The sequence below is a fragment of the Flagellimonas algicida genome (assembly GCF_049629585.1).
In the GTDB taxonomy this organism is placed as follows: Bacteria; Bacteroidota; Bacteroidia; order Flavobacteriales; family Flavobacteriaceae; genus Flagellimonas.
The window spans coordinates 805,407-920,749 of record NZ_JBMYIX010000002.1 but is presented as its reverse complement, the minus strand read 5'-3'; the positions used below and the strand labels follow the sequence as shown (position 1 = coordinate 920,749).

Here is a 115,343-nt window from a genome sequence, read left to right as displayed (position 1 = left end):
CACTTGAGGTTCTTGTTCTTCATCAACCTTCTTTTTCCCTGTTTCCTTACAGGCCATAAAACCTACCAAAAAAACACATACGACCATTGCTCTTTGCATCGGATTGGATTTTGTTCATGAATATTCCCTTAAGTTAATCATAATAATGAATGAAAATTTAAAGGCTATCTTTGGATTACATCCAAAATCCATGAAGCGACACCTACATCTTCTTCTTTTTTTGGTCCTCGGCGTGGTTTCCTGTGCACAGTCCATACCCGATGTGCTTGAAAAGTACAACGACCACACGGTTGAATACATAACGGTTGCTTCCTTGGACACCCTAAACACTCCCATGCTACTGGATGCCCGGGAACTCGAAGAATTTGAGGTAAGTCATTTGGACCATGCCTTATGGGTGGGGTATACGGATTTCAATGTGGAAACCGTCCAAGAGATGGTCCCTGATAAAAAAACGCCCCTAGTAGTCTACTGTTCCTTGGGCGTTCGGTCCGAAGAGATTGGAGAACAATTGAAAAAGGCCGGATACACCAACGTGAAAAACTTATATGGGGGCATTTTTGAATGGAAAAACCAAGGCCGTCCGGTGTATGACCAAAATCAACAACAGACCGAAAAAGTACATGCCTTTAGTAAGTATTGGGGACGCTTTTTGACCAATGCCCACAAAGTATATACCTCCAAAACCAAGACCAATGGGCAATAGCCTCCTATTGATTCTCACCCGAAACCCGGAACTGGGCAAATGCAAGACCCGATTGGCGGCCAAGGTCGGGGATACGGCCGCACTGGATATTTACAAGTTCCTGCTCCAGCATACCGTTTCGTTCACCAAAAACCTGGCTATGGAAAAATGGGTTTTCTATTCCGAAGACATTTGGGAACACGATATTTGGGACAACTCCGCTTACACAAAAAAGTTACAACACGGCCCTGATTTGGGAATGCGTATGTTGAATGCTTTTGAAGAAGGGTTCAAGGCAGGCTTTGAAAAAATCATTATTATTGGGAGTGATATGTACCAGCTATCCCAAACCGATATGGAAGAGGCTTTTTCAAGATTAGACGACCATGATGTGGTCTTGGGACCTGCAGAGGACGGAGGGTACTATCTACTTGGGATGACAGCCTTGAAAAAAGAAGTCTTCCAGAACAAAACTTGGGGAACGGACACGGTGCTGTCCGACACCTTACAGGATTTAAAATCCGAGTCGGTTTTTATGCTCTCGGAAAAGAATGATGTGGATCACTACGAAGATATTAAGGACATAGAGGCATTTCAGCCTTTTTTAAAACATATGAAAGAATGACCCAAACACAACTTGACGAATCCGTCGATTACCTCAACAAACGGGGCTTTGATGCCCCAGAAATTGGAATTGTCCTGGGCACCGGCCTTGGACAACTGGTAGACAACATAGAAAATCCCGTTGAGGCCCACTACAACCATATTCCCCATTTTCCATTGGCCACCGTGGAGTTCCACTCAGGAAAACTGATCTACGGAACCATCTCCGGAAAAAAAGTAGTGGTCATGCAGGGACGGTTCCACCTTTATGAAGGGTATGATTTTGTGGACATCACCTATCCCATCCGCGTGATGCATCTGCTGGGCATCAAAAAACTGTTCGTATCCAACGCCGCAGGGGCCATTAACCTCAACTTCAAAAAAGGGGATATGATGCTCATTGAGGACCATATCAACCTACAAGGAGGTTCTCCGCTGGCTTTTAAGGGTGTCTCCGAATTTGGAGATCGCTTTGTGGATATGAGCGAGCCTTATGATATAGACATGCGCAAAAAAATTGAGCACATCGCCCAGAAAAATGGGATATCACTTCAAAAAGGCGTCTATGCTTCCGTGGTGGGACCGCAATTGGAAACCAAGGCCGAATACCGCATGCTGAAGATATTGGGAGCCGATGCCGTTGGAATGAGCACCGTACCTGAAGTAATTGTTGCCAATCATTTACGACTACCCATTGTAGCGGTTTCCGTCTTGACCGATGAATGCGACCCTGACAATCTTCAACCTGTTGATATTCAGGAAATCATAGCCATTGCCAACAAGACCGAACCCAAAATGATACAACTGTTTAAAGAATTGATACTGGAAATATGAGCTATTTAGATGCCACCCAAGACCTCTACAAAGAGGCTGCACTGACCCCGGATGTTGGACTTTGCTGTACCACCAACCCCATTTGGCAGTTCCCCGGACTGTCCATCCCCAAAATCATGCAGGAGATGAACTACGGATGCGGAAGTACCGTTTCCGCACAAGATTTGGTGAACGACCCCAAGATTCTCTACGTAGGCGTAGGGGGTGGAATGGAACTGCTGCAGTTCTCCTATTTTTCCAGACAAAAAGGCGGCGTCATTGGAGTGGATTCCGTGGATGAAATGTTGGAGGCCTCCCGAAAAAACTTCAAGGTGGCCGAAACGGAAAATGATTGGTTCAAAAGTGAGTTTGTAGATCTCGTAAAAGGTGATGCATTAAACCTGCCCGTAGCCGATGAAAGTATTGATGTTGCAGCCCAAAACTGTCTGTTCAACATCTTTAAAATGGAAGACCTGAAAAAGGCCGTTGCAGAAATGTACCGGGTCCTCAAACCCCATGGCCGTTTGGTCATGAGCGACCCCATCTGCGAACAGCCTATGAATGATGAATTACGAAATGATGACAGACTCCGTGCCCAATGCCTTAGCGGCAGTATCCCCTTGAAGGATTACGTAAAAGTGTTGACCGATGCCGGTTTCGGCACCATTGAAATCAGGGGGCGAAGGTCGTACAGGGTACTCTCGCCCAACCACTACCCCACCGATGAGCTCATCCATATTGAGTCCATTGAAATAGCGGCCATTAAAGATCCCATGCCAGAAGATGGACCTTGCATGTTCACTGGAAAAACAGCCATTTATTATGGAGGAGAGGAGTATTTTGATGATGGAAAGGGGCATGTACTGCTCCAAAACCAACCCTTGGCCGTATGTGATAAAACCGCGGCAGCTTTGGGCAATGCGTCGGATGAAATCCATATCAGTGAAAGCACCTGGCACTATAACGGGGGCGGATGCTGTTAAGATAATTATTGGTCATGAACAGTGTTTTGCACATCGTTTTAGGGTTGATTCTGATTTGTTGCGGCGGAAAGAGTGTAAAAATTGAGCATCAAGAAACATCGACCCCTCCATCGCACACCCTATGGAACACTTTGGTGCAACAGTATGTAGATGAAGATGGGGATGTGGACTACGGTGGGTTGCAAAAAGAGGTATCCCGTTTGGATGCCTATTTGGGGGAACTCTCCACTAATCCACCTGCAACATCCTGGTCCAAAAACGAAAAATTGGCCTATTACATCAACCTGTACAATGCCGGGACCGTTAAGCTCATTGTGGACCATTATCCGGTGGAAAGCATAAAGGACATTCCCAACCGTTGGGACAAGGAATGGCTCAGGGTGGGAAGCGATGTTCTATCTTTAAATGACATTGAGCACAAGATTCTTCGGAAAATGAACGAAGCCCGAATTCATTTTGCCATCAATTGCGCTTCCTATTCCTGCCCCAAATTGCTCAATTCGGCTTTTACCGCCGAGAACATGGAGGGTCAACTACACCAAGCCGCTTTGGATTTCATCAATGACCCCAAACGGAACCAATTTGAAGGCAATACCGCTTATTTATCCAAAATATTCAAGTGGTACAAAGGCGATTTCACTGAGAATAGGTCACTTCGGGAGTACATCAACCCTTATGTAGATCGTTCACTTCCCGAAGACGTCAAAATAGAATACTTGGAATATGACTGGAGCTTGAACGATGCCCGCTAAGCCCCTGTCCATAAGTATCGTTATTCCTGTGCTCAATGAAGAGCGCCATCTTGGAACATTGCTCCACTATATCCAACAGTCATCCTCACCCGATCTTGTTCGGGAAATTATCTGTGTGGATGGAGGCAGCTCGGACCACACCGTTGATATTATAAAAAAGCATGGGGCAATGGCCGTTCAGTCAGAAAAAGGAAGGGCCAAACAGATGAATCTTGGAGCCGAACATGCGCAAGGCGATGTGCTTTACTTTTTGCATGCGGACACATTTCCTCCCAAAGGCTTCGACCAAGTCATCTTGAATGCGATTGAAAAAGGTCATGAAACCGGATGTTTTCGGATGAAATTTGACACTCGAAATCCACTTTTACAATTTTTCGCTTGGTTCTCCCGCATCAATCATATTCTGTGCAGGGGCGGAGATCAGTCCCTTTTTATAAAATCGAGTCTTTTTAAAGAAACAGGCGGATTTAACGAAACCTATACAATTTATGAGGACACGGAGTTTATCCAAAGGTTGTACCGCCATACCCGTTTCAAGGTGTTGCCTTACTCCGTTATTACATCCGCAAGAAAGTACGATGAAGTGGGATGGCTACGGCTTCAGTTTTATTTTGCAATGATCCATCTAAAAAATTTCACTGGGGCAGGGCCAGAGAAATTACACCGCTATTATACCAAAAACATTACAGCAAAGGCTCATTCCTCAATCTCCAAGTCGGCATAATCGTTCATAATGCCATTGGTAAGGAGATTGGCGAACCGCTTTCTGTCCAGCTGTACCGCTATCTTTTTATTTGATTTTTTGGTGGTGTTCTCCAAGGTGATTAGGCTTATGGCCGGAAGAATGTTCCTGGCCAAGTAAAGGCTTCCCTTATCATCAAAGATCATATCCACATTCTTGTATGTACGATTGGATATGCTATTCTCCTTAAAAACATTCTGGATGTTACTGGCAAATCGTTGTCCCAACTCGCTTTTATCATAGTGGTACACCGCTACGTCCATGTTGTTCCCTGCATTGACGTCCGTTGCCCGTATCATCAATACCCTTTGGTATTTCCCACTATTCTGAATGTATCTCTTGTTTATGGCCTCAATGTAATTTCCCATCTTCTCCATTTGGGTGAGAGGTTTGTCCAAACCCAAAGAATCAGCGGTTTCCTGTCCCAAAACATAGACTTGTGCTCCATGAACCATCAATTCTGCCGCCAAATTTTCCGTAACCTCCTTCGCGTAGGTATCCGTATGCTCCGTATTTTCAACAATCAGGTAATACACTGCATTTTTCAAGGTCTCGCTCTTCAGGGACATTTGGCCCAACTCACCATCAAAAATAGAGGTCTCGACACCATCTTGGGCCTGCACCACTACACCTGTGTTTTTAAAGGAATCCTTGGCTCTGGGCACTTCATAACCAACCCCTACCTGCAACTGGGTCCCGTTTTTGATTTTTTCAGAATTTAACTCAAGAAATTCGCCATAGTGTTTCACAGGGTCCAGTCCTTGCTTTCTCAAGAGCGAAAAAATTCCGTCTCCAGGTTGGGCAACTACGGTGTAATGGTCCTCTTGCGCCAAAATAACAGAGCAAGCACAGACCCAGAAGAATAGGGTTTGCAGTAATCTCATTATTGTGTTTTTTTGGGGAAGGGTGCATTACAAATATGGCAAAAAAACAGCTACGATTACAATTGATTAGGGGAAAATTCTTAACAATTCCTTTCCTTAACCTTGGGGCCCCAATTTCTTAATCCGGGCATAGTGTTTCCGTATCACGGATTCCGCAGGTTTGTTCTGGGGAGTAAATCTATTATCGGCATGCCCCCCTGCCTTCTCATGGTGTATGAACCATTTCCAGACAAAGCCTCCGGCAAACCAATCCTCATCCCAAAATTCATCAAAGATCATCTGGGTGGCCGCTGCTTGGGCTTCTAGATTCACCTCCATTTGGTTTCTATCCACCAGCCAGGGTTTCTTCCCGGTATAATCCATGCTCCGGTATCCAAATTCCGTAAAGAGGATGGGCTTTTCAAATTTTTCGGACAGAGTCTTCAATTGCTGTTTCCAAGGCTGCCAACCCTTTCGCAATTGTTCTTGGGAAGGCTCCCGATGCTCTGATAATGGAAAATACGCATCCACCCCAATAAAATCCAACTGGCCCCAGAACGGGGTTCGTGTATACTCGTCCCAATTGGCTGCATACGTAAGTTTGCCCTTATAGATGTTTTTCACCTTTAGAATCAAATCCTGCCAAAACTCAGGTCGATTCTTTACAAACTCCTCCAGTTCGGTACCAATGCAGTACATATCGCATTGGGCTTCCTGGGCCAATTCGGCATACGCCAGAATGAACTTGGCATACGCATTCTCCAAAGTCTTCCAGTCAGCTTCGGACTCCATGACCATATCCCCCGTGAAAGCTCCACGCCAAATCCAAATTTGGGGCTTCAACATTACCTTGACCCCATTATGGTGCAACATATCTATGTATTGCTTGGCCCCTCGTTTGGTCTCCCCATACCATTGGCGCTCCGTATCGAACACCAACTCTGGAGATTGCAAATCCCTAATAAAACCAAAGGGCATTACTGCTGCATAGTTGGCATGGATATCCAACACAGGGTTCACATGCGCCTGCAACACCTCTTCTCGAGATCCCACAAAACTTATCCCATTGATTTTTTCCTGCTTTTGCCCACTACAGGAAAGAAGGATAAGGCACCATAAAAACGCAAATCGCACCATAATTTTAAAATGTACCTCCCTAAAATAATCCATTATTGGTTAGGTTGCTGTTAATTAAAACCTTTCTAAATTAACACAAAGCGTTAAGTTCCTATCTTTAAAAACGACACAATAGCCACAATCAATCTAATCCTATGGAGAACATTGTCATTATCGGGAATGGGATTGCTGGAGTGACCGCAGCGCGGCATATCCGCAAACTGTCCGATAAACGCATCATCATCATTTCTGCGGAAACCGACCATTTCTTTTCAAGAACGGCCCTCATGTATGTGTATATGGGCCATATGAAGTTCGAGCACATTCAACCTTATGAAGATTGGTTTTGGGAAAAGAATCGGATAGAATTGGTACGGGGCTACGTTACCCAAGTCAATCCAGAAGAAAAGAAACTCACCATAGATAATGTAAGTTCCCTACATTACGATAAGCTCATCATTGCCACAGGCTCCAAACCCAATAAATTTGGTTGGCCCGGACAGGATCTACATGGAGTCCAAGGCCTTTATTCCAAACAAGATCTCGACCTTTTGGAAGTAAATGCCCCCAACAAGGAAGCTTGTAAAAGAGCGGTGATCGTAGGCGGGGGATTGATTGGTATTGAATTGGCCGAAATGCTCCGAAGCAGGGATATTCCCGTCACCTTTTTGGTACGTGAGACCAGTTTTTGGAACGGGGTGCTCCCTTCTGGCGAATCCCAAATGATCAATGAACATATCTTGGAGCACCATATCGACCTTCGATTGGGCACCAACCTCAAAGAAATTGTTTCGGACGAAAATGGGCGGGTAAAATCCGTCATCATCGCCGAAACCAATGAAGAAATTCCCTGCAACTTGGTGGGCCTCACCGCAGGGGTCACCCCCAATGTTGATTTCCTAAAAGATTCCGGCATTGAACTGGGACGAGGTGTAAAAGTGAACCGTTTCCTAGAAACTAATATCAAGGATATTTATGCCATTGGCGATTGTGCCGAGCAGCACGAGGCCATTGGCAACCGCAGACCCATTGAAGCAGTTTGGTACACCGGTCGCATGATGGGCGAAACCTTGGCCCAAACGATTTGCGGGAACCGCATTGTCTATAATCCCGGACATTGGTTCAACTCCGCCAAGTTTTTGGACATTGAGTACCAAACTTATGGCTGGGTATTTTCCGAGCGGAGAAAGGAAGCCCATGAAATGCATTTCCACTGGCGACACCCAGAGGAAAAAATCTGCTTAACAGTTGCCTTTCACCAAGACTCCAAGCAATTTATGGGCATCAATACCTTTGGTATCCGAATGCGACATGAGCTATTTGACCGTTGGCTCAACGAGGAGCGTACTGTGGATTTTGTCTTGGAGCACTTGGCGGATGCCAATTTCGACCCAGAATTCTATAAAAAATATGAAGCTGACATTATTTCCAAGTACAATGCTGATTTCGGGACCTCCATCAAACCCAAAAAGAAAAGTTTAAAACGCATCTTTCAGTTCAATTAAATGGTTTAATGTTCATGGTTCAGTGTTTCTAAAATTTGATATGGGAAGAATAGAAAAATTTGAAGATTTGGAAGTTTGGCAGTTGGCCAGAACCATTTGTAAAGAAATCGAAAACCTTTTTGGAACAACCCCACTTGGCAAGAATTTTTCATTAAGGGACCAAATGGAGCGAAGTTCTGGTTCAATTATGGACAATATTGCCGAAGGGTTTGGCAGAGATGGAAATCGTGAATTCCATAATTTTTTAAGCTATTCCAAGGGGTCTTGCTCTGAACTTAAATCACAACTTTACAGAGCATTGGACAAGAAGCTGATCCATGAAGAACAAATTGAACATCTACAATCAATCATTGAAATGGAGATTAACAAAATTGGGGCTTTCATGTTCTATTTAAGAAAATCAGAATTCAAAGGTCAAAAGTTCAAATCATTAAAAAAGGACAACAAACCATGAACCATAAAACGCATAGTCAAAGCATGGCCCTTACCGGCCAACCGCCCAAAAATATTACCCGAAACCAAAAATTCGCCACCTTGGTGGGAATGTTCGGTTTGGCCGTTATGCTATTGGCCTCCTTTAATGTCTCCTTCCCCAACAAGACACTCTGGTTGACCATTTCGTTATCCACGCTGTTCACAGGCATTCTTTGGTTCTCTTGGGAAGCCTATTCCAAAAAACTGCCCGGTATTAAGAACGACGGGGTTTGGTTCAAATCCATTTCCAATAAAGGGTTTTGGGGTTGGATAGTGGGAATTGCCCTCACCGGATTCTATATTGTACTTTATTTTTATCCCGAATATTTGGGGTTGGCCAGCAAGGGAGGCAACAAAGGGGTCATTGCCCTTTTTGACCCCCTCAGCAAAGCCTTGAGCGGGAACCCGGCCAGCCAATGGTTTGTATACGGTACCCTCTATACCGTGGCCATTTTGGCCTTTGGGGTAAAATTTTTGTGGAAATACCGTCACAATCGCTACGAACGCTTACGGACGTTCAGCGTGATGCTATTTCAAACGGCTTTTGCCTTTATCATTCCCGAATTAATGGCCCGTTTGAACGGTGACAAACTATTAAATGGCGGCAGTTTGCCCTACTACGACCTTAAAAATGTATGGCCCCTCAATTACTATAATTTTGAAGGCTATCGCATCAAAGGATTTTTAAGTTCGGGGGATATTGGCTTTGCCCTGTTGATTTTTGGCATTCTTTCCATCTTTGTAATCACACCCATTCTTACGTACAAATACGGAAAACGTTGGTACTGTTCCTGGGTCTGCGGATGTGGTGGACTGGCGGAGACCGCCGGGGATTCTTTCCGACAGCTCAGCGACAAATCCGTAAAGGCATGGCGAATTGAACGTTGGGTGGTTCACAGCGTAGTGGTTTTTGTAACCCTCATGACCACCGCTGTCATCTACTCCTATTTAGGCACCGACACGAGCAAATATTGGCTCACCAAAAGCACCTTTTTAATAGGTGTGGCTTCGTTATTGACCTTGGTTTTTGGTTGGGTAATGCTCTTTAAAAGGGAGCAACTTCAAAAAGATGCACAATATGGGGCCATTGGTTATTTTGTTATTATTATGGCCTTGATCGGATTCCATTTTTTTAGTGGTGAAGGGCATGTGTTCTTGTTCAAATCTGAAACCCTTCGCAAATCCTATTCCTTCTTGATCGGAAGTATTTTTTCCGGAGTGATCGGAACCGGGTTTTATCCCATTTTTGGAAACCGGGTCTGGTGTAGATTCGGCTGTCCCATGGCTGCTATGCTTGGTTTTCAGCAACGCTTGTTCTCCCGCTTCCGTATCACCACCAACGGAGGTCAATGCATCTCCTGCGGAAACTGCTCCACCTATTGCGAAATGGGCATTGATGTCCGTGCCTATGCCCAAAAAGGGGAAAACATTGTACGTTCTAGTTGCGTGGGGTGTGGCATCTGCTCCGCTGTTTGCCCAAGGGGAGTACTAAAATTGGAAAATGGTCCACAAAAGGGGCGTATTGACAGCAACCAAGTGTTGCTGGGCAACGACGTTGACCTTATGGACTTGGTGAACCAAAAATAATTCCCATTGAATCGTGTCCATCAAGTCAAAATCGGTGGAATAGTGTAGTTTTGGCAACTTCAAGATAAATCCAAAGAATGCCTATGGCCAACATCAAGGTAATCATTCCCGCAATCAATGAAGGAGATTCCATAGGCAAGGTGGTTTCCGAATTGCCAAAACATGTTTCTGAGATTGTTGTAGTGGACAATGGTTCTATCGACAATACCGTAGAAAATGCCCAAAAAGCTGGGGCTACCGTTATCACCGAAACCCGCAAAGGATATGGTTCCGCATGCCTAAAAGGAATAGATTACATATCCAAACAATCCAAAGCACCCGATATCATCGTATTTATTGACGGAGATTACTCTGATTATCCGGAAGAGCTGGATAAGGTAGTCGCCCCAATTTTGGAGAATGATATTGATTTTGTGGTAGGTGCGCGAAAAAAAGCGCTTCGGGAACCAGGTTCCATGACCCCGCAACAGGTTTTTGGCAATGGGTTGGCCACTTTTTTGATGCGATTGTTCTTTAAGTCCAGATTTACGGATTTAGGTCCTTTTAGGGCAATTAAATACGAAAAACTCAAAGAATTGGGGATGCAGGACACGACTTACGGGTGGACCGTGGAAATGCAGCTTAAAATTTTGAGAAAAAAAATGACATATATCGAAGTACCAGTACGTTACAAACAACGAATAGGAGTGTCAAAAGTTTCAGGAACGGTAAAAGGTACTATATTTGCAGGCATAAAAATCTTGGGTTGGATCTTTAAATACAGTATAAAATAATATGGGACTTACTATCGCTCTTATCATCATTGCCATTTATAGTACCGCCTTGATTTTGATATTCTTCTACAGTTTGGCCCAATTGAATCTCCTGATCAATTACCTCGGCTACAAAAAGAGAAACGAAGAAGCTCCTAAATTCAACCTGCTAGATCCAAAGGAAATTCCCTTTGTTACCATACAGCTACCCATCTACAACGAAGAATATGTAATGGAGCGCTTGTTGGACAACATTGCCAAAATAGAATACCCCAAAAGTAAGTTGGAAATTCAAGTACTGGATGATTCCACCGATGACTCGGTTATTGAAACCGCAAAACGCATCGAGGAACTCCAAAAAACCGGATTGGACATCCAACATATCCGAAGGGAAAACCGAAAAGGATTCAAGGCCGGTGCCTTGAAAGAAGGTTTGGCCATCGCCAAAGGTGAGTTCATCGCCATTTTTGATGCAGACTTCCTCCCAGAAAGCGATTGGCTTAAAAAGACCGTTCCTTACTTCAAGGACGAGGAAATTGGTGTGGTACAGACCCGTTGGGGGCACATCAACCGTGATTATTCCACCCTTACCCGTATCCAGGCCTTTGCTTTGGATGCTCACTTTACCTTGGAACAAGTAGGACGAAACTCCAAAGGACACTTCATCAATTTTAACGGTACCGCGGGCATCTGGAGAAAACAGTGCATTTTGGATGCCGGTAACTGGGAAGGTGATACCTTGACCGAGGATTTGGATCTGAGCTACCGAGCCCAATTGAAAAACTGGAAGTTCAAATATTTGGAGGATGTTGAAACCCCCGCCGAGCTTCCTGTAGTGATCAGTGCCGCACGTTCCCAACAGTTCCGTTGGAACAAAGGTGGGGCTGAAAACTTTAGAAAAACGGTCTGGAGTGTGATCACTGCCAAAAATATTCCTTTTAAAACCAAATTCCATGGGGTAATGCACCTCTTGAACAGTTCCATGTTCCTCTGCGTGTTCATCGTTGCCCTATTGAGCATTCCCATGCTGTACATTAAAAACATGTACGGTCATTTGGGTTGGATTTTTGAGGTGACCAGCTTCTTTATCATCAGTACCATTATCCTGTTTGTCTGTTACTGGTTTACCTACAAGAGTATCCAAGGCAGTAGTTTTGACAATTTTGTGGACTACATCAAACTCTTTTTCACCTTCTTTTCGGTGGCATTGGGCTTCTCCTTGCACAATACCGTTGCCGTTTTGGAGGGGCATTTGGGTAAGCGAAGTGAATTTGTGCGTACGCCCAAGTTCAACATCAACAACCTTACCGATACGTGGAAGGGCAATAAGTATTTGGCCAAGAAACTATCGCCCAACATGATTTTGGAATTTGCCTTGATGGTCTATTTCCTATTTGGCATGTACAGCGCCATCCCATTGAATGATTATGGACTTTTCCCATTCCATTTGATGTTGTTCCTAGGCTTTGGCTTTGTGTTCTTTAAATCATTGACCTCCAAGGCATAGACCATGCTATCTTACTGGCGCCTGCATAAATACCCGATACTCCTTGTCATCGGGAGTATGTTGTTCTATGCCAGTTTCGCCTATGACCTGCACCGTACCGACTATATAAAACTGCTGACCCTCTTCTGCGGGCTGTTCTTTTTCTGCTACAAGATCATCCAATTTGAAAAATGGAACTTTAAGTTCCTTTTGGTGGCGGGAATCCTTTTTAGGTTGATTTTCCTTGTTGCAGAACCTAATCTTTCCCAAGATTTTTATCGATTTATTTGGGATGGGGAACTCATCAAAAATGGCATCAACCCCTATCTGTACACCCCTGACCAGCTCATGGAGCAACCCTCTCTGCCCATTGCCCATGCCGATGAGCTCTATGCAGGCATGGGAAGCATCCACGGCAAGCATTACAGCAACTATCCCCCGGTAAACCAGTTTTTCTTTGCCTTGGCATCCCTTTTAAGTGGCGGCAGCATGCTCGGTTCTATCATTGCCCTACGTTTGATCAGTATTTTGGGCGATTTGGGTGTCCTATATTTTGGGAGAAAGCTGCTACAAAAGCTCAACAGGCCCGGTCACATGGCTTTCTGGTATTTTCTAAACCCATTGGTCATCATTGAGCTTACCGGAAACCTTCACTTTGAAGGAGCCATGCTCTTCTTCTTTCTGTGGGCCCTATACCTTATTTCCTGCAGCAAATGGTGGTGGGCAGCTCCTATGTATGCCATTTCCATTATGGTGAAATTGGTCCCCATACTCTTCTTACCCATTTTGCTGAAATACTTGGGATTTAAAAAAAGTACAGCCTTTTATTTATTGGTGGGCCTGGGTTGCGCGGCTTTGCTTCTTCCCTTTTACTCCCCCTCTTTTATTGATAATTATTCAGATACCGTTGGGCTATGGTTCTCTAACTTTGAATTCAATGCCGGAATCTACAATGGAATCAAAAAAATAGCCGTGCATTTTTACGAAGCGAAACCTTGGGAGTTGATCAAAACCTATGGCGCGGTTGTAATCAAGGTCATGGCCATGGTCATCCTACTCCTTACGTTCCTTCGGAAAAACCAAAACCTACAGACCCTAATAACCTCTATACTACTTGCACTTTCCCTGTATTATTTCATGTCCAGCACCGTGCACCCTTGGTATATTGTATTTCTTTTGGGCATTGCCATCCTCACCGAATATCGCTTTCCTTTGGTGTGGTCCTTTGCCATTGTACTCAGCTATCAAGCCTATTCCAATCCGGATTACAAGGAGAATCTTTGGTTGTTGGCCTTTGAATACATTTTGGTCATGGGCATTTTTATTTATGAAATGATAACCAAAGGTTCAAAAAAGTTATATTTCCCTAAAAATTAAATCCGTTTTTAGGTCAATTGGAATTAATTTGTACTTTTAACCCCGAAATGAAAGGACAACAATACATAGCAAACACGTTGAGCATCCCTGCTCCAGTACGTCCATTTTCTCCCCGCCGTCGCCCGTAAGGGTGCAGCATGATTTATGGAAATAGGTGAGTCCATTTCCGCAAAAACAACCAACATCTTTCACTAATTTTTTATCAGTTTAAACGCTTGCAATGGAAATTGTAGTTGCTAACGAATCACATTTTAAATACGCTCCTATCATAAGCGATACCATTACGGAATCTGCCAAGGTCAGAGGTACCGGTATTGCCAGACGTACCCCAGAGTACATCATGAAGCGGTTACAAAATGGGAACGCGATTATTGCCCTGGACGGAGACAAGTTCGCAGGGTTCTGTTATATAGAAGTATGGGGCAACAAGGACTTTGTGGCCAACTCCGGATTGATTGTACATCCAGATTACCGAAACCAAGGATTGGCCAAGGAAATCAAGAAGGCCATTTTTGACCTGTCCCGAAAAAAATTCCCCGAAGCAAAAATATTTGGCATCACCACAGGGTTGGCCGTGATGAAAATGAATTATGAACTGGGCTATAAACCTGTTACATTTTCTGAGCTCACCGATGACCCTGAATTTTGGAAAGGCTGTCAGACCTGTAAGAATTTTGATATTCTTACCCGCACAGAACAAAAAATGTGTCTGTGCACCGGTATGCTGTACGACCCAAATTCCAAAAAACCGGAAACCAAAAAATGGAACGAAAAAGCCTTTCAAAGACTGAAAAAAATCAAAGAGGCCCTATTCCTAAAAAAGAAACAAAAATAAATATCAGTTCGAGCGCAGTCGAGAACGCTACCGTTTCTTACTGCTCTCGTAACATCAATTAATAGAAGAAATACAACATGAAAAAATTAGTTTTGGCCTATAGCGGTGGATTGGACACCTCATATTGTGCAAAATATCTTTCACAGGACCAAGGTTTTGAAGTACACGCCGTAAGTGTGAACACGGGCGGCTTCAGCAAGGAAGAAATCAAGGAAATCGAGGAGAAGGCCCTGGCCCTTGGCGCAAGTTCCTATACTTCCATCAATGCCATTGCCACATTTTATGAAAAAGTGGTCAAATACCTCATCTTCGGGAATGTCCTTAAGAACAACACCTATCCCCTTTCGGTAAGTGCGGAACGGATTGTACAGGCCATTGAAATTGTAAACCATGCCAAAAAAATCGGGGCACAGTACATTGCCCATGGTAGTACCGGTGCCGGAAACGACCAAGTACGGTTTGATATGATCTTTCAAATTTTGGCCCCTGAGATTGAGATCATCACCCCGATCAGGGATAAAAAATTGGCCCGGGAAGAGGAAATCAACTACCTACAACAAAATGGTATTGATTATTCTTGGGAAAAAGCAAAATATTCCATCAACCGAGGTTTGTGGGGTACCTCCGTGGGTGGTGAAGAAACCCTGACATCACATTCGGCCCTGCCCGGAAGTGCCTACCCAAGCCAATTGGAAAAAGAGCTTCCCAAAGAACTGAAACTGACCTTCAACAAAGGAGAGCTTGTGGCTTTGGATGGGGAAAAAGACACCCCTGTGGCCAATATTGAAAAGCTTTCGGCCATCGCATCCAAATATGCCATTGGCAGGGATATCCACGTAGGTGATACCATCATCGGCATCAAGGGGCGGGTTGGTTTTGAGGCTGCCGCACCTTTGATCATCATCAAAGCGCACCATCTTTTGGAAAAACACACCTTGAGCAAATGGCAACAGTACCAAAAGGAGCAATTGGGCAATTTTTATGGCATGCTGTTGCACGAAGGAAACTATTTGGATGAAGTGATGCGAAACATCGAAGCGTTCTTGGCAGATACCCAAAAGCATGTTTCCGGCGACGTTTTTGTCACGCTTCACCCCTACCGATTTGAACTCAATGGAATTGCCTCGGACCATGACCTTATGAACGCTTCCTTTGGAAGTTATGGGGAAATGAACAAGGGCTGGACGGCTGATGATGCCAAAGGATTCATTAAAATTTTATCCAATTCCGGTAAAATTGCGAACCATGTAAACCAGAACAATGATTAAAGCAGGCATCATAGGCGGATCCGGATACACTGGTGGGGAACTTATCCGAATCCTATTGAACCACCCCCAAGCCGAAATTGACTTTGTGTTCAGCACCACTAGGGCTGGTAAACCTATCACTTCAGCCCACCAAGACCTTTTGGGGTTGACAGATTTGGCTTTTACCGGTGAGGTGAATCCAGATGTGGATGTGGTATTTCTATGCTTGGGACATGGCAATTCCACCTCATTCTTGAAGGAAAACACCTTTTCAAAGGACACCAAGATCATAGACCTCAGCAACGACTTTAGGCTAAAGGCCGATGCTCATTTTAATGGAAAAGAGTTTGTATATGGACTTCCTGAACTGAACAAGGAGGCCATAACATCCGCTGACGCCATTGCCAATCCCGGATGTTTTGCCACCGCAATCCAATTGGGATTGTTGCCCTTGGCCAAAGCAGGGCTGTTAAAAAATGAGGTGCACATCAATGCCGTAACAGGAAGTACCGGCGCAGGGGTCGGGTTATCGTCCACTTCCCATTTTAGCTGGAGAAACAACAATGTGTCCTGGTACAAGCCCTTTTCGCACCAACATTTGGGTGAAATTGGAGAGAGCCTGGACTCCTATAAAAATCCTGTGGGCAAACTATTGTTTTTGCCAAACCGAGGAAACTTCACAAGGGGAATATTGGCCACCGCCTACACTACCTTTGACGGAAGTTTGGAGGACGCCAAAGCCCTATTCAAGGAGTTTTATGCAGATGCGGTCTTTACCCATGTTTCCGATGAACCCATCCACTTAAAGCAAGTGGTGAATACCAATCAATGCCATATCCACCTGCACCAGCATGAGGATTTGATCTTGGTCACCTCTGCCATTGACAATTTATTGAAAGGTGCATCTGGTCAGGCAGTACAAAATATGAACCTGATGTTCGGTTTCCCTGAGACCGAAGGTCTATTGCTAAAAGCAGGAGTTTTTTAAACCAATATACCCTGAGCGTAGCCAAAGGGTTAAACAATTCAGATTCCCGCCTGCGCGGGAATGATAAAAAAGTTAAAAATGAAAATAGCCATCATAGGAACAGGAAATTTGGGATTGTCCATTGCCAAGGGCATTTTGCACAGCAATGGGGCCACCACCATGTACCTCACCAAAAGAAACACCAAATCCATCCAGGAATTTGAAAAGTACGGAAACGTCACCGTGACTTCGGACAACCAAGAAGCGGTGAAAAATTCCGACATCCTGATTTTTGCCGTGCAGCCCGGGCATTTTGCCACCATTTTAAAGGATGTCAAGGACCTGCTCTCCGAAAAACATGTGGTGATCAGTACCATTACAGGATTTAGCATTCCAAAAATTGAAGAGATCATAGGTGCGGACAAGTTCATCATCCGTAGTATGCCCAATACGGCAATTTCAGTAGGGAAGTCCATGACCTGTATCTGCAGCAATGAGTTGGGTAAAAAACGTGTTGATTTGGCCAAGGCCATCTTTAACCGCATGGGACACACCATGCAAATTCCCGAAGAACAGATGCAGGCCGCAACCGTAATCTGCGCAAGTGGTATTGCCTTTTGGATGCGCTTGATACGTGCTACCACCCAAGGGGCCATTCAGTTGGGCTTTGATGCCAAGGAAGCGCAGGAGTTGGCCATGCACACCTGTAACGGTGCTGCAAGCCTTTTGATCGAGTCCGGAAGCCATCCCGAAGAGGAAATAGATAGGGTAACCACCCCCAAAGGGTGTACTATTGAAGGCTTGAATGAAATGGAGCACCAAGGATTGAGTTCTTCCCTGATTCGCGGAATCGTGAGCTCATATGAGAAGATAAGCCAAATTAAAAAAGGATAAAACAATATGAGGTCGAGCGTAGTATTGACCTTCAACCATAAAAAACCATCTCTCGACTCTGCTCGAGGTGACCAGTAAAAAGATTATGAAATTATTTGACGTATATCCTCTTTATGACGTTACCCCAGTATCTGCCAAAGGCATTGAGGTATGGGACGATAAGGGGCAAAAATATTTGGATTTTTACGGAGGCCATGCCGTAATCTCCATTGGGCACACCCATCCACATTATGTGGCAAAAATCAAGGACCAACTTGATAAGATGGCGTTTTACAGCAATTCCGTGCAAAACCCACTTCAAGAGGAACTCGCAGAAAAATTGGGAAAATTGTCCGATTGTACGGATTATGACCTGTTCATGTGCAATTCGGGGGCCGAAGCCAATGAAAATGCGCTAAAAATGGCCTCTTTTCATACCGGAAAAGCCAAAGTGATTTCCTTTAAGAACAGTTTTCACGGCAGGACCTCTGCGGCAGTGGCCGCTACGGACAATCCCAGCATCAATGCTCCCATCAACCAACAACAGGAAGTGACCTTTCTTCCTCTCAATGATTTTGAAGCCTTTGAACAGGCCATCAACTCCGATGCGTATTGTGCCGTGATTCTGGAAGCCATTCAAGGGGTAGGTGGATTGGATGAACCCTCCACGGAATTCTATCAATTCATTGCCCAAAAATGTAAGGAGAACCATGTGGTCCTGATTGCGGATGAAGTACAGTCCGGGTATGGCCGAAGTGGGAAGTTTTTCGCCTTTCAACACCACAATATCCAACCTGATATCATAACCATTGCCAAGGGTATGGGAAATGGCTTTCCCGTGGGTGGCGTACTGCTCCATGAAACATTTAAACCTTCATATGGGCTTTTAGGCACTACCTTTGGAGGAAACCACTTGGCCTGTGCGGCCTGTTTGGCGGTTTTGGATGTCGTTGAAAATGAAGATTTGATTGCCAACGCAGCTAGCTTGGGCGCTTATTTTAAGGAAAAAGCGGCCGAAATCCCAGAAATAAAAAACATAAAGGGGCGAGGATTGATGATTGGCCTGGAATTTGATTTTGAAGTGGCCGAATTACGCAAAAAAATGATCTATGACCAACATGTTTTCACGGGAAGTGCCAAAAACAAAAAATTGCTTCGGTTTTTACCGGCATTGAACATAACCAAAGAACACATCGACCTATTTTTTGGAGCCCTCAAAACTGTATTGAAATGAAACACTACCTTTCCATAAACGATATAGATTCTCTCCCCGTATGGGTAGATGAAGCGATTACTTTAAAAAAAGACCCCTATCAATTTCAGGATTTGGGCAAACAAAAGACGGTATGCCTTCTCTTCTTCAACAACAGTCTACGTACGCGTTTAAGCACACAGAAAGCGGCCATGCAATTGGGAATGGAAGTGATGATCATGAATTTTGGGAACGAAGGTTGGGCCTTGGAGTATGGAGATGGCACCCTTATGGACCAAGGCACATCGGAACATATCAAGGAAGCGGCACGGGTAGTTTCCCAATATTGTGACATTGTGGCCATTAGGGCCTTTGCCGGATTGGTGGACAAAGCCAAGGATGAAGCTGAAGAGGTCATCAATGGGTTTGCCCAGTACGCCTCCATTCCTGTTGTGAACATGGAAAGCTCAGTGGGTCACCCTTTGCAGGCTTTGGCCGATGCCATTACCCTGGCTGAACATAATACAAAACCGAAACCCAAAGTGGTTTTGTCGTGGGCACCGCATCCAAAGGCATTGCCCCATGCAGTGGCCAATTCATTTGTGGATATGATGAAACTCCAAGATGCCGATTTTGTGATCACACACCCAAAGGGGTACGAACTTAATCCGAACATCACAAAAGGGTGTCATATAGAATATGATCAGGACAAGGCTTTGGAAGATGCCGATTTTGTCTATGTAAAGAACTGGAGCAGTTACTCTAATTATGGTCAAGTCTTGAGCAAGGACCTTGACTGGACCATGACAGAACAGAAATTGGGAAAGGCCAAGTTTATGCATTGCCTTCCCGTACGAAGAAATATGGTTGTGGACGATGCCGTGCTGGATGGCAATCAGTCTTTGGTCGTGGAACAGGCCCATAACAGGGTGTTCGCCGTACAACTTGTATTTAAAAAACTATTGGAAACCCTATCATGAAACTAAAGGACAAGGTCTGTATTGTTACCGGAGCCACCAGTGGTATGGGAAAAGCCATAGCACGAGTCTTCTCCATGGAAGGGGCCAAGTTGGTGCTGTCCGGTCGTAATCTGGAACGTGGTCAAGCCCTGGAAAAAGAACTGGCGGAAGCAGTGTTCTTGGCTGGTGACATTACCGACCCATCCTACAACGAACAATTGGTGGCTACAGCAATGCAGCACTTCGGAAAATTGGATATGCTTTCCCTGAACGCCGGTATTCTGGGTCTCGGGAATGTCAAGGAGCTTCCCATTTCCGAATGGCACAATACCATCAACACCAATTTGAGTTCAATTTTTTACCTATCGAAATATGCAGTGCCCCATTTACAAAACAGTGAACAGGGCCATATTTTGATAAACGCATCCATAGCAGCATTCAAGAGTTTCCCCAACCACCCTGCCTATTGTGCTTCAAAAGCCGCAGCTTTGGCTTTGATGAAGCAAATGGCCGTGGACTATGCCCCAAAAGTGAGGGTGAATGCCATTTGTCCGGGGCCGGTGGACACGCCTTTGCTTTGGGATTCCGCAAAAGCTTTCAATAACCCGGAGACCGCCGTGGAAAAGGCAAAGGAAGCCACTTTGCTGAAACGGCTGGGAACTCCTGAAGATATAGCAAAACTTGCACTTTTTATGGTCTCAGAAGATAGTTCATGGATCACTGGCACCGCAATAACCATAGATGGAGGAATTTTAAATGTATAGTATGAAACAAGCACTTTCCATAGTAAAAGTAGGAAGCAATTTGATTGAGGACGAGAAAGGGTTTTACCACATTTTGGGACTGTTTTCCAAATTGCCGGGAAACAAGATAATGGTACATGGAGGTGGCAAAAAGGCCACGGAAATGGGAGGTAAATTGGGAATCAAGACCAAAATGATCAACGGTAGGCGAATCACGGATGCCGCCAGTCTGGACGTCGCCATTATGGTGTATGGAGGTTTGGTCAGTAAAAACATTGTGGCCCAATTGCAGGCCTTTGGCACCAATGCCATTGGAATGAGTGGGGCGGATGCCGATGCCATAAGAGCGCATAAAAGACCCGTAAAAAAGGTAGATTTTGGCTATGTGGGCGATGTGGACATTGTGAATTCCTATGGCATCTTTAAGCTGCTACAGGCAGGCTTCACCCCCATTTTCTGCGCGTTGACGCACGATGGCAAAGGCCAGTTGCTCAATACCAATGCCGATACCATCGCGGCAGAACTTGCCATTGCCATGTCCGATCAATTTGACACTACGCTTTATTACTGTTTCGAAAAGAAAGGGGTCTTACAAGACGTAGAGGATGAAAACTCGGTGATTCAACATATCGACACCAAGACGTATGATGAGCTTTTGGCCTATGGCATCATCTCTGATGGAATGTTGCCCAAAATGCACAATTGCTTTTACGCCCTTCGCAACCAAGTATCCAAAGTCTGCATCGGGGATTCGGGTATGCTCGAAGAAGGCAATTCAAATTTTACCACATTAACGCTATGAAAATTTCCCAAGACCAATTGACCCAAAAAGCCATTGAACTGCTAAAACAGTTGATTTCCATTCCTTCATTTTCCGGGGAGGAAGACAAAACAGGGGATGCCATTGCTGCATACCTTGAAGGATTTGGCATTGAGGTACACAGACAGTATAACAACATCTATGCCTTCAACAAACATTTTGATAAGTCCAAACCCACTTTGTTGCTCAACTCCCACCACGATACGGTAAAGCCCAACAATGCGTATACCAAAGACCCTTTCCATCCTCATATTGAAGAGGGTAAATTGTTCGGTCTGGGCAGTAATGATGCCGGTGGATGTTTGGTGTCACTTCTTGCCACTTTCGTCCATTTTTACGAAGCCGAAGGATTAAGTCATAATATCATCATGGCGGCAACCGGTGAAGAGGAGGATGCCGGGGAAAAAAGTATTCGTTCCCTATTGCCCATCCTTCCCAACATTGATGTTGCCGTAGTGGGGGAACCCACCTTGATGGACCTGGCCATTGCCGAAAAAGGGTTGGTGGTCTTCGATGCCGTGGTCAAGGGAACCCCATCACACGCCGCGCATCCCAATAACAACAATGCCATATACAACACCATTGATGTGTTGCAATGGTTCAAGGACTGTTCTTTTGATAAAGTTTCCGAAGCTTTGGGCGAAGTAAAATTGACGGTGACCCAAATCAATGCGGGAAAACAGCACAATGTGGTGCCGGCCCAAGTGGATTTGGTTGTTGATGTTCGGGTGAACGATTGCTATTCCAATCAAGAAATTGCGGACCTTTTGCAAAAAGAAGCACCTTGCGAAATGACACCCCGTTCCCTACGCTTGAACTCCTCCTCCATTGACCCAGAACATGATTTGGTAAAAAGTGGTCTGGCATTGGGCAGGGGCACCTATGGCTCCCCGACCCTATCCGACCAAGCGGCCCTGAGCTGCCAATCGGTAAAACTCGGCCCCGGGGACAGCACCCGTTCCCATTCGGCCGACGAATTTATCTATGTAAACGAAATTGAGGAAGGAATCGCTTTATATATAAAAATATTAGAAGGTTTTCTAAAAAAATAAAACACGAGTACAAGCTTCAAACACCAAAAAGCTGTACTTGATACTTGAACTTGAATTATTCACTATGAAACTCTGGGACAAAGGTTTTAGTACCGATAAAAAAATAGACCATTTTACCGTAGGCAACGACCGTGAACTCGATTTGGTCTTGGCCAAGTACGACGTGATTGCTTCAACTGCGCATGCCAAGATGCTGGGAAAAGTGGGATTGATCACCGAAGAAGAAACCAAGGATTTGGTGAAGGCTTTGGGAAACATCGCCAAGGATATAGAAAAGGGGAAATTTACCATTGAGGACGATTTTGAGGATATGCACTCCAAAATCGAGTTTTTGTTGACGGAGAAACTTGGAGACACAGGTAAAAAAATCCATTCAGCTCGCTCACGCAACGACCAAGTTCTGGTGGCCATGCAATTGTACCTCAAGGATGAGTTGAACGATATCAAGGCCCAAGTAAAAACACTTTTCGACCTACTCTTGAACCTTGCGGAAAAACACAAGAATGTATTGTTGCCCGGGTATACGCATCTGCAGATTGCCATGCCCTCTTCTTTCGGGCTTTGGTTTTCGGCCTATGCCGAAAGCTTGATTGATGATTTGTACTTTGTACAAGCAGCTCACAAAGTTGCCGATCAAAACCCGTTGGGAAGTGCTGCAGGTTATGGAAGCTCTTTTCCCATCGACAGAAGTTTCACTACTGAAGAAATGGGCTTTGACACTCTAAAATATAATGTAGTGGCAGCGCAAATGGGACGGGGCAAAGTGGAAAAAGCCACAGCATTCGGAATTTCGAGCGTTGCCGCTACCCTATCCAAAATGGCGATGGACATTTGCCTGTACATGAGCCAGAATTTTGATTTTATCTCCTTCCCCAATGAGCTTACTACGGGAAGCAGCATTATGCCGCACAAGAAAAACCCGGATGTGTTTGAATTGATTCGCGCCAAATGCAACAAAATCCAATCGGTGCCCAACCAGCTTATTTTGATCATGAACAATCTGCCGAGCGGCTATCACCGGGACCTTCAGTTGGTGAAGGAAGTGATCGTCCCTGCTTTACAGGATATGCAGGCCTGTTTGGAGATGATGACCTTCAGCCTTAAGGAAATCAAGGTAAACGCTAACATTTTGGATGACCCAAAATACGATTACCTCTTCAGTGTGGATACCTTGAACGAATTGGTAAAAAGCGGAATGCCGTTCCGGGATGCCTACAAGACCATGGGCAAAGCCATAGAGAATGGCAATTTTAAACCCAAACGGGACATTGAACACTCCCACGAGGGTAGTTTAGGGAATTTGTGTTTGGAGGAAATCAGGGCCAAAATGGACAAAATATAATCTTATAGGGCTAGTAAAAGCATAGCTATATCATTTATCAATCCAAAAGGGGCATTGGTCAATCCATATGCCCCATACGTTGGTTTTGCCATAGTATAGTCCAATTCTTTTCGGATTTTGGGTGTTGAATGCATTCATTTTTTACATAAAAGATGAATTCCAATGCTCCAACAATGAAAAAAAATGCCTTTACTTTCCTGGTCCTGATTTCTTTGATATTCTTTGGCTGCTCCAAATCGGATAATGACGGTCCAGATACCGGTGGAAAATTGCCCCCACCCGATCCAACTGCCATACTCTCCATTGCATCGGAGAACAATTCCAGTTCCCTCAATTTTGGGAATGTAGTGGCCAATAGTGAGAAGACCATGGCCATTACCTTGGGCAATACGGGAAATTCAACCCTTACCATTACGGATATTACCTGGCCCGAAGGTTTCTCTGGGGATTGGACTTCGGGCGATATTCCCTCCAATGGGCAACGTACCATAAACGTTACCTTTTCGCCATTGGACCAGACCACCTATTCAGGAAGTCTTGCAGTGGCAAGCAATGCCACCGCCACACCACCCAATTTCCCGTTGTCCGGCAAGGGCATCAGTGATGTTTATGAGGGTGATCTTAATATATTAAGTCAAGAAGAACTGGAAGCGTTTATACAGAAAGGATATACAAGTGTAACGGGAGGAATATTTAGGATCAGTGATGAAAATATAGAAAGCTTACAACCGCTTGAAAACTTAACCTCTGTTCAGAATCTGATAATTACTGATACCAATTGCACTTCACTTTTAGGCATAGAAAATCTTATTATCACTGGTGCGCTTTTAATCAATGGAAATAAAAATCTTGCAAGTTTGGATGGTTTCCCAATATCACCCGGAGAAAATATTTCCATACAAATTGACGGCAACCCCAAATTGGAAAGTCTCTCTCAATTGAGTACTTGCTTCAACCTAAATTGGCTAACCATTACAAACAACCCTTTGCTTTTAGATTTAGACGGATTGCAAAATTTAACTGATGTTGATCATTTAATCATTTCCGACAATGACGCTCTCTATAATTTTTGTGCATTAGAGCAACTCTATACTTCAAATCCAAACACATCTGCCGTAATATATTTTAATCGTTACAACCCCGGAGCTTCAGAAATCCTTTCAGAGCAATGCCAATATGAGGTCCCTTTGGGGGAATATTATGGAAGTTTGGACATCTCGAAACAGACAGGGGTTGATAAACTTGCGGCAAAAGAATACATTGTGTTTAATGGAAAGCTAAGTCTTAGTGACAGCTATGGCGCACAGGCAGGATATAATGATATTGTGGATCTATCTGGATTGAGCACACTTCAACACATAACCGGTGAACTAAGCATCCGTAACAATCCGTCTCTCACTAATCTGGATGGACTGGATAATTTGGACACCGTTGAGGACGGCATTACCATCACAAACAACAGCCAGCTAACCAACTTTTGCGCAATTGTGCCGCTTATCCAAGGAGGAAATTATCCTTGGTACACAGCCACAGACAATTTATACAATCCTACGGAAATTGAGCTGCAAGATGGCACTTGTGAGCCTTAGTGCGTCTTATCATCAATGGTATAGCTTTGACAAGCATATAATTTCAGTGAAGTATTCAATTAGGGCACAAAACCAATGTCGTAATAAAAGCATATTGGAAGACTTTTCGGATTCACTTAAAATAGTATCTTGGTTGCATGATGCAACAACGATTTTTCCTTTCACTCGCTGCTATTTTTATGGTCTTTGGGGTCGTGGCCCAAGATTCCTACCCCAAAAATGAATCCGTAGATGTGCAAAACTATGTTTTTGGGCTCCAACTGAACGACGAAAACAACGAAATACTAGGGGAGGCCCAAATTGTGGTTTCCTTTAAATCCGAAGCTGTTCCATTTGCTTTGGACCTCATTGAAAAGTCGGGGGAATTTGGCATGGAAGTCACCGAGGTCCTGGAAGGGACATCGCCTGCGAAGTATTCCTATACCGATAACAAAATCAATATTGTTCCTGCTGCATCCGAAAGTAAGACCCGGACCTATACCGTAAAGTACCATGGTGTTCCTGAGCGGGGTCTGGTCATTTCCACCACCAAGTATGGGAAGCGTTCCTTTTTTGGGGACAATTGGCCCAATTTGGCCCGGCACTGGCTTCCTTCCGTAGATCATCCGTACGATAAGGCCAGTGTGGAATTCCAAATCACCGCGCCAGACCAGTATGACGTAGTAGCAACCGGCAAAAAACTCGAAGAAAGCAATCTGGAGAACGGCTACAAGCTCACCATATACCAAGAACCCGCCCCTGTGGCCACCAAGGTGATGACCATCGGGGTAACCGAATTTGCTTCTAGGCTTCTTGATGAAGTCCACGACATTGAGGTGTCTGCATGGGTGTACCCGCAAAACCGCTTGGATGGTTTTGGCGATTATTCGGTCGCAACGAACGTGCTGGACTATTTTATCAGTACCATTGGCCCCTATTCCTATGCCAAACTGGCCAATATGCAGGCCAAAACCCAATGGGGTGGGCTAGAGAACGCCGGGACCATAGCCTATTTTGAGAATTCGGTGACCGGGAACAAGACTGTGGAACCTTTGATCGCCCATGAGATTGCGCACCAATGGTTTGGGAATTCGGCTACCGAGAAAAGCTGGAACCATGTGTGGCTCAGCGAAGGGTTTGCCACCTATTTCTGTATTCTTTATCTGGAAAGCGTGTATGGCGATGACCGAAGGAAGGAAGAACTGGCGATTGACAAAAATGAGATTTTTGACTACTATCGCAATAGTCCCTCACCCATTATAGACCTTACCATTAAAGATCCCATGCGAGTGCTAAGCACCAACACTTACCAAAAGGGCGGTTGGGTCTTGAACATGCTTCGGTATACATTGGGTGACGAGACCTTCTGGGAAGGCATCCGCAAGTACTACGCCACCTACCAAAACAGCAACGCCCTCACCAACGATTTCCGACTGGTGATGGAAAATGTTTCAGGCCAAGGTCTGGAAGACTTTTTCCAGCAATGGCTGTTCACCAAAGGGCATCCCCAACTCAAATGGAAATGGGAGTATAAAAAAGGGGAGGTGATCATTCAACTCTCGCAACTGCAGGAACACCACACGTTTCAGTTTCCTTTGGAAATTGGTTTGGTCAAAGATGGTGTGACCACCATTGAAACTATTCAAATGGACGAACGTTCCAAAAGTTTCAAGATCAAGTCCAAGGACCGACCGGATTCCGTTGTATTGGACCCCAACCAGTGGACCTTGTTCGAGGATATGGGAAAACTATAAGAGTGGATTAGCGTTTTGCCAAAAGTGTAGAAATAAAAATATTAAGGAAATACAGGGTTTGACCCACAAGAAATCCCAACACTACCAGAAACCACGCATAATCCATACGCCTTAGCAAAGCTAAATTTTCAAAGCTGGGTTCCGGAGAAATATAATTGGTAAGGGACATCATCAAAAAAGGCAAAAGACTCAGTACAAAGTGCACCCAATGCATCCATGGAAACACCCTTATCTTCAACTTGAAAAGAATCCAATATCCCAATCCGCAGAGACCAAACCACAGTCCGGTCAATATGAACAAATCTGCCTGTGCCATGACAAAATAGGTGTCATGAATATTGATGTCGAAGTACGATCTGCCCAGGAAAAATTCAAAAACACCCGCAAGTGTAAAGAAGCAAAGTGCCAATAACCAAAACCGGATATGGTAGAGCTTCGCCGTTTTCAAACCTTATTTGATCATTCTTAGATTAATGATCTCCTGCTCGGTCAAATGTCTCCAATGACCCCGTGGCAAATCTTTTTTGGTAAGTCCGGCGAAGATAACGCGGTCCAATTTGGTCACCTCATAGCCCAAATGCTCAAAAATACGACGCACAATACGGTTTCTTCCGCTATGGATCTCCACCCCTATTTCTCGTTTGGGAGCCCCTTGGATAAAACTGATGCTGTCCACATCAATAGGCCCATCTTCCAGTTCCAATCCTTCCTCAATCTTATGCAGATCGGATAAACTCAGATTTTTGTCCAAATGCACATGGTATATCTTACGGACCCCATGCTTGGGGTGGGTGAGTTTTTTGGTAAGATCCCCATCATTGGTAAAGAGCAAAAGTCCAGTAGTGTTGCGATCCAACCGCCCTACGGGCAAAAGTCTGGACTTGGAAGCACTCGAAACCAACTCCATTACGGTCCGCCTTCCCTTTTCATCACTAGTGGTGGTGATAAAGTTCTTCGGCTTGTTCAAAAGGATGTATTCTTTCTTCTCGAGGCTTAATCGTTTGCCATCGAAACGGACGTCATCAGAGCGTTTTACCTTATAGCCCATTTCGGTCACCACCTTTCCGTTCACGGATACATTTCCGGCGGCAATATAGGTGTCGGCCTCCCTACGGGAGCAGATACCCGCGTTGGCAATATATCGGTTCAACCGAATCTCATCTGGGTTGGATTTTTTCTGTGTGGTATTTCCCTTTTCACGGGTATTGTATTTTTTGGCAAAGGGCTTACGGTTGTTTCCTCCCCTATTGCCGCCTTTTGGATTTCTCCTGTTCCCGTTATTGTCCGATCTCGTCATCAGTCATCAATTTTTTGCAAATGTAGTGTTTTTACCTCCCGAAAAACCTCTAGGGCAAACAATTAGAGGATTCGGTTCAGAACGAGGTCCACATCAATCAGGAGAATGCTAAAGACACCTGCTACAATGATAAACTTCAGGATGTTATGGAGCCAAACATAATCCCGCTTCCCCCCTGACTTCCACAGAAGTACCAAAAACAGCAAAAGCAGTGCAATACAGGCCATAAAATAAAGGTACATATAGCCCACATCAAAGGTCTTGATCAGTAAAAGAGCAGGAACCAGAGTCAGGACAATGAGCAGGCCGATAAGAAATTTGGAAACTTTGGGTCCGTAAATTATGGGAATGGTCTTGTAGTTCTGTGCCATGTCGCCGGCCATGTTCTCCAAATCCTTGATCATTTCTCGGGCCAAAATCAAGAGAAACAGAAACAGGGCATGTACAAAAATTACGGTCTTGAAATTCTGATAGTACACAAATACCACAAAGAAGGGGGCAATGGCCAAAGTGGCCGACACCAGATTGCCCAAAAAGGGAATACGTTTCAACTTATGGGAATAGAACCAGATGCCAAAAATATAGGCCGAAAAAAAGAACACCGCCCTAAACGAAATATAACTCGCCGCGAATACCGCCACAAAATTCAGGATGAAATAGGTGGTCAGCTTAAACCGCTGGCTCACCAACCTGTCCAGCATACTTTTGGTAGGTTTGTTGATCAGGTCCTTTTCCGCATCATAAAAATTATTGATGATATATCCGCTGGCAATGACCAAGGCAGAAGCCGTAACGATCAAAAAAAGATTAAGGTCAAGCACCACCTGCCGAAGCGGAACATCTGGCGAAAGTATGTAGATGGAGGCCAGATACTGGGCCAAGGTAATTACCAAAATGTTATATCCGCGAACCACAGAAAACAGACTCAACAGCTTAAAAAGCAAGAGTTTGTTCTTTCGACTGAGTAACATGGGACGATTTTAGAAGTTGTACACCACCTCTAAATTGTAGTCTTTGAGTGCTTTTTTTGCCTTCTCCAAATCTTGGGTGAAGCCCAAAATGTATCCTCCACCACCAGATCCACAAAGTTTAAGGTAGTAATCGTTGGTTTCAATACCTTGTTTCCATAATTGATGGAACTTGGACGGAATCATAGGTTTAAAGTGGTCAAATACCACATGGGACAGTTGCTTCAGGTTTCCAAAAAGCGACTTGATGTTTCCGTTCAAAAAGTCCTCCACACAGGCATCGGTATGCTTTACGAATTGGTTCTTGACCATATTCCGGAATCCTTCCTGCTTCATCTTCTCCATAAAAATCTGTACCATGGGAGCTGTTTCTCCAGTGATTCCACTATCCAACAGGAATACGGCACCCTTGCCATTGGTGTTTTGGGAGGGTATGCTGGTAGATTCAATATTGTCTTTGGAATTGATGAGAATGGGTAAACTCAAGTAGCTGTTCAAAGGGTCAAGACCTGAAGATTTCCCATGGAAAAAAGATTCCATCTTTCCAAAAATCTCCTTCAACCTCAATAATTTGTCCCGGGTCAGGTTTTCAAGCACTGTAATCTTGTCCTTTGCATATTTATCGTAAATGGCCGCCACCAAGGCACCACTACTGCCAATCCCATAGCCTTGGGGAATGGAACTGTCAAAATACATTCCGTTGGCAATGTCTTCTTCCAAAGCTTTTATATCAAAAGACACCAGGCCTTCTTCCTGATCTTGGAGCTGCTTCAAATACCCTGCAAAAGCCTTAAGGCTTTCGTTGGATTTAAGGGCTTGCCCAGATAGGTCCTTTCCGCTTTTTAAAGCTCCTTTAAAAAAATTATAGGGAATGGAAAGGCCTTTGGAATCTTTGATGATACCATACTCTCCGAAAAGTAGAATCTTGGAATAAAATAAAGGGCCTTTCATATACTATTGCTAAGATACAAACTATGTGTCTGACTGTTAAACTAATCCGATGAACAAAACTGTTTTCCCTTCAAAATCTTGTATCACCATCAAAAGTTGTGGCAAAGAACGCAAAAAAACGGTTTCCTTGGGTTCGTTTTACTGTATTTTTCGTGCTCCTTGGCCAATCCGGTCGCAAATGTAGTGCCCTTTCTCACAATGTTCAACCAATTCATCCTTAATAAATTGAATGGCTTTTTCCTTGACAGACTCTGGGTAGAGTACATGAACATTGGCCCCTGCATCCAAGGTAAAACAAATGGGAACATGGGTTTCCGAACGGTAGGCCCAAATCTTGTTGATAATCTCCAAAGTATCCGGTTTCATTAAAATGAAATAGGGCATACTGGTCATCATCATGGCATGTAGGGTAAGCGCCTCACTTTCCACAATCTTGATGAATTCCTCCACATCGCCATTGGCAAAGACCCCCTTTAACGCATCCAAATTTTCATGTGCTTGCCGGAACCGATTTTCGGCAAAAGGATGTCCATGCATCAATTCGTGTCCTACGGTGCTGCTGACCTGTTTTTGCCCTTTATGGACCAACAAAATGGTATCGTGATAGTTCTTGAACACCGGATGTACCTCAAAAGGGTATTTGATCCCGTACAGATTGGAACTTTCGGGTATGTTTTTATGTGTTCCCCATTGAATCAAATCACCCTCAATACTCCTACAGGCGCTTCCCGAACCCAAACGGGCCAAAAAAGACGCTTTTTTATTGAAAAAGGCCCCGTCCATATCAGGATTCATTTGCTTTTCAATGTCCATGATACACAAGGACAATGCGGCCATACCGCTTGCCGAGGAAGCTATCCCACTACTATGCGGGAAAGAATTGGAGGTTTCTATGACCAAATGATATTCCTTTAAAAAAGGAACATACGCATTGATACGTTCCAAAAAGGTTTGGATCTTGGGTTTAAAATCTTCCTTAGGTTTCCCCTCAAAAAAGAAGTCGAAAGAAAATGTATTGGAGCTTTCCTCTTTTTTCCCGAATACCATTGAAGTAGTTGTAGCACAGGCATCCAATGTAAAACTGATGGATGGGTTGGCCGGTATCTGATGGGCCAGTTTCCCCCAATATTTTACCAAGGCGATATTGCTGGGAGCCTTCCATGTGACCTTGCCCTCCTTTGGAAAATGGGAATAGGTGTTTTGGGAAAAGTCGTTTTCGGTCATGGGAAATGTTTGGACAAATATAAGATAGCATGCCTCTTACCGGAAAGGGGATTCAAATAAATTCTTATTTTAGTTGATGTAGTGCCTGTCATGAAAAAAAGAATCATTTACATTTCCATCAGTGTCGCCGTGTGTCTTCTCATAGGCTTCCTTTCGGGTTTTGCAACCCAAAGCTCTGTGAATGAATGGTATACCACATTGAACAAGCCTTCCTTTACCCCTCCCAATGAGCTTTTTGCCCCGGTCTGGACCGTGCTTTATGTGTTGATGGGTGTTGCGGCCGGGGTGGTCTGGTCCAAGGGATATCACCATATTTGGGTGAAAACGGCCCTTTATCATTTTGTCTTTCAATTGCTTTTCAACGCTTTGTGGAGCATTGTCTTTTTTGGATTGAAGAATCCACTATTGGCCCTTTTGGTGATTTTGGTGCTGCTCACCCTGATCATGTTGACCATTAAATGGTTCAAGGTGGTGAGTAAACCTGCCGCTATTTTAATGGTCCCCTATCTATTATGGGTTTGTTTTGCAGCCGTTCTCAACTACAAGGTCTGGGAGCTTAACCCTTAGGGTTAAATACAAGTTCAAGTTCAAGGGCAAGGACAAGTTCAAGTTCAAGTTCAAACATAAGTTCAAGGGCAAGTTCAGGTTCAATACTATTTGGAGAAAGACAAGACTATTGGCTGACTACTTTTTTTTGGACCATATCCAGCAGTTTTTGCATGGTTCTTAAATTGCGGGTGGTGGCTTCCACTTTGAGTTTTTGCTCTACCAGATTATTACTGAGTTTGGCGTTTCCATATCCCTTTTTGCACAGTAGGTAGACACAGGCATCCGTAATGTGAAAATCTTCTTGTTCAAAATGGAGTTCATTGAATTCGTTTACGGCATCCGTCCTTGGAGGTTCTTTGAGCAATACATAATATAATTTATTATCCTCATCATTTTGGTCGAACGGACTATTCTTCAGTATTTTCCTGATATCTTCTTCCAATACCACCAAAACGGGTACCTCAAACCCAAAATCATCCAAAATGGCCTTATGGATGCGGCTTTCAAGCACTCGCTTGTTCGATTCCCCATCCCTAAAAACCACATTACCACTCTGAATGTAGGTCTCCACATGGTTCAATCCTGTTTTGATCAAGGTTTCCCTTAGGTCTGCCATTTTTATCTTCTTTTGGCCACCCACATTGATTCCCCTTAGAAGTGCTATATAGTTATGCATCATATTAAAAAGCTACCCAAATTAATTTTAGTAAATTCAATCGCATTAAATTAACAAAAATGAACCAATACATCCTTGCTTTGGATCAAGGTACTACCAGTTCCAGGGCCGTGATCTTTGATCAAAAGGGAACCATTATCTCTGTGGCCCAGAAAGAATTCACCCAAATTTTCCCAAAACCGGGATGGGTAGAGCACGATCCCAATGAGATATGGGCCACCCAAGCTGGAATGGCCGCCGAAGCCGTTAGCAAAAAAGGATTGAAAGGGGAACAAATGGCTGCTATTGGTATCACTAATCAGCGTGAAACCGTAGTGGTGTGGGACCGAAATACTGGGGAGCCGATCTACAATGCCATCGTATGGCAAGACAAGCGTACAGCCGACTACTGCGATGCACTGAAAAAGCAGGGGAAATCAGAAATGATCCGTGAAAAAACGGGTCTGGTCATTGATTCCTATTTCTCGGGGACCAAGGTAAAATGGATTTTGGATCATGTGGAAGGCGCCCGGAAAAAGGCCGAGGCCGGCGATTTGGTCATGGGTACCATTGATACTTGGCTCATCTGGAAAATGACGGAGGGCAAACTGCATATTACCGACGTTACCAATGCCTCGCGTACCCTTATTTTCAACATCAATACCATGCAATGGGACGATGAGTTATTGGAATTGCTCACCATTCCCAAGAGCATGCTTCCCGAAGTACATCAATCCAGTGAGGTCTATGGCTACACCAGCCCCAATTTCTTTGCCTCTAAAATCCCCATTGCGGGAATTGCCGGAGATCAACAAGCAGCCCTCTTTGGCCAAATGTGCACCAAAAAGGGAATGGTCAAAAACACCTATGGCACGGGTTGTTTTATGCTCATGAACATTGGAGAGACCCCTGTAGTATCCAAAAATAATCTATTGACCACGGTGGCATGGAAAATCAACGGAAAGACCCAATATGCCCTGGAAGGGAGTATTTTTATTGCCGGAGCAGTGGTGCAATGGCTTCGCGATAGTTTAAAGGTCATTAAAACCTCCTCGGAAGTTGAGAAACTCGCAGGGGGTGTCAATAGTTCGGATGGGGTCTATTTTGTTCCCGCCTTTGCCGGTTTGGGTGCGCCACATTGGAACCAACATGCCCAAGGCACCATTTTTGGGTTGACGCGCGGAAGTACCGATGCCCATATCGCGCGGGCTGCTTTGGAATCCATTGCCTACCAGACCATGGATATTCTAAAAGCCATGGAAGCAGATTCGGGTATTTCCATCAAGGAGCTTCGGGTAGATGGCGGTGCTACCATAAATGATATGCTCATGCAGTTTCAGGCCGATGTTTTGAACACTGTTACCGTTAGACCGAAAATTGTGGAGACCACGGTCATGGGTGCCGCCTATCTGGCAGGATTGGCCGTTGGATATTGGAAAAGCACCACGGAAATACAAGATATTTGGCAAGCCGATGTCCATTTTAAGCCTTCCAAGGAGCGGGAAAACATAGATAAAGGCATACAAGGATGGTACCGGGCCATAAAAGCTTTGGAACATTGGACGGAAAACCCATAAATTAACCGACTGTAAACGCTAAACCAAAATCCATATGACTCCCTTTATCGCCGAAATTGTGGGCACCTTTCTTTTGATTCTTCTTGGGTGTGGTGTCAATGCCAATGTTTCTTTGCAAAAAACCTACGGAAATGGTTCTGGATGGATGGTGATCACCACCGGATGGGCCTTTGCGGTTTATACCGGGGTCGTGGTTGCCGGACCATACAGCGGCGCACATCTCAATCCGGCCGTTACCATTGGACTGGCCGTGGCAGGGGAATTCCCCGTTGATGCCATCCTAAGTTATATTGCAGCACAGTTCATTGGGGCCATGTTGGGTGCCTTTTTGGTGTGGTTGATGAATAAAGACCATTTTGATGCCACTTCTGATGGAAATACAAAGCGGGCAGTCTTTTGCAATGCTCCCGCCATTCCAAATACCTTTTTAAACCTCTTGACCGAAATCTTGGGCACTTTTGTTTTGGTGTTTGCCGTACTTTATTTTACGGATGCCGTGATGTCCTCGGACAATACCATTATTGGTCTGGGTTCATTGGGAGCCTTGCCCGTAGCCTTGATCGTATGGGGAATTGGGTTGTCCTTGGGAGGTACTACAGGCTATGCCATTAATCCGGCCCGGGATATGGGACCAAGAATCATCCATGCCCTGGTTCCCATAAAAAATAAAGGGTCCAACGGATGGGGTTATTCTTGGATTCCGGTGATAGGCCCAATATTGGGTGCGGCATTGGCTGCCGGAATCACCATGCTTCTACAGTGATCATTTGGACGAAGCAATGGCCTTTGCGGCCAAATAAGCTCCTGTCCATGCATTTTGAAAGTTGAAGCCGCCCGTTATGGCATCCACGTTGATGATTTCCCCAGCAAAGTAAAGGTTGGGAATGATTTTACTTTCGAATGTCCTAAAATCGATTTCTTTTAAATCCACCCCTCCAGCAGTAACGAATTCTTCTTTAAAAGTACTCTTTCCTTCAACTTTAAAAGAGGAGTCGGTGAGTTGCTCGGCCAAATTTTGAAGTTTCTCTTTGGTAAGGTCAGCCCATTTTTCATCTTTTTTGATGCGTGCCGCATGGACCAATTTTGCCCAAAGTCGGCGGGGAAGTTCAACGGCATGGGTCCTCAAAACCGTTTTTTTGGGTTCCACTTCCTTTATTTTCCGGAGTAGCCTTTCCATGGAAGCGGTTGTATACTCAGGCATCCAATTGATATTCAACCGGAATGCATAATTGTATTTGTTCAAAATATTGGCACCCCACGCAGACAGTTTTAGAATAGCTGGGCCACTCAATCCCCAATGGGTGATCAACAAGGGGCCTTCGGACTCTAAAACGGGTTCTTCCTTTTTAGCACTCTTCAGGTTGAGTTGGGCCTTATCTGAGGAAAAAGTTCTTTTGGGAGGGATTTCAGCAGAAACATAAGTACTTATCCCTTGGATTCCATGGATACGTTCATCATTGATATTAAATGTGAAAAGGGAGGGTACTGGCGAAACAATGGTGTGCCCCATTGCTTGCAACTGTTCCCATATTTTGGGGTTACTTCCCGTGGTAAGCAGTAGCTTTTTGGCATGGTAGTGCTTGTTCATGGTGGTCACCTGCCATTGCTCCCCATTTCGTTCAAACTGTTTTACGGAGCTGTTGCGCAAAATCGTGATGCCCAATCGTTCTGCCTCGCCTACAAGACAATCTATGATGGATTGTGAAGAATCGCTCTGGGGAAATACACGTCCATCCTCTTCAATCTTGAGCGGCACCCCACGTTCCTCAAAAAAAGCCATGACATCCATGGGGGCATAATTGTGGAAAGGTCCCAAAAGCTCTCTTTCGCCTCGGGGATAGTTGGTGGAAAGTTCCCGGGGGGAAAATTCGCCATGGGTCACATTGCACCGGCCGCCTCCAGAAACCTTTACTTTGGACAGTACATTCTTGCCCCGTTCAAAAATGGCAATCTTGGCATGGGGTGCCCGCTCCGCAATATGGATTCCGGCATAAAAACCGGCAGCACCTCCGCCTACGATAATTACATCGAACATTAATGGGCCCGTTCAGGATAATCGGTAATGATACCGTCCACCCCAAAATCTTTCATTTGTTGGATATCTTCAGGCTTGTTGACGGTCCACGTGTAAACCTTCAATCCTTCTCCCTGCATTTGTTCCACATTCTCAGCAGTTAAGGTGGTGTATCTGGGGTTTATGGCCACAGCATTCAATTCTTTGGCCACTTCAATGGCTTTTAGGGGGTCATCACTAGTAAGTACTGCAATCTTGATGTCCTTGTTGAGCTTTCGCATTTCCCGAAGCTCATCCCAATTGAAACTGGAAATGACAATATTGTCCGATGACCATCCCCTGTTTTTAATATAACTTTTTGTGATGAAGTCCACTCTTTCAGATGTTCCCGCTCCCTTCAACTCAATATTCAATCCTACTTTGTTATCAATGAGTTTCAACACATCCTGCAACAAAGGAATCGTATGTCCTCCATCCAAAATGAGCTGCTTCATATCAAATACATTGTACTCCTCTATTTTACCGCCTCCGTTGGTCAATCTATCCACCGTATCATCATGAAACACCACAGTTTCCCCACTTTCTATTTGGAACACGTCTATCTCTATCATGTCTACACCCAAGTCCATTGCCTTTTGAACAGACGCCAGTGTATTTTCGGTTTCGTGGCCCATGGCACCTCTATGCCCAATGACCAATGGTTTTGAATCTTTCATTCCGCAGCTGTTACATACTATAATGACAATTGATGCCCAAAGTAGATTTTTCTTCATTTTTCCGTTTTTATGGTAGTTAAAAATACAACATGAAAATCGAATCTGGGAACTGTATCCAAAAATGAAAAATCCATGGATTATTTTACCAAAAAGAAAGATATTAATTTTTTAAAGCGTTGATTTTTATCGATTTGTTAAATTTTATTTGATACATTTATCATATTCATAACCAATAAAAAACTACAACCATGTTTTCAAAATCCAATTTGCTGGCCACCTTGGTCGCAACGATTGTCATGTTTTTTCTGGGATACCTCATTTGGGGTATTGCCACTGTAGACTTTTTTACTGAGCACACCATTGTAAATGCCATGAAAGAGGTTCCAGATTTGGGAATCATCGCTCTAGCCAATCTTATCGCCTCCTTTATCCTTAGTACCCTGTACAGTAAATGGGCCAGAGGCCATCATTCCTTAGGCCAAGGATTTGAGTTTGGGGCTTGGATTGGGGCCCTAATAGGATTGGGCACAGGCCTCATTACCTATGCCACCATGAGCTGGATGGATATGACCGGCCATATTGTTGAAGCCGTTCTGGACATTGTTTTTTACGGAATTATAGGAGCCATCATTGCACTGATCTACCAAAAAACAGCTGCAAAATCGTAAGGCAACTAACCAACCTTAAACTGGAGCGGATTGCTTTGCAATCCGCTTTTTTATGGTGTCAACTTAAAAATATAGGATTCCAAAGGCTCTAGTTCCACCCAGACTTTTCCTTGCCCATTCTCCACCGATAAGGGCAATTCCATTTTTCCATATAATGCTTCGGAAAGGCCGTATACCGTATCCTTCAATTGCCATTTGGCTATGATATCTTCCGGAACCTTAAGTTCAAAAGCATAGTTTTTATGGGCGTCGAAATTGGAAACGACCAGGAGTTTTTCCCCATCGGTCCATCTTGCAAATGAAAGTACCCTATGATCATAGTTCTCGACACGTTCCTTATTGTAAAAATGAATTTCTTGGTATTCGCCCATCAAAGCAGAGCTTTGTTTGGTAAAGTTCAAAAGGCGGGCATAAAATTCCCGGAGTTCCTTTTCTTCTTGTGACAATTGACCTCCATCAAATGCTTTATTGTTCATCCAACGTTGATGGTGGGGCACTCCAATATAATCGAAAATGGAGGTACGTGTAGGCTTTCCAAAACCCGCATCCTCTGCGGCCGGCTCACCTACTTCCTGTCCAAAATAAATCATGGTGGGCGATGTGCCAATAGTGGCCGAAACGACCATGGCAGGCTTTCCCAGTTCTGCTTTGCCCACAAAATCCGGACTGGCGATTCTTTGCTCGTCGTGGTTTTCCAAAAAATGGAGCATATGGTGCTCAATGTCCAACACCTTTTGCTGCACCACGGGAATATGGTCTGTCCAGCCATACCCCTTCATGATATGCTTTAAACCATCATACAAATCCACCTTATCGTACAGGTAGTCCATCTTTCCCAGTTGGATATAGTTCCGATATAGGTCTGGATTGTATACCTCCGCCATTAAAAAAGCGTCTGGCTTCTTCATTTTGATGTTGGAATTCAGGTAGCTCCAAAACTCCACCGGCACCATTTCGGCCATGTCGTAGCGAAACCCATCCACGCCAAAATCCAACCAGTATAGGGCAATATCCCTGAATTTTGCCCAAGAATCGGGTACGGTCTTATCCTCCCAAAACCGAAAGTGTTCCTTGTGCCCCTTACTCCTGAAGTCCCAAGGCAATTCATCAAAATCCTTGATGCCATCTGGCCGTACCCCGTAGTTGATTTTTACGGTTTCATACCAATCGTTGAAATGGGGTTGGGCCATTCGAGAACCATTTCCGGTCCATTTGGCGGGGTTCTCCTCAAGTTTTTGATTTGATAACGGAACGTTTTTTCCGCCTAAAGGCATGTATCCATGCTCCCAATGGGGCAACTGAAACGGTTGACCCGGGATGTAGTAAAAATTGTTGTTGACATCGTACTCCTTCGTAACATCATCACGGGCGCCCAAGTCCACCACTCCTTCGGGATTGTTGGTTCCTTCGTATTTCCGGGCCACATGGTTGGGTACTATGTCTATGATCACTTTCATCCCCAATTTATGGGTCCTCTGGATAAGTTCCTTGAATTCATCAAGACGTTTGGAGGGGTCCAAGGCCAAGTCGGGATTTACATTGTAGTAGTCCTTTACGGCGTAAGGTGAGCCTGCACGCCCCTTGACTACATTATAATCGTCATTGGAAATGCCATAAGCGGTATAATCATTGACCAAAGCATGGTGCAACACTCCGGTATACCAGACGTGGGTGACCCCCAAAGCTTGGATTTCCCCCAAAGCTTTTTCAGTAAAATCCGCGAACTTGCCCACTCCATTTTCTTCAATGGTCCCCCAAGGAATGTTATGGGTATTGGTGTTTCCAAAAAGTCGGGTAAAGACTTGATAGACTATTGATTTTTTCTTCATGGGGTCTCGTGGTTTTTCCAACCGCAAAATAAAGGAACTTTTAGGCACGGACCGTTTCCCCAGGCATCAACTTGAGGGGCTTCCCATCTACCTGAATGGTCAAGGCATCATCCCCGGAAACTGTAAAGGCAGTTCCTTGGGCAGAGACGGTCATGGTCACGATTTGGTTCCTAAAATTGATTTTGAAGGCATATGATTTCCATTGTTCTGGAATTCGGGGGGTAAAACTCAGTACGCTGTCCACGACCCGCATTCCCCCAAAACCTTCCACAATGCTCATCCATGTGCCGGCCATGGAGGTAATATGGAGACCTTCTTCCACTTCCTTGTTGTAATCGTCCAAGTCCAACCGGGATGTTCTCAAGTAAAAGGTGTAGGCCTGTTCCATGCGTCCCAGTTTGGCAGCCTGAATGCTGTGCACGCAGGGGGAAAGTGAGGATTCATGGACGGTAAAGGGCTCGTAGAAATCGAAATGACGTTCCAATTCCTCCTGACTGAAATGGTCTTCAAAAAAGTAAAAGCCTTGGAGCACATCGGCTTGTTTGATGTAAGGAGACCTAAGGATGCGGTCCCAACTCCATTTTTGGTTGATGGGCCTTTCGGACTTGTCCAAATCTTGCACCCGAACCAATTCCTTATCCAAAAACCCATCTTGCTGTAAAAACACTTTGTGTTTTTCAGAAAAAGGAAAATACATGTTACCCGCCACTTTGGTCCAGTCCTCAATTTCAGATGGAACCAAATTTGTGTCGGAAATTATACGTTGGTAATCCTCTGGGTAGGATTCGGATACTATTTGGAGTTGTTCCGCAACATATTCCATGCACCATTTGGCCAAATAATTGGTGTACCAGTTGTTATTGACATTGTTCTCGTATTCGTTGGGTCCTGTTACACCCAACATCACATACTGTTGCTTCTCTTCTGAAAAATTGACCCTTTGGTACCAGAATCTCGCAATTCCGATCAAGACTTCCAACCCCATTTCGGGGATGTAGCTATAATCTCCCGTGAAACGGTGATAATTGTATATAGCAAAGGCTATGGCCCCATTTCTATGGATTTCCTCAAAGGTGATTTCCCATTCGTTATGGCATTCCTCCCCGTTCATGGTGACCATGGGATATAGTGCCGCCCCATTTTTGAATCCCAACTTTCCTGCATTCTCTATGGCCTTAAGTAAATGGTTATAGCGGTATTCCAATAGGTTCCAAGCTACTTGCTGGTTTTTGGTGGCCATATAAAATGGCAAGCAGTACGCCTCGGTGTCCCAATAGGTGCTTCCCCCATATTTTTCACCGGTAAATCCTTTGGGGCCAATGTTCAGTCTGGAATCTTTTCCAAGATAGGTTTGGTTAAGCTGAAATATATTGAACCGGATGCCTTGTTGCGCCTTTACATCACCTTCAATGGCAATGTCACTCATTTCCCAAATCTGGGCCCATGCATCCTTTTGCATTTGCAGCAAGGTTTCAAAACCGAGTTTGGATGCTTGGTCCAAAATCTTGTTGGCGGCTTCCTGGAGTTGGTCTGCCGGATGGTTCCTATCTACGGTATAGCCCCCATATTTTATCAAAGTGAGGGTCTCATCCTTTTGAAGATGGACCGTATAGGTATGACCTACGGAAGTTTCATCTTTTTTTACGGCAGGATTTTCATCAACCTTGTCCCCTTCCACATACAATTCACTCTCCATGAAGGTACAGACCTTAAAATGGGTCTTCATGGTGTGGGATTCCACAAAAGCCCTATTTTGTTTGGAGCCAATTGCAGTGATGTTCCAGAATTTATCGTCCCAATTGCTATCCCTGTTTTTTATCCCTCCATCCAGATAGGGTGTTACCAGAACTTCAGCGTCTCCATTGAGCAGTTGTATAGTATATTGTATGGCTCCCAATTCATCCAGGTCCAGACTTAAAAAACGGGTCACTTCAACCGCAATTTCCAAATCATTGGGTAGGGTGGCCACAAAACTGCGTTTGTACCATCCTTCTTTCATATTGAGCTCTCGAAGAAAATGCGCGACTTTTTTGCATTGGGCCAAATCCAAGGGTTGACCATTCAATGAAATATCAATACCGATCCAGTTGGGAGCGTTGAGCACTTTGGCAAAGTACTCTGGATAGCCATTTTTCCACCATCCCACACGGGTTTTATCAGGATAATAGACCCCTGCAATATAACTGCCTTGGAAGGTTTCCCCCGAATAGTGTTCCTCAAAATTGGCCCGTTGTCCCATGGCCCCGTTCCCGAGGCTGAACAAACTTTCCGAAGATTGTACCAATTCTTGGTCAAATCCTTCTTCGATAATGGACCAAGGGTGTGCTGTTATGTATTCTTGATTCATTGCTTTAGCGATAAATGTAATGGCAAAGATACTTATACCATAGATCCTATGTTAATGGATTATGGAATCCCGAATCACCAAGGTGGGTTCGAGGATTTTGGTCTGGTAGGTCTCTTCATCTTCCTCGCTTTCCACCTTATCGATCAACATTTGGGCAGACATCTCGCCCATTTTCTCCCCATGCTGGGCCACCACCGTTAAGCTTGGGTTGGCATATTTGGACAAAACCCCGTCCGTAAACCCAATAAAGGAGATATCTTCAGGGATTCGGAGACCGCTCTTTTGGGCCAACCGCATACTGTAGACGGCAAATATTTCATTAACGCACAGCACAGCATCCAATTTTTGGGTTTCCAAAAAGCTTTTGATGCCGGCCTCGTCCATTTCCATGGTGGGCAGTTTTAGGATTTTGGATTCATCAACATCTATCCCCATTTCGGTGAGGGCCTTTTTGTATCCAACTGTTCGGGCCTTGCTTACACTAAGGTAATCATCGGTTGTGATGAGGGCTATTTTCTTTCTTCCTTGTTCAATCAGTTTTTTGGTGGCCATGTACGCTCCCAATTCATCATCAATGACAACTTTATCGCAATCTATCTCATTGGTGATACGATCAAACAGTACCACGGGAATACCCTGCTCGGTTACTTCCTTAAGGTGGTTATAATCGCCTTTTTGCTGTGTCTCGGAAGACAAGGACATGATAAAGCCATCAATGCTACCATTGGCCAGCATCTCCATATTTATTACCTCTTTATCAAAAGATTCTTCGGATAGGCACACAATTACATTATATCCCCTTGCATTGGCATATTTTTCAATGCCCCTGATCACCGTGGTAAAAAAATGGTGGACAATATCAGGAATGACCACCCCAATGTTCTTGGTCCTCTTGTTTTTAAGGCTAATGGCTATGTTATTGGGCTTGTAATTGTACAGTCTGGCAAACGCTTGCACTTTTTCCTTGGTATCCCGGCTGATTTCCTCACTGTTCTTTAACGCCTTTGACACCGTTGAAATGGACACTTCAAGCTCTCTTGCTATATCTTTTAGGGTAATTTTTGCTTTCAACAATCAGGGATTTGATTTAATAATAATTTGGAAATTACTCATTATAGAAAAGGGGGCTGACCAAAATATGCTTTTTAACACAATACTTCTAAACTTCCTTAAAAACTCTTATAGAAATGTTAAAATCTTGTAAAAATAAAAAATACTATATTAGCAGCGTATTACAGAATTCTTAATTTTCTTATCTTATTTTGTAATATACATAAACCAACCCATTAAGTTTTGTCAACCTTACACATATCCAAAGTTATCAACACGAAACCGTTTTCGTTTCGTATTGCGGATATGCTTAGATTTTAATTAACATATTTTTTATATATGTTTAACACTTGAATTAAAATTAACTAAACTTAAAATTAATTATTTATGAAGATTACGCTACTAAAAAGCTTTTTGATGCTTGGGGCATTTTTATGCTTTGGCTTGGCAAAAGCTCAGACAGTGTCAGGTACTGTTTCGGATGCAACTGGACCGTTGCCCGGGGCAAGCGTACTTGTAAAAGGTACTACCAATGGTACCCAAACCGATTTTGACGGTAATTATACCTTGGACGGCATTGAAGATTCTTCCGTTTTGGTATTCAGCTATATCGGTTACAAGACCATTGAGGTTTCCGTCAATGGACAATCTACGGTAAACGTGACTTTGGAAGAGGATGCACAAGCCTTGGATGAAGTAGTCATCATCGGTTACGGTCAAACCACAATCAAGGATGCCACCGGAGCAGTTGCCGCTGTTACCTCTGAAGATTTCAACGGGGGAATCATTTCATCTCCCGAACAATTGATCCAAGGTAAAACAGCTGGTGTACAGATTACCCAAGCCAGTGGTGAACCTGGTGCCGGGATTGCACTCCGAATTAGGGGTACCACATCCGTACGATCCAATAACAACCCACTTTTTGTTGTGGATGGTATTCCTCTCACCAGTGATACTGCGCCCGAATCCGGGAACATCGGTTTTGGTACCAGTGGTTCAAAAAACCCATTGGCTTTCTTGAACCCATCCGACATTGAGAGCATGAGTATCCTTAAAGACGCTTCCGCAACCGCAATTTATGGGTCCAGAGGCGCCAACGGTGTGGTTATCATAACCACAAAGAGTGGTAAGGGCAGCCAAGGTGGCGTATTCGAATTCAATTCAACGTTAAGTATTTCAAACCCAGCCAATGATTTGCCCTTATTAGGTAGAGAGGCTTTCCTTGATGCCGTGGAGCAGTTTGGTGGTGACAGAGTAGCGCAAGATGCAGGTTACAATACCAATTGGCAAGACGTTGTAACAAGAAGAGCTGTCTCCCAAAATCAAAACATCACCTATTCAAACAATTATGGGAAAGGTAATGTCAGGGCCACCTTCGGTTACGGAAAACAATTTGGTATTGTACAAAACTCCTCCATGGAGCGAATCACGGGAAGAGTGAATTGGGGACATCGGTTTTTGGATGACAAATTAAGACTCAATTTACAAGGAACCGTATCCCGCGTAAATGATGAATCCCCAGCACTTAGTGGTAGTGCAGGATTTAGGGGTGACCTTTTGGGGGCTGCCTATTCGGCAAACCCTACTTGGCCGAGCAACCCTGAATATAACTCGGGCGGACAGTTGAATCCCCGGGTACTGACAGATTACATTCAATCTTTGAGCAATACCAACAGGGCACTGATCAATTTCTCTGCCGAATATGATTTCACCCCTGAACTTACAGGAAAAATCAATTTAGGTTACGATAAGTCAGAGGCTACCAGAAATGCAGTCGCTTCTTCCTTGGGACGAAACCTTGATAGGGGAACTTTTGGAAATGGACGTGGTGCCATCAACAATCTGGATATAGAGAATAGATTGATCGAGGCCACCTTGAACTATAAAAAGGAGTTTGAAAACTCAAACCTAGATGCGATAGTCGGTTTCTCCTTCCAAGACTTTGCCAATTCCGGTAGAAATGCAAGAGGTTTTGGATTTGCTACCACCGATTTGAATGAAATGTCGGACCATCTTAATAAAACGGTCAACGTTATAGAACAGAATATAGATGGTAGATACCAACAATATGGATATGCCCCCAACACCAATGGGGTGTTCATCAATAGATTGGTTCCCGATATTGTAACCGACAATATTGGTACTGTAACCGGAACGCGGGTAAACTCCTTGTTTGTAGATACTTTTGACACTACTGACGAGCTTCAATCCTTCTTTGCGAGGGTCAACTACACCATTGCCGACAAGTATTTATTCACGGCAACGGTCAGAGCGGATGGCTCCTCAAGATTCGGTGGAAACAACCAGTATGGGTACTTCCCTTCTGCTGCCTTTGCATGGAAACTCAACGAAGAAGATTTTATTGGTGATTCCGTGTCAACCCTTAAACTTAGATTAAGCTTTGGTATCACAGGAAACCAGGACGGTTTGGGTCATGCTAACTACATCTTCAGATCACGATACGCTGTGCCAGACCAAGTAATTTCCGATGGTGGTGACATCAACATTCCTGGAACGGAAACCGTTGCCTTCCCCAATGATGATTTGAAATGGGAGGAAACCGTTCAATACGGGGTTGGTCTTGACTTTGGTTTTGGAAACGATAGGTTGAATGGTTCGGTTGACTTTTACCGCAAAGACACCCAAGATGTGCTTTTAAGGGTAAATTCTGCCCAACCTGCCCCCCAACAGTTCTTTTTTGGAAACTTTGACTCTTCCATCATAAACCAAGGGGTAGAATTCTCCATAAACTATGATTTGGTACAGAGTGCCGATTTCAATTGGAGTGCAGGTCTTAATGTCGCCTATAACGACAATGAGATCAAGAAGCTTAGAAACCCATTGGGAGGACAGGTAATCATTCCTTCTGGACAAATCCGTGGACAAGGTCTATCCAATGCCTTTTCCCAGCGCTTGGAGGAAGGCCAGCCTTTGTTTGCATTCTTCTTGAGACAATTTGAAGGATACGATGGCGATGGACAGCCCATTTTCACAGGAGGTATCGATAACCAAGTTTACATAGGCGAAACTGCATTGCCAGATATCACTGGAGGGTTCTCCACAAATCTTAGCTACAAAAACTGGGATCTATCTGCTTATTTGAGTGGCCAGTTTGGAGCAGCGGTGTACAACAATACCGCCAATGCATTCTTCACCGCAGGGGCCATTCAAAATGCCCGTAACGTGACGCCAGATGTCCCTGCCAGCGATGAATCCGGTTTGGCCGAGGCATCCGTGTCCACTAGATTTTTGGAAAGCGCCGATTTTGTACGTCTGCAAAACGTGACCCTTGGGTACAATGTTCCACTGAGCGGTGATGGCGCCCTAAAAAGCTTGAGGTTATCCGTTACAGGACAAAACCTATTCTTGATTACCGATTATAGTGGCCTTGACCCCGAGGTAAGTGTTACCCCTGGTAACTCCAACGGTTCCACCGATCTATTGAACGGTATTCCAATTGCAGGTATCGACTATACGGCATTCCCTAGACCAAGGACTTTCACTATTGGACTAAATGCTACCTTTTAATAAAAAATTGAAAAGATCATGAAAAGAAGAAAAATCAAGATTAATCTATCGATTCTTGTTTCGACTGTCCTTGTGCTTGCATGTACAAATCTGGAAGTTGAACCTACGGATTCCGTTTTTAACGAAGCGGACACAGGAGGGTTTGGTGGCGTTAACGCACAGAGTAACCTCAATAACCTGTACAACGATGTTTACGGACAATTGGGAGATCAAGCAAATTTCTTTGCCCTCAATGAGGTTTCCACGGATGAGATGTTGGTGCCGACCCGTGGTACGGACTGGGGCGACAATGGAATTTGGCGTACCCTGCACACCCATACTTGGGATCCACAGCACCTCTACATTCTAAACGTTTGGAACAACCTCAACCAGAATGTATATAGGGCTTCGGAAATTATTGACAGCAGAAGCTCCCCCTCAGCACAACAAAAGGCTGAAGCGCAGTTTTTAAGAGCTTTCAGTATGTTCTTTGTACTGGATCTATACGGTCAGGTGCCATTCAGGGGACTGGACGACGGACCCAATATCAATCCTGAAGTAATGACCAAACAAGAGGCTTACGACTTTATTGTTTCCGATTTAACGGAAGCCATCCCTAACCTACCTTCCATAGCAGCTGGAGCAGAAGGTTTGAGCAAGGCCTCCCAAGCGGCTGGTCGATTCTTATTGGCCAAGGTCATGATGAACGGGGAACGCTATACCGGCACTGCCGCAGATTACAATGCCGTGATTGATCTGATCGATGCCATCGCTGCTGAAGGGTATGCCTTGGAGGATGGTTACTTCGAAATGTTTACGGAAGAAGCCGATACCGAAACCATTTGGTGGGCCAGTACCTCCGTTGGAAACAGGATTTGGAACGGAATGCACTACCATATCGTGGCACCGGACAATACCGGTGGCGGATGGAACGGTTTTAGCACCCTTGCCGAATTTTACGACCTATTTGAAGGAGACCCCAACAGCAACTATGTTGGCGATGGACAAGAGGAAAGAAGAGGTTGGGTGCCTGATGCCAGCAATGCCGATGATGTAAACCTCGGTATTGGTTACGGGTTCTTGATCGGCCAAATGTATGATGCAAATGGTGTTGCTTTAAAAGACCGTCCTGGAAATCCATTGGTTTTCACCAAGGAAATCCCCGGACTGGCCGGTAACAATGAGCGTACAGGTATCCGTACCATCAAGTACCACCCTGCTGGTGAGCGCTCTTTCAACAGTCACGAGATTGTCTTCAGATATGCCGATGCACACCTTTTAAAAGCAGAAGCTATTTTAAGAGGTGGAGGAGATCCCACCGCCTTGGTCAATGAACTCAGAACAATCAGACAAGCAACTCCGCTTGGTTCTGTTACCGCTCAAGATTTGATCGATGAAAGAGGAAGGGAACTTTATAAGGAGTTTTGGAGAAGAAACGATTTGGTTCGTTTTGGACAGTATACCAAAGATTGGGAATTTAAGGATGCAGGTTCTGTAGGTGATGACACCAAGAACTATTTCCCAATTCCAACCAACGCTTTGTTGTCCAATCCAAATTTGGTACAAAACCCAGGTTACTAAGCTCAATAATTCAAAGTTTGGGTTGTTTATATATAAAGAGGCCGCCAATTGGCGGCCTCTTTTCCTATTAGGCCAACCCTCTCATTATACAATTATTTGCCAAATATTAGGCGATTGTTAACCCTTTCCCTCTTCTAATTTCCTATGGAAATGGTTACCTTACCGTCTACCTCCATGAACCGAATCATAAAAACATACAAGCTGGTTTTGCTAGGACTTTTGTTGGTCATTGGCTGCACAAAGCCTGACCCCAATTCCCTTTTCGTACAAAAAAAAGCTTCCCATACAGGCATTACATTTGCCAACACACTCCACCAGACACCAGAACTCAACATACTTAACTACCTCTATTTCTACAATGGCGCGGGGGTAGCTGCCGGAGATTTTAACGGTGATGGATTGGTGGACCTATATTTTACTTCCAATCAAGGTGCAGATAAACTGTACCTCAATAAAGGGAATTTCAAGTTTCAGGACATTACCGAAGCTGCGCAAATCAAAAATGATACGGGTTGGACCACTGGTGTGACCCATGTGGACATCAACAATGATGGCCTATTGGATATTTATATCTGTAAAGTTGGGGACCATGGCCCGATCAGGGGAGAAAACCTACTCTACATCAATCAAGGGGCAAATACGGATGGCGTACCCTCTTTTAAGGAAGCAGCCGCCGATTACGGTTTGGATTTTATTGGATACTCTACACAAGCTGCCTTTTTTGACTATGACCTCGATGGAGATCTGGACATGTACCTACTGAACCATTCCGTGAATCCCAATCGCTCATACGGAAAGGGCACTAAACGAAAACTAGTGGATTCCATGTCCGGTGATATTCTTTTTCGGAATGACGAAGGTTCTTTTGTAAATGTCTCCAAAGAAGCCGGGATATTTCAAGGAAGTATTGGCTATGGACTTGGGTTGGCCATCAGCGACATCAACAATGATGGGTACCCAGACATCTACGTAGGCAACGATTTTTTTGAGAACGACTACCTCTACATCAATCAAAAAGACGGGACTTTTCAAGAAGTCATATCACAGGACCCCAATAAAATGGGGCATACCACCCACTTCTCCATGGGTAATGACATTGCTGATGTGAACAACGATGGTTTGGCCGACATTCTCTCTTTGGATATGCTTCCTGAAAATCTGGAAACCTTTAAAACCTCTGGTTCGGAATACCCCTATCCCGTATACCAACAATACCTGAAAAATGGATTTGCACCCCAATTTATGCAAAATACACTCCACCTAAACTTGGGCGGGGAACGCTTTGGGGAAATCGCCAATTTAAGTGGCATCGAAGCCACCGAATGGTCTTGGGGTGCCCTATTTGCCGATTTTGACAATGATGGTTTTAAAGATCTGTTCATTTCCAATGGAATTGTGGGCGTTACCAATGATATGGATTATATCAACTATATCTCCAACGAGGAAATCCAAAAAAGCATTGCATCCGGATTATCGGACAAGGACATGGAACTCATTGATCGCTTGCCCAAAAAGAAAGTGCCCAACTACTTCTACAAAAACAGGGACGGGGTCACCTTCAGTGATGTCACCGATAGCTGGAGCATAAAAAAAGATTCGTACAGCAATGGCTGTGCCTATGCCGATCTGGACAACGATGGGGATTTGGATCTAGTGGTCAATAATGTCAATGAAGAGGCCTTTATCCTGGAAAATACGCTCACCAAAGGAAACTCCATCAAGATTACATTTGAAGGTTCCCCAAAAAACAAATTTGGGATAGGTGCAAAGGCCATCTTGTTCCACAAAAATAATAGGGCCGTCCAGGAGAACATAACAACACGCGGATTCCTCTCCGCAAAGGACAATAGTCTTACTTTCGGGGTGGGTAAGGACAGCATCATTGACTCCATCCAAATTGTGTGGCCCGGTGGTCCATATGAAACCTTACGGAACATAAAGCCCGACCAAACCTTGAAGGTGTCCATAAATGATGCCTCTGGTAACTATTATATGGAGAAGCCCAACCAACCTGACTCCACTATTTTAAGCGCTACCCAACCTTTGGATTTTGTACATAAAGAACAGCCTTCCCTGGATTTTGACCGGAATCCGTTGGTTCCTTTTTCCTATGCCAATGAAGGGCCCTCCGTATCGGTGGCCGATGTCAATGATGATGGACTGGAAGACCTTTTTATCAGCGGGGCCAAAAGGCAAGCTTCGGCGCTCTATCTCCAAAACAGTGATGGTACTTTTACTTCCCATCAACCTGAACTTTTTGAAATGGATGCCATCAACGAAGATATAGACCATGTCTTTTTTGATGCCGATGGGGATAGTGATCTTGATCTATTGGTGGTGAGTGGAGGCAACGAGTTTACAGACGGCAAACCCCTGCAACCCCGATTGTATTGGAATGACAAAGGGGTCTTTACCAAAGATGATGGGCAGTTTTCCCAAACACAGACCAATGCCTCAAAAGTGGAAGCGGTGGATTTTGATCAAGACGGGGACTTGGACCTTTGTATCACCTCAAACGCCCTTCCTACACAATTTGGCGAAACATCACAACAATACCTTTTTCAAAATGATGGCCAGGGAACGTTTACCGAAATCACACCTTCCTTTGCTCCTGATTTTGCATCGGTTGGCAATGTGAAGGATTTTGTTTGGGCAGACCTTGATGGAAACAGCTACCCCGATTTGATTGTTGCAGGGCATTGGACACCCATCACCCTCTTCCTCAACAATGGAAAACAACTTGCCAAACAAGAAAACAACGGGTTGGAACACACCCATGGTTGGTGGAATTGTATTGCATTGGCAGATTTCGACAATGATGGCGATTTGGATATTCTGGCCGGTAACTGGGGTCTCAATACCAAGTTCAGGGCCTCAAAGGAAAAACCCATCACCCTATACATCCGCGATTTTGACGGGAACGGCTCCATAGAAACCGTAGCAACCTATTTTCATGGAAACAAGGAAACCGTTTTTTCATCCAAGGACGAACTGGCCAAGCAAATACCTTTCTTGAACAAGAAATTTCTCTTTTATGAAGATTTTGCCAAGGCATCCTTGGAATCCCTTTTTGGAAAGGAAAATTTGGATGCCGCCATACAACGAAAGGTGTATCTACTGAGCACTTCCTATTTTCAGAATGATGGAAACGGTCATTTTTCAAGGAAGGAATTGCCTCTTTTGGCACAATCCTCAACGGTGAACGACATTTATATTGAAAAGATTGATAAAGAAACGATTAATGAAATATTAATGGTTGGAAATAATTTTGAGATAAGCACCCAACTTGGTAGATTAGATGCTTCGCATGGGCTTTTGTTACAAAATGATGTACAAGGGAATATAACCTGGAAGCAAAACTTGAACGTTTCCGGGGCAGCCCGGAAAATTGAGAAAATTACACGAAATGGGAACGAGGAATTCATCATCACTCTAAACAACGATTCTCCCATTTTCTTAATCAAAAAACAGAACACGGAATGAAACTCAGATATGCGACTCTATGCCTTGTATTGATTTCCCTGGCTTCCTGCGGAGAAAAAAAATCCAATCCAAAAGATGACGTAAAAGAAACCCTTTTTACGTTAATGCCACAGGATGAAACCGGGGTAACCTTTATCAATGCCGTTGAAAATCAGAAGAACTTCAATATTTTCAAGTATAGAAATTTTTATAATGGCGGTGGTGTTGCCATTGGCGACATTAACAATGACGGTCTATCTGACATCTATTTGACCGGAAACATGGTGCCCAACCGCCTCTATCTAAACAAAGGTGATTTTAAATTTGAGGATATCTCGGAAAGTGCCGGGGTCATGGGCAACAAACCTTGGTCCACCGGTGTGGTCATGGTGGATGTAAACCAAGATGGCCTCTTGGATATTTATGTCTGTAATGCCGGAAACATGAAAGGCAACAACCATGACAACGACCTTTACATCAACAATGGAGATCTCACCTTTACGGAAAAAGCCAATGAATACAACTTGGCCAAGACCGGTTTCACTACCCATGCCTCCTTTTTCGATTATGACAAGGATGGGGATTTGGATGCCTATATCCTCAATAACAGCAATATTCCCGTGAGTAGCTTGGGGTATGCCGAACAACGCGAAGTGCGTGCCCAAGATTGGGAAGGTGTTCCCGACATATTCAAGGGGGTTGGCGATATGCTCTTGCGCAACGACAACGGAAAGTTTGTGGATGTCAGTGAAGATGCGGGCATCTATGGCAGTCTTATTGGCTTTGGATTGGGGGTGTTGGTTTCCGATTTTAACGGAGACCTCTATCCGGATATTTATGTTTCCAATGATTTTTACGAAAGGGACTATCTCTACATCAACCAACAAGATGGTACTTTCAAGGAAGAAATCAAGGATTGGACCTCGCATTTGAGCCTTTCCGCAATGGGAATTGATATTGCGGACATCAACAACGATGGCCATAATGATATTTTTATTACCGATATGCTCCCCGAGGAAGAACACCGGGTAAAATCGGTCATGGAGTTTGAAGGGTATAACGTCTTCAACTTAAAACAGAGCAAAGACTTCTACCAGCAATACATCCAGAACACCCTGCAGCTCAACAATGGGAACGGAACATTTTCGGAAGTGGCTTATTACAGTGGTATAGATGCCACGGATTGGAGCTGGGCCGGACTTATGTTTGATATGGACAATGATGGCCTAAAGGACATTTTTGTGACCAATGGGATCAACCATGACCTGACCGATCTGGATTTTGTGGACTTTTTTGCCAATGAGATCGTGCAAAAAATGGCATTGACCGGAAAAAAACAGTCCATTGATTCCATCATCAACAAAATGCCCATCAAACCGCAGCCCAATTATGCCTACAGGAATAATGGCGACATCAGCTTTACGAATGCCAATAAGGATTGGGGATTTGATTTGCCATCACGATCCAACGGTGCTGCATATGGGGATTTGGACAATGATGGGGATTTGGACCTGGTCATCAACAATGTGAATACCGAGACCTTTTTATACCGAAACAATTCGGAATCCCAACTGGACAACAACTACCTGCAGCTAAAGTTCATAGGACCCAAGAACAATCCTTTTGCGGTAGGCACTTTGGCCAAGTTCTATTTTGATGGGAACATCGTCAACCAAGAACTTATCCCATCCCGTGGTTTTCAATCTTCCATGGGCTATGAAATGAACATTGGACTGGGCAAAACCGAAACCTTGGATTCTATTCGCATCGTTTGGCCTGACAACCGCACCCAAAAGTTGGAAAATGTAGCGGTCAATCAGGTGATGATACTGGACCACGCCCAGGCTTCAGAAATGTATACCCTACCAAAGAAAGAAATCACGAAATCCTTCCTCAACGAATTGGATTCCAACGGCATTGCCACCCATGAGGAAGATGGTTATAATGATTTTGACTACGAAGGTCTCATTTACCAAAAGTTATCGCAGGAAGGACCTTCATTGGCCGTTGCGGACATCAATGGCGATGGCAATGAAGATTTTTATATGGGAGGTGCCCACGGACAGCCTGGAACCCTATACTTGCATACTGGAAACGGAAAAGTCAGACAAAAAACAATAAAAGCTTTTGAGGACGACAGGGATTTTGAAGATGTTGCAGCTGCGTTTTTTGATGCGGATGGGGACAATGACCTAGACCTTATGGTAGGGTCTGGGGGGAACAACTTGGATTTACAACGAACCTACAGACCACGTTTGTACCTTAACGACGGTAAGGGCAATTTCACTAAATCTGAAAATGAACTGCCCTCCACATTCAAGAATATTTCAACCATTTCTCCCTACGATTTTGACAACGATGGAGATATGGACGTCTTTATAGGCTCTCGGAGTGTGGTAGGGGTGTACGGGCTTTCCCCAGACCATCTTTTCCTTGAGAATATGGGGGATGGCACGTTTGCCAATGTAACCGAACGATTGGCGTTTGACCTTAAGGATGCCGGTATGGTCACCGATTCCAAATGGGCAGACATGGACGGGGATGGTAAGGACGACCTCATTGTAACGGCGGAATGGGACACCCCAAAAATTTATAAAAATACTGGGCGAAGACTTACTAAAATGCCTTCTTCGCTGGACAGCCTTTATGGATGGTGGAACACGGCCGAAACCGCAGATTTGGATGGAGATGGCGACCTTGACCTTATTCTGGGCAACCAAGGGCTCAATCTGCATTACAAGCCTTCCCATGGACAGCCCATGAAAATGTGGATCAACGATTATGACAACAACGGTACCATTGAACAGATTTTCACTTTGCAACAAGATGGTGGGGATTACCCCATCCATCAAAAAAGGGAACTCACCGAACAACTGCCCCCACTCAAGAAACAAAACCTAAAGGCATCGGATTATGCGCACCGTACCATACATCAACTTTTTCCAGAAGAGGTATTGGACAAGTCCATTGTAAAGAAAGTGGAAACCTCAGCATCCGTCATTGCCATAAACGAGGGAGGTGGAAAATTCACCATTCAGAACCTCCCCCCACGGGTACAACTGTCCTGCGTTTGCGACATTACCTGTGCAGATGTGAACAACGATGGTAACCTGGATCTTATCATGGCCGGGAACAATTATGAGTTCAAGCCCCAATTTTCAAGGCTCGATGCCAGCTATGGGAATGTTCTCTTGGGTGATGGCCAATTGGGCTTTGAATGGCAGAATTATGACATGAGCGGTTTTAAAATCAAAGATGAAGTAAAATATCTGAAGCAGTTCAAGGATAAAAATGGAAAAACTTTTGTCATTGCCGCCATCAATAACAATAAACCCAAGATATTTGCCATCAATGAATAAACTGTTGGTCATATTTCTAACGGCCCTGATGTTGGGAGGATGCAAAAAAGGAGGTGATCTTTTTGACAATCCCGACCCAAAGGCCACTGGAATTACTTTTACCAACACCTTAACTTCCACGGACAACCTCAGCATTTTGGACTACCTCTATTTTTACAATGGTGGTGGGGTATCCATTGGGGACATCAATAATGATGGGCTCCCCGATATTTTCTTCACTGGAAACCAAGTGAAGAACAAACTGTACCTGAACAAGGGTAATCTCAAGTTTGAGGACATTTCAAGTGCCGCGGGTATTGAGGGCAACAGCAGTTGGAATACGGGGGTTACCATGGCCGATGTAAATGGGGATGGCCTTCTGGACATTTACGTGTGTGCCGTGGTGGGCATCAATGGATTCAACGGGTTCAATGAGCTTTACATCAACAATGGAGATAACACCTTTACAGAAAGTGCCTCCCAATATGGATTGGATTTTGACTCGTATAGCTCCAATGCCACTTTCTTTGATTATGACCTGGATGGCGACCTTGACCTATACCTCCTCAACCATGCCGTGCATACGCAGAATTCCTTCGGCCGTTTCGACCTTCGGTTTGAGCGCCGCTACGAAACTGGGGACAAACTCCTTCGAAACGATGATGGCCAATTCGTCGATGTCAGTGAAGAAGCGGGAATCTACGGCGGTGTGAACGGATATGGTTTGGGTCTGGCCATTGCCGATTTTAATCAGGATGGATACCCGGACATCTACGTGGGGAACGACTTCCATGAAGATGATTACTACTACCTGAACAATGGGGATGGTACATTTACCGAAAGCCTTAAAAAATATTTTGGACACACCAGTCGCTTCTCCATGGGAAATGATGTGGGCGATATCAACAATGATGGCAGACCCGACTTCCTGTCCCTGGATATGCTACCAGAAGACGAAGTGGCCTTGAAATCATCGGAAGGGGATGACAACATACAGACCCAAAAACTCCGTGTGGAGCGTTATGGATATCACTACCAGTTTACCCGCAACATGTTGTTTGTGAACCAACCCGATGGCAACTATATGGAAACCGCCTTGATGAGCGGTGTCGCTGCCACGGATTGGAGCTGGAGTGCCCTTTTTGGGGATTATGATCTGGACGGACATCAGGATATCTTTATTTCCAATGGGATTCCAAAGCGACCGAATGACCTGGATTTCATCAAGTTTGTCTCCAATGACCAAATCCAGAAAAAACTGGACAACACCAAACTTGTGGATCAAGAAGCTCTGACCTTGATGCCTTCGGGCAATGTGCACAATTATGTTTTTCGGGGCAGTGAAGACCTCATGTTCCAAGACATGTCCAGCAATTGGATTACCAAGGACACCTTGATTTCCGGGGCAACCGCCATGGGTGATTTGGACAATGATGGCGACTTGGATTTGGTGACCAACAACATCAACCAACCCGCCTCCCTGTATATCGGCAAAGCTTCGGACAAGGGCAACTACTTAAAAATAAAGTTCCAGTTCACCCCAAAAAATACCTTCGGGATAGGAACCAAGGTATATTCTTATCAAAATGGGGGGCTCCAATTCAAGGAATTGTTCCCTACGAGAGGATTTCAGGCCTCTTCGGAACCCATGGTGCACTTTGGTTACCTAAAAGACATCCAACAAGTGGATTCCATTAAGGTGGTATGGCCTGATAAAAGCTATCAGCTACTCACCAACGTGTCCGTGAACCAAACCCTGACCATTACACCAGAAAACACCAAGCCTTTCGACTATGACATCTTGCACAAAAAGGACAAAAATTTGTTCACCCCCGTCAACAACAACCTAGGGCTGGATTTTACCCATGTGGAAGACAACTACACGGATTTCAACCGGGAAAAGCTGATTCCTTACCAAGTATCGGACAGAGGACCTGCCTTTGCCATGGGGGATTTGAACCAAGATGGAAAAACGGATATTTTTCTGGGAGGATCAAAATTCATGGCCCCACAAATCTTTCTCCAACAAGATTCCATATATGTGGCCCATCGTTATGATACGATTGCCAACGACTCCATCAAGGAAACTATTTCGGCGAGCATTGCTGATTTCAACAACGATAACAAGAACGATGTGTTCGTCACCGCTGGTGGTGGTGACTTTTTTGGGGAATCCGAAGCCCTTTTGGATGCCTACTATATACAGACCGATTCCAGTTTTACCGCTGTGGAAATACCCAAGTTTTTCCAAAACTCATCAGTGGTACGCACTTATGATTTTGACGGGGATGGTGACTTGGACGTGTTTGTGGGCGGACATACCATTACCGCACATTTTGGAACTCCGGTTGCTTCGCACCTACTCGAAAACAACAATGGGGTCTTCACGGTTTTTAAGGACTTCAATGTAGAGGGCATGGTCACCGATGCCCTATGGAGTGATTTCAACGGGGATGGCTCCACGGACCTTATTCTGGTTGGGGAATGGATGTCCCCTAAATTTCTGAAATACGAAAACGGGGCTTTTGTAGAGTCCAACCCCATGGATGCAAAAGGGCTCTGGCAACGTATCCAGCCTTTTGACATTGATGGCGATGGGGATACGGATTATCTTCTGGGAAACTGGGGAACCAACTCCAAATTCCACGCCACCAAGGAATATCCCATGAAGTTGTTCTTTAATGATTTTGATGACAACGGCCAGACCGAAACGGTTACCGCCCTCGAAAAAAATGGAGAGTACTATCCCTTGGAATCCTTGGACGGACTTGCATCACAACTGGTTTTCTTAAAGAAAAAGTATACCAATTACCGTTCCTTTGCCGGAAAGACCATGGAGGAATTGTTTGGAAAGGAACTATTGGACAAATCCACCCTTTGGGAAGTCAATACCCTTGCATCCGGTTTTCTGCGAAATGAAAACGGGACGTTCAGTTTTGTTCCCTTTACCAATGAACTACAGGTCTCCCCGATTATGGCCTTTACCACGGCCGATTTTGATGGTGATGGAGAACCTGAAGTACTGATCGGGGGCAATTACTTTGGGGTAAAGCCCTACCATGGTCGTTTGGATTCTTTTCCAGGAGCTTTGCTCAACAGTGAAAATGACATAATTTTAGGAAATCAATTGGGACTGGACCTTACCAAGAAATCCGTTAGACACTTGGGAACAGTATCCCTGAACGGACAAAAATATTTACTGGCCATATTCAATAATGACAAAACACAAGTATATAAAATCAATAATTAACAAGGAACCATGAAAGAAAGATTAAGTTTACTTGCGGTGGTATTGATGGTTTTCACCGGCTGTCAAAAAAAGCATGAAGCCATTGTGATCACTCCGGAAGAATACCACAGATCCGTGGACAAGGTCATCGAGGTGATGATCCATGATATCTTCTCCCCTCCCGTGGCCAGTAGAATATTTGCCTATCCCAACATTGCCGCCTATGAGATCATAGCCCAAAAAGATGATCGCTACAAATCCTTGGCAGGGCAGATACATGATTTGACCCCAATTCCAGCGCCAAAAGAAGGGGACAGCATCAACTTTGAAGTCGCTGCCCTCGTTGCGCATATGCAACTCGATAAAAACCTCATTTTTTCCGAAGACCGCATTGTAAGCTTCCGAGATAGTCTATATGCCATTTGGGCCGATAAAAATGAACCTGTCTTCAACGCTTCCAAGGCCTACGGTCTTGAAGTTGCCGAACATATTGCCGCTTGGATGAACAAGGACAATTACAAGCAAACACGGACCATGCCCAAGTTCTCCGTAAATTCGGAAGACCCTTCACGTTGGCAGCCCACACCTCCCGCCTATATGAACGGTTTGGAGCCCCACTGGAGTAAAATCCGTCCGTTTGCCATTGATTCCGCAGACCAATTTAAACCCGCTCCCCCACCAGATTTCTCCATGGAAGAAGGTTCCAAGTTTTACGAGGAAGTAATGGAAGTCTACGAAGTGCGCAAGAGCATGATCGGCAAAGGGGATAAGTCGGATGAGATAGCCATTGCCCAGTTTTGGGACTGTAACCCCTATGTTTCTGTAACCCGTGGTCACCTGATGTTCGCTACCAAGAAAATTACACCCGGGGCCCATTGGATCGGTATTACCAAAATAGCCGCTAGAAAATCGGATGCCGATTTTGCCAAAACAGTGTATGCCTATACCAAGACATCCATTGCCATTGCCGATGGCTTTATAAGTTGTTGGGACGAGAAATACAGGAGTAATCTTATTCGCCCTGAAACGGTCATCAATGAATATATTGACGACAGTTGGGAGCCTGTACTCCAAACGCCCCCGTTCCCTGAATATACCAGTGGACATAGCGTGGTATCCGGTGCAGCAGCCATAGCGCTTACGGACATTTTTGGGGACAACTTTGCCTTTGATGACGATACCGAAGTAGCTTACGGCCTGCCCGTACGCTCCTTTTCCTCTTTTAACCACGCATCTGATGAAGCCGCTTTAAGCCGAATGTATGGAGGAATCCATTATCGTGCGGCCATTGAGGTCGGGATCAAACAAGGTAGGAGCCTAGGGAAATTTATAGTGGACAAATTGGATATGACCAAAGGTTGATTCCCTATCTTTATCGGTAATTATGAGGAAAGTTTATATTGCTGCTCTTGTCCTTGTGGTGCTTTTACTGGCGTGGTACCTATTCCTGAAACCTCAGGATTATCAGGTCAGTTTTAAGGCAAAGACCGCTCCAGGAGTCATCTATGAAACAGTACGGGTATGGAACAAAACCCTGGATAGCAACATCCCTGTCAGGTATCAAAGTTTAGACCATTTTGAGCAGACCATTATTGTCCAAGACTCCATACATGAATACGTTTGGGACATTACCCCAATCCATGATTCGCTCAGTCAGGTTGATGTCAGCATCAAGGACTTGGACCACTCCTTTATGAACAAAGTCAGGATTCCCTTTTCAGATACGGATTTTGAAAAAGGATCCCGTAAAACTCTCCTGAGCTTTAACGAATACCTGAGCAACCACCTCAATAGCATCAAGGTCACCGTATTGGGAGAGGATGAACTATTTTCCACCTTCTGTGCCTGCGTTCCTTTGGAAGCTGCCCAAAACGAAAAAGCCTCTGGTATGATGGCCAACTACACCTTCATAAGTAACCTTCTGGCCGACAATGAGGTTACCGTAAATGGGCCTCCTTTTATTGAAGTAGTGGATTGGAGTGTGGAAAAGGATCATCTATCCTATAACTTTTGCTACCCCATCATCCGTTCAGAAAGATTGCCTATAAACCCCAATATCATTTACAAACGCATTTTTCCCAAAAAAGCACTGAAAGCCATTTATAATGGCAATTACATCACTTCGGACCGAGCTTGGTACACGCTTTTGAATTATGCCCAAGCCCGAAACATTCCTGTAGAGGAAAAGCCTGTCGAGGTATTTTTCAACAACCCCAACATGGGTGGAAATGAACTGATGTGGAAGACCGAAGTCTATATGCCCCTTAAAGAGTCTGAATGATCAGGATTTCCTTCATATTGGTTTTCTGTGTCCTTCAAGCATGTGCCCAAAAAACGTATTACGGTCAATTGGACGTTTTAGGGAAATTCCCTTCAAAACTTAGTGAGGTATCCGGATTGGAAACCAATGCGCATGGCGATATTTGGGTGGTCCAAGATAGCGGCAACAAAGATGAAATCCACAAAGTGGATACCACCGCCCAGATTCTTGAAACCTATAAAATTGACCATGCCAAAAATAAGGATTGGGAGGATTTGGCCATGGATTCACAAGGCAACCTCTATATTGGCGACTTTGGCAACAACACCAATGAACGGAAAGATTTGACCATCTACAAAGTATCCCATACAGAGTTGGACAAGAAGGAACCCAATGCCAAAAAGATACGGTTCAACTATCCTGAACAAAAGCGGTTTCCCCCTAAAAAAAACAACCTGCTTTTTGACACTGAGGGCTTTTTTCACTGGCAAGGCTTTCTGTATATCTTCACAAAGAACCGAACCCGTCCCTACACTGGGGAGACTTTGGTATATAGGGTTCCCGATACGGAGGGGGATTATGATGCCGAATTTTTAGGGAGTCTGTTCCTTTGCAAGGATCAAGACCACTGTTCTGTAACTGGGGCCGATATTTCACCAGACGGAAAATCCATCGCCCTTCTGACCTACGGTTTTGTTTTTTTGTTGACCGATTTTGATTTTCCCGATGTATCAAAGGCCCAATCCAAGGTCATAGACCTCAATAGTGATACCCAAATAGAATCCATCGGATTTTTGGATAATGGCACACTACTGCTCGCTGACGAGGAAAAGAAAAAGACAGGGCGTAATCTGTATCGGTTAAGGCTCAATTGACTTTTACATCAGAAACCAAATCCTACTCCAAAGGCAAACCGAAGCCCATCGGTACTATTGAACAATCCAAAGTTGGCGGTAATGATGTCTATACCGTTCACGAAGAAACCTCCTCCATAGGAATTGTGCCATTTGCCTGAAGTATCCCCAGGAAACCATACCCTACCATAGTCAAACCCGCCATAGATTCCCGGAGTGACGGGCAACAGTCCCGTTTGCCTGCTCCTAAAACTATATCGGATATCTGTATTCTGGTAAAAGGCCGTTTTTCCCGTAAACCGCTGAAAACGGAACCCTCGAAGGCCATTGTTCCCACCAATACTGGCGCCTTGATAGAACTCAAAATCATCTCCTATGGTAAAGTGCCCCTGTACTTTGGTGGCCAATACCAACCTACCATCCGAAGATATCCTATGGTCCATGGACAGACCGGGAACCACAAATCCGAAAGACCTGCCGGATTCCTCAATATTGGTCCTATACCCTCCGCGCAAGGAAAAACTCATCCCCAAAGTTGGATATGCCTCATTGTCCGTATTGGAATATTGGTATTCGCCATTGACCCCAACGAAATTTTGATGGCTTTCCTCTCCGTTTTCCAGATAAAACTCATTGATGTATCTGTCTTCGGTTTCTTCCACCTCAATGCTCTCATAAGTGACCCCCAACCGCACCTCGGAACCGAGGTAGCCCCGCCACACCAAGGATGGGGAAAATCGTAAGGTCCGTAGTTTAACGCGATTATAGTCCAACCCCAAAGGTTCCTCGTCATCATTGTTTATGGTTTCATTGCCAAAGCCGAAAAAGTTGAGCGTAAAATTGGGACTGGTAAATCGCACCTTCATCTCAAAGTTCACATTGTTGAACACGTTGGCAAATTCTCCGGTATACCCCAAATCAAATCCATTTGTCGCAAAATAATAAGCTGCATTTACCACATGCCGCTGGGTAAATGGGTTCTGCTTAAACCCATTGAAGGTATAGGTATCGGTGAACCCAATCCGCATCCCATCATCGGGATTGAAACCCAAGCTGGGCAAAATTTGATTGTTACTCGCCTTGACTTTCAAAAAGTCGTAGGTGTTGGTCTCATAATCATTCCACCGGTGTACTTGCCCTCCAAACGCCTCATCATAGGTGTTCTTCTTGGTCTTAAAATCGTAGGCATGTACTTTTCTTGAATTTTCCGAAATCTTGTACACGTCATTGTTCTGCCCCCCGACAAGTCTTACTTTAATTTTGGATGCAGGCGTGTTCACATCAAACACATCATCATCATCCAATCCATAGATCCAGATTTCCTTGGTATATGCCGGATCATACCATTTTTTAAAGAAAATATCTTCTTTCTCTCCTCCCTTGATACGATGGGCAAGAACCTCGACACCCCCATTGGGCAAGGCCGTAATGCTGAAATAATCGTCCTTATCGGTCCCTGTTACCACACTATACTTATTCAGAACCTCAAAATATTCCTTGGCCGTATCCACCAGATTATCTTTTCTGGCCATCAAGGTCTTCTTTATTTTTATGAGGGATGAATCCCTGACCGCTTCGGGGAAATCCAAAAAAGCATGGTCCACTACGGACCCATCAATGTGCTTTTGGATAAATTCCGCCTGTTCTATCCACATATCCAAATCAGACTCGGAGAGAAGCGCCATATCCAAGGCAAAAGTCCGTGGGGACGAAGTAAATCCTTTTACACTTCTGATTTCTTCGTTGAACCCTTCAAAAATTTGAAGTCCCGGAACCGCTCTTGAACCAAAACCCATGACGAATCCATCGCCCCAGCGCGAAAAAGCCTGGTCCCTGTCCCTAGGTATGGGCCTAAACACCTTGTCATCCCCCTCTTTGAACTGGGCCCACCGCCATTGGTCCACATGCCTGTCCCAATCTCCAATAAGGATGTCGAACAAGCGCGCCTTTACATATTCCTTATGATCCAAACGATATTCTTCATCTTCCCTTAGTTTGTTGATGAAATCATAGGTACTTTCTATTTTCTTGGTCTTTCCAAAGCTCTCCAAGTTGTCATGTCCATCGGACACATGCTCCTCAATCATGTAAAGCCCGTTGCCAAAATCAGTGTTGAAATCGCCCAAAACAGATTGCTTGGGCACATAATACAGCTTGGGATTGGTATGGTAAAGCCCCACTGCGTCAGATAGCTTGCCAATTACAAAAGGAGCATAGGGATGGGCACCCGTGTAGAGGTCCAAAAGTAGGTCTTCGGTATAGGTGCCTTCAAATTGCCCAATTACGTATTGGTCCCTAAATGCAATGGCCTGCAGATAGCGTTCCGCACTTTTCCGAAGGTCCCGCATTACATACTGTCTGCCTTGATTATCTTTCAAACGCAAGGAATTGGATTGGTTACCGCCTCCTTTACGAACTACCCTAAGCCCTCCAAAAAGGGTATCCAACCGTACTGTTGGCGCTTTTACCTGGGTTGCATAATATTCCCGGTAGCGTTCTCCCCATAAAAACTTATAAAATCCTGTCTTATCGATTTCTTCATCGGTATAGACCGAGGTCTCCATGAACGGAGGAAAGTCCTCGGGAAGGGATACACGCTCCGTGGACCGGTCCGGCGGCAATACTTGGGTATGGAACAAAAGCTCTTCCGAAGTTTCGTCTGCACCAAAAAAATTGACGCTACTGGAACCGTCTTTGTACACCTTGAGGACGGCATACCCATTTCTTCCCGTGGAAAACTTACTGCCGTTCAACAGTCGCGTGGCACCGGTTTTAGCTCCTGCTCCACTCACAATCTGGGGTTTTCCAAACTCTTCAATATATTGAAGGGTATGCTCGTGACCCGAAACAAAAATGACCTTGTCAGAATATTGGGACAGGGTTACAATACGTTTTTTTAGCTCATTGTAGACTTGGTTACTGAGGTCTTCCACTGTGGCACCGGAAGTTTTGCGCAACAAGTTCACTGCCGTTCCAAAAATAGGAAGTGGGACTTTCCCCCCACTGGGATACAAATGTTGGGCAAAAGAAAATTGTCCGCCGTGCGCCCCATAGGTGAACATAGGGTGGTGCAGGGCAATGATGATGGTCTTGTCCAAATTTTTCTTGATGAGACTTTCCAGTTCTTCCAAGAACCTAGTGCGATCTTTGATTTCGCAATTGTCGTTCATGGTAGGATGTTTGTCCCAATTGGTAAGGTACCACTCCGTATCAATGGCAATGATCATGGTTTGATCGCTTACTTCTACCTTTTCAATGGGGCAACCGTTGTCCGGAAGGAACACTTTCTTGCTATCCAATACTTTTTGAATGTACTTCTCCTCTCTTTCCAGGCCTTCCAAACCCTTACTATACCAATCATGGTTACCAGGAACGAACACTGTCCTGCCCTTGAAGGATTTTACAGCTGCCAATTGGGCGTTCAAATGGTTTTTGGCCATTTCATGGCCTAAGGGATCATCGTCTTTGTCGGGAAATCCGGCCGGATAAATATTATCTCCTAAAAACAGTACGGTACTGTTGGCATTGGCCTTGTCCAAAACGGATTTAAACCGCTTTAGGGTGGGATTCATCTCCCCCATGGGCGATTTTCCCGCATCACCAATCAAATAAAAGGTATGGTCGACCTCTTTTCCGGAAGTTGTATCACTACTCCCTATTGAAGCGGCATATTTTGCCTCATAAGTGGCACAGCTATAAGCCAAGATCAATAAGCATGCGAGCAAGTAATGTTTCTTCATATCCATGAGGTTGACTCCAAAATTTTGTACTTTGGATGTTCAAATATGTAGTTATGTCGGAAATTGTTGAAAAAGCTGAACTTTTCGCTTCGAAACTTTTGAAAAATAATCTCGATCCCAGGTTCTTATACCACAACTTACGACATACGCAACGTGTAGTTAAAAGTACTAAAGAATTGCTCAATTTCTATGATTTAACGGAGGAGGAGCAAGAAAAGCTGTTGTTGACGGCCTGGCTGCACGATACGGGCTATGTGGCCGGAAGACTGAACCATGAGGAGGCCAGTTGCAAGACCGCTTCCGATTTCTTGAAGGAAAATGGATATAAAGCCGCTGATATTGAAGAGGTATGCCGCTTGATCATGGCCACAAAACGACACTACGAACCCCAAACACTTTCCGAACAGATCATCCGAGATGCAGATTCTTCCCATTTTGCCAAAAAAAGCTATTGGGAAACCACTGATTTTTTACGGGAAGAATTAAAAGAACTGGACGTTGCCGATTATTCCCCAAAAGAATGGCGGGATGAAAACATCAGAATGTTCCGAAATGAGCATCGTTTTTATACCGATTATGCCAAGGAAAATTGGGAAGAGGGCAAGGCAAGAAACCTAAAACAACTGGTAAAGGAGAAAAAAAACGAAAAGGACATTGCCAAAAAAGAGGCCCTTAAAGCCAAATACAAGCAAGAAAGTCCGGATAGGAGTGTGCAGACCTTATATCGCGTTACCTTAAAAAACCACTTGAAGCTGAGTGATATTGCCGATACCAAGGCCAACATCCTATTATCGGTAAACGCCATCATCATTTCCTTGGTTCTGGCCAATTTGCTCACCAAACTGGACAATCCCTCCAATACCTATCTCATTTATCCAACGTTTATCCTAATCCTGTTCAGTGTGGCTTCCATGATCTTATCGGTTTTGGCCACAAGACCCAATGTCACCACTGGAAAATTCACCAAGGAAGACGTGGAACAAAAAAGGGTGAACCTTTTGTTCTTTGGCAATTTCCATAAAATGAAACTGGAGGAATACGAATGGGCCCTTCAGGAATTGGTCAAGGACAAGGAGTATGTATATTCCTCATTGACCAAGGACCTATATTACTTGGGCCTGGTACTGAACAAGAAGTATAAAATACTTAGGATCACCTACAACATTTTTATGTTGGGCATGATTATCTCGGTACTCGCTTTTGGAATTGCTTTTCGCTTCTTTGGTCCTGAAAGGCTTACGTTTTGATCAAGATTTCAGCTCTTCCATCAAATCATCATACGTATAGGTCTGCTCTGATTTCTTGTCCTTTTTGTACAGAATCTCTGCGCGGATGGCCTTAAGGCCCGTTACCCCCTGAAGTCCTTCCAACTCCACAATTTCTATATTATTGGTAAAGTACCCTTTTGCTTTTAGGAACTGTATATAGCGCATATACTCCCTTTCGTCCTTACGCTGGGAATATACAATGGATAGTTTTCCTTTTTGGGTCAATCTTTCATTGGTGCCCTTGATATAGGATTTATCAATACGTTTTTTGATCACTTCATATCTAGCATTATAGGTGCCATCCACATCAAAACGCTTTTCGTCCATCCTAAAACGGATGGCCAGGGAGGTACTGTACACCAAAATCAACGAAGCCACATCCAACTTTACGGGCAAATGTGGTTTCATGGCGTAGTATTTGTTCTCCATATCACACATTACCTGGAGCTGCCACAGCCTCAAGTTGCTCAAATACAGTTTATTGAACTTCCTGTCGCGTGCAATGGAACTGCCAATGTACATGTTATGCTCTACCCCATCGGTTTTGTACCGCTCAAAATAGTGGGGAAACATCTCTTGGGCTTCCAGTTGTTTTTTATCCAACAAGGCCGCCAATTGCATATTGGCCTCCATGACGCTATCATCATAATTGCGACGATGGTCATAATACGATTCCGTGGTTTCGTCTATCTTGGATTCGTATTGCTGGATAAGACCCTTGAGTTCCTTGTCCTCCTTTTTCAAATGCTTGAAAATAGGATCGACTTCCTCTTTCACAAAGTCAAATACAGCCTGCTCCGTATGGGTATACAACGCTTCCTTGACCTCATCGAGGTAGGCATCCACCCTATACATCAACTCTTCATATATGGGCAATTGATATTTTTGGGTCGCTCTTCCCAAAACCTCATTGATTTCGGAAAGTTGGATCATTAAATCGCGCTGAATGGACAGGTTGCGTTCTTTTGAAGAATCCTTGATATCAATCTGACCATACAACGGATACACATCCTTGAACACAATTTCCTTGAACAAGGGTTGGTGCCCCGCAAGTTGATCGGCCATAAACCGCTTGGCTTCCTCCTGAAACTTCCAATATACAGACGGATGGACGGTAGTACATTCATGTTGAATAATGGCATCGATCAGGTTTTCCTCCTCCTCAATAGATCGGAGCACGGCCGAGATGATAAAGGGCATAACATCATCCAACTTATTGGCATTTACACTGTTGAGCTCATTCACCGTGTTGGAAACCAGTTCCAAAACGCCCAACAACTCCCCATTATTGGATATAGGCGCCAATATGGCGCTCTTTATCCCCTGCTCGTGCAAACTTTTGTACGGCTGGCTTTGATTAGATCTGACCAATGATTTTTCCACATTGGAGATGGCAAAATATTTACTTTCCCTAAAAAGTTTCCCATGGGAATAGTCGCAAAGCATTGAATCGCAGGGCTCAGAATCCTTTCCATGAAGGATAAAGCTTTCCATGCCTTTCCCATATATCTTGAAGAAATGGTTGGCATTGGAATCATAACCTGCAAATCCCACCTTGATTTCCTTGAGCTTGAACAAAGACCTAAAGGTATCCTGAAAACTCTCCATAAAGTCTTCGCCCGCATGTTTATGTCTACCTATCAATGTCGACTTAATCTCTGAAATGGAGTGTTCCGCGGTAACATCGAACATATTGGAAATCACAAAACCTTTGGTGATAAAACTATTGGGCGGAATCTTTTCTTTCCAAAGTTCCAGATTCTCAAAGTTCTCCAAAAGTTCATCCACATCATCCTGTGTAAGCTCCTTGGACTGTTCCGTTGGAATGATTTCCATGAAATCTGCATTATACAGGATACGGTAATGGTGCATTACCCCATTCGCATCGGGAATATCATAGAAAAAAGGGCGTTTAAAATCCAGTTTAAACCCATAATAAAAGCTGAGGATCACCGTACATTTCATGATGTAGCTCAACTCGTCGGGAATGTTTCGGATTTCCAGCTCGAAGTCTTCCCCTGCGTCCTTCAATATCCTTTTAAACCGTTCGGAAGAGTTGAAGGTCAGGTTCTCAAAAGGGGTGGAAGCCGTCTTTATCTCATTTTGGGTAAGTACCGGCGAAAAAGTGTCGGCCAAAATAATACCTATAACATCCTTATGCTTCTCCAATAGGTCCAAATCGTTGAACCCATCCCTGAGTTCTGGGTAAGGGGCCTGTGCATCCAAGACATACCTCGCCCTTTCAGCAAGGTGCTCGTCCCCGCTATTGAGCTGTCTGTCATAGTGTTCCAATAGCTTGTTGAAACTAACCAACTGTACCATTGGACTTTCGGCATTGTAATGTGGCACCATACCCATATTGGTCGAGATTGAACAGGTAAAGTTACAAAAACCTTCACTGTTCTTTTCATAAAGGAGATTTTTATGGATTAATCGCCATTTTTAAGGATATTTAGTAAAAATTATTCCATGTCCTCCAATGCCAGATTAGATCGGGCCTATGCAAAAGCCAAGATCATCCCTTTTGATGACGACTCCAAGTTTATCTTTTTCAGCGATTGCCATAGGGGGGACAATAGTTTTGCCGATGATTTTGCCAACAACAGGAACATTTATTTCCATGCCCTTAGCCATTACTATCGCCAAGGATTTCATTATTGCGAGCTTGGGGATGGCGATGAACTTTGGGAAAACATGGGGTTCGATTCCATTTTTGAGGCACATAAAAATGTATACCAATTGCTTCGCCGGTTCCATTTGGAAAAACGCTTGCATATGCTCTGGGGAAACCATGACATGGTCTATAGCGACAAAAAATATGTGGACAAGCACCTTTCTCACTATTTTGAGCCCATTGACGGATCGGACAAAGCCCTATTTCAAGGCATTACCTATCACGAGGCCATCATCTTAAAACATACTGGAACAGGTCAAAAACTGTTCTGTGTCCATGGGCACCAAGCAGATTGGTGGAACTATGTGTGTTGGCGCATTGGACGATTTTTGGTGCGTATCCTTTGGAAACCACTCCAGGTGGTAGGTATTGCAGACCCCACAAGTCCCGCTAAAAATTACAAGGAACTCATTCGTATCGAAAAAAGGATAAAACGATGGATCTTACGGAACCATCTACAAATCACCATTGCGGGCCATACGCACCGACCACGATTTCCAGAACCCGGCCAAATTCCATTCTTTAATGACGGAAGCTGTGTGCACCCCAGAAGCATTACCGGAATTGAACTTGAGAATGGCAAAATTTCCCTCATCAAGTGGCATATAGACACCAAGGCAGATGGTACATTACAGATTGTAAGGGTGTTATTAGAGGGGCCGGAAAAGTTGGTTGATTATATGGAGAGCTAAAAGAATTGCCTGCAGCTTAACGATTTAACGCCACTTTATCATCTTCATGGCAAGGTATTTGCTACATTTACAAGTATCAATCGACCAAGTTGCTATGAAAAAGCTGGTTTTTGTTCTTATGGGTTTTTTATTGGGAATCAGTGTTTTGCAAGCACAATCCGATCTTCCCACTACCCGTCCCTTAAAGATTGGTGAACGGAACGATTTGGACATCAAGGCCAGCAACCAAGGAACACTTCTTCGCATGCCCTCCGTCCTTGACGAAAACCTTACGGACAAAAATGACAAGCCAGGAGTTAAAATGCTTCCGGACAGAGAACTTTTACAAGCAGGTCACGATATGGTCATTGACCCCAAAGTAGGGGAAAAAGAAAAAAAGAGCTCCAATGAACATTTTGGGGATCAATATCTGGGGGATTTCAAGACCACATCAAAATTTGTGGGCATCGTTTGCCGAGATCACGAATATGTGGATGGGGATCGCATTAAAATCTATCTCAATGGCGATGTGGTGGAATACAATCTTTTGCTTACCGGTTCTTTTAAAGGGATTAATATTGATTTGGTCAAAGGATTCAACCGCATTGAGTTTGAAGCCCTCAACCAAGGCTCTTCAGGCCCCAATACGGCCCAAGTGGTGGTGGCCAATGAAAAGGGTGAAGTCATCCACAACAACCGTTGGAACCTTTCCACCGGTTCACGCGCCAGCTTGATCATCGTCAAGGAAGACGAATGATCATTCCCCAGGCCTGTAAGTCCGTTTAGCCCTTTTTAGCACATCTTCCTTATAGTAAGCAGCATCTTTGAATTCCATATCTGCGTATCGCTGCGCCTGATCGTTGAAGTGGGGTGAATCCGGGTCTCCACTCTGCCCTCCGGCCAACATGGTCTTGGCCTTTACTTTGTCCCCAAATTCCACCGCAGCCACAAAACTGTTGCCACGAGTGCCATAAATTTTCTTGGTATTGTTGTCATATCGCGCACCATACGCCGCCAAAGCTCCCCAACGGCCACTGGCAAAACCAATGGGAATACTGGGTTTCGCATCATCAAAAGGTTGCCGGATATCCCCATTTAAACGTTGGTATCGGTTTACCTCTCCCCAAGGCATTTGCCAAGTGCCAAAATCATTTTTCAACTGATCAAGAGTCTCTTGGAAAAGAGCCAACTTTTCTTCGTTGGGCAAACCATTGCCCCAATATGCTACCCACTGCATGGCATAGCTATCTTTTGGCCTTTCCGCCTTTGCATAGCAAAGCGTCCCATAATAATGGGCCAAGGTCATGGCAATAGATTCTTTGGATGTGGTGAAATCCCATTGACGTAAAACATCGATGGATTCTTTTAATCCCGATATTGGATGGGCATCATAGGCGCGCACCAAACCGGGAATCAAAGCCTCAAATGCAGGTAGGTAGGGGTCATGGGCCAACTGGATAAGACTGTCCAAAGTATACCCGCTTCTATCTGTCAACAGTTCAATGGCGTGAACTCCCCTAAAGTTTTCTTGGTCCCTGGACATGTACTTGGGATAATCTTCCCGTTTTGGACTGAACTCCAATGCCGAAGTATATGGCGTGGAGTTGCAATTCTGGATCCAACCATTCTCCGGGTTCAACACCAAAATATTTTCATCCACCGTATGCAATCCCTGCCAATCGGTTTTGGGATTGCTGCCATCCACGGGTTGGGTAAAGTCAAAAATCGTATCCCGCTTGGGAACAAAGTTCCCATGGAAATAGGCAATATTCCCCTCAGCATCGGCATAGACCGTATTGTTGGACGAATTGGTCCGGATGTCCATCATCTTGCGGAATCCGTCATAACCCTCCTGTTTGGTTCTAATATAGGACTGCTCCAAGGCCTTGACCGGTTCCCACATCATGGCGCTTGCTGTCCATTGGCCATCCACCATATGGGTAATGGGCCCGTGATGGGTGCGGTACATGGGAAAGATTTTCTCCCTCATGGTGTCGCCGTCTTTGTATTTTAAGGTTACCTCCAAAGAATCCACGGGGCGCAATTCCTCCCCGTAGGCATAGAACAACTTGTCGTCATTCTTGACCACAGTTTCCTTGAATTCATCCATGACATCCGTATAGGTTGATGTGTGCATCCATCCGGTTTTTTCATTGAAGCCCTGATACACAAAAAACTGCCCCCAAGTTACCGCGCCGTAGGCATTGAGTCCTTCCTCGCTTACCACATGTACCTCTCCCCTAAAATAGAACGAGGTATGGGGATTGATCAAGAGCATGGCGTTGCCCGATTGCGTCAATTCCCCTGAAATGGCAATCCCGTTGGACCCCTGGGGTTCTGCCATTTCCTTTTCTTGTTGTTGTTTGATCAATTCCATTTCCGGAATTTCCATGCCACTTTCATAAAATACCTTGATCTTTGGGATGGAAATACGTTCAATATCCCCCCCAATGGACCCCTCACTGAAATACATGGGCATCCATGGTTCAAAACGGGTCAATAATCTAGGTTTCACTGCGGGATGGGTATGTAGATAATAGTTGATACCGTCCGCAAAGGCGTTGCACAATTCTTTCAACCATTCGGGACTTTCCCTGTATTTGGCCTTGGCCTCTTCCTCGGTCATGAACAGCTTGGCCCTAAGGTCGCTATACAATGCTTCCTCCCCCTCAACTTCTGCCAAACGGCCCGTGGCCCAGATATAATTCTGCTCCACACGGTTAAAATCGTCCTCACATTGGGCATACAACAGTCCAAAAACAGCATCAGCATCTGTTTTTCCATAAATATGGGGCACCCCAAAATCATCTCTGATGATGGTAATATCGTGGGCCTGTGCTTCCCATTTTTCAATTTCCGATGATGGTTTGGGCGTACAGGAGACCAGAACAAAAAGTACAGATAGAAGGATTGCTCTCATTTTGAGGTAGTTTGTTTATGTTGTGAAAATACAGGAATTCCCATTGATTTACCAACTGCCGCTGGCGCCACCGCCCCCAGAGCTTCCACCGCCGCCTGAAAAACTGCTGGAACTGCCTCCCGAGCCCGAACCAAAGGAATGGCTCCCCGATGAGGAAAAGGTCTTGCTCATGTAGCTGCTATCCGATTTTACCCATGATAGTTTAAAATCTTCTTTCCCTTTGAGCATTATTTTCAACAAAGCCAAAAGTATGGTGAAAACAAAAAAGCCAGGAAGTGCATAATACAACCATGATAGGTTTTCCGTTAGCGGGTCTATGTTGATATTGAGTTCCAGAAACATGGAAAGGAAAAACAGGGGCATCAACATAAAGACCAATCCAAAACCAGCTTGAAGCATCCCAAAGGGAATCATGAAAATCCCCGGTACCAAGCCAAGCTTTCCAATAAAGATTCCCCTGAACATTTCAATAAGTGCCGAATACCCTTTGTAGAAAACAAAACCGCCTGCAAAAACAAAGACAGAGAGAAATAAGATCATTACAATTTTTGCCCAAAGCGGCATGGCATTATCTTCTTCTATCCTTTGTTTATATTCTTCAAGTGCCTCTGGATCAAGCAAAAATCCTATGATCTGATCCGTGGCCAAATCCAATCCTCCAAAATAGTCTTCCTCCTTGAATTTGGGAATCATGGTGTTTCTGATGATGCGTGATGCCACGGCGTCGGTGATATATGGTTCCAAGCCATATCCCACCTCAATGCGCACTTCACGGTCGTTTTTGGAGAACAAAATCAAAATACCGTTGTCCTTATCCTCTTGTCCCAACCGATTCTGGTTGAAGGTGCCATTGGCATACTCCTCGATGGTTTCATACCCTAATTCGTTGATGGTAAGGATCACCAACTGGTTGGTGGTCTCCGACTCAAAACGGTTGAGCTTACTGGTCAAGGAGTTAAGCTGTTCCGGTGTGAAGATTTGGGCACTATCGGTAACTATGGCCCTTATGTCCAAATACGATTGTTGGGCAAAGCCCAAAACCGACACCAAAAGAAAAAAATGGAAAAGTAGCGCCTTTCTCATGTTTTGATACAAGAAAGACTAAAGATAGGGTTTTGTTGCTTTTCAGAATCGGGTCCGCTACAGAATCAATCTTCCGCAGGGGCGAGCTCCACTTTAAGGCCGTCCAGATCTTCGGTAATATGGATTTGGCAACCCAAACGACTGTTGTCCTTCACAAAAAAGGCCTCGGACAACATGGCATCCTCATCATCGGACTTTTCAGGAAGCTGATGGTCCGATTGCACATAGCACTGGCAGGAAGCACACATAGCCATTCCTCCGCAAATCCCTATGGTGCCTTCAGGGGCCAATTCATAGGAACGGACGACTTCCATAAGGTTCATGTTCATGTCTGTGGGCGCATCCACTTCGTGTGCCACACCTTCTCGGTCAGTTATTTTTAGTTTAATGTCGCTCATTCTATTGTTAGGGAATAGGAATTAGGGGTTAGGAATTAGTTTTCATAGATTTAATCAATCCATATAGTAATTTCGAGACTTCATGGGTAATCCCAATTATTTCATCTGCTCTTCCTTTAGCCAACAAATTTAGTTTAACGGAAAGATAAATCATAGATCTTACTTCACTATTCGAACCAAGAGCGTAAAATAAAAATTTGGAAAAGTCGGCGTTGGAACTTCTTTCGAAACCTTCAGCTATGTTGTTGGAAACAGAAACTGAGGCTCTTCTTATTTGATCTCTAAAACCAAAATCCGTACATCTTTCAAACTCTTTGTAAATAAGAACTGCTAGTTCCTGTGCTTTTTGCCAAACAATTAAATCTTCAAACTTCTGAACTGCCATACTAAATCCTATGCACTAATTCCTAACTCCTAGTTAATTGCTTTGACCACGGCTTTAGGGGCTTCTTTTTTGCTTCCGTCAAAACCGGTGACCCCTCCGACCGTTGTATATTTCATTACATATTTTTTGTCAGGGTGGATACGTTGATAGGCACTTTGGCACATTAATGTGGCTTCGTGAAACCCACAAAGAATCAGTTTTAATTTCCCTGGATAGGTATTTACATCGCCAATGGCATAAATTCCTGGCACATTGGTCTGATAATCCAGGGTATTGTCCACCTTAATGGCATTCTTCTCAATTTCGAGTCCCCAATTGGCAATGGGTCCCAATTTTGGGGAAAGTCCAAAGAGTGGAATGAAATTATCCACTTGTACATCCGTTTCTTCTGAAGTATCCGTGTTTTTTACGGTTACCTTCTCCAGTTGGTCCGTGCCATGCAAGGCCACTACCTCTCCTGGGGTAATCAGGTTAATTTTCCCTTGGTTTTTGAGCTGCTGTACTTTTTCCACTGAATCCAACGCTCCTCTAAATTCATTGCGACGGTGTACCAGAGTGACCTCATCGGCTACCTCGGCCAAAAAGATGGACCAGTCCAGTGCGGAATCTCCCCCTCCGGCAATCAATACCTTTTTGTTCCGATAGATTTCAGGTTCTTTGATCATATATGCCACCCCGTTGTCCTCATACTTGGACAAGTTCTCCAACAATGGTTTTCTAGGCTCAAAACTTCCCAATCCACCGGCAATGGCAACTACAGGAGCTTGGTGCCGGGTTCCTTTGTTGGTAGTGACCACAAAAGAGCCATCTTCTTGCTTTTCTATGGTTTCTGCCCGTTCTCCCAAGGTAAATCCGGGTTGAAAGGGTTTGATCTGTTCCATAAGATTGTCCACCAATTCCCCAGCCAATACCTCGGGATAGCCAGGAATATCATAAATGGGTTTCTTCGGGTATATCTCGGCACATTGTCCTCCGGGTTGGGGCAAGGCATCGATCAAATGGCATTTGAGTTGCAATAGGCCCGCTTCAAAAACAGCAAAAAGACCCGTAGGTCCTGCTCCAATAATGAGTATATCGGTCTTAATCATTCAACAAAAATTTTGTGGGATGCAACTTACCACTTGCTTTGGAAAGGATTCATGATTTTTGTCATCTAACTTATGTTGATGACCTCCTCTATCTGAGGAGCGTATTTTTTGATGGTCATTTCCACACCGCTCTTAAGAGTCATTTGGTTAACACTGCATCCAATACAGTTTCCTTCCAAACGCACCTTTACGGAGCTGTCGTTATCTATTGAAATCAATGTAATGTCCCCTCCATCACTCTGAAGGAAAGGTCGGATTTCATCCAACGCTTTTTCTACATTGGTTTTAATCTCTTCTGATGTCATGCTCATTTCTTTTTAACGGCGGCACAACCAGCCATTGTTGTAATTTTTATTGCTTCTGTGGGGGGAAGGTCCGTATTTCTCTTGACCAACTCCTGTACCACATTTTTTGTAAGCCCTTCAAAAGCTTCCTCTGTTGGGGTTGCCGTTTGCAATGCAGCCGGTCTTCCTACATCCCCCGCTTCGCGGATACTCTGAACCAAGGGAATTTCTCCCAAAAAGGGGACTTTTAGGTCTTCCGCCAGATTTTTGGCCCCGTTTTCCCCAAAGATATGGTATTTGTTGTTAGGCAGCTCTGCTGGAGTGAAATAGGCCATATTTTCCACAATTCCCAGAACAGGTACATTGATGGCTTCCTGTTGGAACATGGCCACCCCTTTCCGGGCATCGGCCAATGCGATTTCCTGTGGGGTACTCACCACTACGGCCCCTGTTACGGGCATGGACTGCATAATGCTCAAATGAATATCCCCGGTGCCGGGAGGCAAATCCAACAGCAAAAAGTCCAACTCTCCCCAATGGGCGTCAAAAATCATCTGGTTCAATGCCTTTGCAGCCATGGGTCCGCGCCAAATCACTGCTTGGTTGGGTTCTGTAAAAAATCCTATGGACAATAATTTGACCCCATAATTTTCAACAGGCTTCATTTTGGCCTTGCCGTTGACGTTGACGGACAAGGGCTTTTCTGTGGCCACATCAAACATAATGGGCATGGACGGTCCGTAGATGTCCGTATCCAAAAGCCCTACCTTAAAGCCCATTTTGGCCAAGGTCACCGCCAAGTTTGCGGTTACCGTGGATTTTCCCACACCACCTTTTCCAGAGGCAACGGCGATGATATTCTGGATTCCGGGGATAGGATTTCCCTTTATCTGGTTCACCTTGGGCTTGGCCGGGGCATCAACCTTTAGGTTGACTTTTATCTTGGCCTTTTCATAGACCTCGCTATGGATGATCTTCAAAATCTCCACTTCGGTCTTCTTTTTGGCCTGAAGACTTGGGTTTTTTATGGTCACATCCACCTCTACCTCATCGCCAAACACTTGGACATTGGTCACCCCTCCGCTTTCCACAATATTCTGGCCTTCACCCGGGGCGGATATTTTTTCCAACGCTTTTAGGATATCTGCTTTTTTCAGCTTCATCAATCTTATTTTTTCTGCAGTCGTTTGTATTGATTCTAAATTACAAAGATACGCCTTAGGCATGGATTATTGGAAGTTTGCCCATTGAAAATGAAGATGGTGGGATTGGGATTCACAATAGTTAATTTATCCTAATTTTTGAAAAATTTACAAATATTTACATATCTTTAAAACATTATGATTTATCCTAATTTTTGAAAAATTTACAAATATGTTGGAAAAACCACCAATATTTGAATTGGGTAAAGACCTAAACCTTTCCATCCTTCAATTGATGCTTACACAAAGTGTAACCGTTTTTTCAGATTCAATTTCAAAAATTGAAAGGGAATATCTTTACTGGGACAAAATCAAGCATATAAAGGATGAAAAATTAAACCTAATAAAATCAAATATAGATTCAGATCATTTGTTGTGGTTCATCACAAAATACAGGCGAGATAATCTAAAAAAAACCGAATATCTATTTGGCAATATGATAGATTCAAATTTTGAAATTGAATACTCATACAATGTCAACGAACATCTCCAACAAAAACTCCATTATCTCGACTTTAACTTTGGTGCAGGTATTCAAAAAGAACAGCTTTTATCCGATTTGGACCGACAACAATACTTGAACAATGCCTTAATGGAGGAGTCCATTTTCTCTTCCATGATCGAAGGAGCTACCACCACTAGGGTAAAAGCCAAGGAAATGTTGCGTAAAAACAAAAAGCCCCGCAACAAATCAGAGCAAATGATCCTGAACAATTACGAGGCCATTCAATTTATCAGTGAGCATCAAGACCAAGACCTTTCTTTGGAAAAGTTATTTGAAATCCATCAAATTGTTGTCAAAAATACCTTAGAGGATGAACACATCGGTGTTTTTCGCAACACTGACGATGTCCATGTCATGAATGAGGTAACCGGTGAAATTGTCCACACACCACCAAAGTTTCAAGAATTGGAGCCTTTAATGTTCTCTTTCTGCGAATTTTTTAATTCCAATCCCAAGGAAAATTTCATCCATCCCATTGTAAAAGCCTCCATTCTCCATTTTCTAATCGGTTATATCCATCCTTTCTATGATGGCAATGGCAGGACAGCAAGAGCATTGTTCTATTGGTTCTTATTAAAAAATGGATACTGGTTGACCGAGTATTTGTCCATTTCCAGGGTGATAATGGAAACCAAATCCCAATATGAGAAAGCCTATCTCTACACCGAAGTTGATGAAATGGATGTGAGTTATTTTGTGCATTATCAAGTGAAAGTGCTGACCAAAGCTTTCGAGGATTTAAAAAAATACATCGCCAAGAAGAAAAAAGAACAGAAAAAAATCTCCAAATTCTTTCAGATTGAAAGCATAAATGAAAGACAGGCCCAGATTCTTTTTTGGGTGGAAAGAGATTCAAATCGTTCATTCACGGTCAAGGAAGTTGAAAATATTTTCTCTGTAACCAACCAAACCGCAAGAACAGATTTAGAGAATTTAGTTGACATGCGTTTTTTAAAAAAAATAGCTGTAGATAAGAAATCATCAAATTATTGGAAAGGTGATGACTTTGAAAACTTAATCCCCTAGCTCTTTCCCCGGATCCCAAAAATATTTTTGAAAATCCACAATCTGGTTGTCCTTGACCTGGATGCCTTCGTTTTCCAAAAGCTGCTGCATGAGGTTGGTCCCACCAAAATGGTGTTTTCCGGTTAATACCCCAACTCGGTTCACGACTCTATGGGCAGGCACATCCTTTGCCGAGGAATTGTTCATGGCCCATCCCACCATGCGGGCACTTCGGGCCGCCCCCAAATATTTGGCAATGGCCCCATACGAAGTGACCCTGCCATACGGAATCTGTTGGGCCACTTGGTAGACTTTGTCAAAAAAGTTCTGCTCTTCCATATCAGCGATAAAAAATCCGAATCAAGGTAATCACCAACAACACAAGCATGAGTGCACTCAAAATGTAGTTCGAGTTTTTTGAGAATCGGTTGGTCTTGGTCTCCAACTTATCAAAATAAAAAGTATACAGGTACAGCACCGAAAAGGTACCAGCACCGGCAGCCACAACAAATGTAGTAATGTCCTGGGCCTCGAATTTTATCCATCCAGCTTCGTTCCACATGGCATTGAGTCCGCTGTAGTAGGGGATGGTCAATAAATTCAACGCTGCCAACAACACGCCTTTGTAAAAACTGTTCTTTTTGCTGACTTTTACCTTTTGCATTTTTTTGGTTTTCTTTCTCTTGGCCGTAACAAAAAAGAAAACGGCAAAAAAAGCAAACACCACCAGGGCAATTTTCAACAGAAGGTCTATTACCTCTGGATTTTTATACAAGAACTTGGAAATGAGCACGGCCACATACGCCTGTACCATGATCATTGAGGAAACCCCCAAACTAAAAACAATGCCATTTAATTTTCCTTTTTCCACACTGGTCTTGGCCGCATTCATATTGAGCAACCCTGGCGGCACGGTAGCCATGAAGGCTGCCGAAAACGTGGCAAAAAAGAGGATGATGATATGGGTCATTGGTTAGTTGATCCTAAACTGAATATAGGTAATCGGTTTTCCTGCTTCAAGATACTGATTTTCGTAGAATGTCTGTATCTCCAGAACTTCGGATGGGCTTCCTTCGTTTCGGTACACATCATGGTTGGCATAGCAAATTTCATGCCCCAATCCTTGCAAAAGCCCCAAGGTGTACCCATGCATATATTCACTATCGGTCTTTAAATGGATAATCCCATTGGGCTTCAGAATCTGCTTGTATTTCTCAAGGAACATAGGGTTGGTGAGGCGGTGCTTGGTACGTTTGTACTTAATTTGTGGGTCCGGGAATGTAATCCAGATTTCGTCCACTTCGTTTTCGCCAAAAAGCTGATCTACCAACTCAATTTGGGTCCGCAAAAAGGCCACATGGCCCAATCCATGTTCCAAGGCAGACTTGGCCCCCCGCCAAAACCGGGCTCCTTTGATATCTACCCCAATATAATTTTTGTCCGGGTTGCGTTGGGCCAGACCCACCGTATACTCCCCTTTTCCACAGCCCAATTCCAGGACAATGGGATTATTGTTCTTAAAAAAAGAGTTCCATTTGCCTCTCCATTCAAATCCTTCCAAAACCTCATCCCTTGTGGGTTGTACCACATTGGTAAAAGTTTCGTTTTCCCTAAACCGTTTTAGTTTGTTCTTACTTCCCACCGCTTACAGATTGAGCAATAATTTAATGTTTTGGCAAAACTAAGGAAATCCACAAGCAATATGGATTTTGTTTTTTTGCATTTATGCAAAGTTCCAAACGCATTTTGGTAGCCCCATTGAATTGGGGATTGGGTCATGCCACACGTTGCATCCCCATTATACAGGCTTTGTTGGACCATGGCCATCAGCCTTTTATTGCTTCGGATGGGGTTGCCCTATCCCTTTTACAAAAGGAATTTCCAGGATTGCCCTCATTCGAATTGCCATCCTACAAAATCACCTATGCCGAAAAAGGAAAGAACTTTAAGATCAAAATGATCTGGGATTCACCCAAAGTGCTCAAGGCCATGGCCAAGGAAAAGAAGGCCGTGAAGCAGTTGGTGAAGGAGCATGGACTGGACGGAATCATTTCCGATAACCGATTGGGGGTGTTCTATAAAAGGGTGCCTTGTGTTTTTATCACCCACCAACTCAATGTGCTTTCCGGTAATACCACATGGATGAGCTCCAAGGCCCATCAAAAAATCATAAAGAAATTCAATGCCTGTTGGGTGCCCGATGTGAAGGACAAACCCAACCTTACCGGAAAATTGGGGCACTTGAAAAAATCCAAGTTGAACATTCAGTATCTCGGTCCTTTGAGCCGGTTTGAAAAAAAGGAGAGCCCAATGGTCCATGATCTTATGGTCTTGCTATCCGGTCCGGAGCCGCAAAGAACCTTTTTGGAAGAAAAACTACTGTCCGAACTTCAGGGTTTTGAGGGAAACATACTTTTTGTGAAGGGAAAAATCGAGGAAACCCAGACCCAAGAAGAGCTATCAATCCCAAAAGGCTCCATCTTGCTGTACAATTTTATGCAGTCGCAAGAACTTCAAACTGCCTTGAACCAAAGTGCAAAGGTGTTGTGCCGATCAGGGTATACCACGGTGATGGATTTGGCCAAACTGGAAAAAAAGGCCTTTTTCATTCCAACCCCGGGACAATATGAGCAAGAATATTTGGCCAAGCGACTGGAGAAAAATGGATTGGTTCCCTACAGCCATCAAGAGAACTTTGTATTGGAAGACTTAAACCGGATGGATGAATTCCAAGGGCTGACCCAATTTGAATCTGAACTGGATTATTCGGACTTGTTTTCGGTCTTTTTCTCTAGGGTAAACGAGAATTCGGACCCGATACCTTCTTCGCTTTCCACATAGATTTTCTCACCGTGGGCCTCAATAATATGTTTTACGATGGATAGGCCCAACCCTGAACCTCCCTCGCTACGGCTACCACTTTGGTCCACCCGATAAAACCGCTCAAAAAGCCTGGGGATATGCTGCTTGGGGATACCTCCGCCATTATCCGTAACCCTAATGATGACTTTGTTCTTGATCAGGTTTTCCACACTTACCTCTGTGGTTCCCTTGGGGGAACCGTACTTGATGGAGTTCACCAATAGGTTGCTGATCACTTGTTGTATTTTTTCCCGATCGGCATTGACATAGATGGGATTGGGATATTCCATATCAAAGGTGAGGGTGATTTCTTTCTGGGCCGCTTTCATCTCCAAAAGGTCAAATACATTTTGGATAAGCTCAATAATGTCAAAATTCTCGCGATCCAGTTTTAGCTCCCCTACTTCCAATTTGGTAATCAGGTCCAAATCTTTCACGATATAGATCAAACGTTCTACACCCTTATTGGCGCGTTGCAGGTACTTTTCCCTGATTTTTTTGTCTTTCATGGCCCCATCCAGCAGGGTAAGGATGTAGCCTTGCACGGTAAAAAGGGGGGTTTTTAGTTCATGGGATACGTTGCCTAAAAAATCCTTTCGGTATTCCTCCCTGATCTTTAAGGTATCAATCTCTATCTTCTTGCCTTCGGCAAACTTTTCTATCTCCTCGGTAAGGGTCTTCATATCCGTAGTGACGGGCTTTGAAGAAAAAGAGGAAGATTCCAGCAAAGAGACATCATCGTAGATTTTCTTGATACGCCTGTAGATAAAACGTTCCACCCGGATTTGGAGAACCGCAAAGCAAATCACAAAGCAGCCCAAGGCATAGAACACCGTATACAACCATTGCACCTGTCCTTTTACAAGCTGGAATGCAATTATGGAGGCAGAGGTGAACAGGGTGATAAGAAGGGATGACCTTAAGGCAAACTTATAGGATTTCCGTAATTGAATGGCCATTACAGAACAAACTTATACCCTACCCCCTTAACGGTTTTAAAGTGATGATCGCCTATTTTTTCACGAAGTTTTCTGATGTGCACGTCTATGGTACGTCCTCCAACGACCACTTCATTGCCCCAGACCTTGTCCAAAATGACTTCTCTTTTGAAAACCTTACTGGGCTTGGATGTCAAAAGCGACAACAATTCAAACTCCTTTCTGGGCAGTATGATCTCCTCTCCGTCATTGATGATCTTGTACTCTTCCCTATTGATGACAATATTGCCCACCTTGACAATTTCCTCGAGGTCTTTCTTTTCTTCCTTAAGTCTTCGCAAAAGGGCTTTCACCTTACTCACCAAAACTTTTGGTTTTATGGGTTTGGTAATGTAATCATCCGCACCCGCATCAAAACCTGCCACTTGGGAATAGTCTTCCCCTCTGGCCGTAAGGAATGTGATGATGGTATTTTCCAATCCTTGGGTGTTACGGATTACCTCGCAGGCTTCAATGCCATCCATTTCTGGCATCATAACGTCCATGATGATCAAATGCGGGTTTTTCTTCTTTGCCTTTGCAACGGCCTCCACACCGTTCTTGGCGGTAAAGACCTCATAGCCTTCAGAAGAAAGATTGTAGCTTACAATCTCCAGAATATCAGGCTCATCATCAACAAGTAAAATCTTAATATCCTTAGTTTTCATGGGATGGTATTTCTAAGTTAATCGCCCAAATGTAAAGATAATACTATAATGCCATAAATGCTTAACGTTGATTTAATCCCCTAACATTATTGTAACAGTTTTCCAATAAACACTTAACATACAGCTAACATCGCTTTTACAGGCCGTGGCGTTCTTTGCGCCAAATACTTAGCTGATAATGAAATATTTTTTAATGATTTTTACGCTTGCATGCACCATGCAAGTAGTAGCGCAGCAAACCACAGGAAGTATAGTGGGTAAGCTGACCGACAAAGAGCTCAATGACGAGCCTTTGGCCTTTGCAAATGTACTTATTAAAGGTACCACAATGGGTACCACTTCAGATTTTGATGGCCTCTATGAGATTCCAAGCGTTGAGCCCGGAATTTACACATTGACCTATAGCTATTTGGGCTATGAAACTGTTGAAATTCCAAATGTGGAAGTAATCGCTGGTAAGGTAACCAGTGTAAACGTTCCCATGAGCGCATCTTCCGGATTGGCCTTGGACGAAGTTGTAGTGACCACCGTTGCCCGAAAGGATTCAGAAATTGCATTGCTTTTGGACCAAAAGAGAGCCATTACCTTGGAAACTTCCATTGGAGCCCAGGAATTGGCCAGAAAAGGGGCCAGTGATGCCGCTACGGCCGTCACCAAAGTTACTGGGATTTCCCGGGAAGAAGGTTCCAACAATGTTTATGTAAGAGGTTTGGGAGATCGATTTAACATCACTACCCTCAACGGGCTTCCATTGCCTTCCAACAACACCGCCAAAAAGAACATTGACTTGAGCTTGTTTGGCACCAGCATCATTGAATCCATAGGAATAGACAAGACCTATAATGCACAAAACTATGGTGACTTTGGTGGGGCGAACATCAATATTGTATCCCGCAACTATACCGGTTCCGGTTTCATGGAACTTGGTGTAGGTTCAGGAGTCAATACCGAAGCCATTGGTGTGGATGATTTTTACTTGTTCGACGGGCCAAATTTTACCGGATTTTATGACAAATCCATCCCTAGTGGGGCCTTCAACAACAATTTTGACACCAGTTGGGATCGCGAAAGCAAGAGTACACCCATCAATTCCAATATTTCGCTTAAAGGAGGAGATTCCTTCAATATTGGTGAAAACTCCAAATTGAGCTTCTTTGCCGTTGGTTCATTCAGCAATGGAAACTCTTATAGGGAAGGTGTGAACCGAGGTGCCCCCAACTTGGGGACCGGATTGCCCAATTCTGACTTTGATTATCAAAAATACAGCTACAAAACGGCCACTACCCTTATGGGGAACATTGGGCTTCGTTTAGGCAGTGCCCATGATATTCGATACAACTATTTATTGCTCAACAATACCGAGCAAAAACATGAGGAGTTCTACGGTATTTTGGACAGGGAAGATGATGCGCCCAACGGAGGAGGCTTCATCCAACGGAATACTTTTGAAAAGACCTTGCTTGCGGTGAACCAATTGTTGGGAAGCCACGATGTAAGTGAAAAATTTGAAGTGAACTGGGGCCTAGGGTACAACTATGTACAGAACCTGATTCCAGACCGTCGTCAAAATATTCTTTTACCTTACTCCAACAACGATCCCGAAGGACCTAAATCCTTTAGATTGGTTTCCGCTGCCTCAGCTAACCATAGGTTTTTCCAAGAGCTCCAAGAAGAAGAAGTCTCTGCAAATATTTCAACTTCCTTCAAATTCAAGAAAAATGAGGATGACGGATTTGACGGAAAACTTACTGTGGGATACAACGGTCGCTTAAAAAATGTTGCTTTTGATGCCACCCAGTTCAACTACCAAATATTGAACGTGGCCAACCAACCCTTCGTTGACCCATACAACATCGATGCGTATTTTGATGAATATGGTCCCAACTCCGGTTTTTGGCAAATACGGACTTTTAGGGGAACAGCTTCCACGGAAGGAGCCCTTGATCCACAGACCTATGGTGGGGAACAGCAGATCCATGCAGGATATTTGACCTTGGAATACAAGTTCTCTCCAAAATTCACCCTGTTTGCCGGCGCAAGGGGTGAGCAAATCACCCAGAACATTGACTGGAGTACCGTTATCCAAGGCGATGACAGCAGCGAATTGGACACCTTTGAGTTCTTGCCTTCGCTAGCATTCAAATATGAGTTGAACGAAAAGCAAAACCTAAGATTTGCGGCCAGTAAGACCTATACGTTACCACAATTCAAGGAACGGGCACCCTTCCTTTTCCAGGAAGAAATCAACCAAGATACACAAGGTAACCCTGCCTTACAGAACTCCACCAATTACAACTTTGACCTTCGATGGGAATTGTTCCCTTCTTCAAGCGAATTGGTATCCTTTGCCGTATTTGGGAAGTATATTGAAAACCCCATCAACACTTTCTTGATCGTATCGGCCGCCAACAATTTAAGTTATGCCAATACCGGCGACCATGCCACGGCCTTTGGTGCTGAGTTGGAAGTAAAACTGGACGTCATAGAAAACGAAAGGGAAACCGCCGAAAGTATATTGACCGACAGGCTATCCATTGGTGGTAACGTTTCCTACTTGAACACCAATCAAGAATTGGACTACCAAAAAGTTTCGGAAGAAACCATGTTTGCCGCTGCGTTCACCAATACCAAAGCGCCACTGCAAGGAGCATCTGACTTTATTTTCAATCTCGATGCCAGTTACTACACGGAGTTTTCCGAGAATAGAAACCTGAGATCTACAGTTGCGGCCAACTATTTCTCTGACCGTATTTACGCTTTGGGAAGTACCGGTAGAGGGCATTTGGTAGACAAAGGTTTTGTGACCCTTGATTGGATTACCGCAGTTGAACTTGGGGACCACTTTGGCATTGGACTGAACATGAGAAACCTCCTAAACCCAACCGTTGAAAGGGTAAACGAGAACGCTGAAGGGGATTTGGATACCGAAAACCCAGCCATTCCTGGCTTTTTGGAAAATGGTCCAGTGACCGCTTTATCATATAAAAAAGGGGTTGACTTTAGTCTATCCTTGACCTATAAATTCTAATCATACTGAATTTCAACCTTTAAAATGAATATTAATCTGAATATTTAAATCTAAAACCTCAACTATGAAAAAATCACTTTTAAAATTTGTCCTAAGCTTCGCTGCAGCGGCTTTGGTGGTCTCTTGCATGAGCGACGACAATGGCCCTGCTCCCGATCCAGACCCAGTAGCCACCTGTTCGGATGGTATTCAAAATGGGGATGAAACCGGAGTTGACTGCGGGGGATCTTGTACTGCCTGCGTTGAGCCGCCCGTTGAACTTTCAGGCGAAGTAACCGAAGACACCGAATTGGATGCTTCCAAAGAATATACCCTAACAGGTTCTTACATTGTAAAAGCAGGTGCCTCGTTGACCATTCCTGCCGGTACAACCATCAAGGCTTCTGGAGGTACTGCTGCTTTCATTGGTGTTGAAAGAGGTGCCCAGATTTTCATCAACGGTACTGCTGCCGCTCCTGTTATCATGACTTCAGATGCTACTAGCCCGGCACAAGGTGATTGGGGTGGATTGGTAATTGCCGGTGATGCCCCTACCAACAAAGGTGAAGACGTACTTTCTGAAGTAGGTGACCTTACCTATGGTGGTTCTACTGCCGATGACGATTCTGGTTCCATTACTTACCTACGTGTTGAATATACTGGTGCCACATTCTCCAATGACAAAGAGTTCAACGGAGTTTCTTTGTTCGGTGTTGGTTCTGGGACTACTTTCGAGTACGTTCAGTCTTTCAACGGTGGTGATGACGGTATCGAGTTCTTCGGTGGTACTGTAGATGGCAACTACTTGGTGTCCATCGGAAGTGGTGATGACTCCATCGACTTTGCTGATGGATGGACAGGTTCTGGTAGCAACTGGTACATTGCCGCTGGTGCCAAAGCCGGTATTGAAGGTTCCAACAACGGTGACAACGGTGATGCCACTCCTGTGACCACAACTACCTTGAGCAATATTACCGTGGTGGGCCCTGTTACCGAAGGTGCCCTCTTCTTTAAAGAAGGTGGTGGTAACTTTACCATCGATAACTTTTATGCCTCTGATATTGACCTTGCCATTCATGTAACCGATGGCGATACTCCTGCCGCCACGCGTATAGAAAATGGCGATTTGGCCATCACCAACATTCAGTTTGCCGATCCTGCAACCGGTTTCGAGGCAACAGATTATACTGGTCTTAACCAAGCATTCTACACTGAAGGTGTTGCCACAGGCGCTGGTAACGGTGCCGCATCCCCTGATTGGGCTGCTGGCTGGACCACAGGTTTGGAAAACAGCGCTTCCTCAAGCGAAAACTTGGCCGGTGAAATCACTGGTGATGTGGAATTGAGCGCTTCTGTAGAATACTTCTTAACCAGCGGATTGATCGTTAAAGCTGGTGGTTCTTTGACCATTCCTGCCGGTACTACTATCAAAGCCTCTGGCGGTACGGCTGCATTCATTGGTGTTGAAAGAGGTGCACAGATCTTTATCAACGGTACTGCCGCTGCTCCTGTAGTAATGACTTCTTCCAGCGAAACTCCCGCACAAGGTGATTGGGGTGGGTTGGTTATTGCCGGTGATGCCCCTACCAACAAAGGGGACAATGTCCTTTCTGAAGTAGGTGACCTTACTTATGGTGGAAACACTTCCGATGATGACTCTGGTTCTATTACCTACCTTAGAGTGGAGTATACTGGTGCCACTTTCTCCAATGAAAAAGAATTCAACGGGGTTTCTTTGTTCGGTGTTGGTTCCGGAACTACTTTCGAGTATGTTCAGTCTTACAACGGTGGTGATGATGGTATCGAGTTCTTCGGTGGTACTGTAAACGGAAACTACTTGGTATCCATAGGCAGTGGTGATGATTCCATTGACTTTGCTGACGGATGGACCGGTAACGGTAGCAACTGGTATATTGCCGGTGGTGCCAAAGCTGGTATTGAAGGTTCCAATAATGGTGATGATGGTGATGCCACTCCTGTGACCACTACCACTTTGAGCAACATCACTGTAGTTGGTCCTGTTACTGAAGGTGCATTGTTCTTCAAAGAAGGAGGTGGTAACTTTACTATCACCAATTTCTACACCAGTGGTGTTGATTTGGGTGTAAATGTAACTGGCACGGATGCCGAAGCCGCGGTTCGTATTGAGGCAGATGCACTATCCATTACCCCAATCCAGTTTGATGCTCCTGCCATGGGACTTGTAAACACCAACTATGCTGGTGCAAACCAGGATTTCTATACTGTAGGTGACAATACTGGTGCTGGTAACGGTGCTGGTGAACCCGATTGGGCTGCAGGTTGGACTGTAGGTATTGAATAATCACATAGATTTTCTATATTATATTAAGAGCCCCACGATCGTGGGGCTCTTTTTTTGCATTTCATCGAAAAAAGAAATACAATTCGTTGAACGGCCCCACCATCGCGGACATATTTTTTTATATTTGTGGCACAGCCTTTGTTATCAATACTTTATGAAGCACTTTTACCTTGTCATTTTCTTTTTTGTCTGTACGCTTGGTTTTTCGCAAGAAACTACCTCAAGTTCGGATATTGATGGGTTTAAGCTGTATCCAAATCCCGTGACCCAAGGCAAGGTTTTTATAGAGACAAAGGACAATTCCCCCAAACAGATTTACATTTTTGATGTATTGGGCACACAAGTGCTCCAAACCACCATTTTGGGCAAGGAACTCAATATTTCCCGTTTGGGCAAAGGTGTTTATATTTTACGGGTTTTGGAAAACAACAAAGTGGCCACCAGAAAGCTTATTGTCAAGTAGTTTGGGCTTTTTCGCCACATTAAAGGCACCATAAACCACAACTTTTATCCTTTTACCTACAGAAACTCCCATTTCACAACATTTTGTGGCCCTTCCCTACTGATTTACATACTTTTACATTGCATAGACCCCAAATCAGCATTCATGAAGAAACTCTACTTTGTTCTCATTATGGCTTTACCTATATTCACCTACGGTCAAGAGTTGGTCAGTGTAAACACTGAGCCCCTACAAGAGCTTACGGGTTTTAAAATGTACCCCAATCCTGCTTATGGCGAAGAAGTGTACATCACTACCGAATCCAATGGAACCAAACAGATAAAGGTATTCGATGTTTTTGGTGAGGTTGTCCTAACCGATCGGATAACCACCAATACCTTGGACATCTCCCGACTGGTACCTGGAGTCTACGTGCTCCAAGTGACCGAACAGAAAAAGACCATGACCCGAAAGCTGGTCGTGAAGTAAAAAACATATCTTAAAAGCCCCACTCTTACGGTGGGGCTTTTTTATTTTTGGGTACTTTTACGGCCCAATGGACAACACGGACATTCAACAGCTATTTTCCATCCAAAATTCCAACGAATTTGATTCCTTGGCCATGGAAATATTCCGTTTTCAGTACAGCGCCAATGCCATTTATGGAACGTATTGCGATCACTTGGGAAAAAGCCCTTCCAATGTTGCCCACCCGTTGGAGATCCCATTTTTGCCCATTGAGTTTTTCAAATTGAAAACCGTTGTCTCCACCCCAAAGAAACCAGAGGCCATTTTTGAGAGCAGTGGTACCACCCAAAACACAACAAGTAAACATTATGTGGCCAACCTAAGCTTATATGAACGTAGCTTCATGGAAGCCTTTACCTTGTTTTATGGCCCTGTGGAAGAATTATGTGTTCTGGCCCTATTACCTTCTTATTTGGAGCGCTCCGGATCATCTTTGGTCTACATGGTCAATGAGCTGGTATCCCGTTCACAACATCCCAACAGTGGATTTTATCTGTACAATCTTCAAGACCTCCATCAAAAACTGAAAGCACAGGAGGCTTCTGGCTCCAAAACCTTATTGATCGGCGTCTCTTTTGCCTTGCTGGATTTGGCCGAGCAATTTCCCATACCCTTAAAACATACCACCATTATGGAAACTGGTGGAATGAAAGGGCGTCGTAAGGAATTGATTCGCGCCGAACTGCACGACATCTTAAAAAGTGCCTTTGGGGTTCCCAACATACATTCAGAATATGGCATGACGGAACTTTTGTCCCAAGCCTATTCCCAAGGCAACGGCATTTTCAGGACTCCACCATGGATGAAAGTCCTGACCCGCGACACGGAAGACCCCTTGAGCCTTCAATCCCATGGAAAAACAGGCGGCATAAACCTTATTGATCTGGCCAACATCCATTCCTGCTCCTTCATTGCTACACAGGACTTGGGAAAAACCTATGCCAATGGATCTTTTGAAATTCTGGGTAGGTTTGATAATTCAGACATACGGGGGTGTAATTTAATGGCACTTTAAGGCTGTATAGGACAAATTCTTTCAATCCACACACTAAACAACACGATTTGTATATTTAATCCGCTCATTTTGTGTTTTTTACATATCTTAAAGGGTAATCAACAAACTACTATTATGGATAGAAATGCTTTTTTAAAAAGAGGTGCTCTTTCGGTTGCGGCATTGACATCATTGCCCTCTTTGGCCCATTTTTCGAAAGAATTGGACAAAGAAGTCAATCCCTTGACACCAAAAATTGTTCGCAGCAATGAAGGTAAAAAAGTGAATGTCATTGGAGATCAACAAACCTTTAAATTGACCGGGGATGACACCAATGGCATGTTCACATTGATTGAGGAAGTGAATCCTCCCGGCACCATGATCCCACCACATGTACATACCAACGAAGATGAAATCTTTAAAGTTTTGGATGGAGAACTTGAGGTTACAGTTGGGGAACAAACCACCATTTTAAAGGCAGGTGACCTTGCTTTTGCCCCAAAAAATGTGCCCCATACTTGGAAAGTAGTGGGTAATCAAGATTGTCGAACCATTTTAAGTGTTTTTCCAGCCGGACTGGAGCATATGTTCGAAGAATTGGGGAAACTGCCCCCAGGACCACCGGACTTTGCCAAAGTGAGTGAAATCTGTGGCCGTTACGGAATTTCCTTCATCGCCTAATAACAAGGGCCATCTTAAGATGGCCCTTGTTATTTATTCCACTACCAGAACAAAGTAATTTTTCTTGCCCCTTTGGAGCATCACAACAGTATGGTTTTCGTCAACCTGAACTTGTTTCAGGTTCTCATCCCGAAATACATAATCCACATCATAGGATTCTGAAATAAATTCAGAATGACGGTCCCATAACTTTTATTCTACTACCAACACAAAGTAGTTCTTTTTACCCCTCTGTAGCAGGACAAACTTGTTGTTTATCAAATCGGTATCAGTGATCAGGTAATCTTCCTTAACCTTCTCCTTATTCACCGAAATTGAATTCTGTTTTAACTCCCTCCGTGCTTCGCCATTGGATCCCAAAAATCCGGTTTTTGCGGCCAAGGCTCCAATCATATCCAGACCGGGAGTTATCTCCTCTCTTGCTATTTGCGCTTGGGGAACTCCTTCAAAGACATCCAAAAAGGTCTTTTCGTTCAATTGCTTTAGATCTTCGGAAGTGGATTTACCAAAGAGAATGGCACTGGCCTTTATGGCATTGTCCAAATCTTCCTTGGAATGCACCATGGTGGTGACCTCTTCCGCCAGCTTCTTTTGAAGTTCCCTTAAATGGGGTGCTTCCTTATGGGCCGCTACCAGGTCTTCTATCTCCTGTTGACTCAGGAACGTGAATATCTTGATATACTTTTCGGCATCCTCATCCGAAGTGTTCAACCAATACTGGTAAAACTTGTAGGGTGAGGTTCGTTCTGCATCCAACCAAACATTTCCACCTTCGGTCTTGCCAAATTTGGTTCCATCTGCCTTGGTGATCAAAGGACAGGTAAGGGCGTAACCTTTTCCGTTCCCTATTCGTCTGATCAGTTCGGTACCCGTGGTAATGTTGCCCCACTGGTCACTCCCTCCCATTTGAAGGGTACAGTCATGGGCTTTGTATAGATGTAAAAAGTCGTACCCCTGAACCAATTGATAGGTAAATTCAGTAAAAGACATCCCTTCCTTGGCATCTGCCGAAAGTCGCTTTTTAACCGAATCCTTGGCCATCATGTAGTTAACGGTGATATGCTTTCCCACATCGCGGATAAACTCCAGGAATGAGAAATCCTTCATCCAGTCGTAATTGTTCACCAATACTGCAGCATTGGGCACATTGCTTTCAAAGTCCAAAAAGCGGCTCAACTGACCTTTTATGGCCTCTTGGTTGTGTCGAAGCGTTTCTTCATCCAATAAATTCCGTTCGGCCGATTTTCCGGAGGGATCCCCTATCATTCCCGTGGCACCGCCCACAAGGGCATAGGGTTTATGGCCCGCCAATTGAAAATGTTTCAGCATCATTACTCCCACCAAGTGCCCAATATGCAACGAATCCGCTGTGGGGTCTATCCCCACATAAGCGGCACGCATAGCTTCCATAAGATGCTCCTCGGCACCAGGCATTACATCGTGTATCATTCCTCTCCACTGCAGTTCCTGAACAAAATTCTTCTCCATGGTCAACTTTTTGAATAGCTGCAAATATAAAATGAAGTTGCCACTTCCCTCAATAAATTCAGTACAAATAGGTACTTTTATCATATGATATTGGTAACAGGAGGCACTGGATTGATAGGTTCGCACCTACTCTTCCGCTTGGTGAAAAATGGAAAAGCGGTGAGAGCCAACTATAGAAGCACGGATGCGCTCCAAAAAGTATCCAAGGTGTTTGGTTATTACTCGGACCAACCAGAAAAACTATTGGAAAAAATACAGTGGGTACGGGCAGATATTACCAATATTGGCGACTTGGACCAGCTGTTTCATGGAGTTGAACAAGTATATCATTGTGCTGCCTTGATTTCCTTTGATCCCAAAATGTACAAAACCTTGGTCATGACCAACGTAGAGGGAACGGCTAACATCGTAAACTTAAGCCTCAAGCATGGCGTAAAAAAGCTTTGCCATGTAAGTTCCATAGCCGCTATAGGTTCTTCCAAAATGGACAAGGAAGTGACTGAGGACAATGAATGGAGCAACACCAATGCTTCGGTATACGGAATTACCAAGCATGATGCCGAGCTGGAGGTTTGGCGAGCCTCCCAAGAAGGCCTAAAAATAGTCATTGTAAACCCTGGCGTAGTCATTGGACCAGGATTTTGGAAATCTGGGAGTGGAAGCTTTTTCACGTATGCAGCCAAAGGCAAAACCAACTATATTCCCGGCGGCACCGGTTTTGTATCCATCAATGATGTGGTCAAGGCCATGCAAACCCTGATGGAATCCAATATTAATGGAGAACGGTTCATTTTGGTCAGTGAAAATTTATCATATGGGGAACTGTTCCATAAAATTGCTCCAAAATTAGGGGTCTCCCCTCCGACAAAAAAAATATCCTTTTGGATGTTGGAGCTTATGTGGCGCTTGGATGGGCTGCGAAGCTCTGTATTGGGGAAAAGGCGGAGACTCACCAAAGCCATGGTAAAAGGATTAAGACATCAAGACATTTACAGCCATCAAAAGTTAAAGGAAGTACTTGATTTTGACTTTGAGGACTTGGATACCGCAATTGATTTTTGTTGTTCCAAATTCCCTGATTAGGGGTCTACGAGGCTGTCCTTCGCGCTCTTAATGGAGTCCCTCCGTTTCTCTTGGGCCTTTCTGATGCTATCGTTCCTTTTCTTGGTGTTTTTATCCATCAAGTTTTTGCGTTCGTTTATCCTGGCCTCCACATCTTCGTAGATGGATTGGTATTCCAAAGGGATTGAGGCATAATAGAGATCGCTCTCCACAAATTGGACACTATCTATTTGATATTTTTTGTAGATAAAATCCATGATTTCAATGCCATTCTCATCAAATGTCTTGCTAAAGGCCGATTTAGCGGCGTTCATGAGGGCCAAGTCATGTAGAATATCGGCCATCTTCTCTTTTGGGATAAGGTTTTCCGGTTTTTCCACCACCTTTTCGCCACAGGAGAGGATTAAGATTCCCATCAAGAACAAAACAAACTTTCCCATGCCCTATCGGTTAAACGTGAGTCTTTTGGCGTTTTTCTTTTCGGAAAAAACCCCATAATCATAGGCCAAGTGCCCATTCACAAAGGTACGCGCCACTTCGGAACCAAAAGTAACCCCTTCAAAGGGAGACCAACCACATTTATAGAAAATATTGGCTTTTTTAACCTCGTTTTGTGAATTACGGGTTACCTGTACCAAATCGGCATAATGGCCTTCGCGCACAAAGCCTCTCCTATCAATATCAAAGAGCTTTGCGGGGTTATGGCACATTTTTTCCACCAGTTTCTCCAAACTGATCTTGCCTTCTTGCTCCTTTTGCAGCATGGCCAACAAGGCATGTTGCACCAACGGTCCACCAGATGGGGCCTTGGTATAGGGATTTTGTTTCTCTTCCAAGGTATGGGGTGCATGATCGGTGGCCACAACGTCTATCCTATCATCCAAAAGGGCCTCCCAAAGTTTTTCCCGGTCGTTTTTGGTCTTCACCGCAGGATTCCACTTGATCAGGGTACCTTTTTTGGCATAGTCCTCATCGGAAAACCATAAATGGTGGATACAAACCTCGGCGGTAATCTTCTTTTCTTCCAAAGGAATCGCATTTGTGAACAAATCCGTTTCAATTCCCGTGGAAACATGAAAAACATGCAAACGGGCGCCCGTTCGTTTTGCCAAGGCTATGGCTTTGGAAGACGAAAGGTAACAGGCTTCGGCACTTCTAATTATGGGATGGAACTCCACAGGGATATTGTCCCCATACATATCTTGATATTTGGCCATATTGGCCCTAATGGTCCCTTCATCCTCACAATGGGCCGAAATCACCATTTCCGTATTGCTAAAGATTTTTTCCAACACCGCCTCGTCATCCACCAACATATTTCCAGTAGAGGAGCCCAAGAAAAGCTTCACCCCGGAACAAGCGTTCTTATCCAGTCGCTTCAGTTCCTCCAAATTATCGTTGGTACCCCCAAACAGAAACGAATAGTTGGCATAGGCATCGGTGGAGGCCATGGCAAACTTCTCCTCCAATTTTTCGAGGGTAGTGGTCTGTGGATTGGTATTGGGCTGCTCCATAAAGGTGGTGATACCCCCTGCTATGGCTGCCCGGCTCTCCGTGGCAATGGTACCCTTATGGGTAAGGCCCGGCTCCCTAAAGTGCACCTGATCGTCTATGATGCCCGGCAACAACAAATCTCCCTTCAAGTCCACGACTTGGGCATTGGCATCCGAAATGTCCGGATCAATGCGCACAATAAAGTCCCCTTCCAACAGCAAATCGGTTTCAAAAATGTGGTCCTCATTGACCACCTTGGCATTTTTCAATAGTGTTTTTGACATTCCTAAAAGTTCTTTCTGAAAAAAAGGCTTCTAAATTTCATGGCAATGACCCCAAATATAGCTTCCCGGATGATGGCGGAATTCATTTTTGACTTCCCATTGACCCTATCGGTAAAAATGATGGACACCTCCTCTATTTTGAACTTTTGGAGGTAAGCCCTGTATTTCATCTCAATCTGAAAGGCATACCCGATGAACCTGACGTTGTCCAACTTGATTTTTTCCAACACTTCCCGTTTGTAGCAGATGAACCCTGCCGTAGGGTCGTGGACCTTCATCCCGGTAATGAATTTCACATAGAACGATGCCCCATAGGACAACAGGATCCTAAAAAGTGGCCAGTTGACCACATTCACCCCCTTTTTATATCGGGAACCCACGGCCACATCGGCTCCGTTGAGACAAGCGCGGTGAAGGCGGGACAAGTCGGCAGGACGATGCGAAAAATCGGCATCCATCTCAAAAATATATTCATAATCCCGCTCCAAGGCCCATTTAAATCCGTGGATATATGCCGTTCCCAGACCAGACTTTTCCTTGCGGACCTCCAAGAACAACCTATTGGGGTACTCTTCTTGTAAAGATCTAACTGCCTGGGCCGTACCATCGGGGGAATTATCATCCACTACTAGAACATGGAAATCCTTCTTAAGGTCAAAAACCGTTTTTGCAATGGCCTCAATATTTTCAATCTCGTTGAAAGTGGGTATAATCACCAAGCCGTCCGCCATTCGAAATCAATTAGAGCTCAAAAATACGGTTTTCTTGTTTGCCAATGCAACTTGTTGCACCTAAGCCTACATCGCCTGTTCACCAATATTTGTAACTTTGCCCATCAAAAATCCATTTAATGACCCAAAAGTTTCCTAAACTTTTTCTTGCACTGCTGTCTGTAGTTTTTGTCTTAAATCTTGTTCAAGGATATTTTACGGAACTTATTTACGATGAGGCTTACTATTGGTACTACGCCCAAAACCTGTCGTGGGGATATTTTGACCATCCGCCCATGGTGGCTTTTTTGATAAAGATGGGGAGCCTATTTTTTGATGGGGAGCTTGGGGTCCGTTTTATGAGCTGTATCTTATCCGTTGGCACATATATCTTATTATGGCTACTGATCGATAACCCCAAAAAGAAGGACTATGTGGTTCACTTTTTTCTATTGGTATTCTCCTTTACCTTGATGAACGCCTATGGTTTTTTGACCCTTCCGGATACACCTCTCTTGTTTTTCACGGCCATGTTCCTCTGGTTGTACAAACGATTTCTGAAAGACCCTTCTATTTTGACGACGGTTCTTCTGGGTCTGGTCATGGCGGCCTTAATGTACAGCAAGTACCATGCGGTATTGGTGATTCTGTTCGTATTCCTTTCCAATGTCAAGCTTATTTTTAACCCAAAGGCTTGGTTGGCCGTGGTCTTGGCATTGATCTGTTACATCCCGCATTTTGTCTGGTTGTATCAAAACGATTTTGTATCCATTACTTTTCATCTGTACGAACGCCCCAATCAAGCCTATTCCTTTGAAGGGTTTACCTTGGGATATTTTTTAAACCTCATCGTCATTATTGGTCTGTTGTTTTATTGGGTTTACGCCTCCTTTTTTAAATTCAAGGTCACAGATACCTTTTCCAAGGCTTTGGTATATCTCGTCTACGGAATTATAATTTTCTTTTTCATATCGAGCTTTAATAGGCGGGTACAGGCCCAATGGGCCATTGTCATTTCCATTCCATTGGCGATTATTGCCTTTGACCATCTGCTGGAAAATGCAAAAAGCAGAAAATGGATGTACAGAATAGGCTTGGTGAGTGTGGTTCTATTGCTTTATGCCAGGGCTTGGCTAGTATACAAGCCCCTGTTTCCCATGTTGTATGAGACCCATGCCAATGAAGGTTGGGTGGAGGAGCTCCATGCCAAGGCAGAAGATGCTCCCATTATCTTTGAAAATTCATACCGGCTTGCGCCCATATACCAATTCAATACCGGGATACCTGCCATTTCGTTGAACAATTTCATGTATCGAAAGAACCAATATTCCATAGACGATTCCGAAGAAAAGGTAAGGGGCAAAAAGGTGGTCTATGTAAGTAAGTACAGGAAAAGTGGGGATATCCAATACACACAACCGGACAGCACGGTTTTTTACGGGGTTTTCATGGAAAATTTTCAGCCTTATCGAAAGTTGGAATGTATTGTGCAAAAACCGGAAACTGGGATAGAGCACACCTTAAAGGTGTACAACCCCTACCCGTTTGATATTCCCCTTGAAGAGTTAACCTATACCATTTCGTATTCCAACGCATACAAACAGGTGAAGGAAATGCTCCCTTTAAAAGTGGGCAACCTTTATCCAGACCGTGCCATGCTAAAAACAAAGGACACCGCTTTGTATACCTTTGAACTTCCTTTGCCAAAAACAATGGACAACCCGGTGTATTTTAGGATTGGTATATCAGAACATGGTTTGCCTCCCGGTTTAAATGGAAAACCCATAAAAATCCTAGAATGATTCCCATAGAGAAGACTATAAATTCTTTGGATTGGATGACGATTGCATTGTTCGTTGGCCTACTGATCCTTGCCTTGGGAAAGTACTTGTACCACAGCAAGTTTTTTAATTTTGTGATTTTACCGTTCAATGACAAATATGTGCTCTTGCACAACAAAAAGGGCCAACTCTTAAACTGGTTCCACATTTTGCTTACCCTGTTTCAATTGGTAAATCTTTCTCTCTTTGTGTTTATTGCCCTAAGCATCTTTAACGCCATGCCCGAAGGCAATCCCCTGACGGTCTTCTTTGTGCTTATGGGTTGCTTGGCCCTGTTCCAATTGCTAAAATTCGGCGTCCAATTTTTAAAGGCCTATGCCTTTAATACCCAAGAACTTGTATCAGGTTTGGTTTTTAGCAAAACCTCCTATTTCAATTATGGAAGCCTTGTATTGTGTGTGGCCAACATCATTTTAATTTATATTCTAAAAGACTCAAAAACCATAGTTTATACGGCCATAATCTTAATTCTTCTTATAAATGGCATAGGAATCGTAAAGCTATTGAAGAACTATCAAAAAGCTGTGTTTCCGTATTTTGTCTATTTTATTTTGTACCTTTGCGCACTCGAAATTGCGCCCTTGGTGATAATTGGAAGCTATCTAAAAGATTGAAAAGCTTATGAAAGTAAAAACAATTTTGGTTTCCCAACCAGAACCCAAAATCGAAAACTCTCCTTACTCACGATTGATCGAGAAAGAAAAGGTTAAAGTAGACTTTAGGCCTTTTATCCATGTAGAGGGAGTTGAAGCCAAAAATGTACGGCAGCAAAAAATCGATCTGAACAATTTTACGGCAATCATCTTGACGAGCAGAAACTCTGTCGACCATTTTTTCAGGATTGCCGAGGAAATGCGTTTTAAGGTTCCTGACACCATGAAATATTTCTGTCAGTCCGAGGCCGTGGCCTACTACCTGCAGAAATATGTGGTTTATAGAAAGCGTAAGATCTACGTTGGCAAGCGTACCTTCAATGAATTGGTGCCGCTTATCAAAAAATACAAGGACGAAAAATTCCTTTTACCTTCCTCCGATGCCCTTAAGGCAGCAGTGCCCCAAGCTTTGGATGAGTTGGGTGTAGATTGGAAACGCGGCATTTTCTATAAGACCGTCATCAGTGATCTTTCAGACCTTAGAAACGTATATTACGATGTTTTGGTTTTCTTTAGTCCATCTGGAATTGAATCCCTTCTGAAGAACTTCCCGGATTTTGAGCAGAACAACACCCGCATTGCCGTTTTTGGCAATAGCACTGTAAAAGCTGCTACCGACGCCGGTCTTCGAATTGACATTCAAGCTCCAACCCCGGAAACACCATCCATGACCATGGCGCTACAGAAATACATTACCAGCGTAAATAAGTAAGATTTTATTGGAACATATTATAAAAAAAGCCCGGTGTTCACCGGGCTTTTTTGTTATCGTTAAAATGCATAGCGTTGGGGGCCTCCCCTTCTAATTTCTTCGTTGGCATAGGCTTCAAACTTCTTGAAGTTCTCCCTAAACGCATTGCTCAGTTTAAAGGCCGTTTTGTAGTATGCCTCATCATTGTTCCAAGTCGCCCTTGGACTCAACACCTTGGTGGGAACCCCTGGACATTCCCTAGGTTGTGCCACACCAAATACCGAATGGATATGGTATCTGTCATAGCAATAGAGGCCAAGCTCACCGCTTAAGGCCGCATGGATCATGGCCCGGGTATATTTCAACTTCATTCGTGTGCCTACTCCATAAGGTCCGCCGGTCCAACCCGTATTGATCAACCACACGTCCACTCCGGCTTCTTTCATTTTCTTGCTCAACATTTCTGCGTACTTGGTGGGATGCAATGGCATAAATGGTGCACCAAAACACGCCGAAAAGGAGGGTTGGGGCTCAACGACACCAGCTTCGGTACCGGCCACTTTTGCGGTATACCCAGATATAAAGTGATAGGCCGCTTGGGCAGGTGTCAACTTTGATATAGGAGGCAATACCCCAAAGGCATCTGCAGTAAGAAAAAAAATATTCTTTACATTTTTCCCAATCGATGGCTCCTGTATATTGTCTATATGGTAAATAGGGTAGCTTACCCTAGTATTCTGTGTGATGGAGGTATCTGAAAAATCAACCACTCCAGCATCATCCATAATCACGTTTTCCAGAATGGCCCCTTTTTTAATTGCTCCGTAGATTTCGGGTTCACTCTCTTCGGAAAGGTCAATGACCTTGGCATAACAACCTCCTTCAAAATTGAAAACGGTATTGGCCTCGGTCCATCCGTGTTCGTCATCTCCAATAAGCTTTCTATGGGGATCCGTGGACAAGGTTGTCTTTCCAGTACCCGAAAGTCCAAAGAAAATGGCGGTATCGCCCTCTTCGCCAACATTGGCGGAACAGTGCATGGGTAGCGTATTCTTATATACTGGAAGAATAAAGTTCAGGGCAGAGAAAATACCCTTCTTGATTTCTCCTGTATACCCAGTTCCCCCTATCAGGGCAATCTTTCTAGTAAAGTTTAAAATGGCAAAATTATGTTGGCGCGTCCCATCCACTTCGGGATTGGCCATAAAACCGGGCGCATTGACCACCGTCCATTCCGGTTCAAAACCATCCAGCTCCTCATCGGTTGGCCGTAAGAACATATTATAGGCAAACATATTGGACCACGGATACTCGTTAATGACCCTTAGGTTCATTTTATATGCCGGGTCCGCACAAGCATAGGAATCCCGTACAAACAACTCCTTTTCGTTAAGATATGCGATGACCTTATCATAGAGTTGGTCAAACTTTTCACTCTCAAAAGGAATATTGATGTTGCCCCACCAAACCTTATCTTCGGTAATGGCATCCTTGACAATAAAACGGTCCTTGGGCGACCTTCCGGTAAATTCCCCAGTGTTTACGGCCAAAGCCCCGGAAGAGGCTTCTTTTCCCATCTCCATTTCCAAGGTAACATTGTGCAATTCCTCAGGAGAAAGTTGGTAATGGAAATTTTTATGATCTATTCCATAAGGTTTAAGCGAAATCGTTTTCGAAGCTGGTGTGGAAGCTTTCATTAGTTCATTTTTTAGATACTACAAAACTAGAAAAATATAACTTTTAAACCTCTATTTGTGGTTATTTAGGCCTTCTTATGGGTTAAAATGCGGTATCCTAAAAGAAACCATCCCAAAATCAAAAAAACGCCGCCAATTGGTGTTAAAAATCCAATAACTTTAAAATCAAAGCTCGTAAGACTGTTCAGGGCCAATGCATAAATGGAAAAAGAAAACAGGACAACGCCCATCAGCACCATAGTATAAATCACTTTTTTATGCCTTTTGTCCAACCCTTGCCAAATCCCCAAAAAAAGCAGAAACAGTGCATGGTACATTTGGTATCTCACTCCGGTCTCGAACACCTCAATCGATTCAGAATCCACCAATTTTTCCAAGCCATGCGCCCCAAAAGCACCCAACACTATGGCCAATAAACCAAATAGGATTCCCGTTAACAATATTGTTCTGTTCATAACTTTATCGACTAATTTTTTTAGAAATATAACAATTTGATACCTTAGTGTCCGTTTTAATCAAAAGTAATCAAAACCTATGGTCCGCACTATTTTAGTTGTGGGGGCAGGAAAATCAACCTCCTATCTATTAGACTATCTGCTTAAAAATTCAGATAGTGAAAACCTCCGTTTGGTCATTGGTGACCTACAACCCAAGAACATTCCAGAGCAATTTTCATCACATCCCAACTGCGATGTAATCACGTTGGATATTTTCAACGATGATGACCGTAAAAAAGCCGTATCGTCCGCCTCGATTGTCATTTCAATGCTTCCGGCCAGTTTGCACATCAAGATTGCGGAAGATTGCATTCAGTTTAAAAAGCATTTGGTCACCGCATCGTATGTAAGCAAAGAGATGGAAGCCCTGAACGACGAGGTAAAAAAGAACGGTCTCATTTTTATGAATGAGATTGGCCTTGATCCAGGAATAGACCACATGAGCGCCATGGAAGTAATCGATCGCATCAGGGCAGAAGGTGGAAAAATGTTGTTGTTCGAGTCGTTTACCGGTGGATTGGTGGCCCCTGAAAGCGATTCCAATCTATGGAACTACAAGTTCACCTGGAACCCAAGAAACGTGGTTCTAGCCGGCCAAGGTGGTGCGGCCAAATTTATCCAGGAAGGGACCTATAAATACATCCCCTACCAAAAGCTGTTCAGGAGAACCGAATTTTTGGAAGTGGAAGGGCACGGAAAGTTCGAGGCCTACGCCAACCGCGATTCCTTAAAATATAGGGAGGCCTATGGGCTTCAGGATGCCCTTACCCTTTTTAGGGGCACCATGCGGAGGGTAGGCTTTTCCAAAGCATGGCAGATGTTCGTTATCTTGGGAATGACCGATGATAGCTACACCATTGAAAACTCCGAAGGCATGTCTTACCGGGAGTTCATAAACCTTTTCTTGCCCTATTCCCCAACAGACTCGGTAGAACTGAAACTGCGGTACTACCTTAAAATAGACCAAGACGATATCCGTTGGGGAAAATTATTGGAGCTGAACCTGTTTGACCCAAACAAAAAAATCCCCTTGAAAAATGCTTCACCGGCACAGATCCTACAACATATCCTTGAAGATAGTTGGACTTTGAAAGAAGATGAAAAGGATATGATCGTGATGTACCACAAATTTGGCTATGAATTAAACGGTGTTAAAAAACAAATCGATGCCAATATGGTGGTCATAGGGGAAAACAGAACTTACACCGCCATGGCCAAAACCGTTGGATTACCCGTAGCCATAGCCACTTTACAGATATTGAACAAAAAAATCACGACCCCAGGGGTGCAGATTCCCATAAACAAAGAAGTCTACCAACCTATCCTTGATGAACTCAAATCCCACGGTGTGAACTTTAAGGAATACGAAGTGCCGTACTTGGGATACAATCCAGATTCGGTAGCTAGTTAGCCTTATGCATTTTTTCAATATCTTTAGCTTCAGTTTTAAATCTTTTCTGTGAAAAACCATAACAGTTCGGTTAAAATTGATGGCATAGACAAGAAAATTCTAAGGTTCTTGATGGAAGATGCCCGAAGACCCATTTTGGAAATCGCTCGTAACATTGGTATTTCCGGAGCGGCCATTCACCAAAGATTAAGGAAGTTGGAAAGCTCAGGTCTCCTATCTGGCTCAAAATTCATCATCAACCCCAAAGTGCTGGGCTATACCACCATGGCCTACATTGGTATCTTTTTGGACAAGGCCATGGCCAATCCGCAGGCTGTACGGGAACTTGAAAAAATCCCCGAAGTACTGGAATGCCATTATACCACGGGAAACTGGTCCATCCTCATTAAAGTCTTGTGCCGGGACAACGAACACTTGATGCAAGTGCTCAACAAAAAAATCCAACAAATCGAAGGGGTTTCAAGAACCGAAACCTTTATTTCATTGGATCAGCAAATAGATCGACAAATTCAAATCTGATATTTGTATTCAATCTAAATAAACTTTACATTTGTGCCCATGAATGTAGTTCATCAGTCTACATATTACACTTTATACCAATCCGTGAAGGAACGCTGCTTCTATGTGGATTTTGGCCAAAAATTGGTCCGAATGTCACTTTGCCAATTGCTTTCCCTTCGGCATAAGGTATTGTCCATTTCCATTGAAGATCATTTTGACGGGGATTTGAACAAACACGGCTTTGAGGTATTGATGCTTTGCAACAAAGAACACCTCTTTGTCCTGAACACCCTTGAAATCTTGGATTTGAAGTATTTGGTTGCACAAGGCTTTGTAGCCATGGGACTTTCCGAGGAACGAGAAGCCATCACGGTTTAGGCCAGTTTCTATTACCTATTTTTATTCAATCTAAAACTGCCTTAAAACAAGGAAGTTACTTCCAAAACGAGATCAAATTCCGTATTTTTGATATATTAACACGATAAACCCAGTATACATGAAAGATATAGCAAGACAAAGTATGAGCATTAAAGTGGAGTCCATGGATCTGCTCAACGGACAGATAAAAATGGAAGCCCATGCTTCTGCCACCTATTTGGCCATGGCGTCTTGGTGCGAGCAGAATGGGTTTTTTACCAGTGCCAAATTCTTCTACAAGCAATCTGAGGAGGAACGCGGCCATATGATGAAGATTTTCGAATTTTTGATCGATACGGGAGGAAATCCATTATCGCCAGAAATTACTGGCATCAACCATGACTACTCATCCATAGTTGATGTGTTCGAGAGCACATTGGAACATGAGGTGGCCGTTACCAAATCCATTCACAATATTGTGAGAAAAGCACGTGAACTGGGTGATATTGCCACAGAACGTTTCTTGGATTGGTTTGTGTTGGAACAAGTTGAAGAGGAGAACACGATCCGGGACATTCTGGATATGATCGAAGTGACCGGAACAGAAGGTGTAGGGCTACAGATGATCGACAATCAAGTGGGCAACTGGATAGACTAAAATATCCATATCCAATAAAAAAAAAAACGGGGCCATTGGCCCCGTTTTCAGTTTAGGTAATGTGCCTTGATGATATTCAAGTGGCGAAGCTCGTGTCCTGCAATATGGTATGCCAAGGCCCTAACGGTTCGCTTGTTGATAACACTTCCGTCAAAATCGATTCCTTCCCCACTTCTGGTAAAACTATCCTCTGGCAAATACTTGAAAAGTGCAATGGTCGACCTCCTGACCCATTCGTATTCTTCAAGAATACTTTCCAAGCTTCTGTCATTGGCTTTGGAGAATCTGGCGTATTTATCCTGATCAAAGCCATGGAGCGGCGTATCGTCATTCCGGGCATACCGTAGGGCCCTATAGGTAAAAATACGCTCGTCGTCTATAAGATGCACCAAGATTTCCTTGATAGTCCATTTATTTTCAGCATAGCGATACAACAATTTCTCCTCGGGCAAGGTTTGGACAAGCTCTTTGATTTCCATGAAATTTTGCCTCAGATGTTCCAAAACTTTGCCGTCATCCTCCAATAAATCCATATAAATATGGGAATATGGAGGATATTCCCCCTTAAGGGGTTTCTTAATATATTTCATTCTTCTGAATTATCATTTTTGAAACTTTCGGTCCATTTGTACCTAGCCCATGACCCCATAGGTTGCAACAGCTCAAATAATTCCTCCCCATATTCTGTTAGTGCATAACCCTCCATGGTTCTTTTGATCAGGTTACAATCCCTTAATTCCTTGATTCGTGTATTGAGTGTATTGGGAGAGATGGATTCACAATAATCCTGCAACCCCCTAAAAGTACTAGGCCCATTATGCAGGTGCCAAATGATTCCCATGGCCCAGCCCCTCCCTAACAAATCCAATAAAGCCATGATGGGCTGTCCGGTTTTTGACCCCCGAACAGGCTGCCCAGGTTTAGGTGTTTTCATAATGCTATTATTTTCATAGCAAAGCTACTAAAAATATAGCAATCAAATGTAACACCTCATAATAGGGCACAAAAAAACCTGCTCAATCTTAGTTGAACAGGTTTGTATAGATTGTGGATTTTGACTCTTAATCCCTGCTGCCAAACACCTGAAACGCCCAATAGAGCAAGGAAGCCAAGGCACCCAGTGCAGCCACGAGATAGGTTCTGGCCGCCCATTTTAAGGCATCTTCGGCCCCAGCATATTCCTGTTGGCTTACCATATTCTTCTGCTTTAACCATACCAAGGCACGTTTACTGGCATCATATTCCACCGGAAGGGTAACAAAGCTGAACAAAGTTGCCATTCCCATCATGACCAAACCGGCCACGGCTATATAGAAGCCAATGCCTCCAGCCACTCCTGTAGCCGCCATCAAGGCGATACCGCCAAACACCACCCAAGTGGACATCCCCGAGGTTACACTCACCACAGGAACCAATTTGGACCGCATGGTCAACCATTCATACGCTTGGGCATGTTGTACCGCGTGTCCGCATTCATGCGCCGCCACGGCGGCGGCGGCGGCATTCCGTTGACTGTATACCCCTTCACTTAGGTTAACGGTCTTGTTTTTTGGATTGTAGTGGTCCGTAAGCATTCCGGGGGTAGAAATGACTTTCACATCCCGAATGCCATGGTCATCCAGCATTTTTTGGGCAATCTCTGCACCACTCATGCCATTTCTTAGATGTACCTGGGAGTATTTCTTGAACTTACTTTTAAGCTTATTGCTCACCAACCAGCTGACCAGTGCAATCCCACCGATCAATATATAATATGTCATCATAACTATTCGATTTTTGCTCTTATAAATATAGCATATTACAACAAAAACCCCGCCAAGGTTTAGCGGGGTCTTTCTACTGACAAAATGTATGCTTTTATGCCACGGCGGATTCCCAATGAAACGTCTTAACAATTTCTTCGTACACCACTTCCCCTTCAACAATATTCAACCCTTTGGCCAAAGTCTTGTCCAAATTGCAGGCACTTCGCCAGCCCATATTGGCCAATTTCAGCACATAGGGCAAGGTGACATTGGTCAAGGCCACGGTTGAAGTGTACGGCACAGCTCCAGGCATGTTGGCCACGCAGTAATGAACCACATCATCAATGATATATATAGGATCACGATGGGTTGTGGGCTTGGTGGTCTCCACACATCCTCCCTGGTCCACGGCCACATCAACAATAACCGTTCCCGGCCGCATTTCCTTCAACATATCCCTTGTGATCAGATTGGGCGCCTTGGCTCCTTTCAGCAGCACACCCCCTATGATAAGATCATGGGATTGTATATGCTTTCTAATGTTGAACTCGTTGGAAAACTCCGTGACCACATGACTGGGCATAATATCGTTTACATAGCGAAGTCGTTTCATATTGATGTCCAAAATGGTAACATGTGCGCCAAGTCCTGCTGCCATTTTTGCAGCCTGAATGCCCACAGTGCCCGCCCCTAAGATCAAGACACGACCGGGGGCCACCCCGGGAACACCACCCAAAAGCACGCCACGACCTTTTACGGGTTTTTCCAAATATTTTGCCCCTTGTTGAATGGCCATCCTTCCTGCCACTTCAGACATAGGGGTCAACAAAGGCAAGGTGCCTTCCTCATCTTCAACGGTCTCATAGGCAATACAAATCCCCTTGCTCTTGATCATGGCCTGCGTCAAGGCCTCACTCGAAGCAAAATGAAAGTAGGTAAAAACAATCTGCCCTTCCTGGATCAAATCGTACTCCTTGGCAATGGGCTCCTTGACCTTCACGATCATATCGCTCTTGGCATACACCTGCTCAATGGTATCCAAAATAGTGGCTCCGGCCTGTTGGTAATCCTTATCAAAAAACCCACTGCCGTCACCTGCACCAGATTGCACATAAACGGTATGGTAGTTCTTCACCAATTCAAAAACCCCAGCTGGCGTCATACCAACCCGGCCTTCACTGCTTTTGATTTCTTTAGGCACCCCTACAATCATTTTGTTGTGTTTTATGGTTACTATACCCAAAGTTGTTACAAAAACCGGAATCAACGAAATGAAATCGATAAAAAGTAGGGGTTATCAGATAAATTTTATATAAAAAATGATTTATACCCTATTTTTTATGGGGTCAATATAGATTTTATATAAATATTTTATTCTATACCCTAAAAAAATAAGGGGTGGTTATTTATGTTTTAATTTTAAAACTAGCATTACTATGACCAACAGCCCAGTTACACCATTGGCCAATATAATGGCCAGGCTCCCATGTACATAACCGTAGTATAGCCACAGCATGGTTCCAATGAAGAAAGCCAAATACATGGTAAGGGAAATATCCCGGGTAGATTTATGTCGCCATGCCCTATATACTTGCGGGATAAAGGCACTGGTGGTAAGGGTAGCCGCAACTAGGCCAATGATTTCAATTGTGTCCATGGTAGGTTATTTGCCCTAAATGTAGGGACTTTACTGTTTTGAAAAACAAAAATAGACCTCCTTACAAGTAATATTCCATCACTTGGAATAGTTGAGCCTTTTACCCAACAATATTCACAATCTTACCAGGCACCACAATAACCTTTTTAGGGGTACGGCCCTGCAACTGTTCCTGGGTTTTTTCGTGGGCCAAGACCGCCTCTTCGATTGCATCTTTGCCCATATCCAAGGGCAATTCCAATTTAAAGCGCATTTTTCCATTAAAGGAAATGGGGTATTCCTTACTGCTTTCCACTAGATATTTCTCCTCAAACTTTGGAAAAGGCGCTTCCGCAATAGATTTCGTATGACCCAAACGACTCCATAGCTCTTCAGCAATATGGGGTGCGTAGGGCGACACCAAAATGGCCAGCTGTTCAAAAATGGCCTTGCTGGTACATTTTTGAGCAGTGAGTTCGTTCACACAAATCATAAAGGTGGAAACCGAAGTGTTAAACGAGAAGTTCTCAATATCCTCCTCCACTTTTTTAATGGTCTTGTGCAGCGTTTTCAGATTATCGGCCGTGGGTTCTTTGTCCTCAATGACCTCAAAAAGGCGCCATAGTTTTTTAAGGAAGGAATGTACTCCCGTAATCCCCGCAGTGTTCCAAGGTTTGGATTGTTCCAAAGGTCCCAAGAACATTTCGTAAAGGCGTAGTGAATCTGCCCCATACTCCTCACAAATGGCATCGGGGTTGACGACATTGTATTTGGATTTGGACATTTTTTCCACTTCCCTGAAAACTTGGGCTCGCGTGTCCTCGGTCATTTTTTCATTTGGGATGACCTCTTTTCCATCAAAATAATGAGCATTGCCAATAACTTTTAATCGCTCATTGTCTTTCAACTGCAAAATACCTACTTGCTCTTTGTTGACAAGGTCTACATCAATATTTGTTGATTTAAATGCTATGTAAGATTTTGTGTAATCCGCATAACCTTTATTAAATTTTAAATGAGAATCAATCCTTTCATTTAAAAAATCAAAAAGAGGTTTAGGCAACTTATTGATAGCCCCTTCTTTTAGGTTCAAACCGTCATAAATTTCTTTGCTTATTATGATTTGACAAAAAGTAGAAACATCCTCATCTCCTTTCTTTAATCTTCCTTCAATTATATTTAAAAAGGCACTTTCTCCCGTAATCATCCCTTGATTGATCAACTTTTGGGCATACTCGTCCTTGGGCACATAACCTCTGTCAAACATAAACTTCTGCCAGAAACGAGAATACAAAAGGTGGCCCGTAGCATGTTCGCTACCTCCAATATAGAGATCCACATCCTGCCAATATCCAATGGCCTCTGGAGAGAAGATGGCCCCATCATTACGGGGATCCATATATCGATTAAAGTATTGGGAACTTCCTGCCCATCCCGGCATGGTGTTCAATTCCAAAGGATAAATTCCGTCATGCTGAACTTGATTCAGCATCTCACCCCCCTTGTCTGACCCTTCGACTGCGCTCAGGGTGACAAGGTCGTTCGACACAACTTTATTGTTCTTGGCGTCCCAAGCCCAAGTGGTGGCATTGCCCAGGGGCGGTTCCCCGGTTTCAGTGGGAAGATATTTCTCCACTTCGGGTAATTCCAACGGCAAGTGTTCCAAAGCAATCATCTGGGGCATCCCATCCACATAATACACCGGGAAGGGTTCTCCCCAATAGCGTTGCCTACTGAATACGGCATCACGAAGGCGGTAGTTCACCTTTCCAACCCCGTGTCCAATTTTTTCCAACTCGGCAATCACCTTTTTGGTGGCCTCTTTATAGGAAAGCCCATTCAAAAAGTCGGAATTGGCAATAATGGTGGTCGCTTTATCGGCAAAAGCCTCTTCGGAAATATCAACCCCCTCAAATATATTGGGGATATCTATATGGTAATGTTTCGCGAAATCGTAATCCCGTTGATCACCACATGGTACGGCCATAACCGCTCCGGTCCCATAACTGGCCAAAACATAGTCGCCAATCCAAATGGGAACAGGCTCCTTGGTAAACGGATGCTCTGCATACGCACCGGTAAACACCCCTGAAATGGTTTTTACATCGGCCATACGATCCCGCTCGGAACGCTTTGCTGTGGCCTCGACATAGGCTTCCACCTCAGCTTTTTGTTCCGGGGTGGTGATTTTTGCCACCAAATCGTGCTCAGGGGCCAAGGTCATAAAACTTACCCCAAAAATGGTATCGGGGCGGGTGGTGAAGACCTCAATCGTGTCCGGCTTCTCGACTGCGCTCGAAGTGACACCTTCATTTGAAATGACATTGAAAGTCACGGAAGCGCCTTCAGAACGACCGATCCAATTGGTCTGGGAATCTTTTAACGGCTGTGGCCAATCAATCTTGTTCAATCCATCGAGCAAGCGTTGGGCATAAGCCGTAATACGCATGCTCCACTGCGTCATTTTTTTACGGATGACGGGATGGCCTCCACGCTCGGACACGCCGTTTACTATCTCATCATTGGCCAAAACCGTTCCCAAGGCCGGACACCAGTTCACTTCGGTATCAGCCAAATAGGTCAGTCTGTATTTTAAAAGAATCTCTTGTTTTTCCTTTTCAGAAAATGCGTTCCATTCCGCTGCACCAAAACTGGGTGTATCCTCATCGCAAACAGCTTCCACCGTTGCATTTCCTTCTTTTTCAAAAATGGAAATCAAGCCCTCTATAGCCTCAGCCTTATCGGAACTTTTATTGTACCATGAGTTGAACAATTGGATGAAAATCCACTGTGTCCATTTGTAATATCCCGGATTGGAAGTGCGCACTTCCCTGCTCCAATCGAACGAAAAACCCAACCGATCCAACTGCTCACGATACCTTTTGATATTGTTTTCGGTAGTGATCGCAGGGTGCTGTCCGGTTTGAATGGCATACTGCTCCGCAGGCAATCCGAAGGAATCGTACCCCATGGGATGCAATACATTGAACCCTTTATGCCTTTTATAGCGAGAATAGATGTCCGTGGCAATGTACCCCAGCGGGTGCCCAACGTGCAATCCTGCCCCAGAAGGGTAAGGAAACATGGACAAGGCATAAAATTTAGGCTTGTCAGAATCGTTGACTGCCTTAAAGGTTTCATTTTCTGCCCAATACTTCTGCCATTTGGCTTCAATGTCACGGAAATCGTAGTTCATGGTATTCTCTTTCATTTTCGAGTTGCAAAAATAGGTTTAATCCCCTAAATACAATTTACTTTTCTATTTTTACGTACTGATTCCACTCTATGAGCCAATATATTGAACGATATCAGCGAAGAAAGTTGATTTCCTCCTACTTCTCCGTGGTTTTGAGCATCGCTTTGGTGCTTTTCCTGTTGGGCGTTTTGGGACTTTTGGTCCTGAATACCAAAAAACTGGCCGATCACTTTAAGGAACAAATCACCATTTCAGTCTTTTTGAAGGACAATGCCAAACCGGTCGAGATTGACCAATTACAAAAAAGCCTTGCCTTGGCCGAATACACCAAATCTGCCGAGTACATTTCCAAAGAGGATGCTGCAGAGCAGTACAGTGAGGACATTGGTGAGAATTTCGTCGAGTTCTTGGGATATAATCCGCTAAAGAATTCCATTGATGTGCATTTAAAGGCCGATTTTGTCTCTCCCGAGCAAATCGCAGAAATTGCCGATGATCTTGCCACAAAAACCTATGTGGACGAGGTAAGTTACGACAAACCTTTAATCTCTTTGCTCAACGATAATGCCCGGAAAATCAGTTTATGGATATTGGTGGCCAGTGCTGTTTTTACCGTCATAGCCGTGCTGCTGATCAACAGTTCTATCCGATTGTCCATCTATTCCAAACGGTTTATCATCAAGACCATGCAGATGGTGGGGGCTACCAAAACCTTTATCAGAAGACCGTTTATTTGGGCCAATATCAAACTAGGCATGATAGGCGCTGCCGTGGCTTTGGCCTCCTTGAGTATCTTGATCTATTACATCAACAAAAATTTTCCCGAATTGAACCTGCTACAGGACTATTTGGTATTGATCTTTTTATTTCTCGGAGTCTTTGGACTTGGGGTTGTCATTTCATGGGCGAGCACCCATTTTGCCACCCAACGTTTCTTAAATCTGAGGACAGACGATCTGTATTATTAAATAAAAGATGCAAGACCGCTTCGCTAAAAGAATTGAGACGGTATATCCACTAAGACTCCCAGTGGCTGAAAACTGGGAAACTTTTCCTTAAATTTGCGGCATGAGCAAGAAAAACAAGAATGTTCAAAAACCTACCAAGGAGTTCATCTTTCAAAAGAAGAACTACCTGTTCCTCTTCATTGGGCTGGCCTTTATTGCCTTGGGCTTTATTTTGATGACCGGTGGTGGCAGTGATGACCCAGAGGTCTTCAATCCAGATATCTACAGTTTTAGGAGAATCCGTTTGGCCCCCACTTTGGTGCTCATCGGGTTGGGCATACAGATTTATGCCATTTTGTTGAACCCTAAAAAAAACAAAGAATAATTGGAGCTTATTGATGCCATTATCCTCGGAATCATCCAAGGGTTGACCGAATTTTTACCTGTATCGTCCAGTGGACATTTGGAATTGGGGAAAGCCATTTTGGGGGCACACGCCCTGCCTGAGGAAAGCCTACTCTTCACGGTAATCTTACATTTTGCCACCGCACTGAGTACTTTGGTGGTATTCAGAAAGGATGTTTTTGAAATTTTAAAAGGCCTTTTCCAATTTAAATGGAATGAAGAGACCCAATTTTCGCTGAAAATTGTCATTTCCATGATTCCCGCGGCATTGGTCGGGCTCTTTTTGAACGATTTTATCGAAGTGTTTTTTGACGGGGCCATCATCATAGTGGGCATCATGCTCATCATTACCGCAGTGCTGCTCTATTTGGCCGATTTGGCCAAGACTACGGACAAGGGGGTTTCGTTCAGAAGTGCCTTTGTCATTGGAATGGCGCAGGCCGTGGCGATTTTACCCGGTATATCTCGAAGTGGAGCGACTATTTCAGCAGCCGTACTTTTAGGGGTGGACAAGGCCAAATCGGCTCGTTTTTCATTCTTGATGGTCGTTCCCTTGATTTTAGGAAAAGTCGCCAAAGACCTTATGGGGGGTGAAATCAATTTTCATGGTGATCAAGCTGTGGCCATGGGCGCTGGGTTTATTGCCGCCTTCATCGCCGGTCTTGCCGCCTGTACCTGGATGATCAAACTCGTGCGCCAGAGCAAGCTTACGTATTTTGCCATATATTGTCTCATTGTGGGACTCATCGCCGTTGCCTGGAGCATTTGGGGATAGATTGTTACCTTTATCCAAATCCCGAAACCTTTGAAAACCAAGGAAGATTTTTTAAACGGTCAGATTCTTTTGATCGACAAACCTTTGGAGTGGAGTTCCTTTCAGGCGGTGAATGCCCTTAAATGGGCCATCCGAAAAAAATTCGACCTTAAGAAAATAAAGATAGGCCATGCTGGCACTCTTGATCCTTTGGCCACAGGACTTCTGATTATCTGTACGGGAAAGTTCACCAAAAAAATCCCGGAGCTGCAAGGACAGATCAAGGAATATACGGGAACATTCACCCTTGGTGCCACCACTCCTTCCTACGATTTGGAGACCGAAGTAAACCAAACCTACCCCACGGAGCATCTCACCGAAACCTCTATAAAAGAAGCCACCAAGGAATTTTTGGGAGAGATTGAACAGATTCCTCCTATATTCTCTGCGTTGAAAAAAGATGGTAAGCGACTCTACGAATTGGCCCGTGAAGGAAAGGAAGTGGACATAAAATCCCGAAAAATTACTATCTCGGAATTTGAAATTACCCGAATTCAACTGCCCGAAGTGGGTTTTAGAGTGGTTTGCAGCAAAGGAACCTACATTCGTTCCTTGGCCCATGATTTTGGCAAAGCCTTGGGTTCCGGAGCTCATTTATCTGCCTTAAGAAGAACCAAAATAGGGGATTTCAACGTAAATAATGCCACAAACCCCTTGGTCTTCAAGGAAAACCTATAGCAAAAATGGTCCTTTGACCATCGTATCAATTGGTTTATGAAGGTCATTTGGTAAAATAATTTTAAAAAAAAGCGGTTATACTAGAACCATGAACTTGAACAGAAGCCAGTTATCCCTTATCATAACCTTCTTCTCCATGGCCTTGGTGATTTTGTTGTTGTTCAACATTCACTTAGGGAGCATGCAAGAAGATGAATATGTCATTGAGATGAGCTTGGCCGATGAAGATATCGAGGAATTGCTGAAAGAGGAGGAAGAGCGTTTGGAAGAATTGGCCAACAACGACCCCATTAAGAGCCATATGGCGCTCAATGAAACTGCAAAACCCACCATTGGAAACCCTGAACCACTAAAAACACTGGAAGAACTTCTTGAAGAACGGGCCATGAGCAGCGAGGAGGGGGAATTTTCCGGAAATGATGAAGCTTTTGCAAATCAGCTGAAGGAGCTGGCTGCCAAACGGGACGAGAAAAAACAAAAACTAGGGGAGCGGGATGCCCAAAAAGAAGAATTCACCAATTACTTAAAGGATAGACGTACCTCCATTTCCTTCTCCTTGGTAGATAGGAATGCCTATTATCTTCCACCCCCCATTTACACCTGCATTGAAGGGGGCAAGGTGGTCATCAACATTAAAGTGGATGCCAACGGGTATGTGACCGAGGCCGATTTTAACGACAAAAGCTCCGGCACCAGCAACGGATGTTTGGTGGACAATGCCATTGCATATGCCTTAAAGGCACGTTTCAGTCCAGATTCCAAAGCTTCGCAAATTGGCACCATTACCTACCTATTCCAAAGGAAGTAGCCCAACCAAGTCATTTAAAATATTTTCTCCCTTGTTTTTATTATACCACACCTGAAGTTCCTGTTTGAATTCTGGGGTAAACGTTCCATGCATCGTTTTGTAATCATTTGCCATTTGTGTGGCAACGCTTGGCCTTGGCCCCCATTCCGCAATAATTTCATTCAAGTCCGCATCAAAGACCACCAACTTGGGTATGGAACGACTACCATTGGTCAAGAAGGCATCCATAAGCTCGGGGTTTTCATCCCTGAGCAAAGCTTTAAAATCTATATTTGGATTCGCTTCGGCAATCTTGTTCATGATCGGCATACTGTGCGCAGCATCCCCGCACCAGCTTTCCGTCAAAACCAAGAATTTCAACCTGGAAGAAATGTTGGAGACCTTTTCCCCTATCGCTTCAGGCAGTTTGAAGGTCTTGTCCCACCGTCTCATGCGGCGGTCGTTGAGCTGGGTGTATTCAATGTTCGCTTCGGATCGGGGCAAGCCTGTGGTCTGTTTGGTATCCGCTAAATGATGGACCAAATCCCTATATTTTCCATAATCCATTCCCATTGAAATCCCCTGTTTGACCAATGTGATCTTGGCCTCTTCAATCTTCTTTTCCAGTAGTTCCATCCGTAATACTTTTTACAAAAATACGCTCCACAATTTGGGCGTTTTCTGATTTTTATCATTGGTTGTATCCCATATCAAAACCTTACACCTATCCCACCATATCAAATTAATTATTCATCCATGCTGTTTTCGTTACCAGATGTTTCGCGGGTTCTTTACCTTTATCCCTAAACTTCCCACTATGGACAAACATCGATGCGGTTGGTGCTTGGGCGACCCTTTGTATGAAGCCTACCACGATCAGGAATGGGGCGTTCCCGTAAAGGACGATGCCACTCTTTTTG

At 44.1% G+C, this 115,343-nt stretch carries 102 protein-coding genes (2 of these 102 cut by a window edge); 61 read left to right on the top strand and 41 right to left on the bottom strand.

Annotation, left to right across the window (positions count from 1 at the left end; genetic code table 11):
- Window positions 1–99: the 5' end (the start) of a glycoside hydrolase family 32 protein gene (locus tag ACPD8L_RS12990; RefSeq protein WP_423943709.1), read on the bottom strand. The gene continues 1,449 nt to the left of window position 1, outside the view; 99 of the gene's 1,548 nt are visible here — the first part of the coding sequence; its start codon is at window positions 97–99; its stop codon lies beyond the left edge, outside the window.
- A 91-nt stretch (window positions 100–190) separates the two neighbouring features.
- Here ACPD8L_RS12990 and ACPD8L_RS12985 point away from each other — a divergent pair, with 91 nt between their 5' ends.
- The 6 genes from ACPD8L_RS12985 to ACPD8L_RS12960 are packed head-to-tail and all read left to right on the top strand — an operon-like array spanning window position 191 to window position 4,560.
- On the top strand, window positions 191–706 hold the full coding sequence (locus tag ACPD8L_RS12985) for a rhodanese-like domain-containing protein (RefSeq protein ID WP_421810168.1): 516 nt from the start codon (window positions 191–193) through the stop codon (window positions 704–706).
- Window positions 696–1,310, top strand: coding sequence for a TIGR04282 family arsenosugar biosynthesis glycosyltransferase (locus ACPD8L_RS12980; RefSeq protein ID WP_423943706.1), 615 nt, complete (start codon window positions 696–698; stop codon window positions 1,308–1,310). Before ACPD8L_RS12985 ends, ACPD8L_RS12980 begins: the two co-directional genes overlap by 11 nt.
- Window positions 1,307–2,122: a purine-nucleoside phosphorylase gene (locus tag ACPD8L_RS12975; protein ID WP_423943704.1), complete on the top strand. Its 816-nt coding sequence runs from the start codon at window positions 1,307–1,309 to the stop codon at window positions 2,120–2,122. The genes ACPD8L_RS12980 and ACPD8L_RS12975 overlap by 4 nt, the downstream gene beginning before the upstream one ends.
- A complete protein-coding gene (gene arsM, locus ACPD8L_RS12970; RefSeq protein WP_116216282.1) occupies window positions 2,119–3,084 on the top strand; it encodes an arsenosugar biosynthesis arsenite methyltransferase ArsM in 966 nt (321 codons plus the stop codon). Before ACPD8L_RS12975 ends, arsM begins: the two co-directional genes overlap by 4 nt.
- Before the next feature lie 14 nt (window positions 3,085–3,098).
- Window positions 3,099–3,836, top strand: a complete 738-nt coding sequence (locus tag ACPD8L_RS12965) for a DUF547 domain-containing protein (protein WP_423943703.1) — start codon at window positions 3,099–3,101, stop codon at window positions 3,834–3,836.
- Entirely contained in the window at window positions 3,826–4,560 is a 735-nt protein-coding gene (locus ACPD8L_RS12960) for a TIGR04283 family arsenosugar biosynthesis glycosyltransferase (RefSeq protein ID WP_423943701.1), read from the top strand. Before ACPD8L_RS12965 ends, ACPD8L_RS12960 begins: the two co-directional genes overlap by 11 nt.
- Here ACPD8L_RS12960 and ACPD8L_RS12955 read toward each other — a convergent pair.
- Together ACPD8L_RS12955 and ACPD8L_RS12950 are read right to left on the bottom strand one after the other, a co-directional pair.
- A complete protein-coding gene (locus tag ACPD8L_RS12955; protein ID WP_423943700.1) occupies window positions 4,533–5,462 on the bottom strand; it encodes a hypothetical protein in 930 nt (309 codons plus the stop codon). The two genes, ACPD8L_RS12960 and ACPD8L_RS12955, sit on opposite strands and share 28 nt — an antisense overlap.
- A 96-nt stretch (window positions 5,463–5,558) precedes the next feature.
- Window positions 5,559–6,611: a glycoside hydrolase family 113 gene (locus ACPD8L_RS12950; RefSeq protein WP_421810174.1), complete on the bottom strand. Its 1,053-nt coding sequence runs from the start codon at window positions 6,609–6,611 to the stop codon at window positions 5,559–5,561.
- 101 nt (window positions 6,612–6,712) lie between these two features.
- Between ACPD8L_RS12950 and ACPD8L_RS12945 the strand changes: the two genes are divergently transcribed.
- The 18 genes from ACPD8L_RS12945 (at window position 6,713) to ACPD8L_RS12860 (ending at window position 27,090) form a co-directional block, all read left to right on the top strand.
- A complete protein-coding gene (locus ACPD8L_RS12945) occupies window positions 6,713–8,062 on the top strand; it encodes an NAD(P)/FAD-dependent oxidoreductase (protein WP_423943697.1) in 1,350 nt (449 codons plus the stop codon).
- Window positions 8,063–8,102: 40 nt separating this feature from the next.
- The gene (locus ACPD8L_RS12940) at window positions 8,103–8,516 is read left to right on the top strand and encodes a four helix bundle protein (RefSeq protein WP_293304310.1); all 414 of its coding nucleotides are present in this window, start codon (window positions 8,103–8,105) and stop codon (window positions 8,514–8,516) included.
- Window positions 8,513–10,123, top strand: a complete 1,611-nt coding sequence (locus ACPD8L_RS12935) for a 4Fe-4S binding protein (RefSeq protein WP_423943695.1) — start codon at window positions 8,513–8,515, stop codon at window positions 10,121–10,123. Before ACPD8L_RS12940 ends, ACPD8L_RS12935 begins: the two co-directional genes overlap by 4 nt.
- 83 nt (window positions 10,124–10,206) lie before the next feature.
- Window positions 10,207–10,896, top strand: a complete 690-nt coding sequence (locus ACPD8L_RS12930) for a glycosyltransferase family 2 protein (protein ID WP_421810177.1) — start codon at window positions 10,207–10,209, stop codon at window positions 10,894–10,896.
- A 1-nt stretch (window position 10,897) separates the two neighbouring features.
- The gene (locus ACPD8L_RS12925; RefSeq protein ID WP_116216289.1) at window positions 10,898–12,382 is read left to right on the top strand and encodes a cellulose synthase family protein; all 1,485 of its coding nucleotides are present in this window, start codon (window positions 10,898–10,900) and stop codon (window positions 12,380–12,382) included.
- Window positions 12,383–12,385: 3 nt separating this feature from the next.
- Window positions 12,386–13,738, top strand: coding sequence for a polyprenol phosphomannose-dependent alpha 1,6 mannosyltransferase MptB (gene mptB / locus ACPD8L_RS12920; RefSeq protein WP_421810178.1), 1,353 nt, complete (start codon window positions 12,386–12,388; stop codon window positions 13,736–13,738).
- A 220-nt stretch (window positions 13,739–13,958) separates the two neighbouring features.
- Window positions 13,959–14,573, top strand: a complete 615-nt coding sequence (locus ACPD8L_RS12915; protein ID WP_116216291.1) for a GNAT family N-acetyltransferase — start codon at window positions 13,959–13,961, stop codon at window positions 14,571–14,573.
- 77 nt (window positions 14,574–14,650) lie between these two features.
- Window positions 14,651–15,841: an argininosuccinate synthase gene (gene argG, locus ACPD8L_RS12910; protein ID WP_116216292.1), complete on the top strand. Its 1,191-nt coding sequence runs from the start codon at window positions 14,651–14,653 to the stop codon at window positions 15,839–15,841.
- Entirely contained in the window at window positions 15,834–16,808 is a 975-nt protein-coding gene (gene argC / locus ACPD8L_RS12905; RefSeq protein WP_421810179.1) for an N-acetyl-gamma-glutamyl-phosphate reductase, read from the top strand. Before argG ends, argC begins: the two co-directional genes overlap by 8 nt.
- Before the next feature lie 78 nt (window positions 16,809–16,886).
- Window positions 16,887–17,681, top strand: coding sequence for a pyrroline-5-carboxylate reductase (proC, locus tag ACPD8L_RS12900; protein ID WP_116217568.1), 795 nt, complete (start codon window positions 16,887–16,889; stop codon window positions 17,679–17,681).
- An 85-nt stretch (window positions 17,682–17,766) separates the two neighbouring features.
- Window positions 17,767–18,894 (top strand): aspartate aminotransferase family protein, encoded by a 1,128-nt coding sequence (locus ACPD8L_RS12895; RefSeq protein ID WP_423943692.1) that lies wholly within the window; start codon window positions 17,767–17,769, stop codon window positions 18,892–18,894.
- On the top strand, window positions 18,891–19,832 hold the full coding sequence (locus tag ACPD8L_RS12890; RefSeq protein ID WP_293304297.1) for a Rossmann-fold NAD(P)-binding domain-containing protein: 942 nt from the start codon (window positions 18,891–18,893) through the stop codon (window positions 19,830–19,832). Before ACPD8L_RS12895 ends, ACPD8L_RS12890 begins: the two co-directional genes overlap by 4 nt.
- Window positions 19,829–20,575: an SDR family NAD(P)-dependent oxidoreductase gene (locus ACPD8L_RS12885; RefSeq protein ID WP_423943690.1), complete on the top strand. Its 747-nt coding sequence runs from the start codon at window positions 19,829–19,831 to the stop codon at window positions 20,573–20,575. The genes ACPD8L_RS12890 and ACPD8L_RS12885 overlap by 4 nt, the downstream gene beginning before the upstream one ends.
- Window position 20,576: 1 nt before the next feature.
- Complete coding sequence (gene argB, locus ACPD8L_RS12880; RefSeq protein WP_293304294.1) at window positions 20,577–21,356, top strand: acetylglutamate kinase; 780 nt, start codon at window positions 20,577–20,579, stop codon at window positions 21,354–21,356.
- Window positions 21,353–22,426, top strand: coding sequence for a M20 family metallo-hydrolase (locus tag ACPD8L_RS12875; protein ID WP_423943688.1), 1,074 nt, complete (start codon window positions 21,353–21,355; stop codon window positions 22,424–22,426). The genes argB and ACPD8L_RS12875 overlap by 4 nt, the downstream gene beginning before the upstream one ends.
- Window positions 22,427–22,490: 64 nt before the next feature.
- A complete protein-coding gene (argH, locus tag ACPD8L_RS12870; RefSeq protein WP_423943686.1) occupies window positions 22,491–23,768 on the top strand; it encodes an argininosuccinate lyase in 1,278 nt (425 codons plus the stop codon).
- Window positions 23,769–23,941: 173 nt separating this feature from the next.
- Entirely contained in the window at window positions 23,942–25,357 is a 1,416-nt protein-coding gene (locus tag ACPD8L_RS12865; protein ID WP_423943684.1) for an Ig-like domain-containing protein, read from the top strand.
- 137 nt (window positions 25,358–25,494) lie between these two features.
- Window positions 25,495–27,090 (top strand): M1 family metallopeptidase, encoded by a 1,596-nt coding sequence (locus tag ACPD8L_RS12860; RefSeq protein WP_423943683.1) that lies wholly within the window; start codon window positions 25,495–25,497, stop codon window positions 27,088–27,090.
- Window positions 27,091–27,097: 7 nt separating this feature from the next.
- Here the strand turns inward: ACPD8L_RS12860 and ACPD8L_RS12855 are convergent, their stop codons facing one another.
- From ACPD8L_RS12855 to ACPD8L_RS12835, 5 genes are all read right to left on the bottom strand, one after another.
- A complete protein-coding gene (locus ACPD8L_RS12855) occupies window positions 27,098–27,538 on the bottom strand; it encodes a hypothetical protein (RefSeq protein ID WP_423943682.1) in 441 nt (146 codons plus the stop codon).
- 3 nt (window positions 27,539–27,541) lie between these two features.
- On the bottom strand, window positions 27,542–28,387 hold the full coding sequence (locus tag ACPD8L_RS12850; RefSeq protein ID WP_423943680.1) for a pseudouridine synthase: 846 nt from the start codon (window positions 28,385–28,387) through the stop codon (window positions 27,542–27,544).
- 62 nt (window positions 28,388–28,449) lie between these two features.
- A complete protein-coding gene (locus ACPD8L_RS12845; protein WP_116216303.1) occupies window positions 28,450–29,358 on the bottom strand; it encodes a geranylgeranylglycerol-phosphate geranylgeranyltransferase in 909 nt (302 codons plus the stop codon).
- Window positions 29,359–29,367: 9 nt separating this feature from the next.
- Window positions 29,368–30,306: a mevalonate kinase family protein gene (locus ACPD8L_RS12840; protein WP_293304278.1), complete on the bottom strand. Its 939-nt coding sequence runs from the start codon at window positions 30,304–30,306 to the stop codon at window positions 29,368–29,370.
- Window positions 30,307–30,444: 138 nt separating this feature from the next.
- Window positions 30,445–31,530 (bottom strand): diphosphomevalonate decarboxylase, encoded by a 1,086-nt coding sequence (locus tag ACPD8L_RS12835; protein ID WP_423943678.1) that lies wholly within the window; start codon window positions 31,528–31,530, stop codon window positions 30,445–30,447.
- Window positions 31,531–31,620: 90 nt separating this feature from the next.
- Here ACPD8L_RS12835 and ACPD8L_RS12830 point away from each other — a divergent pair, with 90 nt between their 5' ends.
- The gene (locus ACPD8L_RS12830) at window positions 31,621–32,097 is read left to right on the top strand and encodes a TspO/MBR family protein (protein WP_116216306.1); all 477 of its coding nucleotides are present in this window, start codon (window positions 31,621–31,623) and stop codon (window positions 32,095–32,097) included.
- Between the two features lie 106 nt (window positions 32,098–32,203).
- Here ACPD8L_RS12830 and ACPD8L_RS12825 read toward each other — a convergent pair whose 3' ends face one another.
- Window positions 32,204–32,758: a DUF1697 domain-containing protein gene (locus ACPD8L_RS12825; RefSeq protein WP_423943677.1), complete on the bottom strand. Its 555-nt coding sequence runs from the start codon at window positions 32,756–32,758 to the stop codon at window positions 32,204–32,206.
- Window positions 32,759–32,814: 56 nt separating this feature from the next.
- On the opposite strand from ACPD8L_RS12825, the gene glpK reads away from it, so the two are divergent.
- On the top strand, window positions 32,815–34,311 hold the full coding sequence (gene glpK, locus ACPD8L_RS12820) for a glycerol kinase GlpK (protein WP_423943675.1): 1,497 nt from the start codon (window positions 32,815–32,817) through the stop codon (window positions 34,309–34,311).
- A 34-nt stretch (window positions 34,312–34,345) separates the two neighbouring features.
- Window positions 34,346–35,074: an MIP/aquaporin family protein gene (locus ACPD8L_RS12815; RefSeq protein WP_423943673.1), complete on the top strand. Its 729-nt coding sequence runs from the start codon at window positions 34,346–34,348 to the stop codon at window positions 35,072–35,074.
- On the opposite strand, the gene ACPD8L_RS12810 is transcribed toward ACPD8L_RS12815, so the two are convergent.
- On the bottom strand, window positions 35,075–36,346 hold the full coding sequence (locus tag ACPD8L_RS12810; RefSeq protein WP_423943671.1) for a BaiN/RdsA family NAD(P)/FAD-dependent oxidoreductase: 1,272 nt from the start codon (window positions 36,344–36,346) through the stop codon (window positions 35,075–35,077).
- Complete coding sequence (locus ACPD8L_RS12805; RefSeq protein WP_423943669.1) at window positions 36,346–37,041, bottom strand: glycerophosphodiester phosphodiesterase; 696 nt, start codon at window positions 37,039–37,041, stop codon at window positions 36,346–36,348. The genes ACPD8L_RS12810 and ACPD8L_RS12805 overlap by 1 nt, the downstream gene beginning before the upstream one ends.
- Window positions 37,042–37,289: 248 nt before the next feature.
- Here ACPD8L_RS12805 and ACPD8L_RS12800 point away from each other — a divergent pair, with 248 nt between their 5' ends.
- Window positions 37,290–37,709 (top strand): hypothetical protein, encoded by a 420-nt coding sequence (locus tag ACPD8L_RS12800; protein ID WP_116216312.1) that lies wholly within the window; start codon window positions 37,290–37,292, stop codon window positions 37,707–37,709.
- Between the two features lie 50 nt (window positions 37,710–37,759).
- Here the strand turns inward: ACPD8L_RS12800 and ACPD8L_RS12795 are convergent, their stop codons facing one another.
- The 3 genes from ACPD8L_RS12795 to ACPD8L_RS12785 are packed head-to-tail and all read right to left on the bottom strand — an operon-like array spanning window position 37,760 to window position 42,956.
- On the bottom strand, window positions 37,760–39,538 hold the full coding sequence (locus ACPD8L_RS12795) for an alpha-amylase family glycosyl hydrolase (RefSeq protein WP_423943667.1): 1,779 nt from the start codon (window positions 39,536–39,538) through the stop codon (window positions 37,760–37,762).
- Between the two features lie 40 nt (window positions 39,539–39,578).
- The gene (locus ACPD8L_RS12790; RefSeq protein ID WP_423943666.1) at window positions 39,579–41,885 is read right to left on the bottom strand and encodes a glycoside hydrolase family 65 protein; all 2,307 of its coding nucleotides are present in this window, start codon (window positions 41,883–41,885) and stop codon (window positions 39,579–39,581) included.
- A 51-nt stretch (window positions 41,886–41,936) separates the two neighbouring features.
- A complete protein-coding gene (locus tag ACPD8L_RS12785) occupies window positions 41,937–42,956 on the bottom strand; it encodes a LacI family DNA-binding transcriptional regulator (RefSeq protein WP_116217570.1) in 1,020 nt (339 codons plus the stop codon).
- A gap of 366 nt (window positions 42,957–43,322) precedes the next feature.
- On the opposite strand from ACPD8L_RS12785, the gene ACPD8L_RS12780 reads away from it, so the two are divergent.
- The 8 genes from ACPD8L_RS12780 (at window position 43,323) to ACPD8L_RS12745 (ending at window position 61,187) form a co-directional block, all read left to right on the top strand.
- Window positions 43,323–46,463: a SusC/RagA family TonB-linked outer membrane protein gene (locus ACPD8L_RS12780; protein ID WP_293304256.1), complete on the top strand. Its 3,141-nt coding sequence runs from the start codon at window positions 43,323–43,325 to the stop codon at window positions 46,461–46,463.
- 18 nt (window positions 46,464–46,481) lie between these two features.
- A complete protein-coding gene (locus tag ACPD8L_RS12775; protein ID WP_293304253.1) occupies window positions 46,482–48,023 on the top strand; it encodes a RagB/SusD family nutrient uptake outer membrane protein in 1,542 nt (513 codons plus the stop codon).
- Window positions 48,024–48,197: 174 nt separating this feature from the next.
- A complete protein-coding gene (locus ACPD8L_RS12770; protein ID WP_423943664.1) occupies window positions 48,198–51,506 on the top strand; it encodes a VCBS repeat-containing protein in 3,309 nt (1,102 codons plus the stop codon).
- Window positions 51,503–54,844, top strand: coding sequence for a VCBS repeat-containing protein (locus ACPD8L_RS12765; RefSeq protein ID WP_423943662.1), 3,342 nt, complete (start codon window positions 51,503–51,505; stop codon window positions 54,842–54,844). Before ACPD8L_RS12770 ends, ACPD8L_RS12765 begins: the two co-directional genes overlap by 4 nt.
- Entirely contained in the window at window positions 54,837–58,073 is a 3,237-nt protein-coding gene (locus ACPD8L_RS12760) for a VCBS repeat-containing protein (RefSeq protein WP_423943660.1), read from the top strand. The genes ACPD8L_RS12765 and ACPD8L_RS12760 overlap by 8 nt, the downstream gene beginning before the upstream one ends.
- A 9-nt stretch (window positions 58,074–58,082) precedes the next feature.
- Entirely contained in the window at window positions 58,083–59,414 is a 1,332-nt protein-coding gene (locus ACPD8L_RS12755) for a vanadium-dependent haloperoxidase (protein ID WP_423943658.1), read from the top strand.
- A gap of 22 nt (window positions 59,415–59,436) precedes the next feature.
- Window positions 59,437–60,333, top strand: a complete 897-nt coding sequence (locus ACPD8L_RS12750; RefSeq protein ID WP_116216321.1) for a GyrI-like domain-containing protein — start codon at window positions 59,437–59,439, stop codon at window positions 60,331–60,333.
- Window positions 60,330–61,187, top strand: coding sequence for a hypothetical protein (locus ACPD8L_RS12745; RefSeq protein ID WP_421810204.1), 858 nt, complete (start codon window positions 60,330–60,332; stop codon window positions 61,185–61,187). The genes ACPD8L_RS12750 and ACPD8L_RS12745 overlap by 4 nt, the downstream gene beginning before the upstream one ends.
- Window positions 61,188–61,195: 8 nt before the next feature.
- Here ACPD8L_RS12745 and ACPD8L_RS12740 read toward each other — a convergent pair whose 3' ends face one another.
- Entirely contained in the window at window positions 61,196–64,906 is a 3,711-nt protein-coding gene (locus ACPD8L_RS12740; protein ID WP_423943656.1) for a metallophosphoesterase, read from the bottom strand.
- Window positions 64,907–64,959: 53 nt separating this feature from the next.
- Here ACPD8L_RS12740 and ACPD8L_RS12735 point away from each other — a divergent pair, with 53 nt between their 5' ends.
- On the top strand, window positions 64,960–66,153 hold the full coding sequence (locus tag ACPD8L_RS12735) for a Pycsar system effector family protein (RefSeq protein ID WP_421810206.1): 1,194 nt from the start codon (window positions 64,960–64,962) through the stop codon (window positions 66,151–66,153).
- Here the strand turns inward: ACPD8L_RS12735 and ACPD8L_RS12730 are convergent, their stop codons facing one another.
- The gene (locus ACPD8L_RS12730) at window positions 66,154–68,532 is read right to left on the bottom strand and encodes a GAF domain-containing protein (protein WP_423943655.1); all 2,379 of its coding nucleotides are present in this window, start codon (window positions 68,530–68,532) and stop codon (window positions 66,154–66,156) included.
- Window positions 68,533–68,643: 111 nt separating this feature from the next.
- Between ACPD8L_RS12730 and ACPD8L_RS12725 the strand changes: the two genes are divergently transcribed.
- Window positions 68,644–69,540 carry a metallophosphoesterase family protein gene (locus ACPD8L_RS12725; protein ID WP_293304236.1) on the top strand — a complete coding sequence of 299 codons (897 nt, stop codon included), beginning with the start codon at window positions 68,644–68,646 and terminating at the stop codon, window positions 69,538–69,540.
- Window positions 69,541–69,634: 94 nt separating this feature from the next.
- A complete protein-coding gene (locus ACPD8L_RS12720; RefSeq protein ID WP_116216326.1) occupies window positions 69,635–70,276 on the top strand; it encodes a hypothetical protein in 642 nt (213 codons plus the stop codon).
- Here ACPD8L_RS12720 and ACPD8L_RS12715 read toward each other — a convergent pair whose 3' ends face one another.
- The 7 genes from ACPD8L_RS12715 to ACPD8L_RS12685 all read right to left on the bottom strand — a co-directional run bounded on the left by ACPD8L_RS12715 (window position 70,277) and on the right by ACPD8L_RS12685 (window position 76,840).
- Window positions 70,277–72,439: an acylase gene (locus ACPD8L_RS12715; protein ID WP_423943654.1), complete on the bottom strand. Its 2,163-nt coding sequence runs from the start codon at window positions 72,437–72,439 to the stop codon at window positions 70,277–70,279. It lies immediately after the preceding gene.
- Between the two features lie 48 nt (window positions 72,440–72,487).
- On the bottom strand, window positions 72,488–73,522 hold the full coding sequence (locus ACPD8L_RS12710; RefSeq protein ID WP_116216328.1) for a TPM domain-containing protein: 1,035 nt from the start codon (window positions 73,520–73,522) through the stop codon (window positions 72,488–72,490).
- A 65-nt stretch (window positions 73,523–73,587) separates the two neighbouring features.
- Window positions 73,588–73,920 carry a 2Fe-2S iron-sulfur cluster-binding family protein gene (locus ACPD8L_RS12705; RefSeq protein ID WP_421810210.1) on the bottom strand — a complete coding sequence of 111 codons (333 nt, stop codon included), beginning with the start codon at window positions 73,918–73,920 and terminating at the stop codon, window positions 73,588–73,590.
- Window positions 73,921–73,948: 28 nt separating this feature from the next.
- A complete protein-coding gene (locus tag ACPD8L_RS12700; protein WP_421810211.1) occupies window positions 73,949–74,305 on the bottom strand; it encodes a four helix bundle protein in 357 nt (118 codons plus the stop codon).
- A 29-nt stretch (window positions 74,306–74,334) separates the two neighbouring features.
- Window positions 74,335–75,393 (bottom strand): NAD(P)/FAD-dependent oxidoreductase, encoded by a 1,059-nt coding sequence (locus ACPD8L_RS12695; protein ID WP_423943652.1) that lies wholly within the window; start codon window positions 75,391–75,393, stop codon window positions 74,335–74,337.
- Between the two features lie 65 nt (window positions 75,394–75,458).
- Entirely contained in the window at window positions 75,459–75,698 is a 240-nt protein-coding gene (locus tag ACPD8L_RS12690; RefSeq protein ID WP_116217572.1) for a NifU family protein, read from the bottom strand.
- Between the two features lie 2 nt (window positions 75,699–75,700).
- On the bottom strand, window positions 75,701–76,840 hold the full coding sequence (locus ACPD8L_RS12685) for an Mrp/NBP35 family ATP-binding protein (protein ID WP_293304232.1): 1,140 nt from the start codon (window positions 76,838–76,840) through the stop codon (window positions 75,701–75,703).
- 475 nt (window positions 76,841–77,315) lie between these two features.
- Here ACPD8L_RS12685 and ACPD8L_RS12680 point away from each other — a divergent pair, with 475 nt between their 5' ends.
- The gene (locus tag ACPD8L_RS12680; protein ID WP_421810213.1) at window positions 77,316–78,410 is read left to right on the top strand and encodes a Fic family protein; all 1,095 of its coding nucleotides are present in this window, start codon (window positions 77,316–77,318) and stop codon (window positions 78,408–78,410) included.
- Here ACPD8L_RS12680 and ACPD8L_RS12675 read toward each other — a convergent pair.
- Genes ACPD8L_RS12675 through trmB form a run of 3 tightly spaced genes read right to left on the bottom strand, consistent with a single transcriptional unit; the run spans window position 78,399 to window position 80,031 of the window.
- Entirely contained in the window at window positions 78,399–78,728 is a 330-nt protein-coding gene (locus ACPD8L_RS12675; RefSeq protein WP_293304230.1) for an MGMT family protein, read from the bottom strand. The two genes, ACPD8L_RS12680 and ACPD8L_RS12675, sit on opposite strands and share 12 nt — an antisense overlap.
- Before the next feature lies 1 nt (window position 78,729).
- Complete coding sequence (locus ACPD8L_RS12670; RefSeq protein WP_116216333.1) at window positions 78,730–79,359, bottom strand: LysE family transporter; 630 nt, start codon at window positions 79,357–79,359, stop codon at window positions 78,730–78,732.
- A gap of 3 nt (window positions 79,360–79,362) precedes the next feature.
- Window positions 79,363–80,031: a tRNA (guanosine(46)-N7)-methyltransferase TrmB gene (gene trmB / locus ACPD8L_RS12665; protein ID WP_293304229.1), complete on the bottom strand. Its 669-nt coding sequence runs from the start codon at window positions 80,029–80,031 to the stop codon at window positions 79,363–79,365.
- 83 nt (window positions 80,032–80,114) lie between these two features.
- Here trmB and ACPD8L_RS12660 point away from each other — a divergent pair, with 83 nt between their 5' ends.
- Entirely contained in the window at window positions 80,115–81,230 is a 1,116-nt protein-coding gene (locus ACPD8L_RS12660; RefSeq protein ID WP_421810214.1) for a glycosyltransferase, read from the top strand.
- Here the strand turns inward: ACPD8L_RS12660 and ACPD8L_RS12655 are convergent.
- Both ACPD8L_RS12655 and ACPD8L_RS12650 read right to left on the bottom strand, forming a co-directional pair.
- A complete protein-coding gene (locus tag ACPD8L_RS12655; RefSeq protein ID WP_116216336.1) occupies window positions 81,152–82,210 on the bottom strand; it encodes a sensor histidine kinase in 1,059 nt (352 codons plus the stop codon). The genes ACPD8L_RS12660 and ACPD8L_RS12655 overlap by 79 nt on opposite strands.
- Window positions 82,210–82,896 carry a response regulator transcription factor gene (locus tag ACPD8L_RS12650; protein WP_423943649.1) on the bottom strand — a complete coding sequence of 229 codons (687 nt, stop codon included), beginning with the start codon at window positions 82,894–82,896 and terminating at the stop codon, window positions 82,210–82,212. The genes ACPD8L_RS12655 and ACPD8L_RS12650 overlap by 1 nt, the downstream gene beginning before the upstream one ends.
- 193 nt (window positions 82,897–83,089) lie before the next feature.
- Between ACPD8L_RS12650 and ACPD8L_RS12645 the strand changes: the two genes are divergently transcribed.
- The 6 genes from ACPD8L_RS12645 (at window position 83,090) to ACPD8L_RS12620 (ending at window position 90,871) form a co-directional block, all read left to right on the top strand.
- On the top strand, window positions 83,090–85,924 hold the full coding sequence (locus tag ACPD8L_RS12645; RefSeq protein ID WP_293304222.1) for a TonB-dependent receptor domain-containing protein: 2,835 nt from the start codon (window positions 83,090–83,092) through the stop codon (window positions 85,922–85,924).
- A 64-nt stretch (window positions 85,925–85,988) separates the two neighbouring features.
- The gene (locus ACPD8L_RS12640; RefSeq protein WP_423943647.1) at window positions 85,989–88,226 is read left to right on the top strand and encodes a beta strand repeat-containing protein; all 2,238 of its coding nucleotides are present in this window, start codon (window positions 85,989–85,991) and stop codon (window positions 88,224–88,226) included.
- 154 nt (window positions 88,227–88,380) lie between these two features.
- Window positions 88,381–88,689, top strand: a complete 309-nt coding sequence (locus tag ACPD8L_RS12635; RefSeq protein WP_116216339.1) for a T9SS type A sorting domain-containing protein — start codon at window positions 88,381–88,383, stop codon at window positions 88,687–88,689.
- Between the two features lie 144 nt (window positions 88,690–88,833).
- Window positions 88,834–89,157, top strand: coding sequence for a T9SS type A sorting domain-containing protein (locus ACPD8L_RS12630; RefSeq protein WP_116216340.1), 324 nt, complete (start codon window positions 88,834–88,836; stop codon window positions 89,155–89,157).
- 67 nt (window positions 89,158–89,224) lie between these two features.
- Window positions 89,225–90,211 carry a long-chain-fatty-acid--protein ligase gene (locus ACPD8L_RS12625; protein WP_421810216.1) on the top strand — a complete coding sequence of 329 codons (987 nt, stop codon included), beginning with the start codon at window positions 89,225–89,227 and terminating at the stop codon, window positions 90,209–90,211.
- A gap of 114 nt (window positions 90,212–90,325) precedes the next feature.
- Window positions 90,326–90,871, top strand: coding sequence for a quercetin 2,3-dioxygenase (locus ACPD8L_RS12620; protein ID WP_421810217.1), 546 nt, complete (start codon window positions 90,326–90,328; stop codon window positions 90,869–90,871).
- 192 nt (window positions 90,872–91,063) lie between these two features.
- On the opposite strand, the gene tyrS is transcribed toward ACPD8L_RS12620, so the two are convergent.
- Entirely contained in the window at window positions 91,064–92,359 is a 1,296-nt protein-coding gene (gene tyrS, locus ACPD8L_RS12615) for a tyrosine--tRNA ligase (protein ID WP_423943644.1), read from the bottom strand.
- Between the two features lie 84 nt (window positions 92,360–92,443).
- Here tyrS and ACPD8L_RS12610 point away from each other — a divergent pair, with 84 nt between their 5' ends.
- Window positions 92,444–93,442 (top strand): NAD-dependent epimerase/dehydratase family protein, encoded by a 999-nt coding sequence (locus ACPD8L_RS12610; RefSeq protein ID WP_423943643.1) that lies wholly within the window; start codon window positions 92,444–92,446, stop codon window positions 93,440–93,442.
- Here the strand turns inward: ACPD8L_RS12610 and ACPD8L_RS12605 are convergent.
- The 3 genes from ACPD8L_RS12605 to ACPD8L_RS12595 are packed head-to-tail and all read right to left on the bottom strand — an operon-like array spanning window position 93,439 to window position 95,930.
- Entirely contained in the window at window positions 93,439–93,861 is a 423-nt protein-coding gene (locus ACPD8L_RS12605; RefSeq protein WP_293304210.1) for a DUF4296 domain-containing protein, read from the bottom strand. The two genes, ACPD8L_RS12610 and ACPD8L_RS12605, sit on opposite strands and share 4 nt — an antisense overlap.
- Window positions 93,862–93,864: 3 nt before the next feature.
- Window positions 93,865–95,199, bottom strand: coding sequence for a dihydroorotase (locus tag ACPD8L_RS12600; protein ID WP_423943642.1), 1,335 nt, complete (start codon window positions 95,197–95,199; stop codon window positions 93,865–93,867).
- A 2-nt stretch (window positions 95,200–95,201) separates the two neighbouring features.
- Window positions 95,202–95,930, bottom strand: a complete 729-nt coding sequence (locus ACPD8L_RS12595) for a polyprenol monophosphomannose synthase (protein WP_116216346.1) — start codon at window positions 95,928–95,930, stop codon at window positions 95,202–95,204.
- A gap of 119 nt (window positions 95,931–96,049) precedes the next feature.
- On the opposite strand from ACPD8L_RS12595, the gene ACPD8L_RS12590 reads away from it, so the two are divergent.
- Genes ACPD8L_RS12590 through ACPD8L_RS12580 form a run of 3 tightly spaced genes read left to right on the top strand, consistent with a single transcriptional unit; the run spans window position 96,050 to window position 99,115 of the window.
- Window positions 96,050–97,711: an ArnT family glycosyltransferase gene (locus ACPD8L_RS12590; RefSeq protein ID WP_423943640.1), complete on the top strand. Its 1,662-nt coding sequence runs from the start codon at window positions 96,050–96,052 to the stop codon at window positions 97,709–97,711.
- Window positions 97,708–98,364 (top strand): DUF4271 domain-containing protein, encoded by a 657-nt coding sequence (locus ACPD8L_RS12585; RefSeq protein WP_423943638.1) that lies wholly within the window; start codon window positions 97,708–97,710, stop codon window positions 98,362–98,364. Before ACPD8L_RS12590 ends, ACPD8L_RS12585 begins: the two co-directional genes overlap by 4 nt.
- 7 nt (window positions 98,365–98,371) lie before the next feature.
- Complete coding sequence (locus tag ACPD8L_RS12580) at window positions 98,372–99,115, top strand: uroporphyrinogen-III synthase (protein ID WP_116216349.1); 744 nt, start codon at window positions 98,372–98,374, stop codon at window positions 99,113–99,115.
- A 59-nt stretch (window positions 99,116–99,174) separates the two neighbouring features.
- Here ACPD8L_RS12580 and pckA read toward each other — a convergent pair whose 3' ends face one another.
- The gene (pckA, locus tag ACPD8L_RS12575; RefSeq protein ID WP_421810223.1) at window positions 99,175–100,791 is read right to left on the bottom strand and encodes a phosphoenolpyruvate carboxykinase (ATP); all 1,617 of its coding nucleotides are present in this window, start codon (window positions 100,789–100,791) and stop codon (window positions 99,175–99,177) included.
- A 65-nt stretch (window positions 100,792–100,856) separates the two neighbouring features.
- On the bottom strand, window positions 100,857–101,246 hold the full coding sequence (locus ACPD8L_RS12570) for a DUF423 domain-containing protein (protein ID WP_116216351.1): 390 nt from the start codon (window positions 101,244–101,246) through the stop codon (window positions 100,857–100,859).
- Window positions 101,247–101,325: 79 nt separating this feature from the next.
- Between ACPD8L_RS12570 and ACPD8L_RS12565 the strand changes: the two genes are divergently transcribed.
- The 4 genes from ACPD8L_RS12565 (at window position 101,326) to ACPD8L_RS12550 (ending at window position 104,215) form a co-directional block, all read left to right on the top strand.
- Complete coding sequence (locus ACPD8L_RS12565) at window positions 101,326–102,699, top strand: saccharopine dehydrogenase family protein (RefSeq protein ID WP_116216352.1); 1,374 nt, start codon at window positions 101,326–101,328, stop codon at window positions 102,697–102,699.
- A gap of 48 nt (window positions 102,700–102,747) precedes the next feature.
- Window positions 102,748–103,218 (top strand): Lrp/AsnC ligand binding domain-containing protein, encoded by a 471-nt coding sequence (locus tag ACPD8L_RS12560; protein ID WP_116216353.1) that lies wholly within the window; start codon window positions 102,748–102,750, stop codon window positions 103,216–103,218.
- 39 nt (window positions 103,219–103,257) lie between these two features.
- Window positions 103,258–103,578 carry a hypothetical protein gene (locus tag ACPD8L_RS12555; RefSeq protein ID WP_423943635.1) on the top strand — a complete coding sequence of 107 codons (321 nt, stop codon included), beginning with the start codon at window positions 103,258–103,260 and terminating at the stop codon, window positions 103,576–103,578.
- A 118-nt stretch (window positions 103,579–103,696) separates the two neighbouring features.
- Entirely contained in the window at window positions 103,697–104,215 is a 519-nt protein-coding gene (locus tag ACPD8L_RS12550) for a ferritin (protein ID WP_116216355.1), read from the top strand.
- A 47-nt stretch (window positions 104,216–104,262) separates the two neighbouring features.
- Here the strand turns inward: ACPD8L_RS12550 and ACPD8L_RS12545 are convergent, their stop codons facing one another.
- The 6 genes from ACPD8L_RS12545 to ACPD8L_RS12520 form a co-directional block, all read right to left on the bottom strand.
- Complete coding sequence (locus ACPD8L_RS12545) at window positions 104,263–104,805, bottom strand: DinB family protein (protein WP_423943633.1); 543 nt, start codon at window positions 104,803–104,805, stop codon at window positions 104,263–104,265.
- Complete coding sequence (locus tag ACPD8L_RS12540) at window positions 104,802–105,149, bottom strand: winged helix-turn-helix transcriptional regulator (RefSeq protein WP_293304193.1); 348 nt, start codon at window positions 105,147–105,149, stop codon at window positions 104,802–104,804. Before ACPD8L_RS12540 ends, ACPD8L_RS12545 begins: the two co-directional genes overlap by 4 nt.
- Before the next feature lie 127 nt (window positions 105,150–105,276).
- Window positions 105,277–105,978, bottom strand: coding sequence for a zinc metallopeptidase (locus tag ACPD8L_RS12535; protein ID WP_116216358.1), 702 nt, complete (start codon window positions 105,976–105,978; stop codon window positions 105,277–105,279).
- Window positions 105,979–106,072: 94 nt separating this feature from the next.
- A complete protein-coding gene (gene ald / locus ACPD8L_RS12530) occupies window positions 106,073–107,173 on the bottom strand; it encodes an alanine dehydrogenase (protein WP_423943632.1) in 1,101 nt (366 codons plus the stop codon).
- A gap of 189 nt (window positions 107,174–107,362) precedes the next feature.
- The gene (locus ACPD8L_RS12525) at window positions 107,363–107,617 is read right to left on the bottom strand and encodes a SemiSWEET family sugar transporter (protein ID WP_116216359.1); all 255 of its coding nucleotides are present in this window, start codon (window positions 107,615–107,617) and stop codon (window positions 107,363–107,365) included.
- Between the two features lie 100 nt (window positions 107,618–107,717).
- Window positions 107,718–110,792 carry a leucine--tRNA ligase gene (locus ACPD8L_RS12520; protein WP_423943869.1) on the bottom strand — a complete coding sequence of 1,025 codons (3,075 nt, stop codon included), beginning with the start codon at window positions 110,790–110,792 and terminating at the stop codon, window positions 107,718–107,720.
- Between the two features lie 89 nt (window positions 110,793–110,881).
- On the opposite strand from ACPD8L_RS12520, the gene ACPD8L_RS12515 reads away from it, so the two are divergent.
- From ACPD8L_RS12515 to ACPD8L_RS12495, 5 genes are all read left to right on the top strand, one after another.
- Window positions 110,882–111,760, top strand: coding sequence for a cell division protein FtsX (locus ACPD8L_RS12515; RefSeq protein ID WP_423943630.1), 879 nt, complete (start codon window positions 110,882–110,884; stop codon window positions 111,758–111,760).
- A 100-nt stretch (window positions 111,761–111,860) separates the two neighbouring features.
- Window positions 111,861–112,124, top strand: coding sequence for a DUF3098 domain-containing protein (locus tag ACPD8L_RS12510; protein WP_116216361.1), 264 nt, complete (start codon window positions 111,861–111,863; stop codon window positions 112,122–112,124).
- Complete coding sequence (locus ACPD8L_RS12505) at window positions 112,125–112,919, top strand: undecaprenyl-diphosphate phosphatase (protein WP_152131732.1); 795 nt, start codon at window positions 112,125–112,127, stop codon at window positions 112,917–112,919.
- A gap of 30 nt (window positions 112,920–112,949) precedes the next feature.
- Window positions 112,950–113,636 (top strand): tRNA pseudouridine(55) synthase TruB, encoded by a 687-nt coding sequence (gene truB, locus ACPD8L_RS12500; RefSeq protein WP_423943627.1) that lies wholly within the window; start codon window positions 112,950–112,952, stop codon window positions 113,634–113,636.
- Window positions 113,637–113,724: 88 nt separating this feature from the next.
- Entirely contained in the window at window positions 113,725–114,444 is a 720-nt protein-coding gene (locus ACPD8L_RS12495) for an energy transducer TonB family protein (RefSeq protein ID WP_116216364.1), read from the top strand.
- Here ACPD8L_RS12495 and ACPD8L_RS12490 read toward each other — a convergent pair.
- On the bottom strand, window positions 114,427–115,059 hold the full coding sequence (locus tag ACPD8L_RS12490; RefSeq protein WP_423943625.1) for a thioredoxin family protein: 633 nt from the start codon (window positions 115,057–115,059) through the stop codon (window positions 114,427–114,429). The genes ACPD8L_RS12495 and ACPD8L_RS12490 overlap by 18 nt on opposite strands.
- A 181-nt stretch (window positions 115,060–115,240) precedes the next feature.
- Here ACPD8L_RS12490 and ACPD8L_RS12485 point away from each other — a divergent pair, with 181 nt between their 5' ends.
- Window positions 115,241–115,343 carry the 5' portion of a DNA-3-methyladenine glycosylase I gene (locus ACPD8L_RS12485; protein ID WP_421810230.1) on the top strand. Its footprint extends 461 nt past the window's final position, so the window shows 103 of its 564 coding nt (coding positions 1–103); it begins with the start codon at window positions 115,241–115,243; its stop codon lies beyond the right edge, outside the window.

What these genes read in the sequence shown, in the direction of transcription:
- ACPD8L_RS12765 (WP_423943662.1), top strand. Translation starts at nt 51,503, where the DNA reads ATGAAACTCAGATATGCGACTCTATGCCTTGTATTGATTTCCCTGGCT.
- ACPD8L_RS12755 (WP_423943658.1), top strand. Translation starts at nt 58,083, where the DNA reads ATGAAAGAAAGATTAAGTTTACTTGCGGTGGTATTGATGGTTTTCACC.
- ACPD8L_RS12775 (WP_293304253.1), top strand. Translation starts at nt 46,482, where the DNA reads ATGAAAAGAAGAAAAATCAAGATTAATCTATCGATTCTTGTTTCGACT.
- argB (WP_293304294.1), top strand. Translation starts at nt 20,577, where the DNA reads ATGAAACAAGCACTTTCCATAGTAAAAGTAGGAAGCAATTTGATTGAG.
- ACPD8L_RS12510 (WP_116216361.1), top strand. Translation starts at nt 111,861, where the DNA reads ATGAGCAAGAAAAACAAGAATGTTCAAAAACCTACCAAGGAGTTCATC.
- ACPD8L_RS12915 (WP_116216291.1), top strand. Translation starts at nt 13,959, where the DNA reads ATGGAAATTGTAGTTGCTAACGAATCACATTTTAAATACGCTCCTATC.
- ACPD8L_RS12550 (WP_116216355.1), top strand. Translation starts at nt 103,697, where the DNA reads ATGAAAGATATAGCAAGACAAAGTATGAGCATTAAAGTGGAGTCCATG.
- ACPD8L_RS12930 (WP_421810177.1), top strand. Translation starts at nt 10,207, where the DNA reads ATGGCCAACATCAAGGTAATCATTCCCGCAATCAATGAAGGAGATTCC.
- ACPD8L_RS12925 (WP_116216289.1), top strand. Translation starts at nt 10,898, where the DNA reads ATGGGACTTACTATCGCTCTTATCATCATTGCCATTTATAGTACCGCC.
- ald (WP_423943632.1), bottom strand. Translation starts at nt 107,173, where the DNA reads ATGATTGTAGGGGTGCCTAAAGAAATCAAAAGCAGTGAAGGCCGGGTT.
- ACPD8L_RS12980 (WP_423943706.1), top strand. Translation starts at nt 696, where the DNA reads ATGGGCAATAGCCTCCTATTGATTCTCACCCGAAACCCGGAACTGGGC.
- ACPD8L_RS12845 (WP_116216303.1), bottom strand. Translation starts at nt 29,358, where the DNA reads ATGTTACTCAGTCGAAAGAACAAACTCTTGCTTTTTAAGCTGTTGAGT.
- ACPD8L_RS12815 (WP_423943673.1), top strand. Translation starts at nt 34,346, where the DNA reads ATGACTCCCTTTATCGCCGAAATTGTGGGCACCTTTCTTTTGATTCTT.
- argH (WP_423943686.1), top strand. Translation starts at nt 22,491, where the DNA reads ATGAAACTCTGGGACAAAGGTTTTAGTACCGATAAAAAAATAGACCAT.
- ACPD8L_RS12590 (WP_423943640.1), top strand. Translation starts at nt 96,050, where the DNA reads ATGACCCAAAAGTTTCCTAAACTTTTTCTTGCACTGCTGTCTGTAGTT.
- ACPD8L_RS12600 (WP_423943642.1), bottom strand. Translation starts at nt 95,199, where the DNA reads ATGTCAAAAACACTATTGAAAAATGCCAAGGTGGTCAATGAGGACCAC.
- ACPD8L_RS12635 (WP_116216339.1), top strand. Translation starts at nt 88,381, where the DNA reads ATGAAGCACTTTTACCTTGTCATTTTCTTTTTTGTCTGTACGCTTGGT.
- pckA (WP_421810223.1), bottom strand. Translation starts at nt 100,791, where the DNA reads ATGAAAGCTTCCACACCAGCTTCGAAAACGATTTCGCTTAAACCTTAT.
- ACPD8L_RS12760 (WP_423943660.1), top strand. Translation starts at nt 54,837, where the DNA reads ATGAATAAACTGTTGGTCATATTTCTAACGGCCCTGATGTTGGGAGGA.
- ACPD8L_RS12595 (WP_116216346.1), bottom strand. Translation starts at nt 95,930, where the DNA reads ATGGCGGACGGCTTGGTGATTATACCCACTTTCAACGAGATTGAAAAT.
- ACPD8L_RS12640 (WP_423943647.1), top strand. Translation starts at nt 85,989, where the DNA reads ATGAAAAAATCACTTTTAAAATTTGTCCTAAGCTTCGCTGCAGCGGCT.
- ACPD8L_RS12625 (WP_421810216.1), top strand. Translation starts at nt 89,225, where the DNA reads ATGGACAACACGGACATTCAACAGCTATTTTCCATCCAAAATTCCAAC.
- ACPD8L_RS12515 (WP_423943630.1), top strand. Translation starts at nt 110,882, where the DNA reads ATGAGCCAATATATTGAACGATATCAGCGAAGAAAGTTGATTTCCTCC.
- glpK (WP_423943675.1), top strand. Translation starts at nt 32,815, where the DNA reads ATGAACCAATACATCCTTGCTTTGGATCAAGGTACTACCAGTTCCAGG.
- ACPD8L_RS12885 (WP_423943690.1), top strand. Translation starts at nt 19,829, where the DNA reads ATGAAACTAAAGGACAAGGTCTGTATTGTTACCGGAGCCACCAGTGGT.
- ACPD8L_RS12985 (WP_421810168.1), top strand. Translation starts at nt 191, where the DNA reads ATGAAGCGACACCTACATCTTCTTCTTTTTTTGGTCCTCGGCGTGGTT.
- ACPD8L_RS12520 (WP_423943869.1), bottom strand. Translation starts at nt 110,792, where the DNA reads ATGAACTACGATTTCCGTGACATTGAAGCCAAATGGCAGAAGTATTGG.
- mptB (WP_421810178.1), top strand. Translation starts at nt 12,386, where the DNA reads ATGCTATCTTACTGGCGCCTGCATAAATACCCGATACTCCTTGTCATC.
- ACPD8L_RS12965 (WP_423943703.1), top strand. Translation starts at nt 3,099, where the DNA reads ATGAACAGTGTTTTGCACATCGTTTTAGGGTTGATTCTGATTTGTTGC.
- ACPD8L_RS12960 (WP_423943701.1), top strand. Translation starts at nt 3,826, where the DNA reads ATGCCCGCTAAGCCCCTGTCCATAAGTATCGTTATTCCTGTGCTCAAT.
- ACPD8L_RS12655 (WP_116216336.1), bottom strand. Translation starts at nt 82,210, where the DNA reads ATGGCCATTCAATTACGGAAATCCTATAAGTTTGCCTTAAGGTCATCC.
- ACPD8L_RS12675 (WP_293304230.1), bottom strand. Translation starts at nt 78,728, where the DNA reads ATGGAAGAGCAGAACTTTTTTGACAAAGTCTACCAAGTGGCCCAACAG.
- ACPD8L_RS12830 (WP_116216306.1), top strand. Translation starts at nt 31,621, where the DNA reads ATGAAAAAAAGAATCATTTACATTTCCATCAGTGTCGCCGTGTGTCTT.
- ACPD8L_RS12975 (WP_423943704.1), top strand. Translation starts at nt 1,307, where the DNA reads ATGACCCAAACACAACTTGACGAATCCGTCGATTACCTCAACAAACGG.
- ACPD8L_RS12605 (WP_293304210.1), bottom strand. Translation starts at nt 93,861, where the DNA reads ATGGGAAAGTTTGTTTTGTTCTTGATGGGAATCTTAATCCTCTCCTGT.
- ACPD8L_RS12570 (WP_116216351.1), bottom strand. Translation starts at nt 101,246, where the DNA reads ATGAACAGAACAATATTGTTAACGGGAATCCTATTTGGTTTATTGGCC.
- ACPD8L_RS12895 (WP_423943692.1), top strand. Translation starts at nt 17,767, where the DNA reads ATGAAATTATTTGACGTATATCCTCTTTATGACGTTACCCCAGTATCT.
- ACPD8L_RS12795 (WP_423943667.1), bottom strand. Translation starts at nt 39,538, where the DNA reads ATGAAGAAAAAATCAATAGTCTATCAAGTCTTTACCCGACTTTTTGGA.
- ACPD8L_RS12825 (WP_423943677.1), bottom strand. Translation starts at nt 32,758, where the DNA reads ATGATGCATAACTATATAGCACTTCTAAGGGGAATCAATGTGGGTGGC.
- ACPD8L_RS12935 (WP_423943695.1), top strand. Translation starts at nt 8,513, where the DNA reads ATGAACCATAAAACGCATAGTCAAAGCATGGCCCTTACCGGCCAACCG.
- ACPD8L_RS12740 (WP_423943656.1), bottom strand. Translation starts at nt 64,906, where the DNA reads ATGAAGAAACATTACTTGCTCGCATGCTTATTGATCTTGGCTTATAGC.
- ACPD8L_RS12495 (WP_116216364.1), top strand. Translation starts at nt 113,725, where the DNA reads ATGAACTTGAACAGAAGCCAGTTATCCCTTATCATAACCTTCTTCTCC.
- ACPD8L_RS12730 (WP_423943655.1), bottom strand. Translation starts at nt 68,532, where the DNA reads ATGGGTATGGTGCCACATTACAATGCCGAAAGTCCAATGGTACAGTTG.
- ACPD8L_RS12780 (WP_293304256.1), top strand. Translation starts at nt 43,323, where the DNA reads ATGAAGATTACGCTACTAAAAAGCTTTTTGATGCTTGGGGCATTTTTA.
- ACPD8L_RS12735 (WP_421810206.1), top strand. Translation starts at nt 64,960, where the DNA reads ATGTCGGAAATTGTTGAAAAAGCTGAACTTTTCGCTTCGAAACTTTTG.
- ACPD8L_RS12585 (WP_423943638.1), top strand. Translation starts at nt 97,708, where the DNA reads ATGATTCCCATAGAGAAGACTATAAATTCTTTGGATTGGATGACGATT.
- ACPD8L_RS12750 (WP_116216321.1), top strand. Translation starts at nt 59,437, where the DNA reads ATGAGGAAAGTTTATATTGCTGCTCTTGTCCTTGTGGTGCTTTTACTG.
- arsM (WP_116216282.1), top strand. Translation starts at nt 2,119, where the DNA reads ATGAGCTATTTAGATGCCACCCAAGACCTCTACAAAGAGGCTGCACTG.
- argG (WP_116216292.1), top strand. Translation starts at nt 14,651, where the DNA reads ATGAAAAAATTAGTTTTGGCCTATAGCGGTGGATTGGACACCTCATAT.
- ACPD8L_RS12810 (WP_423943671.1), bottom strand. Translation starts at nt 36,346, where the DNA reads ATGTTCGATGTAATTATCGTAGGCGGAGGTGCTGCCGGTTTTTATGCC.
- ACPD8L_RS12705 (WP_421810210.1), bottom strand. Translation starts at nt 73,920, where the DNA reads ATGAGCGACATTAAACTAAAAATAACTGACCGAGAAGGTGTGGCACAC.
- ACPD8L_RS12805 (WP_423943669.1), bottom strand. Translation starts at nt 37,041, where the DNA reads ATGAAAGATTCAAAACCATTGGTCATTGGGCATAGAGGTGCCATGGGC.
- ACPD8L_RS12540 (WP_293304193.1), bottom strand. Translation starts at nt 105,149, where the DNA reads ATGAAAACACCTAAACCTGGGCAGCCTGTTCGGGGGTCAAAAACCGGA.
- ACPD8L_RS12950 (WP_421810174.1), bottom strand. Translation starts at nt 6,611, where the DNA reads ATGGATTATTTTAGGGAGGTACATTTTAAAATTATGGTGCGATTTGCG.
- ACPD8L_RS12620 (WP_421810217.1), top strand. Translation starts at nt 90,326, where the DNA reads ATGGATAGAAATGCTTTTTTAAAAAGAGGTGCTCTTTCGGTTGCGGCA.
- ACPD8L_RS12890 (WP_293304297.1), top strand. Translation starts at nt 18,891, where the DNA reads ATGAAACACTACCTTTCCATAAACGATATAGATTCTCTCCCCGTATGG.
- ACPD8L_RS12945 (WP_423943697.1), top strand. Translation starts at nt 6,713, where the DNA reads ATGGAGAACATTGTCATTATCGGGAATGGGATTGCTGGAGTGACCGCA.
- ACPD8L_RS12680 (WP_421810213.1), top strand. Translation starts at nt 77,316, where the DNA reads ATGATAGATTCAAATTTTGAAATTGAATACTCATACAATGTCAACGAA.
- ACPD8L_RS12710 (WP_116216328.1), bottom strand. Translation starts at nt 73,522, where the DNA reads ATGAGAAAGGCGCTACTTTTCCATTTTTTTCTTTTGGTGTCGGTTTTG.
- ACPD8L_RS12660 (WP_421810214.1), top strand. Translation starts at nt 80,115, where the DNA reads ATGCAAAGTTCCAAACGCATTTTGGTAGCCCCATTGAATTGGGGATTG.
- ACPD8L_RS12645 (WP_293304222.1), top strand. Translation starts at nt 83,090, where the DNA reads ATGATTTTTACGCTTGCATGCACCATGCAAGTAGTAGCGCAGCAAACC.
- ACPD8L_RS12580 (WP_116216349.1), top strand. Translation starts at nt 98,372, where the DNA reads ATGAAAGTAAAAACAATTTTGGTTTCCCAACCAGAACCCAAAATCGAA.
- ACPD8L_RS12790 (WP_423943666.1), bottom strand. Translation starts at nt 41,885, where the DNA reads ATGAATCAAGAATACATAACAGCACACCCTTGGTCCATTATCGAAGAA.
- ACPD8L_RS12555 (WP_423943635.1), top strand. Translation starts at nt 103,258, where the DNA reads ATGAATGTAGTTCATCAGTCTACATATTACACTTTATACCAATCCGTG.
- ACPD8L_RS12850 (WP_423943680.1), bottom strand. Translation starts at nt 28,387, where the DNA reads ATGACGAGATCGGACAATAACGGGAACAGGAGAAATCCAAAAGGCGGC.
- ACPD8L_RS12695 (WP_423943652.1), bottom strand. Translation starts at nt 75,393, where the DNA reads ATGATTAAGACCGATATACTCATTATTGGAGCAGGACCTACGGGTCTT.
- ACPD8L_RS12535 (WP_116216358.1), bottom strand. Translation starts at nt 105,978, where the DNA reads ATGATGACATATTATATATTGATCGGTGGGATTGCACTGGTCAGCTGG.
- argC (WP_421810179.1), top strand. Translation starts at nt 15,834, where the DNA reads ATGATTAAAGCAGGCATCATAGGCGGATCCGGATACACTGGTGGGGAA.
- ACPD8L_RS12835 (WP_423943678.1), bottom strand. Translation starts at nt 31,530, where the DNA reads ATGACCGAAAACGACTTTTCCCAAAACACCTATTCCCATTTTCCAAAG.
- ACPD8L_RS12525 (WP_116216359.1), bottom strand. Translation starts at nt 107,617, where the DNA reads ATGGACACAATTGAAATCATTGGCCTAGTTGCGGCTACCCTTACCACC.
- ACPD8L_RS12545 (WP_423943633.1), bottom strand. Translation starts at nt 104,805, where the DNA reads ATGAAATATATTAAGAAACCCCTTAAGGGGGAATATCCTCCATATTCC.
- ACPD8L_RS12490 (WP_423943625.1), bottom strand. Translation starts at nt 115,059, where the DNA reads ATGGAACTACTGGAAAAGAAGATTGAAGAGGCCAAGATCACATTGGTC.
- proC (WP_116217568.1), top strand. Translation starts at nt 16,887, where the DNA reads ATGAAAATAGCCATCATAGGAACAGGAAATTTGGGATTGTCCATTGCC.
- ACPD8L_RS12725 (WP_293304236.1), top strand. Translation starts at nt 68,644, where the DNA reads ATGTCCTCCAATGCCAGATTAGATCGGGCCTATGCAAAAGCCAAGATC.
- ACPD8L_RS12745 (WP_421810204.1), top strand. Translation starts at nt 60,330, where the DNA reads ATGATCAGGATTTCCTTCATATTGGTTTTCTGTGTCCTTCAAGCATGT.
- ACPD8L_RS12840 (WP_293304278.1), bottom strand. Translation starts at nt 30,306, where the DNA reads ATGAAAGGCCCTTTATTTTATTCCAAGATTCTACTTTTCGGAGAGTAT.
- ACPD8L_RS12800 (WP_116216312.1), top strand. Translation starts at nt 37,290, where the DNA reads ATGTTTTCAAAATCCAATTTGCTGGCCACCTTGGTCGCAACGATTGTC.
- ACPD8L_RS12700 (WP_421810211.1), bottom strand. Translation starts at nt 74,305, where the DNA reads ATGGCAGTTCAGAAGTTTGAAGATTTAATTGTTTGGCAAAAAGCACAG.
- ACPD8L_RS12720 (WP_116216326.1), top strand. Translation starts at nt 69,635, where the DNA reads ATGAAAAAGCTGGTTTTTGTTCTTATGGGTTTTTTATTGGGAATCAGT.
- ACPD8L_RS12770 (WP_423943664.1), top strand. Translation starts at nt 48,198, where the DNA reads ATGAACCGAATCATAAAAACATACAAGCTGGTTTTGCTAGGACTTTTG.
- ACPD8L_RS12860 (WP_423943683.1), top strand. Translation starts at nt 25,495, where the DNA reads ATGATGCAACAACGATTTTTCCTTTCACTCGCTGCTATTTTTATGGTC.
- ACPD8L_RS12940 (WP_293304310.1), top strand. Translation starts at nt 8,103, where the DNA reads ATGGGAAGAATAGAAAAATTTGAAGATTTGGAAGTTTGGCAGTTGGCC.
- ACPD8L_RS12630 (WP_116216340.1), top strand. Translation starts at nt 88,834, where the DNA reads ATGAAGAAACTCTACTTTGTTCTCATTATGGCTTTACCTATATTCACC.
- ACPD8L_RS12715 (WP_423943654.1), bottom strand. Translation starts at nt 72,439, where the DNA reads ATGAGAGCAATCCTTCTATCTGTACTTTTTGTTCTGGTCTCCTGTACG.
- ACPD8L_RS12565 (WP_116216352.1), top strand. Translation starts at nt 101,326, where the DNA reads ATGGTCCGCACTATTTTAGTTGTGGGGGCAGGAAAATCAACCTCCTAT.
- tyrS (WP_423943644.1), bottom strand. Translation starts at nt 92,359, where the DNA reads ATGGAGAAGAATTTTGTTCAGGAACTGCAGTGGAGAGGAATGATACAC.
- ACPD8L_RS12875 (WP_423943688.1), top strand. Translation starts at nt 21,353, where the DNA reads ATGAAAATTTCCCAAGACCAATTGACCCAAAAAGCCATTGAACTGCTA.
- ACPD8L_RS12955 (WP_423943700.1), bottom strand. Translation starts at nt 5,462, where the DNA reads ATGAGATTACTGCAAACCCTATTCTTCTGGGTCTGTGCTTGCTCTGTT.
- ACPD8L_RS12650 (WP_423943649.1), bottom strand. Translation starts at nt 82,896, where the DNA reads ATGAAAACTAAGGATATTAAGATTTTACTTGTTGATGATGAGCCTGAT.
- ACPD8L_RS12670 (WP_116216333.1), bottom strand. Translation starts at nt 79,359, where the DNA reads ATGACCCATATCATCATCCTCTTTTTTGCCACGTTTTCGGCAGCCTTC.
- ACPD8L_RS12690 (WP_116217572.1), bottom strand. Translation starts at nt 75,698, where the DNA reads ATGACATCAGAAGAGATTAAAACCAATGTAGAAAAAGCGTTGGATGAA.
- ACPD8L_RS12865 (WP_423943684.1), top strand. Translation starts at nt 23,942, where the DNA reads ATGAAAAAAAATGCCTTTACTTTCCTGGTCCTGATTTCTTTGATATTC.
- ACPD8L_RS12610 (WP_423943643.1), top strand. Translation starts at nt 92,444, where the DNA reads ATGATATTGGTAACAGGAGGCACTGGATTGATAGGTTCGCACCTACTC.
- ACPD8L_RS12685 (WP_293304232.1), bottom strand. Translation starts at nt 76,840, where the DNA reads ATGAAGCTGAAAAAAGCAGATATCCTAAAAGCGTTGGAAAAAATATCC.